Origin of the sequence: Pseudomonas bubulae (assembly GCF_900618535.1) — a bacterium.
GTDB lineage: Bacteria > Pseudomonadota > Gammaproteobacteria > Pseudomonadales > Pseudomonadaceae > Aquipseudomonas > Aquipseudomonas bubulae.
In genome coordinates, this window is the sequence record NZ_UYJA01000006.1 from 57,371 (window position 1) to 169,787 (window position 112,417).

At 59.0% G+C, this 112,417-nt stretch carries 117 protein-coding genes (1 of these 117 only partly in view); 81 read left to right on the forward strand and 36 right to left on the reverse strand.

Annotated features, from left to right (window positions below):
• The first annotated feature begins 381 nt into the window (after positions 1–381).
• Positions 382–1,800 (forward strand): amino acid permease, encoded by a 1,419-nt coding sequence (locus tag PPTH39_RS20270; RefSeq protein WP_095002635.1) that lies wholly within the window; start codon positions 382–384, stop codon positions 1,798–1,800.
• 90 nt (positions 1,801–1,890) lie between these two features.
• A complete protein-coding gene (gene arfB, locus PPTH39_RS20275) occupies positions 1,891–2,304 on the forward strand; it encodes an alternative ribosome rescue aminoacyl-tRNA hydrolase ArfB (RefSeq protein WP_088377742.1) in 414 nt (137 codons plus the stop codon).
• A 126-nt stretch (positions 2,305–2,430) separates the two neighbouring features.
• Here the strand turns inward: arfB and PPTH39_RS20280 are convergent, their stop codons facing one another.
• The 6 genes from PPTH39_RS20280 to phhA all read right to left on the reverse strand — a co-directional run bounded on the left by PPTH39_RS20280 (position 2,431) and on the right by phhA (position 6,617).
• The gene (locus tag PPTH39_RS20280; protein WP_095002634.1) at positions 2,431–3,618 is read right to left on the reverse strand and encodes an MFS transporter; all 1,188 of its coding nucleotides are present in this window, start codon (positions 3,616–3,618) and stop codon (positions 2,431–2,433) included.
• A gap of 36 nt (positions 3,619–3,654) precedes the next feature.
• The gene (locus PPTH39_RS23565) at positions 3,655–3,831 is read right to left on the reverse strand and encodes a hypothetical protein (RefSeq protein WP_095002633.1); all 177 of its coding nucleotides are present in this window, start codon (positions 3,829–3,831) and stop codon (positions 3,655–3,657) included.
• Positions 3,832–3,911: 80 nt separating this feature from the next.
• Positions 3,912–4,043 carry a hypothetical protein gene (locus PPTH39_RS23805; protein WP_254925257.1) on the reverse strand — a complete coding sequence of 44 codons (132 nt, stop codon included), beginning with the start codon at positions 4,041–4,043 and terminating at the stop codon, positions 3,912–3,914.
• A 187-nt stretch (positions 4,044–4,230) separates the two neighbouring features.
• Positions 4,231–5,427 carry an amino acid aminotransferase gene (locus PPTH39_RS20285; RefSeq protein WP_130872359.1) on the reverse strand — a complete coding sequence of 399 codons (1,197 nt, stop codon included), beginning with the start codon at positions 5,425–5,427 and terminating at the stop codon, positions 4,231–4,233.
• On the reverse strand, positions 5,427–5,783 hold the full coding sequence (locus PPTH39_RS20290; RefSeq protein WP_016781595.1) for a 4a-hydroxytetrahydrobiopterin dehydratase: 357 nt from the start codon (positions 5,781–5,783) through the stop codon (positions 5,427–5,429). Before PPTH39_RS20290 ends, PPTH39_RS20285 begins: the two co-directional genes overlap by 1 nt.
• A gap of 42 nt (positions 5,784–5,825) precedes the next feature.
• Positions 5,826–6,617 carry a phenylalanine 4-monooxygenase gene (gene phhA / locus PPTH39_RS20295; protein ID WP_130872360.1) on the reverse strand — a complete coding sequence of 264 codons (792 nt, stop codon included), beginning with the start codon at positions 6,615–6,617 and terminating at the stop codon, positions 5,826–5,828.
• A gap of 335 nt (positions 6,618–6,952) precedes the next feature.
• Between phhA and PPTH39_RS20300 the strand changes: the two genes are divergently transcribed.
• From PPTH39_RS20300 to PPTH39_RS20310, 3 genes are all read left to right on the forward strand, one after another.
• Positions 6,953–8,515, forward strand: coding sequence for a sigma-54-dependent transcriptional regulator (locus PPTH39_RS20300; protein WP_095018923.1), 1,563 nt, complete (start codon positions 6,953–6,955; stop codon positions 8,513–8,515).
• 399 nt (positions 8,516–8,914) lie between these two features.
• Positions 8,915–10,522 (forward strand): S-type pyocin domain-containing protein, encoded by a 1,608-nt coding sequence (locus PPTH39_RS20305; protein WP_198417414.1) that lies wholly within the window; start codon positions 8,915–8,917, stop codon positions 10,520–10,522.
• The gene (locus PPTH39_RS20310) at positions 10,519–10,791 is read left to right on the forward strand and encodes a colicin immunity domain-containing protein (protein WP_095018922.1); all 273 of its coding nucleotides are present in this window, start codon (positions 10,519–10,521) and stop codon (positions 10,789–10,791) included. Before PPTH39_RS20305 ends, PPTH39_RS20310 begins: the two co-directional genes overlap by 4 nt.
• Positions 10,792–10,804: 13 nt before the next feature.
• Here the strand turns inward: PPTH39_RS20310 and PPTH39_RS20315 are convergent, their stop codons facing one another.
• A complete protein-coding gene (locus PPTH39_RS20315; RefSeq protein WP_130872361.1) occupies positions 10,805–11,008 on the reverse strand; it encodes a hypothetical protein in 204 nt (67 codons plus the stop codon).
• A gap of 342 nt (positions 11,009–11,350) precedes the next feature.
• Here PPTH39_RS20315 and PPTH39_RS20320 point away from each other — a divergent pair, with 342 nt between their 5' ends.
• The 54 genes from PPTH39_RS20320 (at position 11,351) to PPTH39_RS20595 (ending at position 66,039) form a co-directional block, all read left to right on the forward strand.
• Positions 11,351–12,091 (forward strand): flagellar basal body rod protein FlgF, encoded by a 741-nt coding sequence (locus PPTH39_RS20320; protein WP_095002629.1) that lies wholly within the window; start codon positions 11,351–11,353, stop codon positions 12,089–12,091.
• A gap of 45 nt (positions 12,092–12,136) precedes the next feature.
• Positions 12,137–12,922 carry a flagellar basal-body rod protein FlgG gene (gene flgG, locus PPTH39_RS20325; protein ID WP_095002628.1) on the forward strand — a complete coding sequence of 262 codons (786 nt, stop codon included), beginning with the start codon at positions 12,137–12,139 and terminating at the stop codon, positions 12,920–12,922.
• Positions 12,923–12,946: 24 nt separating this feature from the next.
• On the forward strand, positions 12,947–13,642 hold the full coding sequence (gene flgH, locus PPTH39_RS20330) for a flagellar basal body L-ring protein FlgH (protein WP_095002627.1): 696 nt from the start codon (positions 12,947–12,949) through the stop codon (positions 13,640–13,642).
• Positions 13,643–13,656: 14 nt separating this feature from the next.
• A complete protein-coding gene (locus tag PPTH39_RS20335) occupies positions 13,657–14,766 on the forward strand; it encodes a flagellar basal body P-ring protein FlgI (RefSeq protein WP_095002626.1) in 1,110 nt (369 codons plus the stop codon).
• Positions 14,767–14,776: 10 nt separating this feature from the next.
• Positions 14,777–16,033 carry a flagellar assembly peptidoglycan hydrolase FlgJ gene (flgJ, locus tag PPTH39_RS20340; RefSeq protein WP_130872362.1) on the forward strand — a complete coding sequence of 419 codons (1,257 nt, stop codon included), beginning with the start codon at positions 14,777–14,779 and terminating at the stop codon, positions 16,031–16,033.
• Positions 16,034–16,043: 10 nt separating this feature from the next.
• The gene (gene flgK, locus PPTH39_RS20345) at positions 16,044–18,062 is read left to right on the forward strand and encodes a flagellar hook-associated protein FlgK (protein WP_095025527.1); all 2,019 of its coding nucleotides are present in this window, start codon (positions 16,044–16,046) and stop codon (positions 18,060–18,062) included.
• A 14-nt stretch (positions 18,063–18,076) separates the two neighbouring features.
• Complete coding sequence (locus tag PPTH39_RS20350; RefSeq protein ID WP_095032013.1) at positions 18,077–19,657, forward strand: flagellar hook-associated protein 3; 1,581 nt, start codon at positions 18,077–18,079, stop codon at positions 19,655–19,657.
• A gap of 277 nt (positions 19,658–19,934) precedes the next feature.
• Positions 19,935–20,861, forward strand: a complete 927-nt coding sequence (locus tag PPTH39_RS20355) for a ketoacyl-ACP synthase III (RefSeq protein WP_130872363.1) — start codon at positions 19,935–19,937, stop codon at positions 20,859–20,861.
• 359 nt (positions 20,862–21,220) lie between these two features.
• Positions 21,221–22,939, forward strand: a complete 1,719-nt coding sequence (locus tag PPTH39_RS20365) for a flagellin N-terminal helical domain-containing protein (protein ID WP_130872364.1) — start codon at positions 21,221–21,223, stop codon at positions 22,937–22,939.
• 155 nt (positions 22,940–23,094) lie between these two features.
• Complete coding sequence (gene fliD, locus PPTH39_RS20370) at positions 23,095–24,456, forward strand: flagellar filament capping protein FliD (protein ID WP_130872365.1); 1,362 nt, start codon at positions 23,095–23,097, stop codon at positions 24,454–24,456.
• 96 nt (positions 24,457–24,552) lie between these two features.
• Positions 24,553–24,942 carry a flagellar export chaperone FliS gene (gene fliS, locus PPTH39_RS20375; protein ID WP_016781581.1) on the forward strand — a complete coding sequence of 130 codons (390 nt, stop codon included), beginning with the start codon at positions 24,553–24,555 and terminating at the stop codon, positions 24,940–24,942.
• 16 nt (positions 24,943–24,958) lie between these two features.
• Entirely contained in the window at positions 24,959–25,252 is a 294-nt protein-coding gene (locus PPTH39_RS20380) for a flagellar protein FliT (protein WP_095002618.1), read from the forward strand.
• A gap of 180 nt (positions 25,253–25,432) precedes the next feature.
• Positions 25,433–26,914, forward strand: coding sequence for a sigma-54 dependent transcriptional regulator (locus PPTH39_RS20385; RefSeq protein WP_095002617.1), 1,482 nt, complete (start codon positions 25,433–25,435; stop codon positions 26,912–26,914).
• 207 nt (positions 26,915–27,121) lie between these two features.
• Entirely contained in the window at positions 27,122–28,240 is a 1,119-nt protein-coding gene (locus PPTH39_RS20390; RefSeq protein WP_095039312.1) for a sensor histidine kinase, read from the forward strand.
• A 5-nt stretch (positions 28,241–28,245) separates the two neighbouring features.
• Positions 28,246–29,631 (forward strand): sigma-54-dependent transcriptional regulator, encoded by a 1,386-nt coding sequence (locus PPTH39_RS20395; RefSeq protein ID WP_095021128.1) that lies wholly within the window; start codon positions 28,246–28,248, stop codon positions 29,629–29,631.
• 244 nt (positions 29,632–29,875) lie between these two features.
• Complete coding sequence (gene fliE / locus PPTH39_RS20405) at positions 29,876–30,208, forward strand: flagellar hook-basal body complex protein FliE (RefSeq protein WP_016781577.1); 333 nt, start codon at positions 29,876–29,878, stop codon at positions 30,206–30,208.
• 15 nt (positions 30,209–30,223) lie between these two features.
• Entirely contained in the window at positions 30,224–32,008 is a 1,785-nt protein-coding gene (gene fliF, locus PPTH39_RS20410) for a flagellar basal-body MS-ring/collar protein FliF (protein ID WP_095002615.1), read from the forward strand.
• Positions 32,001–33,023, forward strand: coding sequence for a flagellar motor switch protein FliG (fliG, locus tag PPTH39_RS20415; RefSeq protein WP_083369860.1), 1,023 nt, complete (start codon positions 32,001–32,003; stop codon positions 33,021–33,023). The genes fliF and fliG overlap by 8 nt, the downstream gene beginning before the upstream one ends.
• On the forward strand, positions 33,024–33,782 hold the full coding sequence (fliH, locus tag PPTH39_RS20420; protein WP_130872366.1) for a flagellar assembly protein FliH: 759 nt from the start codon (positions 33,024–33,026) through the stop codon (positions 33,780–33,782). It abuts the gene before it with no gap.
• Entirely contained in the window at positions 33,772–35,130 is a 1,359-nt protein-coding gene (gene fliI / locus PPTH39_RS20425; protein WP_095002613.1) for a flagellar protein export ATPase FliI, read from the forward strand. The genes fliH and fliI overlap by 11 nt, the downstream gene beginning before the upstream one ends.
• A gap of 6 nt (positions 35,131–35,136) precedes the next feature.
• Positions 35,137–35,589, forward strand: a complete 453-nt coding sequence (gene fliJ / locus PPTH39_RS20430) for a flagellar export protein FliJ (RefSeq protein WP_095002612.1) — start codon at positions 35,137–35,139, stop codon at positions 35,587–35,589.
• A gap of 105 nt (positions 35,590–35,694) precedes the next feature.
• A complete protein-coding gene (locus PPTH39_RS20435) occupies positions 35,695–36,000 on the forward strand; it encodes an STAS domain-containing protein (protein WP_095002611.1) in 306 nt (101 codons plus the stop codon).
• 8 nt (positions 36,001–36,008) lie between these two features.
• Complete coding sequence (locus PPTH39_RS20440; protein ID WP_095018908.1) at positions 36,009–37,346, forward strand: ATP-binding SpoIIE family protein phosphatase; 1,338 nt, start codon at positions 36,009–36,011, stop codon at positions 37,344–37,346.
• Positions 37,347–37,376: 30 nt separating this feature from the next.
• Positions 37,377–37,739 (forward strand): Hpt domain-containing protein, encoded by a 363-nt coding sequence (locus tag PPTH39_RS20445; protein ID WP_095002609.1) that lies wholly within the window; start codon positions 37,377–37,379, stop codon positions 37,737–37,739.
• Positions 37,740–37,818: 79 nt separating this feature from the next.
• Positions 37,819–39,003 (forward strand): flagellar hook-length control protein FliK, encoded by a 1,185-nt coding sequence (locus PPTH39_RS20450; RefSeq protein ID WP_130872367.1) that lies wholly within the window; start codon positions 37,819–37,821, stop codon positions 39,001–39,003.
• A gap of 184 nt (positions 39,004–39,187) precedes the next feature.
• Entirely contained in the window at positions 39,188–39,679 is a 492-nt protein-coding gene (fliL, locus tag PPTH39_RS20455; protein ID WP_095018906.1) for a flagellar basal body-associated protein FliL, read from the forward strand.
• A 9-nt stretch (positions 39,680–39,688) separates the two neighbouring features.
• Positions 39,689–40,657, forward strand: a complete 969-nt coding sequence (fliM, locus tag PPTH39_RS20460; RefSeq protein ID WP_019828822.1) for a flagellar motor switch protein FliM — start codon at positions 39,689–39,691, stop codon at positions 40,655–40,657.
• A gap of 58 nt (positions 40,658–40,715) precedes the next feature.
• Complete coding sequence (gene fliN, locus PPTH39_RS20465; protein ID WP_095002606.1) at positions 40,716–41,180, forward strand: flagellar motor switch protein FliN; 465 nt, start codon at positions 40,716–40,718, stop codon at positions 41,178–41,180.
• Positions 41,181–41,615: a flagellar biosynthetic protein FliO gene (fliO, locus tag PPTH39_RS20470; protein ID WP_095018905.1), complete on the forward strand. Its 435-nt coding sequence runs from the start codon at positions 41,181–41,183 to the stop codon at positions 41,613–41,615.
• The gene (gene fliP / locus PPTH39_RS20475) at positions 41,615–42,358 is read left to right on the forward strand and encodes a flagellar type III secretion system pore protein FliP (RefSeq protein WP_095002604.1); all 744 of its coding nucleotides are present in this window, start codon (positions 41,615–41,617) and stop codon (positions 42,356–42,358) included. Before fliO ends, fliP begins: the two co-directional genes overlap by 1 nt.
• Positions 42,359–42,362: 4 nt before the next feature.
• Positions 42,363–42,632 (forward strand): flagellar biosynthesis protein FliQ, encoded by a 270-nt coding sequence (fliQ, locus tag PPTH39_RS20480; RefSeq protein WP_095002603.1) that lies wholly within the window; start codon positions 42,363–42,365, stop codon positions 42,630–42,632.
• Positions 42,633–43,415 (forward strand): flagellar biosynthetic protein FliR, encoded by a 783-nt coding sequence (gene fliR, locus PPTH39_RS20485; protein ID WP_095002602.1) that lies wholly within the window; start codon positions 42,633–42,635, stop codon positions 43,413–43,415.
• Positions 43,416–43,417: 2 nt separating this feature from the next.
• Positions 43,418–44,554 carry a flagellar biosynthesis protein FlhB gene (gene flhB, locus PPTH39_RS20490; RefSeq protein ID WP_095002601.1) on the forward strand — a complete coding sequence of 379 codons (1,137 nt, stop codon included), beginning with the start codon at positions 43,418–43,420 and terminating at the stop codon, positions 44,552–44,554.
• 345 nt (positions 44,555–44,899) lie between these two features.
• Positions 44,900–45,433 carry a fimbrial protein gene (locus tag PPTH39_RS20495; RefSeq protein WP_130872368.1) on the forward strand — a complete coding sequence of 178 codons (534 nt, stop codon included), beginning with the start codon at positions 44,900–44,902 and terminating at the stop codon, positions 45,431–45,433.
• 356 nt (positions 45,434–45,789) lie between these two features.
• Positions 45,790–46,062, forward strand: a complete 273-nt coding sequence (locus PPTH39_RS23750; protein WP_232527673.1) for a fimbrial protein — start codon at positions 45,790–45,792, stop codon at positions 46,060–46,062.
• A gap of 42 nt (positions 46,063–46,104) precedes the next feature.
• Positions 46,105–48,567: a fimbria/pilus outer membrane usher protein gene (locus tag PPTH39_RS20505; RefSeq protein ID WP_232527674.1), complete on the forward strand. Its 2,463-nt coding sequence runs from the start codon at positions 46,105–46,107 to the stop codon at positions 48,565–48,567.
• Between the two features lie 44 nt (positions 48,568–48,611).
• Positions 48,612–49,328 carry a fimbria/pilus periplasmic chaperone gene (locus tag PPTH39_RS20510; RefSeq protein WP_416068821.1) on the forward strand — a complete coding sequence of 239 codons (717 nt, stop codon included), beginning with the start codon at positions 48,612–48,614 and terminating at the stop codon, positions 49,326–49,328.
• A 22-nt stretch (positions 49,329–49,350) separates the two neighbouring features.
• Positions 49,351–49,923: a fimbrial protein gene (locus PPTH39_RS20515; RefSeq protein WP_095002598.1), complete on the forward strand. Its 573-nt coding sequence runs from the start codon at positions 49,351–49,353 to the stop codon at positions 49,921–49,923.
• Positions 49,924–50,035: 112 nt separating this feature from the next.
• A complete protein-coding gene (locus tag PPTH39_RS20520; protein WP_232527675.1) occupies positions 50,036–50,437 on the forward strand; it encodes a fimbrial protein in 402 nt (133 codons plus the stop codon).
• Between the two features lie 125 nt (positions 50,438–50,562).
• Complete coding sequence (locus tag PPTH39_RS20525) at positions 50,563–51,615, forward strand: fimbrial protein (protein ID WP_095018902.1); 1,053 nt, start codon at positions 50,563–50,565, stop codon at positions 51,613–51,615.
• A gap of 256 nt (positions 51,616–51,871) precedes the next feature.
• On the forward strand, positions 51,872–54,001 hold the full coding sequence (flhA, locus tag PPTH39_RS20530) for a flagellar biosynthesis protein FlhA (protein WP_095002707.1): 2,130 nt from the start codon (positions 51,872–51,874) through the stop codon (positions 53,999–54,001).
• A gap of 11 nt (positions 54,002–54,012) precedes the next feature.
• Positions 54,013–55,329 (forward strand): flagellar biosynthesis protein FlhF, encoded by a 1,317-nt coding sequence (flhF, locus tag PPTH39_RS20535; protein WP_095002596.1) that lies wholly within the window; start codon positions 54,013–54,015, stop codon positions 55,327–55,329.
• A 119-nt stretch (positions 55,330–55,448) separates the two neighbouring features.
• Positions 55,449–56,276: a flagellar synthesis regulator FleN gene (gene fleN / locus PPTH39_RS20540; RefSeq protein ID WP_016781547.1), complete on the forward strand. Its 828-nt coding sequence runs from the start codon at positions 55,449–55,451 to the stop codon at positions 56,274–56,276.
• A complete protein-coding gene (fliA, locus tag PPTH39_RS20545) occupies positions 56,276–57,016 on the forward strand; it encodes an RNA polymerase sigma factor FliA (protein WP_130872371.1) in 741 nt (246 codons plus the stop codon). The genes fleN and fliA overlap by 1 nt, the downstream gene beginning before the upstream one ends.
• Before the next feature lie 194 nt (positions 57,017–57,210).
• Entirely contained in the window at positions 57,211–57,582 is a 372-nt protein-coding gene (locus PPTH39_RS20550) for a chemotaxis response regulator CheY (protein WP_162939305.1), read from the forward strand.
• A gap of 20 nt (positions 57,583–57,602) precedes the next feature.
• Complete coding sequence (locus PPTH39_RS20555; RefSeq protein WP_095018900.1) at positions 57,603–58,391, forward strand: protein phosphatase CheZ; 789 nt, start codon at positions 57,603–57,605, stop codon at positions 58,389–58,391.
• Positions 58,392–58,455: 64 nt separating this feature from the next.
• Positions 58,456–60,624 carry a chemotaxis protein CheA gene (locus tag PPTH39_RS20560; protein WP_095018899.1) on the forward strand — a complete coding sequence of 723 codons (2,169 nt, stop codon included), beginning with the start codon at positions 58,456–58,458 and terminating at the stop codon, positions 60,622–60,624.
• 47 nt (positions 60,625–60,671) lie between these two features.
• Positions 60,672–61,811, forward strand: a complete 1,140-nt coding sequence (locus PPTH39_RS20565; protein ID WP_130872372.1) for a protein-glutamate methylesterase/protein-glutamine glutaminase — start codon at positions 60,672–60,674, stop codon at positions 61,809–61,811.
• Complete coding sequence (locus PPTH39_RS20570) at positions 61,811–62,551, forward strand: flagellar motor protein (RefSeq protein WP_095002088.1); 741 nt, start codon at positions 61,811–61,813, stop codon at positions 62,549–62,551. The genes PPTH39_RS20565 and PPTH39_RS20570 overlap by 1 nt, the downstream gene beginning before the upstream one ends.
• 2 nt (positions 62,552–62,553) lie before the next feature.
• Positions 62,554–63,444, forward strand: a complete 891-nt coding sequence (gene motD / locus PPTH39_RS20575; RefSeq protein WP_095002087.1) for a flagellar motor protein MotD — start codon at positions 62,554–62,556, stop codon at positions 63,442–63,444.
• Positions 63,445–63,483: 39 nt separating this feature from the next.
• Complete coding sequence (locus PPTH39_RS20580; RefSeq protein ID WP_095002086.1) at positions 63,484–64,272, forward strand: ParA family protein; 789 nt, start codon at positions 63,484–63,486, stop codon at positions 64,270–64,272.
• A gap of 84 nt (positions 64,273–64,356) precedes the next feature.
• Positions 64,357–65,085: a CheW domain-containing protein gene (locus PPTH39_RS20585; RefSeq protein ID WP_130872373.1), complete on the forward strand. Its 729-nt coding sequence runs from the start codon at positions 64,357–64,359 to the stop codon at positions 65,083–65,085.
• Between the two features lie 81 nt (positions 65,086–65,166).
• Positions 65,167–65,646, forward strand: a complete 480-nt coding sequence (locus tag PPTH39_RS20590; RefSeq protein ID WP_016781537.1) for a chemotaxis protein CheW — start codon at positions 65,167–65,169, stop codon at positions 65,644–65,646.
• A complete protein-coding gene (locus PPTH39_RS20595; protein ID WP_095024382.1) occupies positions 65,647–66,039 on the forward strand; it encodes a DUF2802 domain-containing protein in 393 nt (130 codons plus the stop codon).
• A 56-nt stretch (positions 66,040–66,095) separates the two neighbouring features.
• On the opposite strand, the gene PPTH39_RS20600 is transcribed toward PPTH39_RS20595, so the two are convergent.
• The gene (locus PPTH39_RS20600) at positions 66,096–66,971 is read right to left on the reverse strand and encodes a LysR substrate-binding domain-containing protein (RefSeq protein ID WP_095018897.1); all 876 of its coding nucleotides are present in this window, start codon (positions 66,969–66,971) and stop codon (positions 66,096–66,098) included.
• A gap of 108 nt (positions 66,972–67,079) precedes the next feature.
• Here PPTH39_RS20600 and PPTH39_RS20605 point away from each other — a divergent pair, with 108 nt between their 5' ends.
• Positions 67,080–67,493 carry a VOC family protein gene (locus PPTH39_RS20605; protein ID WP_095002082.1) on the forward strand — a complete coding sequence of 138 codons (414 nt, stop codon included), beginning with the start codon at positions 67,080–67,082 and terminating at the stop codon, positions 67,491–67,493.
• 29 nt (positions 67,494–67,522) lie between these two features.
• Entirely contained in the window at positions 67,523–68,812 is a 1,290-nt protein-coding gene (locus tag PPTH39_RS20610; RefSeq protein ID WP_130872374.1) for an amidase, read from the forward strand.
• A gap of 24 nt (positions 68,813–68,836) precedes the next feature.
• Here PPTH39_RS20610 and PPTH39_RS20615 read toward each other — a convergent pair whose 3' ends face one another.
• The gene (locus PPTH39_RS20615; protein WP_130872375.1) at positions 68,837–69,154 is read right to left on the reverse strand and encodes an EscU/YscU/HrcU family type III secretion system export apparatus switch protein; all 318 of its coding nucleotides are present in this window, start codon (positions 69,152–69,154) and stop codon (positions 68,837–68,839) included.
• Positions 69,151–70,722 (reverse strand): flagellar hook-length control protein FliK, encoded by a 1,572-nt coding sequence (gene fliK, locus PPTH39_RS20620; protein WP_130872376.1) that lies wholly within the window; start codon positions 70,720–70,722, stop codon positions 69,151–69,153. Before fliK ends, PPTH39_RS20615 begins: the two co-directional genes overlap by 4 nt.
• Positions 70,723–70,914: 192 nt before the next feature.
• Here fliK and ccmA point away from each other — a divergent pair, with 192 nt between their 5' ends.
• The 10 genes from ccmA to PPTH39_RS20670 all read left to right on the forward strand — a co-directional run bounded on the left by ccmA (position 70,915) and on the right by PPTH39_RS20670 (position 78,401).
• Positions 70,915–71,550 carry a cytochrome c biogenesis heme-transporting ATPase CcmA gene (ccmA, locus tag PPTH39_RS20625; protein ID WP_095018952.1) on the forward strand — a complete coding sequence of 212 codons (636 nt, stop codon included), beginning with the start codon at positions 70,915–70,917 and terminating at the stop codon, positions 71,548–71,550.
• Positions 71,547–72,215 carry a heme exporter protein CcmB gene (ccmB, locus tag PPTH39_RS20630; protein WP_016781529.1) on the forward strand — a complete coding sequence of 223 codons (669 nt, stop codon included), beginning with the start codon at positions 71,547–71,549 and terminating at the stop codon, positions 72,213–72,215. The genes ccmA and ccmB overlap by 4 nt, the downstream gene beginning before the upstream one ends.
• A gap of 84 nt (positions 72,216–72,299) precedes the next feature.
• Positions 72,300–73,058, forward strand: a complete 759-nt coding sequence (locus tag PPTH39_RS20635) for a heme ABC transporter permease (RefSeq protein ID WP_176464856.1) — start codon at positions 72,300–72,302, stop codon at positions 73,056–73,058.
• Positions 73,055–73,231 carry a heme exporter protein CcmD gene (ccmD, locus tag PPTH39_RS20640; RefSeq protein WP_016781528.1) on the forward strand — a complete coding sequence of 59 codons (177 nt, stop codon included), beginning with the start codon at positions 73,055–73,057 and terminating at the stop codon, positions 73,229–73,231. Before PPTH39_RS20635 ends, ccmD begins: the two co-directional genes overlap by 4 nt.
• Positions 73,228–73,689, forward strand: coding sequence for a cytochrome c maturation protein CcmE (gene ccmE / locus PPTH39_RS20645; RefSeq protein WP_016781527.1), 462 nt, complete (start codon positions 73,228–73,230; stop codon positions 73,687–73,689). The genes ccmD and ccmE overlap by 4 nt, the downstream gene beginning before the upstream one ends.
• Positions 73,689–75,674 (forward strand): heme lyase CcmF/NrfE family subunit, encoded by a 1,986-nt coding sequence (locus PPTH39_RS20650; protein WP_165446540.1) that lies wholly within the window; start codon positions 73,689–73,691, stop codon positions 75,672–75,674. Before ccmE ends, PPTH39_RS20650 begins: the two co-directional genes overlap by 1 nt.
• Positions 75,671–76,207, forward strand: coding sequence for a DsbE family thiol:disulfide interchange protein (locus PPTH39_RS20655; RefSeq protein ID WP_088377708.1), 537 nt, complete (start codon positions 75,671–75,673; stop codon positions 76,205–76,207). The genes PPTH39_RS20650 and PPTH39_RS20655 overlap by 4 nt, the downstream gene beginning before the upstream one ends.
• Entirely contained in the window at positions 76,204–76,680 is a 477-nt protein-coding gene (locus PPTH39_RS20660; RefSeq protein ID WP_095024377.1) for a cytochrome c-type biogenesis protein, read from the forward strand. The genes PPTH39_RS20655 and PPTH39_RS20660 overlap by 4 nt, the downstream gene beginning before the upstream one ends.
• A complete protein-coding gene (gene ccmI, locus PPTH39_RS20665; RefSeq protein ID WP_095021431.1) occupies positions 76,673–77,875 on the forward strand; it encodes a c-type cytochrome biogenesis protein CcmI in 1,203 nt (400 codons plus the stop codon). The genes PPTH39_RS20660 and ccmI overlap by 8 nt, the downstream gene beginning before the upstream one ends.
• Before the next feature lie 130 nt (positions 77,876–78,005).
• Positions 78,006–78,401 carry a hypothetical protein gene (locus PPTH39_RS20670; RefSeq protein WP_095021432.1) on the forward strand — a complete coding sequence of 132 codons (396 nt, stop codon included), beginning with the start codon at positions 78,006–78,008 and terminating at the stop codon, positions 78,399–78,401.
• Between the two features lie 46 nt (positions 78,402–78,447).
• Here the strand turns inward: PPTH39_RS20670 and PPTH39_RS20675 are convergent, their stop codons facing one another.
• Positions 78,448–79,170: an SDR family oxidoreductase gene (locus PPTH39_RS20675; protein WP_095002073.1), complete on the reverse strand. Its 723-nt coding sequence runs from the start codon at positions 79,168–79,170 to the stop codon at positions 78,448–78,450.
• Between the two features lie 414 nt (positions 79,171–79,584).
• Between PPTH39_RS20675 and PPTH39_RS20680 the strand changes: the two genes are divergently transcribed.
• The 3 genes from PPTH39_RS20680 to PPTH39_RS20685 all read left to right on the forward strand — a co-directional run bounded on the left by PPTH39_RS20680 (position 79,585) and on the right by PPTH39_RS20685 (position 82,290).
• A complete protein-coding gene (locus tag PPTH39_RS20680; protein WP_130872378.1) occupies positions 79,585–81,252 on the forward strand; it encodes a sodium:solute symporter family protein in 1,668 nt (555 codons plus the stop codon).
• Positions 81,234–81,365, forward strand: coding sequence for a putative transporter small subunit (locus tag PPTH39_RS23755; RefSeq protein WP_016781520.1), 132 nt, complete (start codon positions 81,234–81,236; stop codon positions 81,363–81,365). The genes PPTH39_RS20680 and PPTH39_RS23755 overlap by 19 nt, the downstream gene beginning before the upstream one ends.
• An 82-nt stretch (positions 81,366–81,447) precedes the next feature.
• Complete coding sequence (locus PPTH39_RS20685; protein WP_130872379.1) at positions 81,448–82,290, forward strand: PhzF family phenazine biosynthesis protein; 843 nt, start codon at positions 81,448–81,450, stop codon at positions 82,288–82,290.
• A gap of 3 nt (positions 82,291–82,293) precedes the next feature.
• Here PPTH39_RS20685 and PPTH39_RS20690 read toward each other — a convergent pair whose 3' ends face one another.
• The 7 genes from PPTH39_RS20690 to gcl all read right to left on the reverse strand — a co-directional run bounded on the left by PPTH39_RS20690 (position 82,294) and on the right by gcl (position 91,048).
• On the reverse strand, positions 82,294–84,231 hold the full coding sequence (locus PPTH39_RS20690) for a DNA topoisomerase III (RefSeq protein ID WP_130872380.1): 1,938 nt from the start codon (positions 84,229–84,231) through the stop codon (positions 82,294–82,296).
• Between the two features lie 229 nt (positions 84,232–84,460).
• Positions 84,461–85,468, reverse strand: a complete 1,008-nt coding sequence (locus PPTH39_RS20695) for a sulfate ABC transporter substrate-binding protein (RefSeq protein WP_095019582.1) — start codon at positions 85,466–85,468, stop codon at positions 84,461–84,463.
• A 93-nt stretch (positions 85,469–85,561) separates the two neighbouring features.
• Positions 85,562–86,383 (reverse strand): ion transporter, encoded by an 822-nt coding sequence (locus PPTH39_RS20700; protein ID WP_095002068.1) that lies wholly within the window; start codon positions 86,381–86,383, stop codon positions 85,562–85,564.
• 39 nt (positions 86,384–86,422) lie between these two features.
• Positions 86,423–87,310 (reverse strand): urea transporter, encoded by an 888-nt coding sequence (locus tag PPTH39_RS20705; RefSeq protein WP_130872381.1) that lies wholly within the window; start codon positions 87,308–87,310, stop codon positions 86,423–86,425.
• Positions 87,311–87,453: 143 nt separating this feature from the next.
• Positions 87,454–88,344 carry a 2-hydroxy-3-oxopropionate reductase gene (locus tag PPTH39_RS20710; RefSeq protein WP_046809691.1) on the reverse strand — a complete coding sequence of 297 codons (891 nt, stop codon included), beginning with the start codon at positions 88,342–88,344 and terminating at the stop codon, positions 87,454–87,456.
• A 90-nt stretch (positions 88,345–88,434) separates the two neighbouring features.
• Positions 88,435–89,217 carry a hydroxypyruvate isomerase gene (gene hyi / locus PPTH39_RS20715; RefSeq protein ID WP_095002066.1) on the reverse strand — a complete coding sequence of 261 codons (783 nt, stop codon included), beginning with the start codon at positions 89,215–89,217 and terminating at the stop codon, positions 88,435–88,437.
• 55 nt (positions 89,218–89,272) lie between these two features.
• Positions 89,273–91,048 carry a glyoxylate carboligase gene (gene gcl, locus PPTH39_RS20720; RefSeq protein ID WP_095002065.1) on the reverse strand — a complete coding sequence of 592 codons (1,776 nt, stop codon included), beginning with the start codon at positions 91,046–91,048 and terminating at the stop codon, positions 89,273–89,275.
• Positions 91,049–91,315: 267 nt separating this feature from the next.
• Here gcl and PPTH39_RS20725 point away from each other — a divergent pair, with 267 nt between their 5' ends.
• On the forward strand, positions 91,316–91,756 hold the full coding sequence (locus PPTH39_RS20725; RefSeq protein WP_095002064.1) for a GlcG/HbpS family heme-binding protein: 441 nt from the start codon (positions 91,316–91,318) through the stop codon (positions 91,754–91,756).
• 178 nt (positions 91,757–91,934) lie between these two features.
• Positions 91,935–92,393, forward strand: a complete 459-nt coding sequence (locus PPTH39_RS20730) for an REP-associated tyrosine transposase (protein WP_095019578.1) — start codon at positions 91,935–91,937, stop codon at positions 92,391–92,393.
• A gap of 80 nt (positions 92,394–92,473) precedes the next feature.
• Here the strand turns inward: PPTH39_RS20730 and PPTH39_RS20735 are convergent, their stop codons facing one another.
• Positions 92,474–93,082 (reverse strand): TetR/AcrR family transcriptional regulator, encoded by a 609-nt coding sequence (locus PPTH39_RS20735; protein ID WP_095021338.1) that lies wholly within the window; start codon positions 93,080–93,082, stop codon positions 92,474–92,476.
• A gap of 132 nt (positions 93,083–93,214) precedes the next feature.
• On the opposite strand from PPTH39_RS20735, the gene PPTH39_RS20740 reads away from it, so the two are divergent.
• On the forward strand, positions 93,215–94,156 hold the full coding sequence (locus PPTH39_RS20740; RefSeq protein WP_095024369.1) for a DUF808 domain-containing protein: 942 nt from the start codon (positions 93,215–93,217) through the stop codon (positions 94,154–94,156).
• Here PPTH39_RS20740 and PPTH39_RS20745 read toward each other — a convergent pair.
• Positions 94,153–95,355 (reverse strand): MFS transporter, encoded by a 1,203-nt coding sequence (locus tag PPTH39_RS20745; RefSeq protein ID WP_130872382.1) that lies wholly within the window; start codon positions 95,353–95,355, stop codon positions 94,153–94,155. The genes PPTH39_RS20740 and PPTH39_RS20745 overlap by 4 nt on opposite strands.
• Before the next feature lie 180 nt (positions 95,356–95,535).
• On the opposite strand from PPTH39_RS20745, the gene PPTH39_RS20750 reads away from it, so the two are divergent.
• Positions 95,536–96,138 (forward strand): TetR/AcrR family transcriptional regulator, encoded by a 603-nt coding sequence (locus PPTH39_RS20750; RefSeq protein WP_095024367.1) that lies wholly within the window; start codon positions 95,536–95,538, stop codon positions 96,136–96,138.
• 19 nt (positions 96,139–96,157) lie between these two features.
• Here the strand turns inward: PPTH39_RS20750 and PPTH39_RS20755 are convergent, their stop codons facing one another.
• From PPTH39_RS20755 to puuE, 8 genes are all read right to left on the reverse strand, one after another.
• Positions 96,158–96,943: an outer membrane protein OmpK gene (locus PPTH39_RS20755; protein WP_095002059.1), complete on the reverse strand. Its 786-nt coding sequence runs from the start codon at positions 96,941–96,943 to the stop codon at positions 96,158–96,160.
• Positions 96,944–97,302: 359 nt separating this feature from the next.
• Positions 97,303–98,088: an outer membrane protein OmpK gene (locus tag PPTH39_RS20760; protein WP_095002058.1), complete on the reverse strand. Its 786-nt coding sequence runs from the start codon at positions 98,086–98,088 to the stop codon at positions 97,303–97,305.
• A gap of 152 nt (positions 98,089–98,240) precedes the next feature.
• Complete coding sequence (locus PPTH39_RS20765) at positions 98,241–99,605, reverse strand: nucleobase:cation symporter-2 family protein (protein ID WP_095002057.1); 1,365 nt, start codon at positions 99,603–99,605, stop codon at positions 98,241–98,243.
• Between the two features lie 84 nt (positions 99,606–99,689).
• Positions 99,690–100,979, reverse strand: coding sequence for a urate hydroxylase PuuD (locus PPTH39_RS20770; RefSeq protein WP_095002056.1), 1,290 nt, complete (start codon positions 100,977–100,979; stop codon positions 99,690–99,692).
• Positions 100,980–101,027: 48 nt separating this feature from the next.
• Positions 101,028–101,531 (reverse strand): ureidoglycolate lyase, encoded by a 504-nt coding sequence (locus PPTH39_RS20775; RefSeq protein WP_016781501.1) that lies wholly within the window; start codon positions 101,529–101,531, stop codon positions 101,028–101,030.
• 121 nt (positions 101,532–101,652) lie between these two features.
• On the reverse strand, positions 101,653–102,648 hold the full coding sequence (gene alc, locus PPTH39_RS20780; protein ID WP_086797829.1) for an allantoicase: 996 nt from the start codon (positions 102,646–102,648) through the stop codon (positions 101,653–101,655).
• A gap of 61 nt (positions 102,649–102,709) precedes the next feature.
• Positions 102,710–103,225 (reverse strand): 2-oxo-4-hydroxy-4-carboxy-5-ureidoimidazoline decarboxylase, encoded by a 516-nt coding sequence (gene uraD, locus PPTH39_RS20785; RefSeq protein ID WP_016781499.1) that lies wholly within the window; start codon positions 103,223–103,225, stop codon positions 102,710–102,712.
• Complete coding sequence (gene puuE / locus PPTH39_RS20790; RefSeq protein WP_095002055.1) at positions 103,222–104,151, reverse strand: allantoinase PuuE; 930 nt, start codon at positions 104,149–104,151, stop codon at positions 103,222–103,224. Before puuE ends, uraD begins: the two co-directional genes overlap by 4 nt.
• Before the next feature lie 373 nt (positions 104,152–104,524).
• Here puuE and uraH point away from each other — a divergent pair, with 373 nt between their 5' ends.
• A complete protein-coding gene (uraH, locus tag PPTH39_RS20795; protein ID WP_095002054.1) occupies positions 104,525–104,878 on the forward strand; it encodes a hydroxyisourate hydrolase in 354 nt (117 codons plus the stop codon).
• 236 nt (positions 104,879–105,114) lie between these two features.
• On the opposite strand, the gene PPTH39_RS20800 is transcribed toward uraH, so the two are convergent.
• The 3 genes from PPTH39_RS20800 to PPTH39_RS20810 form a co-directional block, all read right to left on the reverse strand.
• Positions 105,115–105,741 carry a LysE family translocator gene (locus tag PPTH39_RS20800; protein WP_095019573.1) on the reverse strand — a complete coding sequence of 209 codons (627 nt, stop codon included), beginning with the start codon at positions 105,739–105,741 and terminating at the stop codon, positions 105,115–105,117.
• 60 nt (positions 105,742–105,801) lie between these two features.
• On the reverse strand, positions 105,802–107,151 hold the full coding sequence (locus tag PPTH39_RS20805; RefSeq protein ID WP_095021340.1) for an NCS2 family permease: 1,350 nt from the start codon (positions 107,149–107,151) through the stop codon (positions 105,802–105,804).
• A 287-nt stretch (positions 107,152–107,438) separates the two neighbouring features.
• A complete protein-coding gene (locus PPTH39_RS20810; protein ID WP_095002051.1) occupies positions 107,439–107,879 on the reverse strand; it encodes a MarR family winged helix-turn-helix transcriptional regulator in 441 nt (146 codons plus the stop codon).
• Positions 107,880–107,961: 82 nt separating this feature from the next.
• Between PPTH39_RS20810 and PPTH39_RS20815 the strand changes: the two genes are divergently transcribed.
• Together PPTH39_RS20815 and PPTH39_RS20820 are read left to right on the forward strand one after the other, a co-directional pair.
• Positions 107,962–109,128 carry an aminotransferase-like domain-containing protein gene (locus PPTH39_RS20815; RefSeq protein ID WP_095019571.1) on the forward strand — a complete coding sequence of 389 codons (1,167 nt, stop codon included), beginning with the start codon at positions 107,962–107,964 and terminating at the stop codon, positions 109,126–109,128.
• A 10-nt stretch (positions 109,129–109,138) separates the two neighbouring features.
• On the forward strand, positions 109,139–109,741 hold the full coding sequence (locus PPTH39_RS20820) for a glutathione S-transferase family protein (protein WP_095002049.1): 603 nt from the start codon (positions 109,139–109,141) through the stop codon (positions 109,739–109,741).
• Between the two features lie 168 nt (positions 109,742–109,909).
• Here PPTH39_RS20820 and PPTH39_RS20825 read toward each other — a convergent pair whose 3' ends face one another.
• The 5 genes from PPTH39_RS20825 to PPTH39_RS20845 all read right to left on the reverse strand — a co-directional run.
• Positions 109,910–110,281, reverse strand: a complete 372-nt coding sequence (locus PPTH39_RS20825) for a glutathione S-transferase N-terminal domain-containing protein (protein ID WP_095002048.1) — start codon at positions 110,279–110,281, stop codon at positions 109,910–109,912.
• A gap of 101 nt (positions 110,282–110,382) precedes the next feature.
• On the reverse strand, positions 110,383–110,928 hold the full coding sequence (folE, locus tag PPTH39_RS20830) for a GTP cyclohydrolase I FolE (RefSeq protein WP_003442011.1): 546 nt from the start codon (positions 110,926–110,928) through the stop codon (positions 110,383–110,385).
• A 77-nt stretch (positions 110,929–111,005) separates the two neighbouring features.
• Complete coding sequence (locus tag PPTH39_RS20835; RefSeq protein WP_095002047.1) at positions 111,006–111,563, reverse strand: Smr/MutS family protein; 558 nt, start codon at positions 111,561–111,563, stop codon at positions 111,006–111,008.
• Positions 111,564–111,626: 63 nt separating this feature from the next.
• The gene (locus PPTH39_RS20840; protein WP_095002046.1) at positions 111,627–111,947 is read right to left on the reverse strand and encodes a hypothetical protein; all 321 of its coding nucleotides are present in this window, start codon (positions 111,945–111,947) and stop codon (positions 111,627–111,629) included.
• Positions 111,948–112,093: 146 nt separating this feature from the next.
• On the reverse strand, positions 112,094–112,417 hold the 3' portion of the coding sequence (locus PPTH39_RS20845) for a cysteine hydrolase family protein (protein WP_095002045.1). Its footprint extends 267 nt past the window's final position; the window shows 324 of its 591 coding nt (coding positions 268–591); its start codon lies beyond the right edge, outside the window; its stop codon occupies positions 112,094–112,096.

Sequence of the window (112,417 nt, forward strand, 5' to 3'; positions counted from 1 at the left end):
GACAGTTCCTACATAAATTGCGGCTTGTTTCGTATTGCAATCGGCTGTGTGATGGGATCTTGCCTTCGTGCGGGTGTACAATGCGCCGCGTTTTAACTGTGACTCAATTGCGTACCCGCGCATTTTGCGCCGCTCGGCGTTACACCGAACGGCCAAAACCTCAAGGCTATCCGCCTTGATAATTCCGCAATGCCACAAGCGTTGTGGGTTCGATTCCGTCACAGATAAAAACAAACAGGTGACGCATGACTCGTGAAACAACCTTGGATTCCTGGCGCCTGCGCTGGGGTTTGATTTGTGTTGTAGACCCTTCGATCACTGCCTCTGGTGCTCAAGTTACAACGCACTGAATCACATCAAACCTTGTGTGGGACCTTTGCAATGAGTGGAAATACCTCGCATTCGGGCGAGCTTAAACGCGGCCTGAAAAATCGTCATATCCAGCTGATAGCCCTCGGTGGCGCGATTGGTACTGGCCTGTTTCTCGGTTCGGCCGGGGTGCTCAAGTCGGCCGGTCCATCGATGATTCTGGGCTATGCGATCTGCGGCTTTATCGCGTTCATGATCATGCGCCAGCTCGGTGAAATGATCGTCGAAGAGCCGGTTGCCGGTTCTTTCAGCCACTTTGCCCATAAATACTGGGGCGGTTTCGCCGGCTTTATGTCGGGCTGGAACTGCTGGGTGCTGTACATTCTGGTGGGCATGTCGGAGCTGACCGCCGTCGGCAAATATGTGCACTACTGGTGGCCGGAGATCCCCACCTGGGCCTCGGCAGCGGCCTTCTTCGTGCTGATCAACCTGATCAACCTGACCAACGTCAAAGTGTTTGGCGAAGCCGAGTTCTGGTTCGCGATCATCAAGGTCGTGGCAATTGTCGGCATGATCGCCCTGGGCAGCTACCTGCTGGTCAGCGGCAGTGGCGGTCCTCAGGCTTCGGTCAGCAACCTGTGGGAACACGGTGGTTTCTTCCCGAACGGGACGACCGGCCTGATCATGGCCATGGCCTTTATCATGTTTTCCTTCGGCGGCCTGGAAATGCTCGGTTTCACCGCAGCTGAAGCCGACAAACCACGCACCGTGATCCCGAAAGCGATCAACCAGGTGATCTACCGCATCCTGATTTTCTATATCGGTGCCCTGGTAGTTCTGCTGTCGTTGACTCCGTGGGACTCGCTGCTTGAAACCCTGAATGCCGGTGGCGACAGCTACAGCAGCAGCCCGTTCGTGCAAGTGTTCTCTATGCTGGGCAGCAACACTGCTGCGCACATCCTCAACTTCGTGGTCTTGACCGCAGCATTGTCGGTGTACAACAGCGGCACCTACTGCAACAGCCGCATGTTGCTGGGTATGGCGCAGCAGGGCGATGCGCCGAAAGTGCTGGCCAAAATCGACAAGCGCGGCGTGCCGGTCAACTCGATCCTGGCCTCGGCGGCGGTGACGGTCATTGCAGTACTGCTCAACTACCTGATGCCCCATGATGCGCTGGAACTGCTGATGTCCCTGGTAGTGGCGACCCTGGTGATCAACTGGGCGATGATCAGCTACTCGCACTTCAAGTTCCGCCAGCATATGGACAAGACCGCGCAAGTCCCGCTGTTCAAGGCGCTGTGGTATCCGTACGGCAACTACATCTGCCTGGCGTTTGTAGCGTTCATCCTGGTGATCATGCTGTTGATCCCGGGCATTCGCGTGTCGGTGTACGCGATTCCGGTGTGGGTGGCCTTTATGTGGCTGTGCTTCGTGATCAAGAACAAGCGCGCGGTACAGGCGCAGGCAGCGGCTTACAGCTCTGCCAAATAAACGCTGTGTTTAACCCTGCAAACCCGGCCATTGCGCCGGGTTTGTTGTTTGTGGGGTATCCTTGATGCTCTGAACACGGACTCTTTTTTGATGCTGGTGATTTCCAACAACGTGCATATCCCTGATGCCGAGATCGAACTGACGGCCATTCGCGCCCAGGGTGCGGGCGGGCAGAACGTCAACAAGGTTTCGAGCGCCATGCACCTGCGCTTTGATATTCCCAATTCGTCGTTGCCGGATTTTTACAAGGAGCGGCTGCTGGCGCTGCGTGACAGCCGCATCACCAGTGATGGCGTGCTGATTATCAAAGCCCAGCAATACCGCACCCAGGAGCAGAATCGGGCTGATGCGCTGGAGCGTCTGGCGGAGTTGATCGTCAGCGCCACCAAGGTGGAGAAAAAGCGCCGCCCGACCAAGCCGACCCTGGGCTCAAAAAAACGTCGGCTGGAATCCAAGACCAAGCGCGGCAACATCAAGGCGGGGCGGGGCAAGGTGGATTTCTAGAGGGCAGCAGCAGTCCTGTGGGAGCGGGCTTGCCCGCGATGGCATCACCGTGCTTGACCTGGCACACCACTCCGTCTGCATCGCGGGCAAGCCCGCTCCCACAGGTTTAATCACCCTGAGCGCGAGCTAGGACGCTCTTGCGTTCTGCGCCTGACGATACAGATAAACACTCAGCATCAACCCGCCAAGCGCCGCCAGCGCCGCAAACAGAAAGATCGAAGCAAAGCCGAACCCTGCCGCCACGGCACCCACTAGCGGCCCGGTGATGCCCAGCGACAGGTCGATAAACAGCGAATACGCACCCACCGCAGCCCCCCGGCTGGAGGCCGGCACCAGGTTGACCGCCTCAACCCCCAGCGCCGGGAACACCAGCGAAAAGCCAAAGCCGCTCAAGGCCGCGCCCGCCAGGGCCAACTCCGGGTTGGGTGCCAGCCACAGCAACAGCAGGCCCAGCGTCTCGACGCTCAGGCAGGCAATCGCCACTCGAAAACCGCCGATACGGTTGATCAGGTTGCCAAACAGCAAACGCGCACTGATAAAGCTGGCGCCAAACAGGCTCAGGCACAGCGCTGCGTTTTCCCAGTGGTTGGTCGCGTAATACAAGGTGATAAAGGTGGCGATGGTGCCAAAGCCGATCGAGCCCAGGGCCAGCCCGGTGCCGTGGGGCAACACGCGTCCCAGTACATGCAGAAACGGCAGGCGCACGCCGCTGACAATGGGGGCCGCCAGTTTTGGCCAGGCCAGCAGTACGCCCAGCGCTCCCAGGGCAATAATGCTTACGCCCAGGCTCCACATGCCCAGGTGGCCGACCATGACCACGCCCAGAGGTGCGCCAATGGCAATGGCGCCGTAGCTGGCGATGCCATTCCAGGAAATCACCTTGGCCGTGTTCTGCGCGCCGACCCGGCCTATGCCCCAGCCGATGGAGCCGGAGCCCACCAGGCTTTCCGCGCTGCCCAGCACCAGCCTGCCGATCAACAGGCTGGCCAGGCTCCAGGCCGGCATGCTCGTCAGCCAGCTGGACACCAGCATAAACACGCCACTCAGGCCGCAGCCGGCCAGGCCAACCATCACGGCGCGCTTGCTGCCCCGGGTATCGATGTAGCGGCTGGCGTAAGGCCGGCTCAGCAGCGTAGCCAAATATTGCACGCTGATCACCAGCCCGGCGATCACCGTGCCGTAACCGAGATGGTTATGCACGTAACCCGGCAGTACGGCCAGCGGAATGCCAATGTTCAAATAGCCGATAAAGGTAAACAGGACGATGGAAACCACTTGCAGCGTGATTGCCATGGGGCGCTGTGTTTCAGGCATGGGGTAGGGGTCCTGCGGGGAGCGGGTTGGTGCAGATTATAGTGGTGTAACCAGTTGCGTCGCGATTAAAGCGGCCAGTGCATTTTCCTGGGTGCCGAACCGTTTGAGCAGGAGAGCTTGTTTTTCGGGGCTGAGGCGCTCCCAGAGGTCGATCATTTTCTCGGCGGTGCCGATCAGAACGCTGGCCTGGGTATCGCTGAAGGTGTCAGTCACGCTTGATTCCGCAATAAGGGGCGATTGTGTCAGACGGTGTGAAAAACTGAATGCTTTTCGCACCGTCTGATTGTGCGCCGTCAGTCTTCGCTTTCGGCCTGCAGGCTTTCAGAAGCCTCGTCCAGTGCGGGGTTTTCGCCACTGGTGTGTTGCGGGGTTGGCTGCTCGGTTTCGTGCAGGCTTGGGAAGGGGAGGTTTGGGATCTCGTGCATCGTCGCGCTCCTCGTAAGGTGTGTTTTAAGTAGCTTGCTAAGGATACAGGAGGGAGTGTGACAATTTGTCTTTTTATTGCGTCTGGGGGGATTTGTATCGAACTTTTCATATTGCAGCTGTCGCTGCAAAAGGCAGAGCCCTGTAGCAGCTGCCTCGTTCCTTCGGCAGCTGCTACAGGTGGGGGGGCTAGTGTGTACACACCTGCGCAATCGCCTTGGCCAGCAGGCTCAGGCGCGTGCCGTCGACCCCGGCCATATTGGCGCGCCCCGAACCAACCATGTACACGCTGTGTTTCTCGCGCAACAGCTGGACTTGCTCTTGGGTCAGGCCAGTGTACGAAAACATCCCGCGTTGCTCATTAATATGGGCAAAGTGCTCCGCCAGCCCGAACGGGATCAGGGCTTCCACCAAACCGCTACGCAATTGCGCGATACGGCTGCGCATGGCTTCCACTTCTGCGATCCACACGCTTTTCAGCTGGGCATCGCCGAGGATGGTTGCTACCACCGCCGCGCCGTGATCCGGCGGGTTGGACCACAAGTTTCGCGCAATATAGGCCAACTGGCTGCGGATATCGGTCAGCTTTTCGGCGTCATTGGCACACACAATCAATGCACCGACGCGTTCGCGGTACAGGCCGAAGTTCTTCGAGCACGAGCTGGTGATCAGCACTTCCGGCAGTTCACGGGTGAACAGGCGGGTCGACCAGGCGTCTTCCTGTATTCCGTCGCCAAAACCCTGGTAGGCAAAATCGATCAAAGGCAGCAATTCACGACGACGGACCACGTCCAGCACCTGCAGCCAGTCCGCCTGGGACAGGTCAAAGCCGGTCGGGTTGTGGCAGCAGGCGTGCAGCAGCACCACATCGCCTTTTGGCGCGTGTTCCAGGGCTTCGAGCATGGCCGCGACATTAAGCTTGTTGTCGCTGCCCACGTAAGGGTAGTGACTGATCTTCAGCCCGGCTGCGGCAAAGATGGTTTCGTGGATCGGCCAGGTTGGATCGCTCAGCCAGATGCCACGGCCCGGCAAGCATTGCGCGATAAAATCGGCGCTCAGGCGCAAGGCCCCGGTACCGCCCGGGGTCTGGGTCGCTGCAGCACGCTTGCTGGCCAGCAGGGGTGAGTCTTCGCCCAGCACCAGTTCGCTGATCAGTTGCCCGAATCGGCTGTCACCATGACCGCCGATATAGGTTTTGGTCTGTTGCTGATCGACCAGGCGCTGCTCGGCCAACTTTACCGATTGCAGGATCGGCGTCAGGCCATTGGCGTCTTTATAGACGCCCACGCCCAGGTCGAACTTGTCCGGATTGGTATCCTGTTGATAGGCGTCCATCAAACCGAGAATCGGGTCGCCCGGTACCCGACCAATATCGGCAAAGTGCATTACTTGCGACCTTCGGCAGTTTTGGCGACTTCATCAGTGCGTGCGGCCATGATGAAGTCGTTGCGGTGCAGGCCCTTGATCGAGTGGCTCCACCAGGTCACGGTGACCGAGCCCCATTCGGTCAGCAGGCCCGGGTGATGGCCTTCGGCTTCGGCGATCTCGCCCACGGCATTGGTAAAGGCCAGGGCGAATTTGAAGTTCTTGAACAGAAAGACCTTTTCCAGCTGCATGATGCCGTCGCGAACTTCGATGTTCCAGTCCGGGATCTGTTTGATCAGGATCGGCAGTTCTTCGTCGCTGACCTGTGGAGCATCGGCGCGGCAGGCTTCGCAGTGGGCTTGGTTCAGTGCGTTCATGGTGGATTCCTGAAATCAGTTTTTATTGATGACTAAAAAAGGTTAAGCCGCTTTCGGCTTGGGCGTGAACTTCGGCGCGTGCAGGCCCATTGTCATGCCTTTTTCGACCATGCCCATGATGTCTTCATGGGCCAGGTCAAACAGTCGCTTCAAGTCCGGCAGGACAAAATACAGCGGCTGCAGAATATCGATGCGATAAGGCGTGCGCATGGCTTCCAGCGGATCGAAAGCCTGATGTTCCGGCTCTGAAGACAGGCTGTAAACCGTTTCTTTGGGCGACGACAGAATCCCGCCACCGTAAATGCGTTTGCCTTCCTGCGTGTCGACCAGGCCGAACTCGATGGTCATCCAGTACAGGCGTGCCAGATACACCCGTTGTTCTTTGCTCGCCTGCAGGCCCAGCTTGCCGTAGGTGTGGGTGAATTCGGCGAACCACGGGTTGGTCAGCAGCGGGCAGTGGCCGAAAATCTCATGGAAAATATCCGGCTCTTGCAGGTAATCGAGTTCTTCGGGAGTACGAATAAAAGTGGCTACTGGAAACTGCTTGTTGGCCAGCAACTCGAAGAAGGTCTGGAAGGGGATCAGTGCGGGTACCCGGGCAACTTGCCAGCCCGTGGTGGCGCCCAGTACCTGATTGATCTCGTCGAGTTGCGGGATGCGGTCGTGGGGCAGGCCCAGCTTTTCGATGCCTTGCATGTACTCGGGGCAGGCGCGGCCTTCCAGCAGTTTCAACTGACGGGTAATCAGCGTGTTCCACACCCCGTGCTCGGCAGGTGTGTAGTCGATAAAGCCATTGGCATCAGGCTCACGGGCGACGTATTTCGTTTGCTTCATGGGGCTCTCCGCAAGGAAATCGTTTTTATTATTCGGTGTTGTTGCGATGCCTTAGTGATACCCCATGTGATTGCGTCGTGCAGCTAGCCTAAAGCCAGTAATGCTGGGATGATGGCGCTTATTCGTAAAGTATTCGTTACGATGTGAGGGGCAGGCTGTCATTCTTGACTGTGCGACAGCACAACTGTCACAAAATCGTGACGATGAAATGCCTCTGAAGCCGGAAAACCTCCCTGTGGGAGCGAGCCTGCTCGCGAATGGCGCTCTTTGAGCCTTCGCGAGCAGGCTCGCTCCCACATAGGACATCCATTGTTAGTTATTCCCGAGCCCTGCCCATGCGTATCAAAGTCCACTGCCAAAACCGGATTGGCATCCTTCGCGACATTCTCAACCTGCTGGTGGCCTACGGCATCAACGTCAAGCGCGGCGAGGTCGGGGGTGATCAGGGCAATGCGATTTATCTGTACTGCCCCAATCTGATTAATCTGCAATTTCAGGCCTTGCGTCCGAAGTTTGAAACCATCCCCGGGGTGTTTGGCGTCAAGCGTGTGGGCTTGATGCCCAGCGAGCGCCGGCATATGGAGCTTAACGCCTTGCTCGGGGCGCTGGAATTTCCGGTGCTGTCTATCGATATGGGCGGTTGCATTGTTGCGGCCAACCGCGCGGCGGCACAGTTGCTCGGGGTGCGGGTGGATGAAGTGCCGGGGATTTCCCTGTCACGCTACGCCGAAGACTTCGACCTGCCCGAACTGGTGCGGGCCAACAAGTCGCGGATCAATGGCTTGCGGGTCAAGATCAAGGGCTTGGTGTACCTGGCCGATATCGCCCCGCTGCAACTGGAGCACGACGAAAGCGAGGCGATGGCCGGGGCCGTGCTGACCCTGCACCGCGCCGACCGTGTGGGCGAGCAAATCTACAATGTGCGCAAGCAGGAGCTGCGCGGCTTCGACAGTATTTTCCAAAGCTCGAAAGTCATGGCCGCGGTGGTGCGCGAAGCGCGGCGAATGGCACCGCTGGATGCGCCGCTATTAATAGAAGGTGAAACCGGCACCGGCAAGGAACTGCTGGCCCGGGCCTGCCATCTGGCCAGCCCTCGTGGCCAGTCGCCATTGATGGCGCTGAACTGCGCCGGCTTACCTGAGTCAATGGCTGAAACCGAACTGTTCGGCTACGGCCCCGGTGCCTTTGAAGGGGCGCGGGCGGAAGGCAAGCTCGGCCTGCTGGAGCTGACAGCAGGAGGTACGTTGTTTCTCGATGGCGTGGGTGAAATGAGCCCGCGCTTGCAGGTCAAATTGCTGCGCTTCTTGCAGGATGGTTGCTTTCGCCGGGTTGGCAGTGATGAAGAGGTGTATCTGGATGTGCGGGTGATGTGCGCCACCCAGGTCGACCTGTCCGAGCTGTGCGCTCGGGGTGAGTTTCGCCAGGATCTGTATCACCGGCTCAACGTGCTATCGCTGCATATTCCGCCGCTGCGCGATTGCCTGGACGGGCTGGAACCGCTGGTGGAGCATTTCCTCGATCAGGCCAGTCGCCAGATCGGTTGCTCGCTGCCGCGCCTGGCGCCAGCGGCAATGGATCGTTTGAGCCACTACCACTGGCCGGGCAACGTGCGCCAGTTGGAGAACGTGCTGTTTCAGGCGGTGTCGCTGTGTGATGGCGGGGTGGTCAAGGCTGAGCATATCCGCCTGCCGGATTACGGCGTGCGTCAGCCCCTGGGCGAGTTCTCGCTGGAAGGCGGGCTGGAGCAGATTGTCGGGCGGTTCGAAAAGGCAGTATTGGAACAGCTGTATTCCGAGCACCCGAGTAGCCGATTGCTGGGCAAGCGATTGGGGGTGTCCCATACCACCATCGCCAACAAACTGCGCGAGCACGACATTATTAAGCCGGGCAAGGACTAACGGCTAACGCCAAAAGCCCCTCACATAAAGCATGAATGGAAGCTACTTCATTAGGGACCAATAAATACATTGGTGTGGACACTGCAAATATCTGAGCAGTGACAGTGAACAGTGAGTAGAAATGCGGTTAGACGGCCCCCTTGTCGTGAACCGCATGAGACATAACGCAGGCGTTTTTACGGGTGCTTACACAACTGCGCAAGCCATTTTATGCATAAGCGCATAAAATGGCTTGGCATAAAAGCTGTATCTATGCACAGTATTATGAGTGTTTGTCCCGCTGTCTCTGATACCCAAACGCCCTTGTAGGACTGATGGCTTCGGGGAAGTTTATAACGCTAGGTATGGGTAATTTCTACCCGAGTTATTGATAAAGCTCAGAATGAAAAGGATATCGTTGTGACTGAGAAAAATATTGTTGTGACAAGTGGTCGCCCTATGAATCCAGGCGGTGGCGGTGGCGGTGGCGGTGGTGGTGGAATGGGAATGGGGTCTTGGCTAAGTGGTTACACTTATGCACATATTTCAGGTCCAGATCCAGCACAGCGCCAGGCTTTCACGTCGGTACATCGTTATGAATCTAACGCCAGAAAACGCATTGTGGCTGCATATGAGAAAAGCCTTCAGGCTTTACCGAAAACCGTAACTGACGAAGTAGCTCGTTTGGAATCGGAGTTGTTGGCTCCGACTAAAAACCCAGTTGATAGCTTTGCGCGAATTAAGTCTATCCTACAGAACCTCTATAATCAGGCAATCGCTCGGCGTGATGTTGAAAAGAAATTATCGCTGGCTTACAACGGTGCAGAACCTACTACTCGTGACGTACCCTACCATCCTGCGTATAGCACCAGTTACGCTCGCGGTGAAGGTGGTTACGGAGCCATGGTCCAGTTGTGGATAAAGTCTCATGAAGCTCACTATCAAGCCTTGATAATGGATCAAATGGCGAAGTTTCTTTCCGAACAAATAGCCCTGGTAGCTGCTGCGCAAACGGAAGCTATCAAGAAAGCGAACACATTCACGCTTCCAGTATTAACTGATAAAGCTGAAATGGGAGTGGCGGCGGGCTCAATTGCAATAACAGCTGGCTCTAAAATGACTCTCGATGCAGCCCTTCAAGCTGGTATCCAAGCATTGAAGGGAATTGGCAGTGTAGCTTTAGACCGTGTAACTGCCGTCGGTATTGGGCTGTTGGTGTATTCACCTCAACTGGGCAACGGTGACCTCCATCCGTCAACGATGATGACGGTTCCCGCTAAATCTATTGCGCCTAGCCTTCCTGTGAACTTGTTGGCTGTTGCTTCTTCCGGAGGCAGTGTTGATGTGCCGTACCGGGTCTACGGGGAGCAGCATAAGTACTCCGTTGTAGCGACCACATCCAGCGGTGGTGTATCTGCGAAGGTGCCTGTTCGGGCATTAACATTTAACGCCAGCCTGAACGCCTATACGTTCACCACGGCTGATAACCCGTCTCGCACGCTGGTCTTTCCTATTGCGACTCCAGGCAACAGTTCGACTTCTACTCCAGCTAAACCTGTGGCCGTGCCGGTATACACTGGTGTGACTCTCACTCCACTTGAGATTAAGGCGGAAGAACTACCGGCAGTGGATCAACTAGATATTCACGACTGTATCTATTGCTTTCCAGCCGGTTCGGGTCTGCCTCCAATTTATGCGGTTTTCAGCGAATCGCTAGATTCCGGAAAATTCTCACGCAAACAATTGGATAAAAAGTTCAAGCATGCTAATAGTTTTGGGGTAACTGATACCCGTAAAAACATCGAGACGCTGAGCAAGTTCAGGGATGCTGTTAATGAGCATCTTGCTGATGTCGATACCTCTCCCCATGGGACATATCAGCGAGAAACAGACTCAACTGTTTTTTTCAACAAAAGAACAAACAATGTCGTTATCATTGGTGGCGATGGTAAATTTTTGTCGGGTTGGAAGCTTGACCCAGCTACCCCACAATTTAAAAACTACATTGAGAAAGGAGTTCTGCAATGAGTCTTGAGCTTATCCAGCTTGCCAAGAAATTCGCTGACGGCGGCTTGTCTGCAAATGCTTTTGCCGATCCATATATCGCTAAGTGGAGCGCAGAGCGAGATGCAAACAAACTCAAGGATGACAATGCAAACGTCTCTGAATGTGCATCGACCATTTTCATCCTGGCAGACTGCTACAACCCTGATCTAGATCGCAGAAAAAGTGAGCTAGATGAAGCTGGTTTGAGAGCTGAGGTCAAAGCAACCTTGAGTAAATTCAAGCTGGCCTGAATCTACTCAATAGTTAGGCTTGAAAAGCCCAGCCCGTCTGGGCTTTTTTGAGTCCGTTCAGTAAAGCCTGTTTGCCGACATCCCCTTTTTGATTTCGAAAAAAAACCTGAAAATCCCCGCCTAAAACGGGTTTATTTTGCCTCTTGCCATCATTTTTGAAACTTATCGGGCGCCGCCCAGCCTCATCAGAAATGAGGTTACACATGCTTGCGAACATCTACGCCCCCGAATCCGTTTTGGATGAAGTCGCTACCCGGGTTGGCCTGTTGGTTGGTGCTGCAAAAGGTGGCAACCCTGTCCTGGAGGGAGAGGGAACCAAAGGCAAAAGCAGATCTTCGCAACGCCAGAAATCAGCTTGGGGTGAGGGCCCTCGACGGCCACTACCCAGGCCAGCCCTTGCCGCAACCGGCAGAACCCCGCCGTCTCCTCGCACCGAATCTTCCCTCATCCCTGCGCAAACCCGCGCCGCAGCGCGTCAAAATAAAGTTGGTGCGCAAATTGCAATGACCTCTTCAGTACAGCGGTGGGCGGCAAGCGTCCGTCAGACAGAGGAAAGACTGTGGACAAGTACCTTTATGTGGCAATGACCGGCGCCAGTCAGAACGCACTGGCGCAGAAGGCGCATGCCAACAATCTGGCGAACATCTCGACCAACGGGTTTCAGCGTGACCTGGAACAGGCCCGCTCGATGCCGGTGTTTGGTGACAGCTTTCCGGCGCGTGCCTTTGCCTTGACCGAGCGCCCTGCCACCGATTTCAGCCAAGGTGCCCTGGTCGAGACCGGCCGCGACCTGGATGTGGCCGTGTCCGGCGACGGCTGGCTGGCGGTGCAGGCCCCCGACGGCAGTGAGGCCTATGTGCGCACCGCCAGCATGAACGTGGATGCCCTGGGCATCCTGCGTGCCGGCAACGGCATGCCGATCATGGGCAACGGCGGGCCGATCGCGGTGCCGCCCCAGCAGCAGATCGAAGTCGGCGAAGACGGCACCATCAGCATTCGCGCCCAGGGCGAAGGCCCGCGGGTGATGGCGCAAGTGGACCGGATCAAGCTGGTCCAGCCGGACCTGAAAACCATGAGCAAGGGCCTCGACGGCCTGATCCACACCAATGACGGTCAGCCGGCCCCGGCCGATGCCAATGTGCGGGTGACCTCGGGTTTTCTGCAGGCGAGCAACGTCAATGCCGTGGATGAAATGACCTCGGTGCTGGCTTTGTCCAAGCAGTTCGAGCTGCATATCAAAATGATGAACACCGCCAAAGAAGACGATCAGGCCATGACTCGCGTCCTGTCCATCAGCTAATTACTTGAACGCGGCGCCGAAAAACCGGCGCGCGAGGAGAGCTCCATGCTTCCGGCACTGTGGGTTGCAAAAACGGGTTTGGCTGCACAAGACACCAACCTGACCACCATTTCCAACAACCTGGCCAACGTCTCGACCACCGGCTTCAAACGTGATCGCGCCGAGTTCCAGGACTTGCTCTACCAGATCAAGCGCCAGCCAGGTGCACAGTCGACCCAGGACAGCGAACTGCCATCGGGCCTGCAAGTGGGCACCGGGGTACGTATTGTCGGCACGCAAAAGAACTTCACTGCCGGTAGCCTGCAAACCACTGAGCAGCCGCTGGACATGGCCATCAACGGCCGTGGTTTTTTCCAGATCATGCAGCCCGACGGAACAACGGCCTACACCCGTGACGGTACTTTCCATCTGGACTCCAATGGCCAGATCGTCACCGCTAACGGCTTTGCCCTGGAACCGGCGATTGTGGTGCCGGCCGATGCCCAGACCTTCACCGTCGGCCAGGACGGCACCGTATCGGTGACCATTTCCGGCAACCCGGCGGCGCAAGTGATCGGCAACGTGCAGACCGCCGACTTTATCAACCCGGCCGGCTTGCAGTCCCAGGGCGGAAACCTGTTCCTGGAAACCGCCTCCAGCGGTGCGCCGCAAATCGGCACCCCGGGCCTGAACGGCTTTGGCCTGACCATGCAAAGCATGCTCGAGACCTCGAACGTCAGCACCGTGGAAGAAATGGTCAATATGATCACCACCCAGCGCGCCTACGAGATGAACTCCAAAGTGATCTCCACCGCTGACCAGATGTTGTCGTTCGTCACGCAAAACCTGTAATTACGTGAAATAGCGGGAGAGCTCATGAAGCGCTTGTTTTCTGTTCTGGCACTGGGCGCCATCACCTTGCTGGCCGGCTGCGTCAGCCCGCCACCGCGGGCCAACGACCCGTACTACGCACCTGTGCTGCCGCGTACGCCGCTGCCGGCTGCCGCCAACAACGGCTCGATTTACCAGGCCGGTTTCGAGCAGAACCTGTACAGCGACCGCAAGGCGTACCGCATCGGCGACATCATTACCATTACCCTTAATGAGAAGACCCAGGCGAGTAAAAACGCCAACTCGGCGATCGGTAAAAACAGCAACACCAGCATCGGCCTGACCTCGTTGTTCGGCAGCGGCCTGACCACCAACAACCCGCTGGGTGGTGGCGATTTAAGCCTCAATGCCGGTTATAGCGGCAGCCGCGCCACCAAGGGCGACAGCAAGGCCGGGCAGGGCAACAGCCTGACCGGTTCGATCACCGTGACTGTCGCCGACGTGCTGCCCAACGGCATCATCGCCGTGCGCGGTGAAAAGTGGATGACCCTTAACACCGGCGACGAGCTGGTACGCATTGCCGGCCTGGTACGGGCCGATGACATTGCCACCGACAACACCGTGTCTTCGACCCGTGTGGCCGATGCGCGCATCACCTACTCGGGCACCGGTTCGTTTGCCGATGCGAGCCAGCCGGGCTGGTTTGACCGTTTCTTCCTTAGCCCGCTGTTTCCCTTTTAGTGATGAAGCTCACCATGCCCAACCTCAAGCATCTGCTGGCAGCCGTGTTGCTGTTGTCGACCTCCCTGGGCGCCCACGCCGAGCGGTTGAAAGACATCGCCAGCATTTCCGGCGTGCGTTCCAACCAATTGATTGGTTATGGCCTGGTGGTGGGCTTGAATGGTACGGGTGACCAGACCACACAAACCCCGTTTACCCTGCAGACGTTCAATAACATGCTGTCGCAGTTTGGCATCAAGGTGCCGCCGGGTTCGGGCAATGTGCAGCTGAAAAACGTTGCGGCGGTGTCCATCAGCGCCGATTTGCCGGCATTCGCCAAGCCGGGGCAGGTGATCGATATCACCGTTTCCTCCATCGGCAACTCCAAAAGCCTGCGCGGCGGTACGCTGCTGCTGACACCGCTTAAAGGCATCGATGGCAATGTGTATGCGGTGGCCCAGGGCAATCTGGTGGTCGGCGGTTTCGATGCCGAAGGCCGCGACGGCTCGAAAATCACTGTCAACGTGCCGTCGGCCGGGCGTATTCCGGGTGGTGCATCGGTTGAGCGGGCCGTACCCAGCGGTTTCAACCAGGGCAACAGCCTGACCCTGAACCTCAATCGCTCGGACTTCACCACCGCCAAGCGTATCGTCGACAAGATCAATGACCTTCTCGGCCCCGGTGTGGCGCAGGCCATCGATGGCGGCTCGGTGCGGGTTACGGCGCCGCTGGACCCGAGCCAGCGGGTCGACTATCTGTCGATCCTGGAAAACCTCGAAGTCGATCCGGGGCAGGCGGTGGCCAAGGTCATCATCAACTCGCGCACCGGCACCATCGTGATTGGCCAGAACGTCAAGGTTTCGCCCGCCGCAGTGACCCACGGCAGCCTGACCGTGACTATCACCGAAGACCCGATTGTCAGCCAGCCCGGGCCGCTGTCCAACGGCGAGACCGCCGTGGTGCCGCGTTCGCGGCTCAATGCCCAGCAGGAAGCCAAGCCGATGTTCAAGTTCGGCCCGGGCACCACCCTCGACGAAATCGTGCGGGCGGTAAACCAGGTCGGCGCAGCGCCAGGGGACTTGATGGCGATTCTCGAAGCGCTGAAACAGGCCGGCGCGCTGCAAGCCGACCTGATCGTGATCTGAGGCCGACGTCATGGATATGCGTAAGAGTGGAGTAGTCAGTGGCAGCGATTCCGGGGCGTTCACCGACCTGAATCGGCTGAACAATCTGAAAGTCGGCGACCGCGAAAGCGACGGCAATATGCGCAAAGTTGCCCAGGAATTCGAGTCGCTGTTTCTCAACGAAATGCTCAAGTCGATGCGCTCGGCCAACGAAGTGCTGGGCAAGGACAACCCGCTCAACACCCCGGCGGCCAAGCAGTATCAGGAAATGTACGACCAGCAATTGTCCGTGACCCTGTCCCGGCAGGGCGGTGGTATCGGCCTGGCCGATGTGTTGATGCGCCAGATGTCGAAAAACAAAGCTGCGGTGCCGGGGGAGGCTGCGGCGACCACGGCGCTGACTGCCGAAGCCAAAGCCCCGGCCGCCACCACCGTCGACAGCCCTTTTGTGCGCTCCAGTGGTCAGCGTCCATTGTGGGCTTCGCGGGTCGCCATTACGCCGCAGGCAGCCGGCGGCGGCCATCAGAATGACATGGCCCTGCTTAATCAGCGCCGTCTGGCGTTGCCGAGCAAGCTGACTGACCGCTTGCTGGCCGGGATCGTGCCATCGGCCGATCCGATGCGTTCCACGCTCAATACCGCCGCCGTGCCGGGGCGCACTTCGCCGGGGCTGGATGCCGTGCTCAAGGGCAGCCGCCAGCCGATGCTCAGTGCCAGTGGCGTGCACGGGCGCATGCAGATTTACGGTCGTGCCGTGGCGCAGCCGCCGCTGGCCCCGGCCAAACAGGCCTTCGAGTCGCCGGATGCGTTTGTCGCCACCATGTTGCCGATGGCGCAACAGGCCGCCGACCGCATCGGCGTCGACCCGCTGTACCTGGTGGCGCAAGCCGCACTGGAAACCGGCTGGGGCAAGTCGGTGATGCGCCAGCAAGATGGCAGCAGCAGTCACAACCTGTTCGGCATCAAGGCCACCGGCAGTTGGCAGGGCGCCCAGGCGCGGGCCATCACCAGCGAGTTCAGGGGCGGGCAGATGGTCAAGGAGACAGCGGAATTCCGTTCCTACGATTCCTATCAGGACAGCTTCCATGATCTGGTGACGCTGTTGCAGAGCAACAATCGTTATAAAGAAGTGCTCAATGCGGCCGATAAACCGGAGCAGTTTGTACGCGAATTGCAGAAGGCCGGTTACGCGACCGACCCTGAGTACGCGAGCAAGATTTCGCAGATAGCCAAGCAAATGAAAACCTACCAGAGCTACGCCTCGACGGGTTCTCTCACGAATTTATAAGGTTTGAACCATGGCGAGTTTGATCAACATCGGGATGTCGGGGCTCAACGCCAGTCAGGGCGCATTGGCGACAGTCGGCAACAACATTGCCAACGCCAATACCTCGGGCTATTCGCGTCAGCAGATCGTCCAGGGCAGCGCCGCGTCGCAACAGGTGGGCGGGGTGTTTATCGGCACCGGCACCACCCTGGCCGACGTGCGCCGCGTGTACAATTCCTACCTCGACGCCCAGTTGCAAACCACCACCTCGCTCAATGGCGATGCCCAGGCTTATCTCGACCAGATCGGCACGGTCGACAAACTGCTGTCGGATAAAAACACGGGCGTATCGGCAGCCCTGAGCAGCTTTTTCAGCTCATTGCAAACTGCCGCCGCGGCGCCCGGTGATGTGTCCGCGCGGCAGTTGTTGCTGACCAGTGCGCAAACCCTAAGCAACCGCTTCAACTCGATTTCGACCCAGCTCAACCAGCAGAACGAGGGCATCAACAGCCAGCTGGACACCCTCACCTCGATGGTCAACCAGCACACAGCCACCATTGCTTCGCTGAACAAGCAGATCGCCCAGGCCACCACGGCTGGCAATACGCCGAACAACCTGCTGGATGCGCGTAACGAAGCCGTGCGCAGCCTCAACGAGCTGGTCGGGGTGACGGTTCAGGAGCACGACAACGTCTACGATATTACCCTGGGTACCGGCCAATCGCTGGTGCAGGGCAGCACCTCGAACACGATTTCGGCGGTGCCGGGCAAGGTCGATAAAAGCCAATACAGCATCCAGGTCAACTTCCAGCAATCGAGTTCGGATGTGACCTCGGTGATCAGTGGCGGCAAGATCGGCGGCCTGCTGCGTTACCGCGACGATGTGCTGGCCCCGGCGATGAACGATTTGGGCCGTACAGCCATTGTGGTCGCCGATGCGATCAACCAGCAGCTGGGCCAGGGCCTGGATGCCAATGGCGAGTTCGGCTCGTCGTTGTTCAACAGCATCAACAGTGCCACGGCCATCAGCCAGCGCAGCCAGGCGGCGACCGGAAATATTGGCGCAGGCAACTTCAATGTCAGCATCGCTGACAGCGGCGCGCTGACCGCCTACGACTATCAGGTCACGTTCACCAGCGCCACCGAGTACTCGGTCAAGCGCTCCGACGGCACCGATATGGGGGCTTTCGCTACCACCGACACCCCGGCCAAGGTCATTGACGGCTTCACCCTGGACCTCAAGGGCGGCCCGATGACCGCTGGCGACGCGTTCAAGGTCAGCCCCACCCGCAGTGGTGCAGGCAATATCGGCGTGCAAATGAGCGATGCCAATAAATTGGCATTTGCCGGGCCGCTGGTGGCTGGAGCGGGCGGTTCCAATACGGGTACTGGTGCGGTAGGTGGCTTGAACCTGACGGTACCACTGGATATTTACAGCGGGACCAACCTGGGCCAGTCCCAGGTCGAAGACGCGATGCCATTGCGTATTGTATTCGATGGGGTCAATGACGCTGGAGCCCATACTTACCGTGTGCTGAACGAAAAAGGCGAAAAGATCAGCGACGGCTCCTACGTGCCGGGCCAGGACAACGCCGTCAAGATCAAGGTGCCGGTCGCCAACGCTGACGGCAGCACTTCGGATGTCAGCTTCGACGCCACTATCAGCGGTTCGCCGGGCAAGGGCGACAGCTTCGATATCAAGTTCAACAAGGACGGCAAGGCCGACAACCGCAACGCCAACGAACTGCTGGGCCTGCAAACCAAGGCCACAGTGGGCGTAGGCAAGGACGGCACTGGCGGCGTCAGCATGGCTACTTCCTACAGTCAGTTGGTATCCAAGGTGGGCGGTAAAGCCAGCCAGGCGGCGGTCGACGGCACCGCCAATGGCGCGGCTTTGGCCTACGCCAAAGAGGTGCGCAACTCGGTATCCCAGGTCAACCTGGACGAAGAAGCCTCCAACCTGGTCAAGTTCCAGCAGTACTACACCGCCTCGTCGCAGATCATCAAAGCGGCGCAAGCAACCTTCAGCACGCTGATCAACAGTCTTTAAGGGAGCCCGCGACGATGCGTATTTCAACTTCGCAGTTTTTTGAATCGACCAGTGCCACCTACCAGAACAACTTCTCGTCGGTGATCAAGACCCAGAGCCAGATCGACTCCGGCGTGCGCATCCAGACCGCTGCCGATGACCCGGTAGGTGCGGCGCGCCTGCTGCAATTGCAGCAGCAAAAAGACATGCTGGCGCAGTACAGCACCAATATGAACAGCATCAAGTCGTCGCTGGGTGCCCAGGAAGCGGTGCTCGACAGCATCAATAACTCATTGCAAAAAGCCAGTGAACTGGCTCTGGGCGCAGGCAGCGGTAAAAGCGATGCCGATCGCCTGGCCATCGCCAACGAACTGGGCAGCATTGAAGAACAGGTGTTCAGCCTGCTCAACAGCAAGGACGCCTCGGGTAACTATATGTTCTCCGGCTCCAAAACCGACACCCCGCCATACACCCGCAACAATGATGGCACCTACAGCTATCAGGGCGACGATACCCAGCTCAACCTCAAGGTTTCCGACACCCTGACCCTGGCCAGCAGCGACACGGCCAGGAGCATCATGGAAGGCGCGACCAACACCGGGCGTACCCAGGCGACTTTTGTGCCCGGCGTGGATGCCAATGGCGAGCCGACCGTCAATGACGGCAAGCTCTCGGTGTCTGCCGGTCTGGTCACGTCAAGCGCGGTGTTCAATAAGAGTTTCGCCGAAGGCCAGCCCTATACGCTGAAATTCAGCAGCAGCACCGAGTACACCCTGACTGACCGTGACGGCAATGACCTGACCTCGCAGGTGGCGGGCAACGGGGTGTTCGACCCGACCAAGGATGGCTCGCAGAGCATCAGCCTGCGCGGCGTGTCGTTCGATATCACCCCCAATCTCAAGGACGTACCAGCGGCTGAGCGGGATGCGTTGGTGGCGGGGCGCAGCTTTACGCTTGAGGCCAAGGCGGACACCATCAATACCTCGCGCACGCCGGGCAACGGTTCGACGGCGCAGATTACCAATTCCACGGTGACCGACGCCCAGGCCTATGGCGACAGCTTTCCGAGCAATGGCGCGGTGATCAAATTCACCAGCGCCACTGAATACGAAGTCTATGCCCAGCCGCTGAGCGCCGACAGCAAGTCGATTGCCCAGGGCACTGTTGATGGTGGTGCGCTCGGGATCAAGTTCGACTTCGCTGGAGCACCGCAGGCGGGCGACCAGTTTGTCGTCAACCGCAACAACCACCAGAGCCAGAACGCGCTGGATACCATCAGCCAGTTACGCAAGGCCCTGGAAATCCCCAGCGACAAAGACCCGCTGGCCCAGCAAACGCAAAAGGACGCGATCAACTCCGCGATCGGCAACCTGAAAAACGCCAGTGCCGGCGTTGACAGCGCCCGCGGCTCGATTGGTGCGCGCCTGAAGGCGGTGGATATTCAGGCGGATGAAAATATCAGCCTGGGCCTGGCCAACGACTCCACCACGGCGGCGATCGGCAACACCGACATGGCGGGGGCGTCCATCGAACTGGCGTTCCAGAAAGCCATGCTTGAAGCCTCGCAACTGGCGTTCGTGAAAATCTCCCAGCTGAGCCTGTTCAACCAGCTCTAAACAGCGGTGCAGGGGGGGCTAATGTGGGAGCGGGCAAGCCCGCTCCCACAAAATCGCCTTTCTGGCTGTAATGTTTTGTATAAAACCGCACAAAATAGCGTGACCTATGAGTCATAACGGGCATCTTCACTGTATCGTGTGAAACGTACGGGCGGGTGCCGGGCCTTTTTCGGGCTGTTTTGTTTATTTTTACGCACCCACACAAGCCCTTTTATTGTCAGCGCCCCTCGATTATGTGAGCGGGTGATCTCCAGCTATTTAGTATTGGGAAGCCACAATGATTGGCATTAAAAGCATCGCCAGTTACGTGCCAGCAAGCGGTGTAGACAACTACGCGCAGGGCGCGAAGTTCTCCAAAGACGAAGAATTCATTCTGGGCAAGATCGGTTCGGCGTTTCTGCCGCGCAAAGACGCTGACCAGGAAACCTCCGACCTGTGTGTTGAGGCAGTCAACGCACTGTTTATCAACAATCCTCAGCTTAAACGCGAATCCATCGACGCGTTGATCGTCGTTACCCAGAACGGCGACGCTGAAGGCCTGCCGCACACCGCGGCCATTGTCCAGGACAAGCTCGGTCTGCCGACCCACGTTGCCGCCTTTGATATCTCCCTGGGCTGCTCGGGTTATGTCTACGGCATCTACGCGATGAAAGGCTTTATGGAAGCCGCGGGCCTGAAGAGCGGTCTGCTGGTGACGGCCGACCCGTACTCGAAAATCGTTGACCCGGAAGACCGCAACACCACCATGCTCTTTGGTGACGCCGCCACCGCTACCTGGATGGGCGAAGACGCTCCCTGGCAGCTGGGCAAGGCCAAGTTCGGCACCGACGGTTCGGGTGCGCCGCATCTGAAAGTCAGTGATGGTGTGTTCTTTATGAATGGCCGCCAGGTGTTCAACTTCGCGCTGCTCAAAGTGCCTGCGCACTTGAACGAGTTGCTGGAAGAGTCCGAGCTGACCTCCAAGGACATCGACGCGTTCTGCATCCACCAGGGCAGTGCGGCCATCGTTGACGCCGTGGCTCGTCGCTTTGAAGGCGAGCCGGAGAAATTTATCAAGGATATGGTCGAGACCGGCAACACCGTGTCGTCGAGCATTCCGCTGCTGCTGGAAAAACACGTGATGGATGCCACCTGGAAGCGGGTGGCGCTGAGCGGTTTTGGCGTGGGCCTGTCGTGGGGCTCGGCGATTATCTATCGCCCATAAGCATTACGTTGAAACACAAAACGCCCGTGGCCCTAAAGCCATGGGCGTTTTGCTTTCTGGCAGGGCTGATTGAATCTGTGGGAGCGGGCTTGCTCGCGATGGCATCACCCTGGTTTGCCTGAAGCACCGCGCCGCCCGAATCGCGAGCAAGCCCGCTCCCACACTGGGGGGTGCCCGGCAGCTCATCGCCCCGCTAACCCCCTGAATTACAAGGCATGGCCCCCTTGCCTGCAAAAAAAATCAAAATAAACCTCAAGCAACCTGCGTTTACGACGATAACCATTACGAAGGTTCTCTAGGCCACACCCGGCGGTTGCCAGGGCCGGAAGCCGCAGTATTCATCCAATGAGGATTTCGTCATGGCTTTATCAGTAAACACTAACGTCACGTCCCAGACCGTTCAAAAGAACCTGAACAAAGCCGGCGACTCGTTGAGCACCTCGATGACCCGTCTGTCTTCCGGCCTGAAAATCAACAGCGCCAAAGACGACGCTGCCGGCATGCAGATCGCCAACCGTCTGACTTCCCAGGTTAAAGGCATGACCGTTGCCATCGCCAACGCCAACAACGGCTCCTCGATTGCGCAGACCGCTGAAGGCGCGATGCAAGAATCGACCAATATTCTGCAACGTTTGCGTGAACTGGCCCTGCAGTCCGCGAACGGTGATAAAAGCGCTGATGACCGTGCTTCCCTGCAACAAGAATTCACAGCGAAAGTCGGTGAACTGACCCGTATTTCGTCTACCACCACCTTTGGTGGTCGTAACCTGCTGGACGGCTCGTTCCAGAACCAGTCGTTCCAGGTGGGTGCTGATGCCAACCAGACCATCTCGTTCGGTATGAGCGATATCAGTGCTACTGGTTTGAAGGGGTCTTATGGTGAGGCGAATGCTGCTGGTGGTGTTACACAGTTGTCTGCCACGGTAACAGGTGGTGTTGCTGCTGCTAGCAACGTTCTGACCACTGCTGCTGATTATGCGGCACCAGGTGTAGGCGGTGAGACGCTTACTTTTGGCGGCGGCGGTAGTGGTTCAGTTACCCTAACTGCAACCGAAGATAGTGCTGCAAAAGCAGCTGCAAAAATCAACCTGGCAACGGATACTACAGGTATTAAAGCTGTAGATAACGGTGGTAAGTTAGAGTTGAGCAGTACTACTGCGTTTACTGTAGCCAGTAGCGTTGTATCTGATGGCGGTAACTTCAAAACTGCGGCTACCGGTTCTGCTGTCGGTGGGTTGTCAAGTGCAGCTGATATCAATATCAATGGCACAACAGTTAATCTGACTGCTGGCATGACCCTGGGTGGTACTACTAAAGACGGTAAAACCGACGGCGTAATCTTCGCCATCAATGCCCAGACCACCACCACTGGTGTCACGGCGAGCCAGAAAGACGGTCGTCTTGTACTGACCTCTGCTGACGGCAAAGCCGTTAACCTGAGCAACCCTGAAACCACTAACGGTAAAGGAGCTTTGGCCAAAGTTGGTTTGACCGCTGGTACCACTCAAGCCCAGTTGGACAAAGACACTTCCGTTTCTTTGAATGGTATTGAGGTCAAGTTCAAGAAAGGCGATTCGATGGACGCCATTGTGTCTTCGATCAACAGCGCTAGCACTGGTGTAACCGCCAGCAAAAACGCTGATAACACCCTGAAGTTGTTCTCGACCAAGGACATCACTATCGGTGACGGCAGTGCAGGTACTGGCCTGGCTTCCCTAGGCCTCACAACCACCGCTAAAACCACTGCCGCCAACACTGTCGAAACCACCGTCTCCGACCTGAGCGTGTTGACTGCCGAAGGCGCTCAACAAACTATTCAGGCCCTGACTGGCGCCATCCAGCAGATCGACACTCAGCGTTCCGCACTGGGTGCTGTACAAAACCGTTTCGACAGCACCGTCTCCAACCTGCAAAGCATCTCCGAGAACTCGACTGCTGCACGTGGTCGCGTTCAGGACACTGACTTCGCATCGGAAGCTGCCGAGTTGACCAAGCAACAAACCCTGCAACAGGCCGCTACCGCGATCCTGTCCCAGGCTAACCAGCTGCCTTCCGCTGTCATGAAACTGCTTCAGTAATTTCAGCGCTGGGTTGAGAACAAAAGGGCGCGTTTACGTGCCCTTTTGTTTTTTCAGCATTTACTGCTTGAAGGTGGCACGAATTGTGAAGCTGCCTGCAGTCTTGGCACTTGCTTCGTCAATAAAGCGGTAGCCACCGGACAAGGAGAATACAGATGGCCAGTTCTACGATTACCGGCGTCGGTTCGGGTTTTGACACCATCGGGATTGTGAAAGCCTTGGTTGATGCTGAAAAAGCACCCAAGCAAAGCCAGATTACCGCGCAACAAAAAGACACCACCATTCAGTTGTCCGCTGTGGGCACAGTAAAAGCGTCGCTCGAAACCTATCGTGCAGCCATTGCCAAGCTCAACAGCGTCTCCAGTTTCAATGGTCTGGCCGCTACGTCGTCAGACGAAAAAATTTCCAAAGTCACCATTGATGACAAAGCCTCCACCGGCACCTATGCGCTGGACGTGAGCAAGTTGGCGACCTCGTCAAAAATCACCAGTAAGGTGTTTGAGGGTGGTACTTCCTCGGTCGTAAACTCAGGCACTGAGCCTACGACCCTGACCATTTCGCAGTCCGGCTCTGACTACAATGTGTCGATCCCCGCAGGCGCAACCCTGCAGCAGACCCGTGAGGCGATTAACACACAACTGCAATCCAAAGGCATCAGCGCCAACGTCTTGACCGACGCCAACGGCTCGCGGCTGGTGATCGGCTCGCAGACCACCGGCAAGGGCACCGATATCACCATCAGCGGTGATTCAGACCTGTCGACGGGCTATGACGCCGGTAAACCGCCGGTGAATGCGGAATACACCATCGACGGCATCGCCATGGAGTCGTCGAGCAACAAGGTCACGTCGGCCATTAGTGGCGTGACCCTGGAGCTGATTGATACCAAGGCGTCCACTATCACGGTGGCTTCCAATACCGCAACGCTGAAAACCTCGGTACAGTCGTTTGTCAGTGCCTACAACGCGCTGTTGACCAGTATCAATACCCAGACCAAGGTTACGGCCACCGGTGATGCGGCAACCACTACCTCGGGCGCTCTGACTGGCGATGCGTCGATGCGTCAACTGGTCAGCGGCATTCGCAACGAGCTGCTGCAAAACTCTGCCTCGTCGAGCATGGGCAGCTTGTCCCAGATGGGGATCAGTACCGATCAAAAAACCGGGTTGCTGACATTGGATGACAAGCAGTGGGACGCTGCAGTCGCCAAGCCCAATGGCGCAACTGAAATTGCCAAGGTGTTTAGCGGTGATAACGGCCTGGTGGCGCGGATGACCAAGGCGACCGATAGCTATGTGGGTACGACCGGGCTGCTGGCCAGTCGCGTGACTGACTTGAATACCAAGCTCACGGACCTGACCACTCAGCAAGCGGATCTGGATCGACGCATGGACAGTCTGAAGACGTCGCTGACTTCCAAGTACACCGCAATGGATACCCTGATCGCCAAAATCAACGCCAGCAGTTCCAGCATCATGACCACGCTCAATTCCTTGAATAACCCTAAATCCGACTGATTTGCCGCGCCCTGGCCGCTAAAGCTTTGGGCGCTGCAGTCGATAAAAAGATCAAGAACCAAGCATTTTTGCCTGACACCGTAATGAGGTAGAAACATGAACCCGATGCGCGCCCTTCGTCAGTATCAGAAGGTTAATTCCCACGCTCAAATCTCCGAAGCCAGCCCCCATCGTCTGATTCAGATGCTCATGGAAGGCGGCCTGGACCGTATGGCCCAGGCCAAGGGCGCGATGAGCCGTGGTGATATCCCGCAGAAGGCCATGCTGATTACCAAGGCCATCGATATCATCACCGGCCTGCGTCAGGGCCTGGATGAAGAAAAGACCGACGACAAGGCCGCGCTGGAGCAACTGGACAGCCTGTACGAGTACATGGCCGTGCGCCTGACCCTGGCCAATGCCAAGAACGACCCGGAAATCATCGATGAAGTGGCGCGCCTGCTAATCACTGTAAAAAGTGGTTGGGATGCCATCGCCCCGCAATAAGCCAGAGGAGTGCGTCATGAGCCAACTGCAACGTATTCAGGAAACCCGCGAAGCGCTGATTGATGCCCTGGCCGAGCGCAACTGGGATGCCATCGGCGAGCTGGATTCGGCCTGTCGGGTGTGTGTCGAGAATGTGCTGGACGAAGCGCCACTGGACGAGGCTGTTTTGCGCGAAAATCTGGAGGGGTTATTGGTGGTGTATCGCATGTTGCTGGAGGCGGCTACTGATGAGCGCCAGGCAGTCGTTGAGCAGATGGGGCAGATCAACCAAGCAAAAAATGCGTCAAAGGTTTACCATCTATTCGGTTAAGGCCTAAAGAATATGTGGTTAATTGCGTTTTAAACCGCCATAAATTTGACTCGGCACAGTTTTTTGACTTAACTAGCACGTTATTCTGTATTCAGTCGTCTTAGATATCCAACAGGGTTAGGACGTCTACATATGTCCTGCCATCCGGGGCATTGAGTTGACTAGGGAAGTTGCTATTGCATGTGGCGTGAAACCAAAATCCTGCTGATCGATGACGATAGCGTCCGCCGCCGTGATTTGGCGGTGATCCTGAATTTTCTTGGCGAAGAAAATCTGACCAGCCCCAGCCACGAATGGGAGCAGGCTGTCAGTGCCTTGCCGTCCAGTCGCGAAGTGCTTTGCGTGCTGGTCGGCACCGTGAGTACTGCCGGTGGCTTATCAGGACTGCTTAAGACACTGGCCGCGTGGGATGAGTTCCTGCCGATCATGCTTTTAGGTGAAGTTTCTTCTCTCGACCTGCCTGAAGACCAGCGCCGCCGGGTGTTGTCCAGCCTCGAAATGCCCCCCAGCTACAGTAAATTGCTTGATTCCCTGCACCGTGCCCAGGTTTATCGCGAGATGTATGACCAGGCCCGCGAGCGCGGCCGTCATCGCGAGCCCAACCTGTTCCGCAGCCTGGTCGGTACCAGCCGGGCGATCCAGCATGTGCGCCAGATGATGCAGCAAGTGGCCGATACCGATGCCAGCGTGCTGATCCTCGGCGAGTCCGGCACCGGCAAGGAAGTGGTGGCGCGCAATCTGCATTACCACTCCAAGCGTCGCGATGCGCCGTTTGTGCCGGTCAACTGTGGGGCGATTCCTGCCGAGCTGCTGGAAAGCGAGCTGTTTGGCCATGAGAAGGGCGCCTTTACCGGGGCCATCACCAGCCGTGCCGGGCGTTTTGAACTGGCCAATGGCGGCACGCTGTTCCTCGACGAAATCGGCGATATGCCGCTGCCGATGCAGGTCAAGCTGTTGCGTGTGTTGCAGGAACGTACATTTGAGCGTGTGGGCAGCAACAAGACCCAGTGTGCCGATGTGCGGATCATTGCCGCCACCCACAAAAACCTTGAAAGCATGATTGAAGTCGGCGCCTTCCGCGAAGACCTGTACTACCGCCTCAACGTATTCCCGATTGAAATGGCACCGCTACGTGAGCGGGTCGAAGATATTCCGTTGCTGATGAACGAGCTGATTTCGCGCATGGAGCACGAAAAACGCGGTTCGATCCGCTTCAATTCCGCCGCCATCATGTCGTTGTGCCGTCATGCATGGCCGGGTAACGTCCGCGAACTGGCCAATCTGGTGGAGCGCATGGCGATCATGCATCCGTACGGGGTGATTGGCGTTGTTGAGCTGCCGAAAAAATTCCGCTACGTGGATGACGAGGACGAGCAACTGGTCGACAGCCTGCGCAGCGATATGGAAGAGCGCGTGGCCATCAACAATGCCACGACTGACTTCGTGGCCAGTGCCAATGCGATGCTGCCGCCTGAAGGGCTGGACCTCAAGGATTACCTTGGCGGGCTGGAGCAAGGTCTGATCCAGCAGGCGCTCGACGACGCCAACGGAATTGTGGCGCGTGCGGCAGAACGCTTGCGTATTCGTCGTACGACCCTGGTCGAGAAAATGCGCAAGTACGGCATGAGCCGTCGCGAAGGTGAAGAGCAGGCGGATGATTGACGCGTGACTTTGTGGGAGCGGGCTTGCTCGCGATAGCATCACCGCGTTATTCCTGACACTGTGAGGCGCCCAAATCGCGAGCAAGCCCGCTCCCACATAAGCCGGGGCTGGCATAGCGGTTCGCTTGTGTTAGCTATTCAGGCACGGGTATTGCTTCGCTTGGTCTAACGGACCGTTTTATGACGGTCAGCCCAGCGAGTACGCCCCATGCCTCAAGCCGCCGTCCAGTTGTCCTCGGCCCCCGATCCCTACAGTCTGCTGGAAGCCCGCGTCTCGGAGCTGACCGGCGAGCTGGCAGTGGTCAGTGCGCAGCGCATGGCCGAGCTTGCAGAGAAAGAGCGGCTGGCCAATCGCTTGCAACACCTGCTCGATCTGCTCCCAGGCGGGATCATCGTGATTGATGATCGTGGTCACGTGCGCGAGGCCAACCCCGCAGCCTGCGAGCTGTTGGGCCTGCCGCTGGAAGGCGAGTTGTGGCGCCATGTGATTGCCCGCTGTTTTGCACCTCGTGAAGACGACGGCCACGAAGTATCGCTCAAGGACGGTCGGCGCCTGTCGATTGCCACCCGTTCGCTGGATCCCGAGCCCGGGCAACTGGTGTTGCTCAATGACCTGACAGAAACCCGGCGCCTGCAAGACCAGCTCGCCCGCCATGAGCGCCTGTCGTCTCTGGGGCGCATGGTTGCTTCCCTGGCACACCAGATTCGTACGCCGCTGTCGGCCGCGCTGATCTACGCCAGTCATCTCACCGAGCAGGCGCTGCCGGTGGAAACCCAGCAGCGCTTCGCCGGGCGTCTCAAGGAGCGCCTGCACGAGCTGGAACATCAGGTGCGCGACATGCTGGTATTTGCGCGTGGCGAACTGCCGCTTACGGACAGGGTCACCCCCAAAGTATTGATGCAGGCCCTGCAAGCCGCCGCGCAAACCCATGTGCAGGGTGTGGCGATCCGCTGGCAGTGCGATGCCTACACGGGGCAGTTGCTGTGCAATCGCGACACCCTGGTCGGCGCGCTGCTCAACCTGATCGAAAACGCCCTGCAAGCCGGTACGCCACAGGTGCGGCTCAAGGTGCATCTGTATCGCCGCGACAACAGTTTAAGGGTGTGTGTCAGCGACAACGGCAGTGGCATTGAGCCGCAAGTGCTGGCGCGCCTGGGCGAGCCGTTTTTCACCACCAAGGCCACTGGTACAGGTCTGGGCCTCGCGGTGGTCAATGCCGTGGTGCGTGCGCACCAGGGGCAATTGCAATTACGTTCGCGGCTGGGGCGTGGCACCTGTGCCTTGCTCAGCTTGCCGCTGATTCCCGTTGTAGCGGAGGCAAACTGATGGTGATGCGAATTAACGTGCTGTTGGTCGAGGACGACCATGCGTTGCGTGAGGCCCTGGCAGACACACTGTTGCTGGCAGGTCACGGTTTTCGCGCCGTCTGTTCGGGGGAAGAAGCCCTGGCTGCGGTGATGCTGGAGCCGTTCAGCCTGGTGATCAGTGACGTCAATATGCCCGGTATGGATGGCCATCAGTTGCTGGCCCGCCTGCGCGCCTGCCAGCCGCAATTGCCGGTGCTGCTGATGACGGCTCACGGTGCGGTGGAGCGGGCGGTGGATGCCATGCGTGAAGGGGCGGTGGATTATCTGGTCAAGCCGTTCGAGCCCAAAGCCTTGCTCGATCTGGTGGCCCGGCATGCTCTGGGCAGCCTCGGCGTGGCCGACAGCGAAGGGCCGGTGGCGGTGGAACCGGCCAGCGCACAGTTGCTGGAGCTGGCTGCACGGGTGGCGCGCAGTGATGCCACGGTACTGATCTCGGGCGAGTCGGGCACTGGCAAAGAGGTGCTGGCGCGTTATATCCACCAGCATTCCCATCGGGTGGATCGGCCGTTTGTGGCGATCAATTGTGCGGCGATCCCCGACAATATGCTCGAGGCGACCCTGTTTGGTCATGAAAAAGGCGCCTTCACCGGCGCCATTGCCGCCCAGGCCGGCAAGTTCGAGCAGGCTGATGGCGGCACCTTGCTGCTGGATGAAATTTCCGAAATGCCCTTGGGTTTGCAGGCCAAGCTGCTGCGCGTATTGCAAGAGCGCGAAGTTGAACGGGTGGGCGGGCGCAAGCCGGTTGCGCTGGATATCCGTGTTGTCGCCACCACCAACCGCGACCTGGCGGGGGAGGTGGCAGCGGGGCGTTTTCGCGAAGATCTGTACTACCGCCTTTCGGTTTTTCCCCTGGCCTGGAGGCCGTTGCGTGAGCGCATCGCCGATATCCTGCCGCTGGCAGAGCGGCTGCTGGCCAAACACATCAGCAAAATGAAGCACACTGCTGTAGGGTTTTCGCCCGATGCCAAGGCGTGCCTGAGTGCATACCCGTGGCCGGGCAACGTGCGCGAACTGGATAACGCGATTCAACGGGCGCTGATCTTGCAGCAGCGCGGCTTGATCGAGGCGGCAGATTTTTGCCTGGCCGGGCCTGTGGCCTGTGCACCTTTGCCGCCATTGACGCGCCCTGAGCCGCTGGCGGTGGAAGTTGTGGAGTCGGCGGGCGGCTTGGGCGATGATCTGCGCCGGCGTGAGTTCCAGATGATTATCGACACCTTGCGTGCCGAGCGCGGGCGACGCAAGGAAGCTTCCGAGCGTCTGGGCATCAGCCCGCGCACCTTGCGCTACAAGCTGGCGCAAATGCGTGATGCGGGGATGGATGTTGAGGCTTATTTGTTTGCTGCCACCTGAGAACGTCACTAAACCCCTGTGGGAGCGGGTTTGCCCGCGAAGGCATCACCGCGCAGCGCCTGATTCACCGCGTCGATTAAATCGCGGGCAAGCCCGCTCCCGCAGGGGCAGGTGTTATCCTTGTCTGCGACGTTTTGTAACGTTAATTGTTATAAAACGGCAAGGAGCTGGCACCCTTGTTGCTACACCTCAATATGCGCTGTGAAAGTGTCAAAAAAATGCGGGTCGTCGGAGGCACTGGTCCATGAGCCAAGGTATTGAATTTAATCGATTGATGTTGGACATGCGGGCCATGCAGATGGACGCCATGGCACAACCGAAATCGGCTGTGCAGGCCGCTCCCGAAGCGGGTGCCAGCAGCTTCTCCGACATGCTCGGTAATGCGATCAACAAGGTCAGCGAAACCCAGCAGGCGTCGAGTCAGCTGTCCAACGCGTTCGAGATCGGTAAAAGCGGTGTCGACCTGACTGACGTGATGATCGCCTCCCAAAAGGCCAGCGTTTCCTTTCAGGCCTTGACCCAAGTACGTAACAAGCTGGTTCAGGCTTACCAAGACATCATGCAGATGCCGGTTTAAGGGCGATATCAAGTCATGGCAGATGCACTTCCGGATAACGTTCCGGCCAAAGCAGGCGCAGGCGGCAAACCGCTGTTTGGCCTGACCTTTCTCGACAATCTGGGCGACATGACCATGCTGCGTCAGGTCGGCCTGATGGTCGGTCTGGCGGCGAGCGTGGCGATCGGCTTTGCCGTGGTGCTGTGGTCCCAGCAACCCGATTACCGGCCGCTGTACGGCAGCCTGGCCGGTATGGATGCCAAGCAGGTCATGGAAACCCTGGCCGCTGCAGACATTGCCTACACCGTTGAACCCAATTCCGGCGCCTTGCTGGTCAAGGCCGATGACGTTTCTCGTGCCCGCCTCAAGCTGGCCGCTGCAGGCGTAACCCCTACAGACGGCAATATCGGTTTCGAGATTCTCGACAAGGACCAGGGCCTGGGCACCAGCCAGTTCATGGAGGCCACACGCTATCGTCGTGGCCTTGAAGGTGAGTTGGCGCGGACCATTTCCAGCCTCAACAACGTCAAGGGTGCGCGGGTTCACCTGGCCATCCCGAAAAGCTCGGTGTTTGTCCGCGATGAGCGCAAGCCCAGCGCTTCGGTACTGGTAGAACTGTACTCGGGCCGCTCGCTGGAGCCTGGGCAGGTGCTGGCGATCGTCAACCTGGTGGCTACCAGCGTGCCCGAGTTGAGCAAGTCGCAGATCACCGTGGTCGACCAAAAAGGCAATCTGCTGTCGGATCAGGGTGAAAATTCCGAGCTGACCATGGCCGGCAAGCAGTTCGACTACAGTCGCCGCATGGAAGGCATGCTTACCCAGCGCGTGCACAACATTCTGCAGCCGGTGCTGGGCAATGACCGCTACAAGGCCGAAGTGTCGGCCGATGTTGATTTCAGCGCGGTCGAGTCCACCTCCGAGCAGTTCAACCCCGACCAGCCAGCCCTGCGCAGCGAGCAATCGACCAGTGAGCAGCGCACCGCCAGCAACGGCCCGCAAGGCGTGCCGGGGGCCCTGAGCAATCAACCGCCGAGCCCGGCCAGCGCACCGCAGCAAACCGGCCAGGGAGCTGCTGGCGGGGCGGGCATGATCCAGCCGGGCCAGCCGTTGCTTGATGCCAACGGCCAGCAAATCATGGATCCGGGCACCGGCCAGCCAATGCTGGCGCCGTACCCGGCCGACAAACGTTCGCAGTCGACCCGCAACTTCGAGCTTGACCGCTCCATCAGCCACACCAAACAGCAGCAGGGCAGGGTCAATCGCCTGTCGGTGGCGGTGGTGATCGACGACAAGATCAGCGTCAACCCGGCCAACGGTGAAATCACCCAGGTGCCATGGACCACCGATCAGCTGGCGCGCTTTACCCGTCTGGTGCAGGACGCCGTGGGCTTCGATGCCAGCCGTGGCGACAGCGTCAGCGTGATCAACGTGCCGTTCTCCACTGAGCGTGGTGAAGTGATCGCCGATATCCCGTTCTATTCCCAGCCCTGGTTCTGGGATGTGGTCAAGCAAGTGCTCGGCGTGCTGTTCATTCTGGTGCTGGTGTTCGGTGTGTTGCGCCCGGTGCTCAACAACATCACCGGTCACGGCCGCAACAAGCAGGTGGCCGGTATTGGCAGTGATGCCGAGATGGGCGGCCTGGGCGGTCTGGATGGCGAGCTGGCCAACGACCGTGTCAGCCTTGGCGGCCCGCAAAGCATCATGTTGCCAAGCCCCAGCGAAGGCTATGACGCGCAGTTGAATGCAATCAAGAGTCTGGTCGCAGAAGATCCGGGCCGTGTGGCCCAGGTAGTAAAAGAGTGGATCAATGCCGATGAGTGATAACCGCGCCGCCGCCAACGCCAAGTTGACCCGGGTCGACAAGGCCGCCATTTTGCTCCTGTCGCTGGGCGAATCCGATGCCGCCCAGGTGCTGCGCCATATGGGCCCCAAGGAGGTCCAGCGGGTGGGTGTGGCGATGGCGCAGATGCGCAACGTGCACCGCGAGCAGGTCGAGCAGGTGATGAGCGAATTCGTCGAGATCGTCGGCGACCAGACCAGCCTCGGCGTGGGCTCGGACAGCTACATCCGCAAAATGCTCACCTCGGCCCTGGGCGAAGACAAGGCCAACGGCCTGATCGACCGCATCCTGCTGGGTGGCAACACCAGCGGCCTGGATAGCCTCAAGTGGATGGAACCGCGTGCCGTTGCCGATGTGATCCGCTTTGAGCACCCGCAAATCCAGGCCATTGTGGTGGCTTACCTCGACCCTGACCAGGCGGGTGAAGTGCTCGGCCACTTTGACCAGAAGGCGCGCCTCGACATCATCCTGCGGGTCTCGTCGCTCAACACCGTGCAACCGGCGGCGCTCAAGGAGCTTAACCAGATCCTCGAGAAGCAGTTCTCCGGCAACTCCAACGCGGCGCGTACCTCCCTGGGTGGGGTCAAGCGCGCGGCCGATATCATGAACTTCCTCGACAGCTCGATGGAAGCGCAGTTGATGGACTCGATCCGGGATATCGACGAAGACCTTTCGGGTCAGATCGAAGACCTCATGTTCGTGTTCAACAACCTGGCCGATGTCGACGACCGCGGTATCCAGGCGTTGCTCCGGGAAGTGTCCTCTGACGTACTGGTACTGGCGCTCAAGGGCTCCGACGAGAACGTGCAGGAAAAGATCTTCAAGAACATGTCCAAGCGTGCCGCCGAATTGCTGCGCGACGATCTGGAAGCCAAAGGCCCGGTGCGCGTCAGCGATGTCGAGACTGCGCAGAAGGAAATCCTCACCATCGCCCGCCGTATGGCCGAAGCCGGAGAAATTGCTCTCGGCGGGAAGGGCGGCGAAGAGATGATCTAAGTGAGCAGCGGCGAAACCCCCGGTGATGTAATCCGTGCCAAGGATGTCGGTGCTTTTGATGTCTGGGGTCTGCCCAGCTTCGATCCGTGGCGCGAGCCCGAAGCAGAGCCCGAACCCGAGCCGGTTGAAGAACTGACCGAGATGGAAGAGGTGCCGCTGGAAGAAGTCCAGCCGTTGACCCTTGAAGAGCTCGAAAGCATTCGCCAGGAGGCTTACAACGAAGGCTTCGCCACGGGTGAGAAAGAAGGTTTTCATAGCACCCAGCTCAAGGTTCGCCAGGAAGCCGAAGTGGCCCTGACGGCCAAGGTTGCCAGCCTCGAGCGCTTGATGGGCAGCCTGCTGGCACCGCTTGCCGAGCAGGATCAGCAGCTTGAGAAAGCCATGATCGGGCTGGTTGAGCACATGACCCGGCAAGTGATCCAGCGCGAGCTGAAAACCGATTCGAGCCAGATCGGGCAAGTGCTGCGCGAGGGTTTGAAGCTGTTGCCGATGGGCGCCGAGAATATTCGCCTGTTTATCAATCCGCAGGACTTTGACCAGATCAAGGCCCTGCGTGAGCGTCATGACGAGCAATGGCGGATTGTCGAAGACGACAGCCTGCAACCGGGAGGCTGTCGCATTGAAACCGAGCACAGCCGCATCGATGCCAGTATCGAAACACGGATCAAGCAGGCCATGAGCCAGTTGCTTGACCAGCTCCACGAACAGGTACTGCACCCGGCGGCGCCTGATATCGACATCGATCTTGATGCACCTTAAGCGCACCAGTTTTGCCAAGCGCCTGGGCAGCTACGCTCCGGCGGTGTCCTTGCCGGTGCAGCCGGTGGTTGAAGGGCGCCTGCTGCGCATGGTCGGTCTGACCCTGGAGGCCGAAGGCCTGCGCGCGGCCATGGGCAGCCGTTGCCTGGTGATCAACGACGACAGCTTTCACCCGGTAGAAGTCGAAGCTGAGGTGATGGGCTTTAGTGGCAGTAAAATTTTTCTGATGCCCGTAGGCAGTGTCGCCGGCATTGCGCCGGGCGCCCGAGTGGTGCCGCTGGCCGATAATGGTCGCCTGCCGATGGGCATGAGCATGCTCGGGCGGGTGCTCGATGGCGCCGGCCGTGCGCTGGACGGCAAGGGGCCGATGAAGGCCGAAGACTGGGTGCCGCTGGACGGCCCCACCATCAACCCGCTCAAGCGCGACCCCATCAGCGTGCCGCTGGACGTGGGCATTCGCAGCATCAACGGTTTATTGACGGTGGGTCGCGGCCAGCGTCTGGGCCTGTTTGCCGGTACAGGGGTGGGCAAGAGTGTGTTGCTGGGCATGATGACCCGCTTTACCGAGGCCGACATAATCGTGGTGGGCCTTATCGGCGAGCGGGGCCGTGAGGTAAAGGAATTTATCGAACATATCCTGGGTGCCGAAGGCATCAAGCGCTCGGTGGTGGTGGCATCGCCTGCCGATGATGCGCCCTTGATGCGTTTGCGCGCGGCGATGTATTGCACGCGGATTGCCGAATATTTTCGCGACAAGGGCAAGAACGTCCTGTTGCTGATGGACTCCCTGACCCGATTCGCCCAGGCCCAGCGGGAAATCGCCCTGGCCATTGGCGAGCCGCCCGCGACCAAGGGCTATCCGCCGTCGGTGTTTGCCAAGCTGCCCAAGCTGGTGGAGCGCGCCGGCAACGCCGAGGCCGGGGGTGGTTCGATCACCGCGTTTTACACCGTGCTGTCTGAAGGGGATGACCAGCAGGACCCGATTGCCGATTCGGCGCGGGGCGTGCTCGACGGTCATATTGTGTTATCCCGTCGATTGGCCGAAGAGGGCCATTACCCGGCCATCGATATTGAAGCATCCATCAGCCGGGTCATGCCCTCGGTGGTCAGTGAAGAGCATATGCGCCGCGCCCAGCAGTTCAAGCAGCTGTGGTCGCGCTTCCAGCAGGCGCGGGACTTGATCAGCGTGGGCGCCTATGTGCCGGGCGGCGATCGCGAGACCGATACCGCCATTGCCCTGCAACCGGCGATGGTGGGGTATCTGCGCCAGGGGTTGAACGACAATATCAGCCTGGCCGAGAGCGGCGCTCATCTGGGCAGTATCTTCGCCCCGGCAGCCGGAGGTTAATCGACCATGGCCAGTGACAACAGGGCTTCGCGTCTGGCGCCGGTGGTGGACATGGCGGAAAAGACCGAGAAGGCTGCGGCCCAGCGTCTGGGTCACTTCCAGGGGCAGGTCAACCTGGCCAACAGCAAACTGGGTGATCTGGAAAACTTCCGCGGGGAATACCAGGCGCAATGGGTAGACCGCGGCAGCCAGGGAGTCACGGGCCAATGGCTGCGTAACTATCAGTACTTCCTCGGCCAGTTGGAAACCGCCGTTGGCCAGCAGCGTCAAAGCCTGGTGTGGCATCAGAACAATCTCGACAAGGCCCGCGAGACCTGGCAACAGGCCTATGCCCGGGTTGAGGGGCTGCGCAAACTGGTACAGCGCTACGCCGACGAAGCGCGCCAGCTGGAAGACAAGCGCGAGCAAAAGCTGATGGACGAACTGTCCCAGCGCTTGCCGCGCAAAGACGTGTACTGATCGCGTACGTCCTCTGCATCCCGTAGCAGCTGCTACGGGTATTGGCCTGCGGCGGTGCTCACAGAAGCGTCTATAGTTGCACTGACTATCTCGGGAGCAATTCACATGGCAGTGACATCTGAAGTCTCGGCAGATGGCAGTAAGCTGACGATCGCCATCAAGGGCCGGTTCGACTTTGCCAAGCACCAGGAATTTCGTGACGCTTACGAAGAACTCAGCCCCGCGCCCGCCTGCGTAGTGGTGGATTTGAAGGATGCCACCTATCTCGACAGCTCGGCCCTGGGCATGCTGCTGCTGTTGCGTGAGCATGTCGGCGGTGATGATTCTGACATTCGCGTGGTCAACAGCAGCCCGGATGTGCGCAAGATTCTGGGCGTTTCCAATTTCGACAAGTTGTTCGATATCAATTGAGCGGCTCGATGCAGCGCCTGCGCAGGCTGCAGCAAACGATAGTGCAGCAGCGCGACCAGATCGCCCGGCACAACGACTACTTGCTTAACGAACAGCGGGTGGCCAAGGCTGTGTTTGACCGGGTGGCGCACTCAGGCTGTCTCGATGCCCCCAATATCCGTTATCTGCAATCGCCCTATGCCTTGTTCAATGGCGATTTGCTGTTGGCCGCCTATACGCCCTCAGGCGATACCCATCTGCTGCTCGCCGACTTTACCGGCCACGGTTTGCCTGCGGCGATTGGTGCCATGCCTCTGGCCGAGGTGTTCTACAGCATGACGGCCAAGGGCTACGGGTTGGCGGAAATACTCAGGGAAATGAACGCCAAGCTTAAACGTATCCTCCCTGTCGACATGTTCTGTTGCGCCGCGTTGCTGTGTGTGAGCGCCCAGCGGCGCTGCGTCGAAGTCTGGAATGGCGGTATGCCCGATGGCTATTTGCAAGCGGCACTCAGCGGTCAGCGCACGGCACTGACCTCGCAGCACTTGCCGTTGGGTGTCTTGCGCGCCGAAGTGTTTGACCATGCCACCCAGGTGTTGCCGATGCTGCCCGGTGATCAGGTGTTTTTACTGACCGACGGTGTGATCGATACCTGTGGCCCCAATCAGCAATTGTTCGGGGTTGAGCGCCTGGAGCGGGTGCTGGATGCCAATCGGCATCCGTTGCAACTGATTGCCGAGGTCGAACAGGCTTTGCGGGATTTTCAGGGGCAGGCCCGGGATGATGTGAGCATGGTGCAGATCACTTCACAGCTGCCGGCTTTTTTGGGGGTGCCGGCGATTGTCTACTCCGACAGTGGCCAATGCAGCCCGCGGGACTGGTCGGCCAGCTTCGAGTTTCGGGCGCCCAGCCTGCAGCAGTTCAATCCACTGCCTTACGTGTTGCAATTGCTCATGGAAGTCCACGGGCTGCGCGCCCAGGGGCCGGTGATTCATGCGGTGCTTGCCGAGCTTTACAGTAATGCCCTGGAGCACGGGGTGTTGGGCCTCGATTCACGGCTCAAGCGCGATACAGGGGGCTTTGCCCATTACTATCAGCAGCGCAAGGAGCGTCTGGCAACGCTCAAGTACGGGTTTGTGCGGTTCTCGTTGCAAGTCGAGCCGATCGGCGAAAGCGGTCGCCTGCTGATCCAGGTAGAAGACAGTGGTGCGGGTTTTGATGTTGCCAGGGTGATGGCCAGGCCACTGGATTTAGACCGTCTGTCGGGACGCGGGGTGAGCCTGGTGCGTCAGCTCTGCCCTGCAGCACGTTGGGCACCTGATGGTCGTAGCGCGACCGTGGAGTTTTCGTGGGGGGGTCTGGCATAATCCGCTCATTCTTGATCAAGGAGTGAGCAAGTGTCTGACATTCATATGGACCCGAAAGTGGTCAATGCGTTGCGAGACGTGATGGAGGGAGGGTTTGCCGACCTGCTGGACACCTTCCTCTCCGACTCCGAAGAGCGTCTTGGCCAACTGCACAACGCCCGCGAGGCTTGCGACCTGACGCTGGTTGCCCATAGTTTCAAAGGCAGCAGCAGCAATATGGGTGCCATTCGCTTGGCACATTTGTGTGGCCTGCTTGAAGAGCGTGCGCAAAAGAAGCAACTGGCCGAGATCCAGGAGCTGGTGATCAAAATCGACGATGAATACCAGATGGTCCGGCGCCTGTATCGCGCCGAGCGCCAGCGTTCGGTGTCGCCGCATTTTGTATCCCGCTGACTGTGCACTAAAGCTGGCCCGAACCTTGCTGTGACTCTCTGACCTGTACCCATGCCAGCCGTACAGTGGAGAGCCGTTAATGCCCGTTGCTGCCCAAACCCTGCTTCTGACACCTGCCGCCGCAGCCCCTAAAGCCTCGGCGAGCAGTCCTGTGCAGCCTGCCAAGGCTGATGCGCAGCCTTTTGCAAAGGTCTATGCCCAGGCAGCCGACCCGGCGCCAGCCGTTGCCGGTAGCGGCAACCCCTTGCCTGCCGGCAAGACGGAAGACGCAGTCAGCACTGATCAGGATGACAGTACTGACAAGCCGGGCGATGACGTGGCAACGGCCGATCCGCTGGCCACGCAGCCGGTGGTGCCAGTGCCGGTGCCGGCTGTTGAGGCTGCGCCGCCCGCGCAACCGGCCACCCCTGAGGTGCAAGTGGCACAACTGGCGGCCCAGGCACCGCCACCGCTGGCGGCCGACGACGACACCTTCGATCCTCAAGCCGATCCTCTGGACGCAATGCCTGCCGTGCGCCTGGCGATGGAGCAGGGCGGGCATGTTTCGGCCAGTAGCCAGTCCCCGGTCAAAACTCCATCAAGCGACGCGGCTCCTGCCGCAGCCCAGGGGCAGGCCAGCGGGATAGCCATGCTGGTCGATGATAAAAGCGATGACTCGACCACAGGTGAAGGGGGCGAGAAATCCTTTAAAGGCCTGGTCGATGAGGGTCTCAAGGACCTGAAAAGCGCCTCCAGCGATACCCGTGTGGATGACTTCGCCAACCGCCTGGCGGCGCTGACCCAGGCGGCGGTGCCGAAAACTACCAATGCGCTGCCGGTCAACCAGCCGTTGGCCATGCATCAGAGCGGCTGGTCCGAAGAAGTTGTAAACCGCGTGATGTACCTCTCCAGCGCCAACCTCAAATCAGCCGATATCCAGCTGGAGCCTGCCGAGCTGGGGCGTCTGGATATTCGGGTGAATATTGCGGCTGACCAGTCGGCGCAGGTCAACTTTGTGAGTGGCCACGCCGGTGTGCGTGAGGCGCTGGACAGTCAGATGCACCGCTTGCGCGAAATGCTCGCTCAGCAGGGCATGGGCCAGGTGGACGTCAACGTGTCGGATCAGCAGCGCAACTGGCAAGGCCAGCAGGGCCAGGAGCAACAGGCCCGTAGCGGTGGCGGTGGCCAGCGACTGGACAACCTTGTTGATGACGAACCAGTGGAAGTGGCTGCGGTTGCGCCAAGCGTGGTGCTGGGCTCCAGCGCGGTGGATTACTACGCGTAAGCGCTAGCACTAAAACACCTGTAGATACTCTGTTGCAGGTCAAGCCCTATTGTGGGAGCGAGCCTTCGCCAGCTGCTACGCAATTTGAATTGGCGTGAAGCCTTCGATCCCTCCACTTCTGGCATAACACTTGCTCTGCCTACCCTCGGCACCTGTGAAAACCGAAAAGTGACGGATTATTGGCATGGCGACGAGCGACGCAGTAAAAGACCCCGCCGTTAAAGGCAAACTCAAGCTGATTATCCTGATCGTCGTGGCTGTGCTGCTGGCAATTGGCCTGTCTGTTGGCGCCACCTGGTATTTCATGCACAGCCCCAAGAGCGAAGCTGTGCCGCAAGCTGACGTGAACGTCAAGCTGCCTGCCCTCTATGAACCGATGGCCCCGGCCTTTGTGGTCAATTTCAACGCCAATGGCCGTCAGCGCTATATGCAAGTCAGTGTGACCCTGCAAGCACGCGACCCTGCCGATCTCAAGGCGCTGATGGTGCATATACCGGTGATTCGCAACAACCTGGTGATGCTGTTTTCCGGGCAGGCCTTTGACGACCTCGCCACACCGGTTGGCCAGGAAATATTGCGCCAGAAAACCACTGCCAGCGTGCAGGAAGTTGCGCAAAAAGAACTCGGCAAAGTGGTTATCGATCAGGCGCTCTTTACTAACTTTGTATTGCAGTAGGATCACGACATGGCCGTGCAAGACCTGCTGTCCCAGGATGAGATTGACGCGCTGCTGCATGGCGTCGATGACGGTCTGGTACAGGCCGAAACCGCTGCCGAGCCCGGCAGTGTCAAAAGCTACGACCTGACCAGTCAGGATCGTATTGTCCGGGGTCGCATGCCGACCCTGGAAATGATCAACGAGCGTTTTGCCCGTTACACCCGCATCAGCATGTTCAACCTGTTGCGCCGCTCGGCGGATGTGGCGGTTGGCGGGGTGCAGGTGATGAAGTTCGGCGAGTACGTGCATTCGCTGTATGTGCCCACCAGTCTCAACCTGGTCAAAATCAAGCCGCTGCGCGGAACGGCGCTGTTTATCCTCGACGCCAAGCTGGTGTTCAAGCTGGTGGACAACTTTTTTGGCGGCGATGGCCGTCACGCCAAGATCGAAGGCCGTGAATTCACCCCCACCGAATTGCGCGTGGTGCGCATGGTGCTGGAGCAGGCCTTTATCGACTTGAAGGAAGCCTGGCAGGCGATCATGGAAGTCAATTTCGAGTACATCAACTCTGAAGTTAACCCGGCCATGGCCAATATCGTCGGGCCCAGCGAAGCCATTGTGGTGTCGACCTTCCATATCGAACTCGACGGCGGTGGCGGCGACCTGCATGTGACCATGCCGTACTCGATGATCGAACCGGTGCGCGAAATGCTCGACGCCGGTTTCCAGTCCGACCTCGACGATCAGGACGAACGCTGGAGCAAGGCCCTGCGCGAAGACGTGCTCGACGTCAGTGTGCCGCTGAGCGCCACCGTGGCCCGCCGCCAGTTACGCCTGCGCGATATTTTGCATATGCAGCCCGGCGACGTGATCCCCATCGAGCTGGAAGATGAACTGGTGATGCGCGCCAATGGCGTGCCGTCGTTCAAGGTCAAACTGGGCTCGCACAAAGGCAATCTGGCCTTGCAAGTGGTTGAGCCCATCGGTCGGCGCTAGGCGCCTGGCCACAAGAATTTGCTGTGCTAATGATTGAATGCCCGCCGAGGACACCCCCATGGCTAACGAACACGATACAACCGCTGCAGACCAGGCGCTGGCTGATGAATGGGCAGCTGCGCTGGAAGAAACCGGCGATGTTGGCCAGGCCGATATCGACGCGCTACTGGCGGCCGATGCGGCAACCAAGCCCTCTTCCAGCCGACTGCCGATGGAAGAGTTCGGCAGTGTGCCGCGCAACAACCAGCCGGTGACCCTGGATGGCCCCAACCTCGACGTGATTCTGGATATTCCGGTGTCGATCTCCATGGAAGTGGGAAGTACCGACATCAATATCCGCAACCTGCTGCAACTCAATCAGGGCTCGGTGATCGAGCTGGACCGTCTGGCCGGCGAACCACTGGATGTGCTGGTCAACGGCACCCTGATTGCCCACGGTGAAGTGGTGGTGGTCAACGAGAAGTTCGGCATCCGCCTGACCGACGTGATCAGCCCAAGTGAACGCATCAAGAAGCTGCGCTGAATGAAACGGCTACTTGGCGGTTTACTGGGCTTGCCCTTGAGTGTGCTGGCGGCCGAGCCGGTGGTTGCGACCGCAGCGGTTCCGGTGGCTGGCGCCAGTGTTGGCGGGCAGTTGACCCAGCTGGTACTGGGTCTGCTGCTGGTGCTGGGGCTGATTTTTGCCCTGGCCTGGTTGCTGCGCCGTGTACAGCAGGCGGGCCCGCGCCAGGGCCAGGTAATCGAACTGATCAGCTCCCGGGCCCTGGGCGCGCGGGACCGGCTGGTGCTGGTGCAGGTGGGCAATGAACAGATCCTGCTCGGTCTTACGCCGGGCCGGATCACCCCGCTGCATGTGCTCAAGGAGCCGGTGCAGGTGCCGGGTAGTGCGCAACCGGCCACCCCCGAGTTTGCCAAGCGCCTGATGGAAATACTCGGTCAGCAAAAGGACAAGCCTTGATGCGTTTTGTAGTCGCGCTGTTGTTGGCACTGGCCGCGCCATTGGCATTCGGGGCTGACCCGTTGTCGATTCCGGCGATAACCCTGGGCACCGGGGCCAATGGTCAGCAGGAGTACTCGGTCAGCCTGCAAATCCTGCTGATCATGACTGCGCTGAGCTTTATTCCGGCATTTGTCATGTTGATGACCAGCTTTACGCGGATCATCATTGTGTTTTCGATCCTGCGCCAGGCCCTGGGCTTGCAACAAACCCCATCGAACCAGATCCTTACCGGCATGGCGCTGTTTTTGACCCTGTTTATCATGGCGCCGGTTTTCGATCGGGTAAACAACGATGCCTTGCAGCCCTATCTGGCCGAAAAGCTCTCGGCCCAGGATGCGATCCTCAAGGCTGAAGTGCCGATCAAGGACTTTATGCTGGCGCAGACCCGCAGCAGCGACCTTGAGCTGTTTATGCGCCTGTCCAAACGTACCGATATCGCCACCCCGGATGCCGCACCCCTGACCATTCTGGTGCCGGCGTTTGTCACCTCGGAGCTTAAAACCGCCTTCCAGATCGGTTTTATGATCTTTATTCCGTTTCTGATTATCGACCTGGTAGTGGCCAGTGTGCTGATGGCCATGGGCATGATGATGCTCTCGCCACTGATCATCTCGTTGCCGTTTAAAATCATGCTGTTTGTACTGGTGGATGGCTGGGCGCTGATTATCGGCACCCTGGCCAGCAGTTTCGGCGGAGTTTGACCCCATGACCCCAGAAGTCGCGGTAGACCTGTTTCGCAGTGCGTTGTGGCTGACCACCCTGATGGTTGCCGTGCTGGTAATACCCAGCTTGCTGGTGGGGTTGCTGGTGGCGATGTTCCAGGCCGCGACCCAGATCAACGAACAGACCCTGAGCTTCCTCCCACGCTTGCTGGTGATGCTGGTCACCCTGATCGTGGCCGGGCCGTGGCTGGTGCAGACCTTTATGGAATACATCCTGCAGTTGTACGGCAGCATTCCGCAGTTGATCGGCTAAATGTCGCTGCTCGCCCTGACAGACGCGCAGATCAGTACCTGGGTCGCCAGCTTTATGCTGCCGCTGTTCCGGGTGGGCGCGCTGCTGACCACCATGCCGATCATCGGCACCACCCTGGTGCCCAAACGCATCAAGTTGTTTTTGTCCCTGGCAATTACCCTGGCAATCATGCCCAGCCTGCCGCCGTTGCCCGCCGTCAACCCGCTGGATCTCAGTGGCCTGATGCTGATTGCCGAGCAAATCGTCATTGGTGCGTTACTGGGGTTTGCATTGCAGCTGTTTTTTCATGCGTTCGTGGTCGCCGGGCAAATTGTCGCGATCCAGATGGGCATGGGCTTTGCGTCCATGGTCGACCCGGCCAACGGGGTCAACGTGGCAGTAATCGGGCAGTTTTTCACCATGCTGGTGACCTTGCTGTTTTTGTCCATGAATGGCCATCTGGTTGTATTTGAAGTGTTGACCGAGAGCTTCACCACCTTGCCGGTGGGCGGTGGCTTGTTGCCCAATCACTACTGGGAAATCGCCAATAAACTCGGCTGGGTGCTGGGTGCGGCGTTGCTTCTGGTACTGCCGGCGATCACTGCCCTGCTGGTGGTCAACATTGCCTTCGGCGTAATGACCCGGGCCGCGCCGCAACTGAATATCTTTGCCATCGGTTTTCCGCTGACCCTGGTGCTGGGCATGGTGATCCTGTGGATCAGCATGGCGGACATTCTCAACCAGTATCAACCGCTGGCCTCTGAGGCCCTGCAGTTTTTACGTGATCTTGCGCAGGCCAGATAGCCATGGCCGAAAGCGAGAGTGGCGCCGATAAAACAGAAGACCCCACGGAGAAACGAAAAAAGGACTCCAGGGAAAAGGGTGAAATTGCACGTTCCAAAGAGCTGAACACCCTGGCCATCATGCTGGCTGGTTCGGCGGGCTTGCTGATTTTTGGCGGTGCGCTGGCGCAGGATTTGATGGAGCTGATGCGTTACAACTTCAGCTTGAGCCGCGAGGTGCTGCTTAACCCGGATTCCATGGGCGCGTTTCTGCTGCATTCAGGGAAAATCGCCTTGATCGCGGTGCAGCCAGTACTGATCACGTTGTTGATCGCGGCCCTGGTCGGCCCGATATCCCTTGGCGGCTGGCTCTTTGCTGCGGGCAGCCTGGCGCCCAAATTCAGCCGCATGAACCCGGCCGCCGGGATCAAGCGCATGTTCTCGGCCAAGGCGCTGGTGGAGCTGCTCAAGGCCCTGGCCAAATTCTTTATCATCCTGATCGTGGCCTTGCTGGTGTTGAAGTCCGACATCGATGACCTGCTGCGCATTGCCCATGAGCCGCTGGAACTGGCAGTGATCCACAGCCTGCAAGTGGTGGGTTGGAGTGCGTTGTGGATGGCCTGCGGATTGATCCTGATCGCTGCGGTGGACGTACCGGTACAGCTATGGGAAAGCCATCAGAAATTGCTGATGACCAAGCAGGAAGTACGCGACGAGCACAAGGATCAGGAAGGGCGCCCGGAGGTCAAGCAGCGCATACGTCAGGTGCAGCGTGAAATGTCCCAGCGGCGCATGATGGCGGCGATCCCGGATGCCGACGTCATAATCACCAACCCGACCCACTACGCCGTGGCCCTCAAGTACGACCCGGAGAAGGGCGGGGCGCCGATGTTGCTGGCCAAGGGCAGTGACTTCCTGGCGCTGAAAATTCGCGAGATCGGTACCAAGCACAACATCCTGCTGCTGGAGTCGCCGGCGCTGGCGCGGTCGATCTATTACTCCACGGAGCTGGAGCAGGAAATCCCCGCCGGCTTGTACCTGGCCGTGGCCCAGGTGCTGGCCTACGTCTACCAGATCCGCCAGTACCAGGCCGGCAAGGGCAAGCGCCCGGACCCCCTCAAGGACTTGCCGATCCCGGCGGATTTGCGCCGTGACGAGTAGCGTGTCAGTTGACGGGGTGGAGTGCAGGTATTTTGCGTCGAGTAGTTACTTTTAAATTCGCCTCCGTCAAATAATCTCTGCTAGTGCGGTGTTATATATCTATCTTGTATTAGGTGGGATCCTACAAGACAGTTGGAAGTGCCTTACTTATTGTTTGAAAGTTAGCTGTTAGTTTAGTTGCTTCTTACTTCGGTGTGTGGGGATGGGTAAAAGTCAGCTAATGGCTTTCGCTTTTATTTCCTTGGGGTATGAATAAGTGTCGGGATTTAAACTTAAACTAAATCTTCAGTTTATTAAACAATTGTTGTAATGCATTTTTGTAGGGGGTGTTTGATGGGTGTTGCAATGAAGTCTGCCAAGTCTGCTTTGGCGTCTATGGTGTTGCTGGCTTGTTCGGCATCAGTTGCCAGTGCTGCGGGAGCAGGATCGGGTACTGTCACGTTTAGCGGTGAAATTTTGGAGTCGGCCTGCTCCATTACACCTGAAAGTGTGGATCAACCTGTTCCGCTGGGTTCGGTGTCCAAATCTCAGCTGAATAATGGTGGCATCGGTACCAAGCAATATTTCAACATCGAGTTGACCGGTTGTTCATTGACCGGTCTCACCGACAATACAGTCAAGGCCACCTTTACCGGTACGGGGGCGGCAGCAGTGCCAGGAGCATTGGCCCTGAACGGCGTTGCCGGTGCGGGCATCCTTCTGACCGAGTTCGACGGTACCGCCATAACGCTGGGTACTGCAACCCGCCCGAAAGGTATTACGGCGGGTAGCAATACGCTGACCTTTGGTGCTCAGTTGAAAGGTCAAACATCTACAACCACTACTGTAGGTACAGGTACTTTTACTGCTGTTACGAACTTCGCGCTGGCATATCAGTAGGTTGTCCGGTTGCCCTGTTGTAGGAAGTTCGACAGCAGGGCAATTGCAGGTGGGAGTTTCCTGTGAAAGCACTCTCGATTTCAGTAGTGGTTACCTCGTTCTTTGTGTTTATAACGTTGGGTTTCGGTGTGTGTACTGCACTAGCAAGTCAGGGGGGTGGGCGCGTAACACTTGAAGGGCAAATTGTTGATTCTGCGTGTGCACTTGATGCGAGTAGCGCTTATCAACTCGTTGAATTCGACCCTTTGCCCATGGGGCAACTTATTCGTCAGGGTCAATCTTTGCCAAAGATATTCACATTGCGTTTAATTAAATGCTCATTGGCCAGGCCTGACTCTTTTCGTCCAGGCAGTTACTTGCCTGACTGGCAGCATGTAAGGGTGACGTTTGATGGCCTGGCGGATGCCAGCGGGCGCTTGTTTGCCATTGGCGGAGCGGCCCGGGGGTTGGCCCTGCGTATTGCCGATACCCAAGGGCAGGAAAGCATCCCGGGAGTACCCATGCCCCTGGCGCCTCTGACCGGAGCGGACCAGGAGCTGCATTACACCCTTCAACTGGTTGGCAATGGTCGTCCTGTAGCGGTTGGTTCTCACCGAACTGCGGTGCGTTTCCGCCTGGAGTATTTCTGAATGTACGGGCTGTTTACCGGGCGGGATCTCTCAGCCGCCCAAATGATACTGCGCACCGGCGTGTTGAGCGGATTGATGTCGCTGGGCGCTGAGGTATGGGCCGGGGATGAGATTCAGTTCAATACCGATATTCTGGACCTCAGCGATCGTACCAATATCGACTTGTCCCAATTTTCTCGCAGCGGTTTTATCTTGCCTGGCGTTTATCCGCTGCAGGTGCAGGTCAACTCGCAATGGCTGCCTGAGCAGCGCATAGCTTTTTACCCTCCTGACGATGACCCCAAAGGTAGCCAGGCCTGCCTGTCGACCGAGCTGGTTGAGCAACTGGGGCTCAAGCCTGAAATGCAAGCTCGGCTCGGCTGGTGGAAGAGCGGCGAGTGCCTGCATATCAATAGCCTGGCGGGCATGGAAGTCAGTGGCGATCTGGCGACCTCTAGCCTGCATATTTCCGTGCCGCAAGCCTATCTGGAGTACAACGCCCGGAACTGGGATCCGCCTTCCCGGTGGGACAACGGCGTGCCGGGCGTTCTGATGGATTACAACCTCACGGCCAAGTCCAGCGGGCGGAAGGGCTCAGCCCGTCAAACCGACTTGAGCGGCAATGGCACGTTCGGCGCAAACGCGGGCCCCTGGCGCTTGCGTGCAGACTGGCAGGGCCGTATCGAAGACGAAAGCTACAGTCGTGCGCGACGGCTGGAGTGGAGCCGCTTTTATGCCTATCGAGCGCTGCCTGCCATTCAGGCGCGTCTGACTCTGGGAGAAAACTACCTGTATTCGAACGTGTTCGACAGCTTCCGTTTTACCGGCGTTGCACTCAACTCGGATGACAACCAGTTGCCGCCCAATTTGCGTGGCTATGCACCGGAAGTTGTCGGCGTTGCCAAAACCAATGCCAGGGTCATTATCAGCCAGCAAGGCCGTGTGCTTTATGAAGCGCTGGTTGCGGCGGGCCCTTTTCGTATTCGGGATCTGAATGATGCCGTAACCGGGACCCTGGAGGTGCGCGTCGAAGAGCAGGACGGCAGCGTCACCACCTTCCAGGTTGAGTCGGCCAACATTCCCTACCTGACGCGTCCCGGCACTGTGCGTTACAAACTGGCCAGCGGTCGACCGTCTTCTCTTCACAACGGAGGGCAGGGCGACGTCTTCGGTGCAGGCGAATTCTCCTGGGGCGTAAGCAATGGCTGGTCCCTGTATGGCGGTGGTCTCAGTGACAATAATTACACGGCGCTTTCTGTAGGGGTGGGGCGCGACCTGCTGGCCTTGGGAGCGATCTCATTCGATGTGACCCGGGCCAGCGCCAAGCTGCAGGGCACGTCCTTGTCGGGCGATTCCTTTCAGTTGAGCTATTCGAAAAACTTCGACCAGTACGACAGTCAGGTCACCTTTGCGGGTTACCGTTTTTCCCAAAAAAACTACATGAGCATGAGCGAGTACCTGAATGCGCGCCATTACGGTGGTCCGGTGGGGGGCAGCAAGTCGCTTTACACTGCGACAGTCAACAAGCAGTTTCGGGATATGGGGCTTACCGCTTATCTGAGCTACAGCAACCAGTCCTATTGGGATCGTCCGAGCAGTGAGCGATGGAACTTGTCCCTGGCGCGCTATTTCAGCGTGGGCTCGATAAGAAACATGAGCCTTTCCCTGAACGCTTTCCGTAATCAGGAGAAAAACCAGCACAGTGGCATCTCCAGCAACCACACCGGTATGTACCTGTCAGTAAGCCTGCCAATGGGTCGCTCCGGGACGCTCACCAGCAGCGTCAACAGTAGCTCTCAGGGCCAAAATAACTATTCCACGAACTACAGTGACCGGCTCGATCAGCGCAACAGCTATCAACTGTCGGCAAGCAACACCTCGGTTAGCGGGTACCTGAACCATGCCGGTGATCAGGCGGATGTCTCCATCAGCGCTGCCCTGCAAGAGAACAGCTACAACAGCCTCACCCTGTCTGCTCGTGGTGGCGGCACACTGACGCCATACGGTGGCGCAGGGCATCGAACTGCGGGTACGGGCGGTACCCGGTTGATGATCGATACCGGTGGAGTACCTGGCGTGCCGATCCGGGGCTATGGCAGCCCGACGCGCAGCAATGCCTTCGGCAAGGCTGTTGTCTCGGATGTCGGCAGCTTTACGCGCACTGCGGCCAGTGTCGATCTGGAAAGCTTGCCTGCCGATGTGGAGGCGACAGAGTCCATGACCCAGTTGACCCTGACAGAGGGCGCCATCGGTTATCGCACGCTGGAGGTGATTGCCGGGCTCAAGGCCATGGCTGTGTTGAGCCTGCCTGATGGCAGCGTCTACCTCAGTGGTATTCAGCCCGGCGGGCGGATGATAGTCAGTTGGGGTGGTGCCGAGCGTTGCACCTTTGTAATGCCTGAAGATTTACCGGTCGACGGATTGGCTTCCACCCTCAGTCTGTCCTGCCAGGGGGTCGCAGCGGACAAGACCATGCCCGCGTCAGCCTCTCTGGGCAGGATTGTTGATAGCGAGAAAAAGTCATGAAAATTAAAACGTTCAGTTGCGCGTACTCGTCGTTTGTCCTCCTGATGCTGTCGCAGACTGGCAACGTCAATGCCGCCATTGGTCTTGATCGAACCCGGGTCGTGTTTGATGGCAGCAAGGATGCCGCCAGCATGACCATCACCAACAACAACACCCAGTTGCCTTATCTGGCCCAGGGCTGGATCGAGGATGAGCAAGGCAACAAGATCACCTCGCCGCTGATCGTGTTGCCACCGGTCCAGCGCCTGGAGCCCGGTAAAAAAAGCCAGGTGAAAGTTCAGGCGTTGCCTGCGGTCAAGTCGCTGCCCCAAGACCGGGAGACCGTCTATTACTTCAATTTGCGCGAAATTCCGCCCCGTAGCGACAAGGCCAACAGCCTGCAGATCGCCCTGCAGACCCGCATCAAGCTTTTTTATCGTCCGGCTTCGATAGTGCCGAGCCAGCAGGAACACTCTGACCCCTGGCAGAAACAACTGATCCTGACCCGTGAGGCCGATGACTTTCAAGTCAATAATCCTACCCCGTACTACATCACGCTGATCGATGCCCGCAGCAGCAAAGAGGGCAAAACCTCTCCCGGTTTTGAGCCGCTGATGGTGCCGCCAAAAGGCACGCTCAAGCTGGGCGTGAGTGCGGCGGCACTGGGTAGCAAACCCTGGCTGACCTATGTAAATGATTACGGAGGCCGCCCGGCACTGGCGTTCAGTTGCACTGGCAACACCTGCAAGGTGGACGCGAATGTGTCTGCGGCCGATGACTAGTGCGCGCCTCAGAAGAGGCGTCATGAAACCTTGTACGGTGACGGCCCTGAGTGCCTTGTTGCTGACGCTGCATGCCGCTCAGGGCCAGGCCGAGATTCAAGGGATGAATGGAGTTCTGGATATTTCGGGCTCACTGATCAATTCCCCTTGCGTCCTGGACATGGCCTCGGCAGACCAGGCCGTGGACCTTGGAAATGTGCCCCGCAGCCAATTGATGCGCCCGGGCGATATGGCATCGCCCGTGGTTTTGCAGTTGCGCTTTGTCGATTGCATGCGCGCATCCGGCAGCCTCCTGAATGAGCGCACGGGCAATCTGGTGTGGAGTGCCTATCAGCCGGTGGTGTCCGTCGCTTTTCTGGCGCCTTCCGATAAGGATGATCCGCGTTTGGTCAAAGTTCAGGGTGTCACCGGCATGGGCCTGCGCCTGACCGATGCCCTTGGCCGGGATGTGCGTTTGGGCGCTCGTGGAGAGCCTTTGTTTCTGGCGCATGGCAGCGACACCCTGACGTGGCAGGTGCAACCCACGCGCACTGCCACAGCACTGAGCAATGGCGCGTTTCGGGCCCGGGTTGATTTCAGGCTTATTTATGAGTGAGGGCGCAACGATGATCAGGTCGGTAACTTCGCGTTTTGCAATCACTTGCTATTGTCTGTGTCTGTCTCTTGGCCAGAGTGTTACGGCGCGTACCTCGGAGGTGGCCGTGAATGTGAGTGGGGTAATCCTTGCGCCTGCGCCTTGCATTGTTAATGGCAACAACACGCTCACTGTCCCTTTCGGCAGCAATCTGGTAGCTGCACAGATCGATGGGGTCAATTATCGCAAGCAGGTGCCTTATACAGTGACGTGCGGGCCGCAGCCAACCAATGACATGACAATAGAGTTGCAGGGGGGTGGAGCCAGTTTTGATCGCGCGTTGTTGATGACCAGTAAAAGTAATCTCGGGATCAAGTTCCTGGTGGGGGGTGCAACCTGGTCCCTTAACAGTCCCGTTAATTTTACATACCCAACTTTGCCTCAAATGGAAGCGGTGCTGGTGGCAAAACCGGGTAGCACTCTTGCGGGAGGAGCTTTTTCGGCTTCCGCAACGATAGTCATATCACTGCGCTGAGAAGTAAAGGCAGATGAGGCGCCGACAATAAACTGACGTGTTTGCACTGCGTATCATTGATCACCTTTGGTGTGGAAAATACTATAGTTGTTGACTTGGACTCTTAACCTGATCTGGATGGATTTGTGGCGGTGTTTATATTTGCGCTGGATGCCCCCAAGACGCGTGTCGAGGTAAAACTACATACAGGATCAAAAGTCGTGAATATTATGAGGTGTTTTGCTGGCGTATTTTTTTGGCTGTTTGCACAAGTTGCTTTTGCTGTTCATTGCCAAACGGATGACCGGGTCTGGAGGGATATGAGAGCAGAAACTCTTATTATCTACACTGACGTAAAACTGGATGCGGAAAATAGCAGGGTTACTATGAAAAGTGCTGTGCCGACCGTGTGCAGGCATAATTTCCCGGTGACGTTTCCTCTTAGTTATCGGGAGTGGATAGCTTCAACCTCTGATACGTTTAATCAGGCTCCAAAATTTTCTGCTTTCTCCTCCGGGATGATTGTTGGCGGGAACGAATACCCTTGGCCTTTGGGGCCTGGCAGGTACCTTGCCGAAGGCTCTAGAGGTGGACCTAACTATTTTTTCTGGCTTGGTATGTATCTCAAACTTTCTTCAAGTCCAGGCTTGAACATTAAAATTGACGCGGGTGATGTGATCGGTAACTTTCATTTTTTCAAGCTGTATAATTTCACCCATGCTTCGTATGCGCCATTTTCGATGTACGTTCAAATCAGGGCACGCAACAGTTTGGACACAACACCACCTGTTCCAGCGGAGTGTGCTATCAATGATAACAGGCCCGTTAATGTTGATTTTGGTTCTGTGGATCCCGCGGCCATCGGAATAAGTGCGAGCACTTCACTTGCCCGGAAAACGGTCGGCGTAAAATTTGTGTGTGACAGGGCTCTTCAAAGCGCCAGGCTTAAACTGGTGGCAACGCCTTCTATATTCAGTGCTGAAGGTTTTGTATCGGGCAAGCCTGATATAGCCATCGCCATGATTCGTAAAAGTGATGATGCAATTATTTTACCGTCTTCCGGGCTCAGTTATTATGTCTATTTGATCAACGGTGAAACAACGGAGGAATATACTTTTTCTCTTTTTCGTAAACGTGGCACTTTTCCACCTGCCGGCCCTTTTGCTGGGAGCGGTACTCTTGTGGTGGAGTTTCCTTGACTCGCCAAGTAAGAGCCATCCCATCGGCTGCAAAATAAAAGCTGCAACAGCACAAGGGGGAAGGATTCTCCCTTATTGGCAATGAACGGCGTTTTTTCCTGGTTTCAGCCCTGCTGCGCTCATCGGCACTACAAGGATTCGCACACCCTGCAAGCCTTCCATATGGCCATTTGCCAAAGTTGGAAGGTTTCTTGCAGTGGCAGGCTCCACGGCGCATATGGCGTCAAAAGTTTGCTAAAGGTTTGCCGCAATGTCATTGGATCGCTCTCAGTTAATCAACACCGCTCGCAGCGGTCTGGCCGGCCTGGGTCAGGGACAGTTGGGTGTGCCGCTGTTGTTGCTGGTGATGCTGGCAATGATGATGTTGCCGATCCCCGCCTTTTTGCTGGATGTGTTTTTTACCTTCAATATCGCGCTGTCCATCGTGGTGTTGCTGGTGTGCGTCTACGCCTTGCGGCCGCTGGATTTTGCCGTGTTCCCCACCATCCTGCTGGTGGCCACGCTGATGCGGCTGGCGCTCAACGTGGCCTCCACGCGGGTGGTGATGCTCCACGGTCAGGAAGGCCACGCCGCCGCGGGCAAGGTGATCCAGGCCTTCGGCGAGGTGGTGATCGGCGGCAACTACGTGGTGGGCATCGTGGTGTTTGCGATCCTGATGATCATCAACTTCGTGGTCGTGACCAAGGGCGCCGGGCGCATCTCGGAAGTGAGTGCGCGCTTCACCCTCGACGCCATGCCCGGCAAGCAGATGGCCATTGACGCCGACCTGAATGCCGGCCTTATCGACCAGAATCAGGCCAAGATGCGCCGTCAGGAAGTCGCCCAGGAAGCCGAGTTCTATGGCTCGATGGACGGTGCCAGCAAATTCGTGCGCGGTGATGCCATCGCCGGTCTGTTGATCCTGTTTATCAACCTGATCGGCGGCATGGCAGTTGGGATTTTCCAGCACGGCATGAGCTTCAGCGAAGCCGGCAAGGTGTACGCCTTGCTCACCATCGGTGACGGTTTGGTGGCGCAATTGCCGTCCCTGTTGCTGTCCACGGCTGCCGCGATCATGGTGACCCGTGCTTCGGGCTCCGAAGACATGGGCAAGCAGATCAACCGGCAGATGTTTACCTCACCCAAGGCGCTGGCTGTCTCGGCAGGCATCATGGCCATCATGGGCATCGTGCCCGGCATGCCGCATTTCTCCTTCCTGAGCCTGGCTGCAGTCGCCGGTGGTGCGGCGTACCTGATGTGGAAAAAACAGAACGTGGTCAAGGTCCAGGCCCTGGCAGAGGTCAAGCGCCAGCAGGAGCTGCTGCCTTCTCCAGCCCGCGCCCAGGAAACCAAGGAGCTGGGCTGGGATGACGTTACCCCCATCGACATGATCGGGCTTGAGGTCGGTTATCGCCTGATCCCGTTGGTGGATCGCAACCAGGGTGGCCAGTTACTGGCGCGGATCAAGGGGGTGCGCAAGAAGCTGTCCCAGGACCTGGGCTTTCTGATGCCCACCGTGCATATCCGTGACAATCTCGATCTGGCCCCCAGCGCCTATCGCCTGACCCTGATGGGAGTGATTCTGGCGGAGGCCGAAATCTATCCGGACCGCGAGATGGCGATCAATCCGGGGCAGGTATTTGGCACGCTTAACGGGATTACCACCAAAGACCCGGCCTTTGGTCTGGAAGCGGTGTGGATCGAGGTCAGCCAGCGCAGCCAGGCGCAGTCACTGGGCTATACCGTAGTGGACGCCAGTACCGTAGTGGCAACGCACCTTAACCAGATCCTGTACAAACACTCCCATGAGTTGATTGGCCATGAAGAAGTTCAGCAGTTGATGCAGCTGTTGGCCAAGTCCTCGCCCAAACTGGCCGAAGAACTGGTGCCGGGGGTGTTGAGCCTGTCGCAATTGCTCAAGGTGCTGCAGGCCTTGTTGGCCGAACAGGTGCCAGTGCGGGATATCCGCAGTATTGCCGAAGCCGTCGCCAACAATGCTCATAAGAGTCAAGATACTGCCGCTTTGGTTGCCGCCGTACGCGTGGGCTTGTCTCGTGCCATCGTGCAAAGCATTGTAGGCGTTGACTCCGAGCTGCCTGTTATCACCCTGGAGCCCAGGTTGGAACAAATATTGCTCAATAGTTTGCAGAAGGCCGGACAAGGCCAGGAAGAGGGCGTTTTGCTGGAGCCCAGCATGGCAGAGAAGCTCCAGCGCTCGTTGATCGACGCTGCTCAGCGTCAGGAGATGCAAGGCAATCCGGTCATCTTGTTGGTGGCAGGCCCGGTACGCGCGATGCTGTCGCGCTTTGGCCGTCTGGCGGTGCCCAACCTGCATGTACTGGCTTACCAGGAAATCCCTGACAACAAGCAGGTCACGATCGTTGCGACAGTAGGCCCTAACGGCTGAGGGTTTGGTTTATGCAAGTGAAGCGATTTTTCGCCGCCGATATGCGTCAGGCCATGAAGCTGATTCGTGATGAGTTGGGGGCTGACGCCGCCATTATTGGCAACCGCCGGATTGCCGGGGGCGTTGAGTTGACCGCGGCCCTGGACTACAAGCTGTCCGCGCTGGCACCCCGGGTGCCGAACATTGAGCTGGAAGAAGAGCTGCGCAAGACCCAGTCGCGGATTGTTTCGGCCCAGGCCGAGTTGAGCTTGCGCGGTGAAGGCGAGGCCGGCGATAACCGCCAGCTGTTTGCCGGTTTGCCGCTCACGGCTGCCGAGCCATTGATTGAGCCGACCCTGGAAGAACCGCCGCGCCCTGCGCCGGCGCCCGCGGCACCGACGATCGATCAGCGTGCATTCGACAATATGCGCCATGAACTCAACGGTTTGCGCGAGTTGCTGGAAGTGCAACTGGGCTCGCTGGCGTGGAGCCAGTTGCAGGACGCCAAGCCCGCGCAGGCCAACTTGTGGCGCCGTTTGCAGCGCATCGGTTTGTCCGGGCCGTTGTCCCGTGATCTGCTGGCGCAGGTGGCCGGAATCGAAGAGCCACGCCAGGCGTGGCGGATGTTGCTGGCGCACCTGGCGCGGATGATTGCCACGCCGGAGCTGGAGCCGCTGGAAGAGGGTGGTGTAATCGCCATGGTGGGGCCCGCCGGGATGGGTAAAACCACCACCCTGGCCAAGCTGGCGGCCCGTTATGTGCTCAAGTACGGCGCGCAGAATATCGCCCTGGTGAGCATGGACAGTTTCCGTATTGGCGCCCAGGAACAACTCAAGACCCTGGGGCGCATCTTGAATGTGCCGGTAACCCATGTTGCCCCCGGCCAGTCGCTGGGCCAGACCCTTGAACCGCTGGTGCGCAAGCGCGTGGTGCTGGTCGATACCGCGGGCCTGCAAGCCAGCGACCCGGCGTTGCGCCTGCAGCTCGAAAGCCTGGCGGGGCGCGGGATCAAGGCCAGGAATTATCTGGTGTTGGCCACTACCAGCCAGAAGCAGGTGCTGACGGCCGCTTACCTCAGTTACAAGCGTTGCGGGCTGGCCGGTTGCATCCTCACCAAACTGGATGAAACCGCGAGCCTGGGCGAAGTGTTGAGCCTGGCGATCAGTCACGAGCTGCCAGTGGCTTACCTCACCGACGGCCCGCGGATCCCGGACGATCTCCATCTGCCGCGGCGTCACCAACTGGTGAGCCGCGCAGTGAGTGTGCAAATGCAGGAAGAACCCAGCGAAGAGGCCATGGCCGATATGTTCGCTGATATCTACCACAGCCCACCCAAGCGGGTCGGCTGAGGTAGTCAAGATTACGTTGAAATGTACCTACATCGGCTGGTCTGAAGGTTTTGTTCCGCAGGGGAACGAGCAGCCAACGCATGTAGCCGCGTCTAAGTAAGACAAGGTAAAGAAAGATCATGGGCAGCATGCATCCCGTACAGGTGATCGCAGTGACCGGCGGCAAGGGTGGCGTCGGTAAAACTAACGTGTCAGTCAACTTGTCCATCGCATTGGCCGAGCTGGGCAGGCGCGTTCTGTTGATGGACGCGGACCTTGGGCTGGCGAACGTCGATGTTTTGCTGGGCTTGACCCCAAAATTCACCCTGGCCGATGTGGTCGAGGGGCGTTGCGAGCTGCGCGACGTATTGCTCCAGGGGCCCGGCGGGATCCGCATCGTGCCGGCGGCCTCGGGAACCCAGAGCATGGTGCACCTGAGCCCGGCGCAGCATGCCGGCCTGATCCAGGCCTTCAGCGACCTGGGCGACAACCTCGATGTGCTGGTGATCGACACCGCCGCCGGGATTGGCGAGTCGGTGGTCAGCTTTGTCCGCGCAGCCCAGGAAGTGCTGCTGGTGGTGTGCGACGAGCCGACCTCGATCACCGACGCCTATGCGTTGATCAAGTTGCTCAACCGCGATTACGGCATGAACCGCTTCCGAGTGCTGGCCAATATGGCGCAAAGCCCGCAGGAAGGGCGCAATCTGTTCGCCAAGCTGACCAAGGTTACCGACCGTTTCCTCGATGTGGCCCTGCAATATGTGGGCGCCGTGCCTTACGACGAATGCGTGCGCAAGGCCGTGCAAAAACAGCGCGCCGTCTACGAAGCGTTTCCGCGCTCCAAGTGCTCGCTGGCGTTCAAGGCCATCGCGCAAAAAGTTGACACCTGGCCGTTGCCAGCCAACCCGAGGGGGCATCTTGAGTTCTTTGTCGAACGCCTGGTGCAGCAGGCAGGGGGGCGCTTTTAATGACGGCCAGCGGTTACCGCATGTACAGCAAGTCATCCCGTGACAGCCAGTGCGAGCTGATCGAGCGCTACGCGCCCCTGGTCAAGCGCATTGCCTACCACCTGCTGGCGCGTTTGCCGGCCAGCGTGCAGGTGGATGACCTGATCCAGGCCGGGATGATCGGCCTGCTCGAAGTCTCGGGCAAATACGACGCCAGCAAGGGCGCGAGTTTCGAGACCTATGCCGGCATCCGTATCCGTGGCGCGATGCTCGATGAAGTGCGCAAGGGCGACTGGGCACCGCGTTCGGTACACCGCAATACCCGCATGGTCAGTGACGCCATTCGGGTAATTGAAGCAAAAACCGGTTGTGACGCTAAAGATCATGAAGTTGCGGCCGAACTCCAGTTAAGCCTTGATGATTATTACGCCATCTTGAATGACACCCTGGGCAGCCGCCTGTTCAGTTTCGACGATCTGTTGCAGGACGGCGAACACGAAGGGTTGCATGAAGATGGCGCGAGTGCCCACACGGAGCCGTCGCGCGACCTTGAAGATGAACGCTTTCAGGCCGCGCTGGCCGATGCGATCGCCCATTTGCCCGAGCGTGAACGGTTGGTGCTGGCGCTGTACTACGACGAAGAACTGAACCTCAAGGAAATCGGCGAAGTGCTGGGGGTCAGCGAGTCCCGGGTCAGCCAGCTGCACAGCCAGTGCGCGGCACGCTTGCGGGCTCGCCTGGGGCAGTGGCGCGCGCACTAGGGCCCTTGATACCTGTGGGAGCGGGCTTGCCCGCGATGGGATCGACACGGTGAATCAGACAGACCGCGTCGACCCCATCGCGGGCAAGCCCGCTCCCACAGTCGATTAGGCGTGTTTGAAAACGAATTGATTGAATGGCGTGCCCTGCACATGGGTGCGTTAAAGACTGCTTGGAGGTCGAATTGGACAAGAACATGAAAATCCTCATCGTTGATGACTTTTCAACGATGCGGCGGATCATTAAAAACCTGTTGCGTGACCTGGGGTTCACCAACACGGTCGAGGCGGACGACGGCACCACCGCGTTACCGATCCTCAACCTGGGGCACATCGACTTTCTGGTGACGGACTGGAACATGCCGGGCATGACCGGCATCGAGTTGCTGCGCCATGTGCGTGCCGACGAAAAACTCAAGCACTTGCCGGTGCTGATGGTGACCGCCGAGGCCAAGCGCGAGCAGATTATCGAAGCGGCCCAGGCCGGTGTTAATGGATATGTAGTCAAGCCGTTCACCGCTATCGCACTCAAAGACAAAATCGAAAAGATCTTTGAACGCATCGGTTGAGCGGTTGCCTTGGGGGCACTATGGAGCATAAAGATTGCACACAGGCCGATTTTGAATCGACCCTGAAAAAACATGCCCACGAATTGGTCGAAAGCCTTGAACGAGGCCAGTTTGGCGATGCCGTGCAGTTGATTCACGAGCTCAACCAGACCCGTGACCGCGGGCTGTATCGTGAAGTCGGCAAGCTGACCCGCGAACTGCACAGCGCCATTGTCAATTTCCATATTGATCCAGGCATGCCGCAAGCCGAAGAGGTGTCGCAGATCACGGATGCCACCGAACGTTTGGCTTATGTTGTGAAACTCACGGAAGCGGCGGCCAACCGGACCATGGACCTGGTGGAAAACAGCACGCCACTGGTCAATGGCCTGGGTCAGGAAGCCAAAGAACTGAGCGCGGATTGGGGGCGTTTTATGCGCCGTGAAATCGGTGCCGAAGAGTTTCGCGAGCTGGCGCGTCGGATTGACAGCTTTTTGACGCTCAGCGAAACGCAAAACACCATCGTGTCCGCCAATCTGACTGATATTTTGCTGGCTCAGGATTTCCAGGACCTGACCGGTCAGGTGATCAAGCGGGTGACGCAACTGGTCACGGACGTGGAGAGCAATTTGCTCAAGCTGGTGCTGATGGCCAGCCAGGTCGATCGCTTTGCCGGGATCGAGCACGACCGCGATGCATTGCGCGCTGAAAATAATTTGCAAAAAAACCAGGCCAAGGGTGAAGGTCCGCAGATTCATGCCGATACACGTAATGACGTCGTATCCGGTCAGGATGATGTTGACGATTTGTTGTCCAGTCTGGGTTTTTAGGACTTGAAGAGGCGTGCGGGCGCTGTTGCCCGGCGTCGAAGAGCCTATTTCAAGGAGCACCTACATGAGCTTCGGCGCCGATGAAGAAATCCTTCAGGATTTCCTGGTTGAAGCCGGCGAAATTCTGGAGTTGTTGTCCGAACAACTGGTCGAGCTGGAAAGCCGACCGGATGATGCGGATCTGCTCAATGCCATTTTTCGCGGTTTTCACACTGTAAAAGGGGGCGCCGGCTTCCTGCAGCTCCATGAGTTGGTGGAGTGCTGTCACATCGCCGAAAACGTCTTCGACATCCTGCGCAAGGGTGAGCGCAGCGTTGACGCGGAGCTGATGGATGTGGTGCTTGAGGCCCTGGATGCGGTCAATGGCATGTTCAGCGAAGTGCGCGAGCGCAGCCCGATCACTGCCGCGACTCCCGAGTTGCTGGCGGCCCTGGCGCGCCTGGCCGAGCCTGCTGCTGTGCAAGCAGCGGTTGTTGCAGTGCCTGAACCGGTGGTTGAAGCCCCGGTGACCGATATCACCGACAGCGAGTTCGAGCAGTTGCTTGATTCCCTCGATGCGGTCAAGGCGGCCGCGGCCGAGCCTGAGGCGGTGGCCACAACACAAAGCACGACCAGCGACGAAATAAGCGACGCCGAGTTTGAATTGCTGCTCGACCAATTGCACGGCAAGGGCCAGTTTTCGATGGAAGCGGCGGTGGCCACTGTGGCCGACGAAGCGCCCGCCGTGGCCGCCGAAGTCAGCAATGAAATCACCGACGATGAATTCGAAGCCCTGCTTGATCAATTGCATGGCAAGGGTTCGTTCAATACCGATGGGCTGGACACCGCGACCGCGGCTCCTGCCGAGCCTGCGGTCACTGCCGTGGTGCCTGCGGGCGACCCTGACCTGATCAGCGATCACGAATTTGAAGCCCTGCTCGACCAGATGCACGGCAAAGGCAAATTCAGCGCCGACTCGGCAGCCGTGGTGGCTGCAGTTGCCCCGGCCAAGCCGGTAGCGGCGGCACGACCGGGCCCGGCCCGTGGCGCGGCTGCGCCTGCAGAAAAACCGGTGGCCAGCGAGGCTGAAACCACCGTGCGCGTCGATACCGCGCGGCTCGATGACATCATGAATATGGTCGGCGAACTGGTGCTGGTGCGTAACCGTCTGGTGCGCCTGGGCCTGAACAGTCATGACGAGGAGATGGCCAAGGCGCTGTCCAACCTCGACGTGGTCACCGCCGACCTGCAAACCGCGGTGATGAAAACGCGGATGCAGCCGATCAAGAAAGTTTTCGGCCGCTTCCCGCGCCTGGTACGGGACCTGGCACGGCAGCTGAAAAAAGAAATCAGCCTGGAGCTGGTGGGCGAAGAGACCGACCTGGACAAAAACCTCGTCGAGGCCCTGGCCGATCCGCTGGTCCACCTGGTGCGCAACGCCGTCGACCACGGCTGCGAAACCCCTGAAGAGCGCGCCGCCGCCGGCAAGCCGAGCTGTGGTCGGGTGATTTTGTCGGCCGAGCAGGAGGGCGACCATATCCTGCTGTCGATCTCTGACGATGGCAAAGGCATGGACGCCAATTTCCTGCGTTCCCTGGCGGTGAAAAAAGGCTTGATGGACAAGGATGCGGCCGATCGCCTGAGCGAAAACGACTGCTACAACCTGATCTTTGCCCCGGGTTTTTCGACCAAGACCGAAATCAGCGATGTGTCCGGGCGTGGCGTGGGCATGGACGTGGTGAAAACCAAGATTGCCCAGCTCAATGGTTCGCTGAGTATCGAGTCGGCCCTGGGCCGTGGTTCAAAAATCGTCATCAAGGTGCCCCTGACCCTGGCCATTATGCCGACCCTGATGGTGATGCTGGGTAATCAGGCGTTTGCTTTCCCGCTGGTCAACGTCAACGAAATCTTCCACCTCGACCTGTCGCGCACCAACGTGGTCGACGGTCAGGAAGTGGTGATCGTGCGCGACAAGGCACTGCCGCTGTTCTACCTCAAGCGCTGGCTGGTGGCATCTGCTGCACACGAAGAGCAGCGCGAAGGGCATGTGGTGATTCTCTCGATCGGCACCCAGCGCATCGGTTTTGTGGTCGATCAACTGGTCGGCCAGGAAGAAGTGGTGATCAAGCCTTTGGGCAAGATGCTCCAGGGCACGCCAGGCATGTCGGGTGCCACCATCACCGGTGATGGTCGTATTGCCTTGATTCTGGATGTTCCGAGCATGCTCAAGCATTACGCATCACGGCGTATTTGATTCTGGTGCCTCGGGGCTCGTGCCCCGTACCGCCTAACGGAGTGTTTATGGTAGTCAAGGTCCTGGTGGTGGATGATTCCGGTTTTTTCCGCCGTCGTGTCTCGGAAATTCTGTCGGCTGACCCGACGATTCAAGTGATCGGCACCGCCACCAACGGCAAGGAAGCGATTGATCAGGCGCTGGCGCTCAAGCCGGACGTGATCACCATGGATTACGAGATGCCGATGATGGATGGCATCACTGCAGTGCGCCATATCATGCAGCGCTGCCCGACCCCGGTGTTGATGTTCTCCTCGCTGACCCACGAGGGTGCCCGCGTGACCCTCGATGCGCTGGACGCCGGGGCGGTGGATTTTCTGCCGAAAAACTTTGAAGACATCTCGCGTAACCCCGAGAAGGTCAAACAGATGCTGTGTGAAAAAGTACACAGCATCTCGCGCAGCAACAGGCGCATGTCCAGCTACAGCGCACCTGTACCGGCAGCGGCGGCCCCGACCCCTGTGCCCCGGCCCGGGCTGGGCGGTTTCGTAGCGCCGGCCGCGGTGGCCGCGCCGGTGCGCACCACACCCATTGCCAGCCGTGGCGGCCCTGTGCCAACCCCGGCGGCTGCCGCACCCAAGCGCAAGGCTTACAAGCTGGTGGCTATCGGCACCTCAACCGGTGGGCCGGTGGCCTTGCAACGGGTACTGACGCAGTTGCCGGGCAATTTCCCGGCGCCGATCGTGCTTGTGCAGCATATGCCGGCCGCGTTCACCAAAGCGTTTGCCGAGCGGCTGGACAAGCTTTGCCGCATCAGTGTCAAGGAAGCCGAGGACGGCGATATCCTGCGCCCCGGTCTGGCCTTGCTGGCACCTGGCGGCAAGCAAATGATGATCGACGGCCGTGGCGCCGTACGCATCCTGCCGGGCGATGAGCGCCTCAACTACAAGCCGTGCGTGGATATCACCTTCGGCTCGGCGGCCAAATCCTTTGGTGACAAAGTTTTGGCGGTGGTATTGACCGGCATGGGCGCGGACGGCCGCGAAGGCGCGCGCATGCTCAAACAGGGCGGCAGCCAGGTATGGGCCCAGGACGAAGCCAGTTGCGTGATTTACGGTATGCCCATGGCCATCATCAAAGCCGGCCTGGCCGATGCGGTGTACAGCCTCGATGACATTGGCCGGCACCTGGCCGAGGCTTGCCACTGATGGATGTGCTCAGCCTGATTGGCATCATCATGGCGTTTGTCGCGATTATCGGCGGCAACTACCTGGAGGGTGGCCATCTGGGCGCTCTGGCCAATGGCCCGGCGGCGTTGATCGTGCTGGGCGGCACTGTGGGCGCGGCATTGCTGCAGTCGCCCATGAGTGCGTTCAAGCGCGCAATGCAGACCGTGGTGTGGATTCTGTTTCCGCCACGTATCGACATGACGGGCGGTATCGACCGTGTCGTCAACTGGAGCCTTACGGCCCGCAAGGAAGGCTTGCTCGGCCTGGAGGGCATGGCCGATACCGAGCCCGACAGCTATTCGCGCAAGGGCCTGCAATTGCTGGTCGACGGAGTAGAGCCGGAAACCATTCGCAGCGTGCTGGAAGTCGACTACATGACCCAGGAAAGCCGCGATATCGAGGCCGCCAAGGTGTTTGAGAGCATGGGCGGTTACGCCCCGACCATCGGCATTATTGGCGCGGTCATGGGCTTGATCCACGTTATGGGCAACCTGGCCGATCCAGGGCAACTGGGCAGTGGCATTGCGGTGGCGTTTGTCGCGACCATTTACGGGGTGGCCAGCGCCAACCTGGTGTTGCTGCCCATTGCCAGCAAGCTCAAGGCCATTGCCATGCGCCAGTCGCTGTACCGTGAGATGTTGCTCGAAGGCATCCTGTCGATTGCCGAGGGCGAGAACCCGCGCTCCATTGAACTCAAACTTCAAGGCTTTACAGGTTAACTATGAGCCGGCGCCGTCGCCACGCGGATGAACACGTCAATCACGAACGCTGGCTTGTGTCCTACGCGGACTTCATCACCTTGCTGTTTGCCTTTTTCGTCGTCATGTACTCGATTTCTTCAATCAATGAGGGCAAGTACCGAGTGATTTCCCAGGCGCTGGTCGGTGTGTTCAATGACACCGAGCGCAGCATCAAGCCGGTGCCCATCGGAGAAGAGCGCCCGCTGACCACCCAGCCTGCCGAACCCTTGATAAAAGACAGCGAAAATACTGACGCCGGTTTGGGGCAGCGCCCCGATGACCCGCTCAAGACCATTGCCAATGACATCACCCATGCCTTTGGTGATTTGATCGCGTCCAAACAATTGACGGTGCGCGGCAATGAGCTGTGGGTCGAGATCGAACTCAACTCCAGCCTGCTGTTCGGCAGCGGTGATGCGATGCCCAGCAATGCAGCTTTCGAGATCATCGACAAAGTGGCCGCAGTACTCAAACCCTTTGAAAACCCGATACATGTCGAAGGGTTTACTGACGACCTGCCGATCCGGACCGCGCAGTACCCGACCAACTGGGAATTGTCATCGGCGCGCTCGGCAAGCATCGTGCGCATGCTCGCCATGCAGGGGGTCAGCCCCGGGCGCATGGCCTCGGTGGGCTACGGCGAGTTTCAGCCGGTGGCCAACAACGCTACGCCAGAGGGGCGCGCGCTCAATCGCCGGGTAGTGCTGGTGGTGTCGCGCAACCTTGAGGTACGCCGCAGCCTGACTGGCACGGGCAGCGCCCATGCAACACCGGATGCCGCCTTGAAGCGGGCTGGCACACAAACTGCACCGCCACAGACACAGCCACTGGTTCGCGGGAATGCCGTCAATTCCCCGTCGCCAACCCTATAAATCTCGGCCGGCACGCATGCAGCCGGGAGGAACAACTGAATGAGAGTCTGGGCAGTAGCCAATCAAAAAGGTGGGGTCGGCAAGACCACCACATCCATCGCCCTGGCCGGTTTGCTGGCAGAGGCGGGCAAGCGCGTGGTGGTGGTCGATCTTGACCCGCACGGCTCCATGACCAGCTACTTCGGTTATGACCCCGATGGTCTGGAACACAGTGTCTACGACCTGTTTCTGCATCAGGGCCAGGTGCCTGAGGGCCTGGCCGCGCAATTGCTGTTGCCCACCAGCCACGAGAAAATTTCCTTGCTGCCGGCCACCACGGCCCTGGCGACCCTCGAGCGTCAGGCTCCGGGGCAAAGCGGCCTGGGCCTTGTGATTGCCCGCAGCCTGGCGCAACTGTGGCAGGACTATGACTACGCGATCATCGACAGCCCGCCGATTCTGGGTGTGTTGATGGTCAACGCGCTGGCGGCCAGCCAGCAGTTGATCATCCCGGTGCAAACCGAGCATCTGGCGCTCAAGGGCCTGGAGCGCATGGTGCATACCCTGCGCATGATCAACCGCTCGCGCCCCCAGGAGCTGCCGTTCTGTATCGTGCCGACGTTGTTCGACCGTCGTACCCAGGCGTCGATGAGTACCTTGCGAGTATTGCGCGATGTGTACCCCGAGACCCTGTGGCAGGGTTTTATCCCGGTCGATACTCGTTTGCGCGATGCCAGCCGTGCCGGGCAGACGCCTTCGCAGTTCGATGAGAAAACCCGTGGAGTGATCGCCTACCGTGCGTTGCTCAAGCACGTCCTCACCCGCCAGCTTGCACCGCAGGTGGCGTGAAGTGGGCGGGCATTCAAGTATCGGTCGGGTCTGGCCGATAACGACTACAGGTCTCTGTCGCGAGGCTGATGAGTGGGGCACTTTATGACGCAGCCAGTAGCACTTTCCAACCGCTCGCAAGTGGCCTTGCAGTCGTACCTCGACGACTTGCTGTTTGATGCAACCCAGGCGCTGGAAGCGGCTGAACCCGCACCCGCGCAGCCGGAGGCGGAACCTGCCGCCGCGCAACTCATTGAAGCGCCGTTGGCGATGCCGGTGGAGCTGTCTGAGGTCGGTGTGCCTGCCGAGGCGCTGGCCCATCCGCTGGTTGAAGTCCATCGGCCCAGTGCCCCCGGGGCGCATTTGCCGGTTCCCGATGATGGTCGCCCGGCCTGGGCTGCCGAACCTTTCGAGTGCCTGCTGTTCGACGTGGCGGGGTTGACCCTGGCGGTGCCATTGGTGTGCCTGGGCTCGATCTACTCACTGGCCGGGCGTGAACTCACTCCGCTGTTTGGCCAGCCAGACTGGTTTCTGGGGATCCTGCCCAGCCAGAGCGGCAAGCTCAACGTGCTCGATACCGCGCGCTGGGTGATGCCTGAACGCTATCGCGATGATTTGCGCGAAGGCCTGCAATACGTGATTTCCGTACAGGGCTACGAATGGGGGCTGGCGGTGCATCAGGTCAGTCGCTCGTTGCGCCTGCACCCCAATGAAATCAAATGGCGTTCACAGCGCGGGCAACGGCCGTGGCTGGCGGGCACGGTGATTGAGCACATGTGCGCATTGCTGGATGTGGAGCAACTGGCGGCATTGATCGCCAAGGGCAAGTCATAACAATAATCGTGGTCGACCCACCTGCGAGGGCGGATCGCCAGTTATCAGAATCGAGCAGTATTTCAGTCAGGGGTTTGGGGTATGAAACAGTCAGCGGCACAGGGTTCTGAAGATCCGATCCTGCAATGGGTTACCTTCAAGCTGGACAACGAAACCTATGGCATCAATGTGATGCAAGTGCAGGAAGTGCTGCGTTACACCGAAATCGCCCCGGTACCGGGTGCGCCTTCCTACGTGTTGGGTATTATCAACCTGCGCGGCAACGTAGTAACGGTCATAGACACGCGTCAGCGTTTTGGTCTGTACAACGCCGAAATCACCGATAACTCGCGCATCGTCATCATCGAAGCCGACAAGCAAGTGGTTGGGATTCTGGTCGATAGCGTGGCAGAGGTGGTGTATCTGCGCCAGTCCGAAATCGAAACGGCGCCTAACGTGGGCAATGACGAATCGGCCAAGTTTATCCAGGGTGTGTGCAACAAGAACGGCGAACTGCTGATTCTGGTTGAACTGGACAAAATGATGACCGAGGAAGAATGGTCGGATCTGGAGAACATCTGATTGATCCTTGAGGCGGCGGTAATCGTCCTGGGCCTGTTATGGGCCGTGACTCTGTGGCTGTTTGTCAGCCACGTGCGCCGTCAGCGGGTGCTTGTGGCGCAACAGACTGCGGCCGATGAACAGCGAGACCGGCGCCTTCGGGAACTGGCGCGGCGCCTGGATACCTACCAGAACGGCAATGTGCAGATGGGCGAAGCCCTGCACGAATTGCGCGCCGTGGTTGCGCCGCTGCCCGAGAAGCTGACTCAGCTTGAGCAGCGTGACCCTACCAGCCTGTCGTTCAACCAGGCGGCGCGGCTGGTGAGCATGGGTGCCAGTGTTGATGAGCTGACCCAGGCATGCGGCCTGACCCAGGCTGAAGCCGAACTGATGAGCAAAATGTACAAGGGTTGAGTTGCGTGACTGACCGTAGCCGCTGAGGAGCGCAGCGAGGCTGCGCTCCTCAGCGGCTACAGATGACTGCCTGCAGTCTCCAGCAGCGCCCGCTGCAATACGTCTACCATCCGCAACCTTGGCCCTTGGGCAAGGCTGAGCAGCACAATTTCTCGGTCATAGCGCTTATCCCCGACCGGCTCAAGCACACAACTGCCGGTCCAGCGCTCAATTCCCGACCAGCATGGCACCAGACTCACCCCAAGGCCCTGTGCCGTGAGCAGGGCGATGGTTTCCAGTGCATCCAGATCGAGCAGGGCAGCGGGTGACAGGCTGTGATCCTGCAAATACTGCAGGGCATGGCGGCCGCCCCAGGCATCGGGGTCATACTGAATGTACGGGCAGTGTTGCAGGCGGGCGTCGATGCCTTGCGTAGAGGGTTCATTGGAAATAAACAGCAAAGGCTCCTTGCGCAGCACTACCACCTCGAAGGTTTTGCTCAGTGCAAAGGGCGGTGCGACCACTATCGCGGCATCCAGCTCATTGGCCTCCAGCGCCTGATACAGCGCGCGCGATGTGCCGGGCACTATGACCGGTTTCAGTTGCGGGGTTGAGCGGGTCAAGGCGCGCAAGGCCTGTGGCAGAAGCCCCGTGAGCACGGTTGAAATGGCGCCGATGCGCAAGGGGCCGGTCAGGCCCTGGCTATCGGCATCACCTGCCAGCAGCGCCACTTCATTGACGATGGCACGTGCCCGGGGCAGTAAATCCAGGCAGGCCAGGCTGGGTTTGGCCTCATGCCCGATGCGCACCAGAAGCTCCAGCCCGAGCTGGCGCTCAAGGGCCAGAATGCGCTGGCTGACGGCGGCGGCAGTGAGGTTTTCCAGGCGTGCTGCCCTGGCAATCGAGCCGCAATCCACCACGGCGATCAGGCTTTTGAGGTAGCGCGTATCCATAAGAATTTCTTTCTTTCACGGATAAAATAACAGGTTAGTTCTATTGAAGACGGCAATGCATCATTGGCGCAAGGGCCATCTGGCCTGTTCCGGTTTCAGGAGGTCACTGTGCAATCGCTTTTTCATTTCGCCTATCACGTTCACGACCTGGTCTCGGCGCGGCGCTTTTATTGCGACGTGCTGGGCTGTGCTGAGGGCCGCAGCACGGAGAGCTGGGTAGATATCGACTTTTTCGGCCATCAGTTGTCGTTGCATCTGGGCGAGCCGTTTTCCGTTAGCAATACCGGGAAAGTCGGCGAGCACCGGGTGCCCATGCCACATTTTGGCGTGGTACTGGCCATGCCCGACTGGCACGCTCTCAAAGAACGCCTGCTGAGCCGTGACGTGCAGTTTGTACTGGAGCCGACCCTGCGCTTTGCCGGGACAGCGGGGGAGCAGGCGACGATGTTTTTCCTCGACCCCTCGGGCAATCCCATTGAGATCAAGGGTTTTGCCGATTGGGCAGCGGTATATGCCGTGTAACACAGCCATAATCCGAGGTTAAACATCACATGAGCTTTCTTGACACTGCAGATGCCTGCGCGATCGCCGAACACGTACGCAAGGCGCTGCTTGGCCCCGGGCAGGTGGCTGAGCATTTTCTGGCGCAAACCAATGCCCGCGAACCTGCAATCCAGGCGTTTGCCGCGCTCGATGCGCAGTGCGTACGTAAACAGGCGCTGTGCCTGGGCAGCCCGCAGATCAATGGTTTATTGGCCGGTGTGCCGGTGGGGGTCAAGGACATCATTGATACCGGCGACCATCCGACTGCATTTTACTCGCCGATCTACGCCCACAACCGGCCCTCGCGGGATGCCCATGTGGTTGCGCTGCTGCGTCAGGCCGGGGCGGTGATCATGGGTAAAACCCATACCACTGAATTTGCCTATATGCACACGGGGCCGACGCGTAATCCCCATGACCTGCAGAGGACGCCGGGCAGCTCCAGTGCCGGCTCTGCTGCGGGCATGGCCGCGGGCTTTTTCCCCCTTGCCCTGGGCACGCAAACGGCGGGCTCGCTGCTTAAGCCTGCATCCTATTGCGGGTTATATGCCTTCAAGCCGTCCCATGGGCTGGTTTCCCTGGAAGGGGTCAAGCCCCTGGCGCCGAGCTTCGACACCCTGGGCTGGTATGGCCGTTCGGTTCGCGACCTGGCGCTGCTCGCCCGGGTACTGGTGCCCGGCTTGCCGCAAACGAACGGGGAGAATGGCGCCCGTTCATTCGGGTTTTGTCGTACGTCGCGTTGGGATCAGATCGATCCTTCGGTGGCTAAGGCCCTGCTGGCAGCTATGGAACAATTGAAAACCGCAGGCCACAGCGTCACCGAGGTGATACTGGAGGACGAGTTTGCCAGTGTTTTCGATGATCATCAGTTGATCAATGACTGCGAGGGTGCCCGTTCACTGAGCAAGGAGTGGCAATCGAACCCCGAGCAACTGAGCCCGCAAGTGCTGGCCATGATTGATAGGGCGCGGGCCACCAGTTGGCAGCAGGAAACGGCAGCGAAGGCTCGGCTGGCGGCGTTGGCGCCGGTGTTGAAGGAGCATTTCGAAGCCTTTGACGCGATGCTGGGTGCCACCTGCGGCATGGTTGCGCCACTGGGGTTGCAGAGCACCGGGCCATCAGACTTCTGCAGGTTCTGGATGGCATTCGGCCTGCCCCAGCTCACTATTCCGATGCCCCGGGCGTCGGGGGAGCTGCCAGTGGGGTTGCAACTGATTGGCGGGTTTCGCCAGGACAGCAGGCTGCTCGAAGCGGCGCAGCAGGTGGATAGCGCCCTGCGCTCAACGCCCGGTCTGTAGCAGCTGCCGAAGGCGATAGAGCGTTCAACGGGGAGTGATGTCGCGTTCCTCCGGCTCGGTCTGGGGGGCAAAACCCTCTGGGAATTTACCTTTAAGCTGCCAGGCAAAGGCAATGATCTCTGCCAGTGTGCGGTACAGCTCTTGCGGGATGCTGTCACCCAATTCCATCCGCGCCAGTAATTTGACCAGCTCGGCATTTTCATAAATCGGCACTTCGTTTTCACGGGCCAGTGCCAGGATGGCTTCGGCCAGTTCGTCATCGCCCTTGGCGGTGAGGGTAGGGGCCTGTTTGCCGTCGTATTTGAGGGCAATCGCCTGGCGCAGTTCTGCAGGTGTATTCATGCGGTTTCATCGACCCAGCGTTGTTCCAGACGGGTATGGCCACTTTGCGGCGGGATGCCTTGATGGCAATCCAGATCGGTCACGCTCAACCCGGCATCACTCAGACGCTGACGCAAGTTGCCCAGCTGACTTTCGATCAGGCGGGCGGTGTATGCCTGTTCGGCCCAGAGCTGGCCCGACAGGTTGCCCCGCAACAGCTGCGCCTGCACATGCAGCGGGCCCAGGGGGGCGAGGTCGAAAGCCAGCTCCACGCGCCATAGTTGATCCTTGATCTCCCGGGGTTCGGTTTTATCTTGCGCTTGTTTTTCCGGCGGGTCTTCACGCTGGAACTTGACCTGCAAAGGTACGATGTCGTGAGCATTGCGCATGGGGATTTCCAGTTGCCAGGTGGTCAGTACACCACCCTCGGCCGTGCGCCCACTCTGTTCCAGGCTGGACAGCTGATGGCTTTGCAGCCGCGAGACAGCTGCTGCTGCCAGTTTCAGCAAGTTCTCCAGGCTGTCTTCACCTTCACCGTTCTGCAGCATGCGCTGGGGCAAGGGGAAGCCGCCGGGCTGTGGTTTGGCGCTGACCTGGCCGAGCATGCCCAGGGCATTACGCACAAAAGTCGGCAAGGCCTGGGCCTGGGTGCTGGCAGCCATGCCGGGGTTGAAGCTGGTGCTTGACGGCAGACCGGGCAGGATCTGCGCAATAAGGCGCAGCAAGGTAGCTTTCATGTCAGGGGCCTGTGCCGGGGTTTGCCCGGTCAGCAGTCGGGCCTCCAGAAATGCCCCGCTGTTGAGCAGGGCATCACCCAGGCCTTTGGCGTTGCTCAGTTGGTAGGGCGTAGGCAAACCGGCTAATAGTTTGTCGATGGATGCACGCAGCTCAGCAGGCATGTCGGCAGTGGCCGGCAGTTTTTGCAGGGCGTTGAAAAGGCCCTCCAACGAGCCTTGCCGGCTCTGTTGTGTTGCCAGTTGTTGCGCCACAGCCAGTTGTTCCTGGCGCCCGCTCAGCGGCACAAACTCGAGGCTCTGCGGGCCGTCCACACGGGCGCTAAGCAAGCTGCCGATACGCAAGGGCAGCGGGCTGTCCAGGGTCAGGGTCGTGCCGCTCAGTGCGCTGTTGAGCAAGGTCACCAGTGACCGATAAACCGTCGGTTGCCCTGCGGGCTGCGCCAGGGCTTGAGTGGTCAGTACCTTGCCTTGCAGCAGCGTGCCCACTGGCAACTGTCGGGTATCGAGGCGGGTGAGAGTGGCGACGCTGCTGCTCAGGGCCTGTTGCAGGCTGATCGCAAGGTTTCCTGCAGAAGGCTGGGTCACGGCCAGTTGGGTGCCCAGCGGCAAGGGAAAATTGCTGCTGGCCTGCACGTTGGTTTCGCGGCCACTGGCCAGGGTCAACTTGAGCAAAAGCTGGAAGCTCAGATCGTTTTGCTTGAGTGACAGCACCTCGGCCTGGGCACTTTGGCCGGGTTTTATCAGGCCCTCTGCGGGCTGCAGCAACTTGAGCACTTCACCGCCCACAAGCCCCTGACGCACACTGCTGGGGGCGGATTGTGGGATGGGTGGAATATTCATGTCGCCTTTCATCGTAACAACCTGTCGAAATTGCCCTCTTTAGCGTAGGACATGGCATGTATAATGCTGCCCCGTCGTTCAGAGCGCCTATAAAACATAACAATTGTTTGATCCAGCTCTCTGAATCAGGCCGCAAATGCATTTATCCTGCATCACTTTAACGGCCATGCCTGCGCCGACTTGAACCGTGAAGGCCTCAATTACGTGACCAGCCCTCTTTTAGAAGCCGTAGCGCTCGCTTGTGAGCGTGACTGGCGGATGCTGTTCGAACACCTCGAATTGCGTCTGACCAGCGGCGACATGCTGCAAATCAGCGGCCCCAACGGCAGCGGCAAAACCAGCCTGCTGCGCTTGTTGGCGGGCCTGATGCAGCCAACGGCTGGCGAAGTACGGCTTAACGGTATGGCCCTGAGCGCCCAACGTCATGAATTGACCAGCAACTTGCTGTGGATCGGCCATGCGGCGGGAATCAAGGATTTGCTCACGGCCGAAGAAAACCTCAGCTGGCTGTGCGCCTTGCATCGCCCGGCAACCCGTGATGCCATCTGGGCTGCGTTGCACGAGGTCGGCTTGCAGGGCTTTGAGGATGTGCCTTGCCACACCTTGTCGGCAGGGCAGCAGCGCCGTGTGGCGCTGGCCCGCCTGTATCTGGACAGCCCGCCGTTGTGGATTCTCGACGAGCCGTTTACCGCGCTCGATAAACAGGGCGTGGCGCAACTCGAAGAACACCTGGCCCGCCACTGCGAAAGCGGCGGCATGGTGGTGCTCACCACGCACCATACCTTGACCCGGATGCCGGCCGGTTACCGCAATATCGACCTGGGGCAGTGGGCTGTATGAGTGTGTTTGCCGTGTTGGTGGCGCGCGAAGCGCGTTTGCTGTTCCGTCGCCCGGCCGAATTGGCCAACCCGTTGGTGTTCTTCGCGATTGTCATCGCAATGTTTCCGCTGGCCGTTGGCCCGGAGACGAAATTGTTGCAAACCTTGTCTCCAGGACTGCTGTGGGTCGCGGCCCTTTTAGCGGTTTTACTCTCGCTGGACGGGCTTTTCCGCAGTGATTTCGAGGACGGATCGCTTGAGCAGTGGGTCCTTTCGTCGCACCCCCTGCCTCTACTGGTACTGGCCAAGGTGCTGGCACACTGGGCGTTTTCCGGTCTGGCGCTGGTGATCCTGTCACCCCTGCTGGCCCTGATGCTCGGGCTGCCGGTGGCGTGCCTGCCGGTGTTGCTGATGTCGTTGCTGCTGGGGACGCCAGTGTTGAGCCTGCTTGGTGCCGTGGGCGCTGCCCTGACCGTGGGCCTCAAGCGCGGCGGCTTGCTACTGGCGCTATTGATTCTGCCTTTATATATCCCGGTATTGATCCTTGGTAGTGGCGCCCTGCAGGCGGCATTGCAAGGCATGCCTGCAACCGGTTATTTGCTCTGGCTTGGTAGCCTGACCGCCCTGGCTGTAACCCTGACACCTTTTGCAATAGCTGCCGGCCTGAAAATCAGCGTCGGCGAATAATGAGGTCTGGCCTGCGTGGGCCAGTAAAGACCCTGGCTGGCATGACAGCACACCTGTCGTGACCGGCACCGTGATGGAAGCAGCGTGATGAACTGGACTTGGTTTCACAAACTCGGCTCGCCCAAATGGTTCTATGCCATCAGTGGGCGGCTGTTGCCGTGGTTAAGCATTGCCGCCGTGTTGCTGATCACCTGCGGGGTGGTCTGGGGCCTGGCCTTTGCACCGCCGGACTACCAGCAGGGCAACAGCTTCCGCATCATCTATATCCATGTTCCTGCGGCCATGCTGGCGCAATCCTGCTACGTGATGCTGGCGGTGTGCGGTGTGGTAGGGCTGGTGTGGAAGATGAAAATCGCCGACGTGGCCCTGCAATCCGCCGCACCCATTGGCGCCTGGATGACAGCCGTGGCGCTGGTCACCGGTGCGGTGTGGGGCAAGCCGACCTGGGGCTCGTGGTGGGTCTGGGATGCGCGCCTGACCTCGATGCTGATTCTGCTGTTTCTGTATTTCGGCCTGATTGCCCTGGGCAACGCCATCACCAATCGCGACAGTGCGGCCAAGGCCTGCGCGGTGCTGGCGATTGTGGGCGTGATCAATATTCCGATCATCAAGTACTCGGTGGAGTGGTGGAACACCCTGCACCAGGGCGCGACCTTCACCCTGACCGAAAAACCGGCCATGCCCATGGAAATGTGGATGCCGCTGTTGCTCACGGTGCTGGGCTTTTATTGCTTCTTTGGCGCGGTGCTGCTGTTGCGCATGCGTCTTGAGGTGCTCAAGCGCGAGGCCCGCAGCAGCTGGGTCAAGGCTGAGGTGTTGAAGGCTCTGGAGGGTGCGCGATGAGTTTTGCTTCTTTTGGCGACTTTCTCGCCATGGGCCATCACGGGGTATATGTCTGGTCGGCCTATGGCATTTGCCTGGCGGTGCTGGGGTTGAACGTGGCACTGCCAATCATGGCGCGCCGGCGTTATCTGCAACAAGAGGCGCGTCGTTTGCGTCGGGAGAATTCGAAGTGAATCCGCTGCGCAAAAAACGCTTGATCATCATCCTGGCGATTCTGGTAGGGGTCGGCGCTGCCGTGGCCCTGGCCCTGAGCGCCTTGCAGCAGAACATCAACCTGTTTTACACCCCGACCCAGATCGCCAATGGCGAAGCGCCATTGGATACCCGGATCCGTGCCGGCGGCATGGTCGAAGACGGTTCGCTCAAGCGTTCAGGTGACTCGCTGGACGTGCAGTTTGTGGTCACCGATTTCAACAAGTCGGTGACCATCCAGTATCGCGGCATCCTCCCGGACTTGTTCCGTGAAGGGCAGGGCATCGTCGCGCTGGGCAAGCTCAATGCCCAGGGTGTGGTGGTGGCTGATGAAGTGCTGGCCAAACACGACGAAAAATACATGCCGCCCGAAGTGACCAAGGCGCTGAACGAAAGTGGCCAATCCGCGCCTGTGCCTGCAAGTGAGGGTAAGTACTGATGTCTGGACTCTATATTCCCGAATTGGGCCATCTGGCCATGATTCTGGCCCTGTGCTTTGCCATCGTGCAGGCCATCGTGCCGCTGCTGGGTGCCTGGCGTGGCGACAAGCTGTGGATGAGCCTGGCGCAACCCGCTGCCTGGGGGCAATTTGCCTTCTTGTTGTTCTCCTTTGCCTGCCTGACCTATGCCTTTATGGCCGATGACTTTTCGGTGGCGTACGTAGCCAGCAACTCAAACAGCGCGCTGCCGTGGTACTTCAAGTTCAGCGCGGTGTGGGGTGCCCACGAAGGCTCGCTGCTGTTGTGGGCGATGATCCTCGGCGGCTGGACCTTTGCCGTGTCGATCTTTTCGCGGCAGCTGCCACAAGTGATGCTGGCGCGGGTGCTGGCAATCATGGGCATGATCAGTGTCGGCTTCCTGCTGTTTTTGATCCTGACCTCAGACCCATTCGTGCGCTTGCTGCCGCAGATTCCTTCGGATGGCAACGACCTTAACCCGCTGCTGCAGGACATTGGCCTGATTGTTCACCCGCCAATGCTGTACATGGGCTATGTCGGTTTCTCCGTGGCTTTTGCCTTTGCCATTGCTGCCTTGCTCGGCGGTCGGCTGGACGCTGCCTGGGCGCGCTGGTCGCGACCATGGACCATCGTGGCATGGGCCTTCCTCGGCATCGGTATCACCCTGGGTTCATGGTGGGCTTATTACGAGCTTGGCTGGGGCGGCTGGTGGTTCTGGGATCCGGTAGAAAATGCTTCGTTCATGCCATGGTTGGTGGGTACGGCGCTGATTCACTCGCTGGCCGTGACCGAAAAACGTGGTGTGTTCAAGAGCTGGACCGTACTGCTGGCGATAGCTGCGTTTTCCCTGAGCCTGCTGGGTACGTTCCTGGTGCGTTCCGGCGTGTTGACCTCGGTGCATGCGTTCGCTTCCGACCCTGAGCGCGGCGTATTCATCTTGATCTTCCTGCTGTTTGTGGTCGGCGGTTCGCTGACCCTGTTTGCCCTGCGTGCGCCAGTGGTGAAAAGCCATGTCAGCTTCAAGCTGTGGTCCCGTGAGACCCTGCTGTTGGGCAACAACCTGATCCTGGTGGTGGCCGCGTCGATGATTCTGCTCGGCACCCTGTACCCACTGATTCTGGATGCCATCAGTGGCGCCAAGATGTCGGTGGGCCCGCCGTACTTCAACGCCCTGTTTATCCCGCTCATGGCTTTGCTGATGGTGGTGATGGCCGTCGGTGTGCTGGTGCGCTGGAAAGACACTCCGGTCAAATGGTTGTTGGGCATGCTCACCCCCGTACTGCTGGGCAGCGCCGCGCTGTCGGTAATTGCCGGAGTGGCTTATGGCGACTTCAACTGGGCGGTGCTGACCACCTTTATGCTGTCGGCCTGGGTGCTGCTGGCCGGGGTGCGTGACATCGGTGACAAAACCCGTCACAAGGGCCTGATCAAAGGCGTGCGCAGCCTGACCCGCAGCTACTGGGGCATGCAGATTGCCCACCTGGGTATCGCCGTGTGTGCGCTGGGGGTGGTGTTGTCGAGCCAGCACAGTGCCGAGCGCGACTTGCGCCTGGCACCGGGCGAGTCGATGGAGCTTGGCGGTTATCACTTTATTTTTGAAGGCGCCAAGCACTTCCAGGGTCCGAACTTTACGTCTGACAAAGGCACCGTGCGTGTCATCCGCAATGGCAAGGAAGTCAGCGTACTGCACCCGGAAAAACGCCTCTACACGGTGCAGAACTCGATGATGACCGAAGCCGGGATCGACGCCGGTTTCACCCGTGACCTCTATGTGGCGCTGGGTGAGCCCCTGGACAACGGCGCCTGGGCTGTGCGGGTGCATGTGAAACCGTTTGTGCGCTGGATCTGGTTTGGCGGTCTGCTCACAGGCTTTGGTGGATTGCTGGCAGCGATGGATCGTCGCTACCGGGTCAAGGTGAAAAGCCGCGTGCGTGAAGCACTGGGCATGACAGGAGCCACGGCATGAGACGTTGGTTGATGCTGGTCCCGCTGGCCGTTTTTCTCGGTATGGCGTGGTTTCTCTACCGGGGCTTGTATCTGGACCCGACCGAGCTGCCGTCGGCGATGATCGACAAGCCGTTCCCGGCCTTCAGCCTGCCTTCGGTGGAGGGGGACAAAACCCTCACCGAAGCTGACCTCAAGGGTAAGCCTGCGCTGGTCAACGTGTGGGCCACCTGGTGCATTTCATGCCGGGTCGAGCACCCGGTGCTGACCAAACTGGCCGATCAGGGTGTGCTGATCTACGGCGTGAACTACAAAGACGTCAACGAAGATGCGAAGAAGTGGCTTAAGGATTTCCACAACCCTTATCAGCTGGACATCAACGACGCAGACGGCTCCCTGGGCCTGAATCTGGGCGTGTACGGCGCTCCTGAGACATTCCTGATCGACAGCAAGGGCATCATCCGCCACAAGTTTGTCGGCGTGATCGACGAGACCGTGTGGCGTGAGCAGCTTGCGGGTAAATATCAGGCACTGGTTGACGAGGCCAAACCATGAAGCGCTGGCTAGCCGCCGTGGTTTTCGGTTTGACCCTGACCGGGGTTGCCCATGCCGCCATCGATACCTACGAGTTTGCCAACGACGCCGAGCGCGACCGTTTTCGTGAGCTGACCAAGGAACTGCGCTGCCCCAAGTGTCAGAACCAGGACATCGCCGACTCCAACGCCCCTATTGCCACCGACCTGCGCCGCGAGATCTATCGCATGCTCGGTGAAGGCAAGGACAACCAGCAGATCCTCGATTTCATGGTCGCCCGCTACGGCGATTTCGTGCTCTATAAACCGGCCCTGACCGGCAAGACCGCAGTGCTCTGGTTTGGCCCGCTGGCCCTGCTGGTGGGCGGTCTGGTGGTGATTGGCGTCATCGTCGGGCGCCGTCGACGTACAGAGCAGGTTGAAGGCTCGGACACACTTTCTGCCGAGGAGCGCAAGCGCCTCGACACTTTGCTGGATAAAACCAAAGATGATTGATTTCTGGCTCGCAGCAGGCTTGCTGCTACTGATAGCCCTCAGCTTTTTATTGATCCCGGTATTGCGCGGGCGCCGTGCCCAGCGCGAAGAAGACCGTACCGCTTTGAACGTTGCCTTGTATCAAGAGCGGGTGGCCGAGTTGCAAGCCCAGCGCGAAGAGGGCGTGTTGACCGCTGAACAGTTCGAAACCGGCCGCGCCGAAGCGGCCCGCGAATTGCTCGCGGACACCGAAGGTGTGGCGCCGGGGCGGGTGTCCAGTCTGGGCAAGGCCATTCCGTTGTTGGCCGCAGTGCTGGTGCCGGTACTGGGCTTGAGCCTGTACCTGCATTTTGGTTCCAGCGACAAGGTCGAACTGACCCGCGAGTTCTCCCAGCCGCCGCAATCCCTTGAAGAAATGGTCGCGCGCCTTGAGCGTGCCGCGGCTGCGCAACCTGACTCGGCCGAAGGCCTGTACTTCCTGGGCCGTGCCTATATGGCACAAAACCGTCCTGCGGATGCGGCCAGGGTGTTCGAACGCGCGGCCAACCTGGCCGGTCGTCAGCCCGAGTTGCTGGGCCAGTGGGCGCAGGCGCAGTACTTTGCCGACGATAAAAAGTGGAGCGACAAAATCCAGGCGCTGACCGATGAAGCCTTGAAGGCCGACCCGAAGGAAGTCACCAGCCTGGGCCTGCTGGGCATCGCCGCCTTCGAGGACCAGCGCTTCGAACAGGCCATTGGCTACTGGCAACGGTTGATGACCGAACTGCCTGAAGGCGACGCCTCCCGTGCGGCGCTGGAAGGGGGTATTGCAAAGGCCCGTGAGCAACTGCAGGCCAGCGGTGGCAAGGTTGAAACTGCACCTGTGGCCAAGGCGATGGCCTCGATCAAGGTCAACGTGGATCTGGCCGATGCGGTCAAGGCCAGTGCCTTGCCGGGTGACAGCGTGTTTATCTTTGCCCGTGCGGTCTCCGGCCCGCCGGCACCGTTGGCGGTCAAGCGCGTGACTGTGGCGGACCTGCCGATCACGGTTGAGCTGGGCGATGTCGACGCAATGATGCCGCAATTGAAACTGTCCAACTTTCCTGAAGTCCAATTAATGGCACGCATCTCCCGTGCTGGCCAGCCAACAGCAGGCGAGTGGGTAGGGCGCAGCCAGCCGCTGTCTAGCAGCACTCGGGAGCTGCAACAACTGACCATCGACAGCCCGGATAAATAAATGCCCCGAATCTGGCAGCGGGCTTGCTCGCGATGCAGACGACGCGGTCCTCCAGTGAATCCGCATTGATTGAATCGCGAGCAAGTCCGCTGCCACAGGGGGTCTTAGCTGACTTACAAGAGAAGCCGCCATGGCCGTATTCGCCCGTATTACCTTGCTCGCGCTAGCTCTAGGCCTGAGCGCCTGTGCGGTTCAACAGCCTTACGAACCGCCTGCGCCAACAACGCCGATGCCGCAGCCGACACCCCAGCCCTCGGGCAAGCCCCTGCCGGACATGCCGATTCCCAAGGCGCCAAAACCGTTGCCGCGCACCTCGGCGACCTTTGCGCCGCCGCCGGGCGGGCCTAGCCACTGGGATGCGCGTCTGGGCGTGTATGTGCTGGATAACCAGACCAACGTCTTCTACCGCCAGCGCGCCTACTACCGCTGGGACAACGGCTGGAGCCGCGCGGTGAGCCCCAACGGGCCGTGGGAAGAGACCGATATCAGCGGCGTACCGCCGGGGTTGAGTCGGCAGTTCAAGTAAAGCCAAGCGGCGACCTTCGGGTCGCCGTTTTGGTTTGGGGCTGTGGTTAAAACGCCGCCTTGCCCACCGATGCACCACCATCGACAAACAGCGTCTGGCCGGTAATAAAACCGCTGCTCTCAGACAGTAGAAAGGCAATCGCCGAGGCGATTTCTGCGGGCTGGCCCAGACGTGCCATTGGCACGCCTGCCAGATAGCGTGCTTCGCCCGCGGAACCGGGCGGGTTGTTGGCGCGGAACAGCTCCGTCTCGGTCGGGCCGGGGGCCACGGCGTTTACGGTTATGCCTGTTTGTGCCAGTTCCAGTGCCCAGGAGCGGGTAAAGCTGACCAGCGCCGCCTTGGCTGCGGCATAGGCCGTACGCTGGGTGATGCCGAGTACGGTCAGGCTGGAAATATTCACGACTCGCCCCCAGCCCCGGCTGCGCATGCCGGGCAATAACGCCTGGGTGGCCTGCAGCGCCGAATGCAGGTTAACTCGCATGACGTCATCGAATGCATCCAGATCAATTTCGCCCAATGCTTGCGGGCGCACCAGGCCGACGTTGTTGACCAGCCCGTCGAAGGCGAAACGTTCGCTGAGTTCCTTGAGTACCTGTGCGCTGCGTTCGCGGTCGGCCAGATCAAGGGCGACCAGTGTGCCGGGGAAATCCGGGTCGTCTGCATTGCGGGCTATGCCCACCACGGTGTGGCCTGCCTGGGCCAGATGTTCGCACAACGCGCGACCGATGCCTTTGCTGGCGCCGGTGACAAGGTAGGTACGTTGGGTCATGGTGTGCTCCCTATTTAAAGACGGTGAGCATGATACCTTGGCAAGCGCTTGTGGGAGCGGGCAGGTTTGCGAGGCGCTTTTAGTGGCGGCCTGTCTCGGCCTCTTCCGGTCACCCCCTAAATCTGTATACTTCTTTTCCGTTCGTGTCAGGGCTTTGTGCATCTGATACCGGACTTATCTCCCGGCACCTTGCCGGCCATTGCTGCAAGCACCGGCTCAACGTGCTAGCGCACGCTTTGCCTTTTGACCTGGGACGCCTCTTGCGTTCCGTCACTTGCCAGCCATCACTTTGACAACCCACGGACCGCTGTCCGCTATCGCCTGCCTGTCAGGAAATCCGGGTTGTTGCACCTGCCGATTTCGGCCTTTCGTTGCGTCTGTAACGACTGTGTGCGCATAAGAAAGGAGAAAGGAATGTTCCAACTTTCCACCCTCACCGTGTTGCTGCTTCTGTTCTGTTTTTATGGCCTGACCTTTTTGGTGTCGTTGCGCGTGGGCCGCAAGGACGAAAACGTCGACGGCTATATGGTCTCCAATAACTCCATCGGCTTTGGCATGTCGGCCGCCAGCATGACGGCCACCTGGATCTGGGCCGCTTCCTTTTACGCCGCCGCCAGTGCGGGCTACAAGTTTGGTCTCTCGGGGGCCTTGCACTATGGCTTCTGGGGCGCGCTGATGATTCTGTTTATCTACCCCTTTGGCCGGCGTTTCCGGCAACTGGCGCCCAAGGCCCATACCCTGGCGGAGATCATGCACGCACGGCACGGGCGTTCCAGCCAGATGATTCTGGCGGGTTCCAATATCGTCGGCAGTCTGATCAGCCTGATGGTCAATTTCACCGCCGCCGGGGCACTGGTCGCGGTGCTTTCGCCGCTGAGCTTTACCCATGGTGTGCTTATCGCCGGTGTCGGGATTCTGACTTACACCATCTGGTCAGGGTTTCGCTCATCGGTGCTTACTGATTTCGGCCAGCTATTCGCCATGATCTTCGCTGCGGTGGTGATTATTCCGATTATTTTCTTCCAGTTGGGCGGCCCTGAAATCTTCGCCCAGGGCATGCCGAGGATCACCCCCGAGCAAGCCAGCTTCTATTCGAAAACCGCGATTCTGGAGCAGGGCGCACCTTACTTCGTGGCCGTGCTGGCCTACGCCATTGGTAACCAGACCATCGCCCAGCGGCTGTTTGCCGTGCGTGAAGACTTGATGAAGTCGACATTCGTCACCGCCACCATCGGTTATGCCTCGATTGTGATCGGGCTGGGCATGCTGGGGTTTCTGGCCCTGCTGGCAGGTATCGAGCCGCAGGATGGCGACCTCAATAACCTGATCCCGCAAATGGCCTCGACCTACTTGCCGCCGTTTGCGGTGGGGCTGTTTTTCATCATGGTGATCGGTTCGCTGTCGTCCACGGCGGATTCCGACCTGTCCGCCTTGTCGGCGCTGGTGATGACTGACGTGTATGGCAAGAACATAGCCAAGGGCAAACCCAATCCAAAAACCATGTTGTTTGTCGGGCGCCTGACCATGGTGCTGGCAACCATGCTGGCGATGATTTTTGCCAGCATGAAACTCGATATCCTGACCATGCTGATTTTTGTCGGCGCGCTATGGGGCGCGATTGTCTTTCCTGTTATTGCCAGCCTGTATTGGCAGCGGATTACCAACGCGGCCTTTACCAGTGCAGCGATTGCCGGGTTTGTGATGTTTTTGGTCGCCCGCTTCGAATTGTTGCAGATGCAAGGTGCGGTGGCGCTGTTCTTCGAACTCTGTGCCTCGATCGGCGGCGGGGTGGTGATTGGCCTGATGGCGTTCGGCTTTTTTGGCAAGCGCGTGGGCTTTGTGATGGGCGGATTGGCGTTCTTGGTACTGGCGCCATTCGCGTTCGGTTTTCTCCGCGATTACCCGGTGTTGCTCAGTTCATTGACCGCTTACGGTGTCAGCACCGTGGTGTGTGTGCTGGTGAGCTTGCTGGCCAATGAAACCTTTGATTTTGACTGTATCAACGAACGTGTTGTGGCCTTCCACCACACCGTCGAATCTGCCACTGAAAAAGGAGCCACCCCATGTCCAGTTTCGCTTTGACCCTGTATGTCCTGATCTGGCCAGCCATTGCCGGGGCCGTAATGTTGACCCTGTGCGTCAGCCTGTGGCGCGATATGCGCAAGGCCAAGCGTGAGGGTACGGATCTGGTCTGAATGTTTGATGGGGTAGCCGCTGCCTCGCCAGCGGCTACGCAAATTGTGTAGGGTGCTTGCTGATCACTATCAGGAGCCGGTCATGCGCCCATTCGAATTCAAGCAAGTTGACGTTTTCAGCAGCGTTGCCCTCAAGGGCAACCCGGTGGCCGTGGTGTTGAATGCCGACAGCCTGAGTGACACACAAATGGCCGACTTTGCGCGCTGGACCAATCTGAGTGAAACCACTTTTGTGCTCAAACCGCAAAACCCTGATGCCGATTACCGCCTGCGAATTTTTACCACTCTCAACGAGCTGCCTTTTGCTGGCCACCCTACGCTGGGCAGTTGCCACGCCTGGCTGGAAGCCGGCGGCGTGCCCCGCGGTCAAGAGATCGTGCAGGAGTGCGCCGCGGGGTTGATCCGTCTTCGTCGCCAGGCCGGGCAACTGGCTTTTACTGCACCGCCCCTGTTGCGTACGGGTGCTGTTGAGGGGGATTTGCTGCAGCGTATCTGCCGTGGCCTGGGCATCGAGGCGCAGGCGGTGGTGCAGGCGCGTTGGGTCGATAATGGCCCGGGCTGGGTGGCGTTGATGTTGCGTGAGCGTGAGCAGGTGCTGGCTTTAGAGCCCGATTACTCGCAGTTGCTCGGACTGTCGATCGGTGTGGTTGCCCCTTGGCAGCCTGAACTCGATGGCGACGAGGCGCAGTTTGAAGTGCGCGCATTCTGTGCCGGCGAGGGCATGCCCGAAGATCCGGTGACCGGTAGCCTGAATGCCGGGCTGGCGCAGTGGCTGATCGGCGCAGGCCTTGCCCCGGCGCATTATGTGGCCAGCCAGGGTACGGCAATGGGGCGGGCAGGGCGGGTGTCGATCGAGCAGATCGGCGAGGATATCTGGGTGGGCGGCCCGGCGGTGACCTGTATTAGCGGGCAATTGACGCTCTGAGCCTCATGCCCCTTTTGCTTTCACCGCCCGCTTGGGTCTGGCCTTGCCCGTAGCGGCCTTGCGTTTCTTCTTCCAGGCTGGCGCCGCACCGGCCGGGCTGGCCGGACCGCTGATCGTCATGGTCATGGCGCTGCAACGTTCGATATGTTTGCTCATCCACGCCGCCTGTTTGGCGACGAATACGTCGAGGGTCATTTCGCCGCTTTGCACCATGTCCAGCGCCTGCTCCCAGATGGCCGTGGTGCCGGGGTCGGCAATGGCGCGCGGTACCGCGTCGATCAGGCTAAAGGCGGGGGCGGTCGCCGCCAGGGCCTTGCCGTTTTTGCTCAGGTAACCGCGATCGAGCAAGCCCTGGATGATGCCGGCGCGGGTGGCTTCGGTGCCGATACCGGTGGTGTCCTTGAGTTTTTGCTTGAGCAGCGGGTCCTGCACCAGCTTGGCGACGTTTTTCATCGCCTTGATCAGGTCGCCTTCGGTGAACGGCTTGGGCGGCTGGGTCCACAAGTCCTTGAGGTTGACCGCGGCAATCGCGCAGTCCAGCCCTTCGCGCAATAACGGCAGGGGCTGTGGAGCAGGGGCTTCGCGACCTTTGGCCGGGGCCAGTGCCTCGGGCAGGGCGCGCTTCCAGCCGGGCTCGACGATCTGCTTGCCGACGGCCCGCAGGTTTTGCCCTGCACAATCAAAGTCGGCCTGGGTGCGGTCGTATTCATGGTTGGGCAGAAACTGCGCGAGGTAGCGTGCGCGAATCAGCGTATATACCGCGCGATGTTTGCCGCTCAGGCGTTCAATATTCTTTGCAGCAGCTGTAGGAATAATGCCGTGGTGGGCGCTGACTTTTGCGTCGTTCCAGGCCCGTGAACGGCGCTGGGGGTCCAGATGGCTGGCCAGTGGTGAAAGTGACGGATCGGCCTGTTGCAAGGCGCTGAGAATCGACGCGGCTTCGCCGTGCTGGCTCTGTGGCAAGTAGCCGCAATCGCTGCGCGGATAGGTGACGACCTTATAGGTTTCGTACAGGGCCTGGGCAATATCGAGGGTTTCCTGGGCGCCGAGGCCGAGCTTTTTTGAACACACTTCCTGCAGCGTGCCCAGATCGAACGGCAATGGCGCGACTTCACGCATGCGCTCGGTGCGCAGCTTGATCACCCGGGCGCTGCTGGCGCTTTGCATTGCACTTGCGGCCTGTTGGGCGTGGGCCTGGTTGAGGCAGCGGTCCTGGTCGTCGCAGGTGTCGGGATCGGCCCGCCATTGCGCGGTGAATAACTGCCCGTCGTGCCTGAGCTGTACGTCTATGGCCCAGTAGGCCACGGGGATAAAGTCGCTGATGCTACGATCACGATCGACCACCAGCCGCAGCGTAGGGGTCTGCACACGGCCCACTGGCAATACGCCTTGATAGCCCGACTGGCGGCCGAGCAGGGTAAACAGGCGGCTCATGTTCATGCCGATCAACCAGTCGGCCCGCGAGCGGCCGAGGGCCGAATGATAGAGGTTGAAGGTTTCGCTGCCGGGCTTGAGCGCAGCCAGGGCCTTGCGGATCGAGGCGTCGTCCAGGGCCGACAGCCACAGGCGCTGGATGGGGCCGCGGTAGCGGCAGTGCTCGACCAGTTCGCGGGCAATCATCTCGCCTTCGCGGTCGGCGTCGGTGGCGATGACCAGTTCTGTGGCTTCACCGAGCAGGCGCTTGACGGCCTTGAACTGGCTGGCGGTCTTGGGTTTGACGCGCATTTTCCATTTTTCCGGAATGATCGGCAGGTCAGCCAGTAGCCAGCGCTTGTAGCGCTCATCGTAGGCGTCGGGCGGGGCGGTTTCGAGCAGGTGACCGATGCACCAGGTGACGGTGGCATTGGCGCCCACCCAGCAGCCATCACCGCGGCGGCTGGCACCGAGCACGGCGGCAATATCTTTGGCCTGGGAGGGTTTTTCACACAGAAACAGCCGCATCGCTCAACTCATTCACGCATCGCAGAAGATGCACAGCATGGGCAGAGACAGGCGCGAGAGCAAGTTTTTTTACTGTTGATATGTACAGGCTTTTGCAGGTGCTGCAAAACCTGGGGGAGCTGGCTTGCCTGCGATGCAGGCGAGGGGGGCAGTCAGGCGTACCGGGGGCATCCCTTCGCGAGCAAGCCCGCTCCCACAATGGAAGGCGGGCTTGCAACAGGACAGGGGATTATTGCGCGTTGTAGATCTGGTCGAACACGCCACCGTCGTTGAAGTACTTTTTCTGCACGTCGCGCCAGTCGCCGAAGGTTTTTTCAACCGACAGGAAGTCGACTTTCGGAAAACGGTCGTTGTACTTGGCGAGAATTGCCTGGTCACGCGGGCGCAGGTAGTTTTTAGCAGCGATTTCCTGGCCTTCAGGCGACCACAGGTACTTGAGGTAGGCTTCGGCCGTGGCGCGGGTGCCTTTTTTGTCGACCACTTTGTCCACTACCGTCACAGGCGGCTCGGCTTCTGCCGATACGCTCGGGTAGATCACTTCGAACTGGTCGCGACCAAATTCACGGGCGATCATTTCCGCCTCGTTTTCGAACGTCACCAGCACATCGCCGATCTGATTGGTCATAAAGGTGGTGGTGGCTGCACGACCGCCGGTATCAAGCACTGGGGCCTGCTTGAACAACTTGGCCACAAAGTCCTTGGCCTTGGTTTCGTCACCGCCGTTTTTCAGTACATAGCCCCAGGCCGACAGGAAGGTGTAGCGGCCGTTACCCGAGGTTTTCGGGTTGGGTACGATGACCTGTACGCCGTCCTTGAGCAGGTCGGGCCAGTCTTTCAGAGCCTTGGGGTTGCCCTTGCGCACGATGAAAACGGTAGCCGAGGTAAACGGTGCGCTGTTGTCCGGCAGGCGGGTGACCCAGTTTTCCGGGACCAGATGGCCGTTGTCGGCCAGGGCATTGATGTCGGTGGCCATGTTCATGGTGATCACGTCCGCCGGCAAGCCATCGATGACCGAGCGGGCCTGTTTGCTGGAACCACCAAATGACATTTGTACGTTGAGCTTTTCGCCGTTGTGCTCTTGTGCCCAGTGCTTCTGGAAGGCTGCGTTGTAGTCTTTGTAGAAATCACGCATCACATCGTAGGACACGTTTAGCAGTGGCGGTGGGGTCGCTGCACTCGCGACACTGCCAAGGGCCAGGCCAGCGGCCAGAATTGAGGCACTAAAGAGTTTTTTCACTGCGCATTCCTTGTTATAGGGAGCAATAAGGGCAAATTGCCAGTAACTATAGCGACTGTCGCATAGTCCTTAAAAGATTAAAAAGTGCTGTGGTTATGCTTTTTTCGTAAAAAGAGCATTGCCGCACCGTGAACAAAAAGACGCCGATTGTTCGTGAGTGTTCTTTTTGCAGGTCGGGCAGTCGTGCTTGAGTTGCTCGCCACGCATGGCGTTGGCCAATTCGGCAGTGAAGATGCCGGTGGGCACGGCAATGATCGAGTAGCCGGTGATCATCACCATCGCCGAGATCACTTGCCCCAGTACGGTTTTGGGCACTATGTCACCAAAACCCACAGTCGTCAGGGTGACAATGGCCCAATAGATACTTACCGGAATACTGGTAAAGCCGTTTGCAGGCCCTTCGACCACATACATCAGACTGCCGAACACCGTAACCAGGGTGGAGACGCTGACCAGGAACACGATGATTTTTTGCTTGCTGCCGCGCAGCGCCGAGAGCAGATAGTTGGCCTGGCTCAGGTAGGGGCGCAGCTTGAGGATACGAAAAATCCGCAACATGCGAATGATGCGGATGATCAACAGGTACTGCGCGTCGCTGTAATAGATCGCCAGAATCCCCGGCACAATGGCCAGCAAATCCACCAGGCCGTAGAAGCTGAAGGCGTAACGCAGAGGTTTGGGCGAGCAATACAGACGCAGGCCGTATTCCACGGCGAATACAAAGGTGAAACCCCACTCGATATAGGCCAGCAGTTTGGCGTAGTCGCGGTGAATGCTGTTGATGCTGTCGAGCACCACGACCACCAGGCTGCACAGGATGATCAGCAGCAGGGCGGTGTCGAAACGCCGCCCCGCCGGGGTATCGGCCTGAAAGACCATCACATACAAGCGCTGGCGCCAGTCATTGTTATCCATGCAGGTTGCTCGATGCCCAAAGGTCAGAAGGTTCGAGTATTAACGCTCAATGCGCAACCTGCATTGTTCTTGTGCAGGGTGCAGGATGCGCACACTGGCGTGCACCAGCCAGCATCCGAGGATAAAGGGTGCGGTCAGGGGGGCGAGGCCCAGGGCAATAAAGCCCGGGGTGATCAGCAAGGTCACGATAATCCCCGCCACGGGCAGCCAGGGACGCCGTGCTTGCTGACTCAGGGCCAATGCGGCGAGTGCAGGGTTGTAGCCGGCCAGGCCGTCCAGTGCAGCCGCGCTGTCCTGTTGATACAAGGCAAACAGCATACCGGTCAGTGAACCGGTGATGGCCCATAGTGCCGCGCGCCAGTTGCTCAGCCACAGGCCGATCACAATCAGCAACCCGGCCAGCGGGTGTGGCAGCAGCATGACCTGGGCAATGCCCTTGAACAGCCCCTGTGCCAGTGTGAGGCCATTGACGGCCTGGGTGTGGTCCATGGCTTGTGCAGGCGGGTTGGTCAGGTGCAGCAGGATCCAGCCAATACCCACAAACGGCGCGGTGTAGGCCAGCAGGCTTTGCCCGGGGGTGGCGCGCTTGAGCCACTGATGCACGAGCATCGTACTCAGTCCGGCACTGGCAATGATCAGCAAGGGCAACAGGGCAGACCATTCAAGCTGGTGGCTTATCAGCAAGCCCAGCAAGATACCGTTGTAGCTGTACAGACCCGCCTGGCGTTCGGCCTTGGGATAGTCGCGCCGTTGCGCGGTGAGGAGCCCGGCAATACCGCCGAGCAAGGCGCCACCGAGCAGGGTGGGGGCACTGATCAGAATGGCCAGCAGGCACAGCACGCCGCACAGAGGATGACGCTGGAGGAAGATCTGGCCGAAACCGGCGCACAGGGCCGTCGCCCAGTCGGGGCAGGGGTTTGAACTCATGATTGTTACCTGGTAGTCGCAGCCGAGGCACGAAGGCTGCGAGCTCTTGATTGGCTCCCTGCATGATCAAGAACTCGCAGCCTTCGTGCCTCGGCAGCGACTACAGGTAGTGCGGTCTCCCCAAAAAGGGCAGACCGGTGGGCTTACTTGTCGCGAATCGAGAAGTTGGCCATGTGCTCCAGGCCCTTGATCAGCGCCGAGTGGTCCCAGTTGCTGCCACCGATGGCCGCGCAGGTGCTGAACACTTGCTGGGCATTGGCGGTGTTGGGCAGGTTGATCCCCAGCTCACGGGCACCGGCCAGGGCCAGGTTGAGGTCTTTTTGATGCAGGCTGATACGGAAGCCCGGGTCAAAAGTGCCCTTGATCATGCGCTCGCCGTGCACTTCGAGGATTTTCGAGGAGGCAAAGCCACCCATCAGCGCTTCGCGAACCTTGGCCGGGTCAGCGCCGTTTTTCGCGGCAAATACCAGGGCTTCGGCCACGGCCTGGATATTCAGGGCGACGATGATCTGGTTGGCTACCTTGGCGGTTTGACCGTCGCCATTGCCGCCCACCAGGGTGATGTTCTTGCCCATGCTCTGCAGCAGCGGCAGGGCGCGGGCGAAGGTTTTTTCGTCACCGCCGACCATGATGCTCAGTGAGCCGGCCTTGGCGCCAACTTCACCGCCGGATACCGGCGCGTCGAGGTACTGAGCACCCTTGGCGTTGATTTTTTCGGCGAACGCTTTGGTGGCCGTAGGCGAGATCGAACTCATGTCGATCACCACCTTGTTCGGGCTCAGGCCCGCGGCGATGCCGTCCTCACGAAACAGCACATCCTCAACCTGAGGGGTGTCCGGCACCATGACGATGATGAATTCGGCTTCCTGGGCCACTTCTCGCGGGCTGGCCAGGGCGATTGCGCCAGCGGCAACCAGATCGGCCGGTGCGGCGCCGTGGTGGGTCGACAGAAACAGGCTATGCCCGGCCTTCTGCAGGTTGCTGGCCATGGGTGAGCCCATGATGCCCGTGCCGATAAATCCGATTTTAGCCATGACAAATCCTCTTGTTTTTCTTAGGGCGATTCAGAGTAGGTGGTCTGATGTGGGAGCGGGCTTGCTCGCGATGGGATCGCTCCCACAGAGTTACACCGCGTTATGGGTCTTGAGCCACGCCAGACCGGCCTCGGTGCTGGTCAGCGGCTTGTACTCACAGCCAACCCAACCCTGATAGCCGATGCGGTCCAGGTGATCGAACAAAAAGCGGTAGTTGATTTCGCCGGTGCCCGGTTCGTGGCGACCAGGGTTATCGGCCAGCTGGATATGGTTGATCTGCGGCAGATGAGTCTGCATGGTGCGGGCCAGGTCACCCTCCATGATTTGCATGTGGTAGATGTCGTATTGCAGGAACAGATTGCTGCTGCCGACCTTTTCCTGGATCGCCAGTGCCTGCTGGGTGTTGTTCAGGTAAAAGCCCGGGATGTCGAGGGTGTTGATCGATTCCATCACCAGCTTGATGCCGACTGCCTGCAGCTTGTCGGCGGCGTATTTGAGGTTGGCGACGAAGGTTTTTTCGACCGTGGCGTCGTCCACGCCCTGGGGGCGGATGCCGGCCAGGCAGTTGATCTGGTCGTTGCCCAGCACTTGCGCGTAAGCGATGGCCAGGTCGACCCCGGCGCGGAACTCTTCAACCCGGTCCGGCAGGCAGGCAATCCCGCGCTCGCCCTTGGCCCAGTCACCGGCCGGCAGGTTGAACAGCACCTGGGTCAGTTTATTGGCATCGAGCTGGGCCTTGATGTCGGCCGAGTTGTAATCGTAAGGGAACAGGTATTCAACGCCATGAAAACCAGCGTTGGCGGCCGCTTGAAAACGGACAAGAAAATCCTGCTCGGTGAACAGCATGGACAGGTTGGCGGCAAAACGCGGCATGGTGAACTCCTGCTTTTTGTCCCCTCTCCTCGGGAGAGGGGGTGAGGGCTATAAATTAATCCAGCATCGAAATGGCGGTCGGTGCATCGTTACCCACCAGCGCCAGGTCTTCAAATTCATTTACGCCGTTGATTTCGGTGCCCATCGAGATATTGGTCACACGCTCCAGGATGATTTCCACCATCACCGGCACGCGGAATTCCTTGATCAGCTCCTGGGCCTTGCGCAGGGCAGGCTGGATTTCACTCGGTTCGAACACGCGCAAGGCCTTGCAACCCAGGCCTTGAACGACGGCCACGTGGTCAACGCCATAGCCGTTAAGCTCCGGTGCGTTGAGGTTGTCGAAAGCCAACTGCACGCAGTAGTCCATTTCAAACCCGCGCTGGGCCTGACGGATTAGCCCCAGGTAGGAGTTGTTAACCACCACGTGGATATAGGGCAGGTTGAACTGAGCGCCCACGGCCAGTTCTTCGATCATGAACTGGAAGTCGTAGTCGCCGGACAGTGCCACCACATTGCGATCAGGGTCGGCCTTGACCACCCCCAGCGCCGCCGGAATGGTCCAGCCCAGAGGGCCGGCCTGGCCGCAGTTGATCCAGTGGCGAGGTTTGTACACATGCAGGAATTGTGCGCCGGCAATCTGTGACAAACCGATGGTGCTGACATAGCAGGTGTCTTTGCCGAACACCTGGTTCATTTCTTCGTACACGCGTTGTGGCTTGACCGGCACGTTGTCGAAGTGGGTCTTGCGCTGCATCGTGGCCTTGCGCTGCTGGCAGTCCTGCAGCCAGGCGCTGCGGTTTTTCAGCTTGCCGGCAGCTTTCCATTCGCGGGCTACTTCAAGGAATACCTTGAGCGCGGCACCGGCGTCGGAAACGATGCCCAGATCCGGGTTGAATACCCGGCCGATCTGGGTCGGTTCGATATCCACGTGAATGAACTTGCGGCCTTCGGTGTACACATCCACCGAACCGGTATGGCGGTTGGCCCAGCGGTTGCCGATGCCCAATACCACATCGGACTTGAGCAGGGTGGCGTTGCCATAACGGTGCGAGGTTTGCAGGCCGACCATGCCCACCATCAGCGGGTGGTCATCGGCGATGGTGCCCCAGCCCATCAGGGTCGGAATCACCGGGATACCGGTCAGTTCGGCGAATTCCACCAGCAGGTCGCTGGCGTCGGCATTGATCACGCCGCCACCGCTGACCAGCAGCGGGCGTTCCGCCTGATCGAGCATGGTCAGGGCTTTTTCGGCCTGCAGCCGGTTTGCCGTTGGTTTGGCCAGTGGCAGCGGTTCGTAGGCGTCAATGTCGAATTCGATTTCGGCCATCTGCACATCGAACGGCAGATCGATCAGCACCGGGCCAGGGCGACCGGAGCGCATTTCGTAAAAGGCTTTCTGGAAGGCGTAAGGCACCTGGCCCGGCTCCATCACCGTGGTCGACCACTTGGTGACGGGCTTGACGATGGCGGTGATATCCACCGCCTGGAAGTCTTCTTTGTGCATCCGTGCCCGTGGGGCCTGGCCGGTGATGCACAGAATCGGGATCGAGTCGGCCGAGGCACTGTACAGGCCCGTCACCATATCGGTACCGGCAGGCCCCGAGGTGCCGATGCACACGCCGATATTGCCGGCCTTGGTGCGGGTATAGCCCTCGGCCATGTGCGAGGCGCCTTCGACGTGGCGAGCAAGGACGTGATCGATGCCACCGACCTTTTTCAGGGCCGAGTACAGCGGGTTGATGGCGGCGCCCGGGATACCGAATGCGGTATCGACACCTTCGCGACGCATCACCAGAACGGCGGCTTCGATTGCTCTCATTTTGCTCATTGTTTTGTGCCTCTTACGTTTTGTAATTGTATACAAGTGGCTGTTGGGCGAGTGTATTCATCCTCCGCTGTGCAGGTCAATGGCTTTTATCGATTCGATGGTTGATCACAAGCAAGCCTTGTATTCAGGCTTGTTCGCTGGGTTTTGTTTTTTTGATTGCTGAAAAATTGTATACAAAATAGATTTGTATTGTGTTCTATTGGTGTTATTGAGTGCGCCTCGCGAGGTGCGCCGAAGGCTTTCCATAACAAGATAAGGATGGCAACCATGAGTGCTTTAACCTTGAAAGTCGCTTTAGAACTGACCGCTCAGGCCTTGAGCGTCGGGCGTCAGATCAGTGCTGCGCCGCTGACGGTAGTGGTGCTCGACAGTGGCGGGCATTTGCTGGCGTTGCAGCGCGAAGACGGCGCCAGCCTGCTGCGCCCCAGCATTGCGATTGGCAAAGCCTGGGGCGCGATTGCCTTAGGCAAGGGCTCGCGTCTGCTGGCACTGGACGCGCAACAGCGCCCGGCGTTCTTCGCGGCGCTTAATGGCATGGGGCAAAGTGACGTGGTGCCTGCGCCGGGTGGGGTATTGATTCGTGATGAGGCGGGGCAGGTAATCGGTGCTGTTGGTATCAGCGGCGATACGTCGGATATCGACGAGCAATGCGCGATCAGCGCGGTAGAAGCGCTGGGCCTGCGGGCGGATGCGGGGGTGGCGGTCTGATTTGGGCTGAGTGATTGACCGCCTTCGCGAGCAGGCTCGCTCCCACAGATTGTGCGCAGGGTGGGAGCGAGCCTGCTCGCGAAGGCATTGTTGAGACACATTCAGCTAAAAAACGCCCCGTCCTCATTGTTCTTTCAGGGCTAGCCTTTTCATTACTCATCTATGAAAAGGCAAAGGAATGCCGTCTTTAGCTGCTTCACACCGCCTGCGTATCGGCCGCTGTTCCGAGCCAAATCGAATTTACCTGTTGAGCACCAACACGCTCTGCAGAGAGCCCATCTTTAAAGACTTTACCTTGGGACGATTAGTCGTCGCACAATTTCGCGCTGCCCAAGACCAGGGTTTTGCAGACTCGTTGGCCTGGGTCGTCATGCCAGATCACGTTCATTGGTTGATCGAATTACACCGTGGGACGCTCGGTGGCTTGATGCAACGAACCAAGTCTTTGAGTACCCAGGCTGTCAGGCGATCAACTGATCGCAAAATCAGCCTTTGGCAAAATGGCTTCCATGACCGGGCATTAAGGCGAGAAGAGGATCTGGTGAATGTTGCTCGTTATGTTGTCGCCAATCCGTTGCGGGCACGACTGGTCGAGAAGCTCGGTGACTATCCCCTGTGGGATGCAATCTGGGTTTGAAAGGGCTTCGCGAGCAGGCTCGCTCCCACAGATTGTGCGCAGGGTGGGAGCGAGCCTGCTCGCGAAGGTCCCAGCGTGGTTTATCGGTCCGGTTCGCAGCCCTTCAGCACCAACCGGATAATGGTTTGGGTTGCCGCTTCGTAGTCGCTGTCTTCAAGCTTGGTCTTGCCGGTGATGGCTGAGATCTGCCAGTCGAAGTCGGCGTAGGTCTGGGTTGCCGCCCAGATGCTGAACATCAGGTGGTGCGGGTCGATGGCGGCAATCTGGCCGCGGTCGATCCAGGTCTGGATGCAGGCGATGTTGTGTTGGGCCTGGGCATTCAACAGCTCTACCTGTTTCTCACTCAAGTGCGGGGCGCCATGCATGATTTCGCTGGCGAACACTTTCGAGGCAAAGGGCAGGTCACGGGAAATCACGATTTTTGAGCGGATGTAATTGCTCAATACCGTATTCGGCTCGCCATCGGCGTTGAACGGCGTCGAAGCCCGCAGGATCGGGTCGATAATGCTTTCAAGCACCTCGCGATAGAGGTTTTCCTTGGATTTGAAGTAGTAGTAGACATTGGGCTTGGGCACGCCGGCCTTGGCCGCGATATCGCTGGTTTTGCTGGCGGCGAAACCCTTGTCAGCGAATTCTTCGCTGGCGGCACGCAAAATCAGTTCTTTGTTACGCTCGCGGATACTGCTCATAAACCCGATATGTCCTTGCCTGCTGGGGCGGTCGGGCATGGTAGCACCGGGCTTGCAAGTGGCTCAAGATTGCCGCTTTGCGCGCGGCACGCGCTATGCTTGTGTGCATTCCATCTCTCAGGACGTTTTTCTATGGCTGGCAGTAGCTTGCTGATGTTGCTCGATGATATCGCCGCCGTGCTCGATGACGTCGCTCTGATGACCAAAGTGGCCGCCAAAAAAACCGCCGGGGTGCTGGGCGATGACCTTGCGCTCAACGCCCAGCAGGTATCGGGCGTGCGTGCCGACCGGGAGTTGCCGGTGGTGTGGGCCGTGGCCAAGGGTTCGTTTCGCAACAAGGCGATTCTGGTACCGGCAGCGCTGGCCATCAGTGCCTTTGCGCCCTGGGCGGTGACGCCGCTGTTGATGGTGGGTGGGGCTTATCTGTGTTTCGAGGGTTTCGAAAAGGTCGCCCACAGTTTCACCCACAGCAAGGCCGATGCCCAGAGCCAGCGCCAGGCCTTGCAGGAGTCGCTGGCCGGTGCTGAAGTCGATCTGGCGGCGTTTGAAAAGGATAAGGTCAAGGGCGCCGTTCGTACGGACTTTATCCTGTCCGCCGAAATCATTGCCATCACCCTGGGCATCGTCTCCGACTCACCGCTGATGCAGCAGGTGGTGGTGTTGTCGGGTATCGCCATCGTGATGACAGTCGGGGTATATGGCGTGGTGGGTGGCATCGTCAAACTCGACGATGGTGGCCTGTACCTGAGCAAGAAGACCGGCGACGGCGCCTGGCCGCGGTTCCAGCGCAGCTTTGGCCGTGGTGTGTTGAGCGCAGCCCCGTACATGATGAAAAGTCTGACCGTGATCGGCACGGCGGCAATGTTCATGGTCGGCGGCGGTATCCTGACCCACGGTGTACCGCCGTTGCATCATTGGGTTGAAGGCGTTGCGCAAGGCAGCACGCAATGGCTGGGTGTGGTGTCGGTGATTGTGCCGACCCTGCTCAACGCCGTGGCCGGCATTATTGCCGGCGCGGTGGTATTGGCCGTGGTGTCTGCCGCGAGCAAGGTCTGGCGGGCCATCAAGTCCTAGGCCGCTATGGCTCGGGGCAGGGTACTGTCCTGCAGCAATCGATAGCCCAGCACCGCGAACAACAGCATGATGCCCCCTGCGGCCAGCGATACGGTAAAGCCGGTCTGGGCGCCGTACGCATCCACCACCCAGCCGCCGAGTACAGCGCCCAGGGCCACACCCATGCCCAGACCGGTGATCATCCAGGTCAGGCCTTCAGTCAGCTTGGCGGGTGGGACAATGTTTTCCACCAGGCCCATGGCGGTGATCAGGGTGGGGGCAAAAAACAGCCCGGCGATCAGCATGCCCACGGCCAGGGTGGCGATGCTGTCGGCCCACAGCAGCGGCACCATGGTGATGGATGTGGCCAGGGCGCCGAGCACAAACAGCCTGGGCAGTGGCATGTTCAACTTGAGCATGCCGAACACCAGCCCGGCAGCGCACGATCCCAAGGCGTACATCGACAATACAATGCTTGCGGCAGCCGGTTGGCCCTGATGCTGGGCAAAGGCCACGCTAACCACATCCACCGTACCCACAATCGTGCCCAGCCCAAGCAGGGCCAACAGCAAAACCACCACGGCGCCCTGGCGTAAAACTGTGCCCTGGTGCTCGCTGCTACGCGGGTGTACCGGTGGTTCGGTGCTGCGTTGCAGCACAAACACGCTGACGCCGATGGCCAGCAGGATGGCTGCCGCCAGTGGTCCGGCCTGGGGGAACAGCGCCACACTCAGGCCCACGGAAATCGGCGGGCCGATAATAAAGCTCACTTCATCGAGTACCGACTCGAATGAAAACGCGGTGTGCAGTTTGGGCGAGCCGCGATACAGCTCGGTCCAGCGTGCCCGCACCATTGCCGACATGCTCGGCATGCAGCCCGACAGGGCGGCGAACACAAACAGCGTCCAGTCCGGCGCGCCAAAATGACTGCACAGCAGCAAGGCCAGCAAGGCGCTGACGCCAATGGCGGTGACACCGGGCAGGATGCGGCTCTGGCCGTAGCGGTCGACCCAGCGTGAAATCTGCGGAGCCAGCAGGGCTGTGGCCAGGGCAAAGGTGGCGGCTACGCCACCGGCCAGCCAATAGGAACCTTGCAGTTGCGCCAGCATGGTGATGATGCCGATGCCGACCATTGAGATCGGCATCCGCGCGATCAGGCCCGCACCGCTGAAAGCCTTGGTGCCGGGGGCGCTGAAAATCTCGCGATAGGGGTTGGCCATACAAGCTCCGGAACAGTGTTGGGGATTGCTTTCGTAGCAGCTGTCGAACGCAGCCTTGGGCAGCTGCTACGGGAATGTGTAAGTGCCGGTAATCACATACGCGGCGTATGTAGAAATATACGCATACACAGCGTATGTCAATTAACATACGTCGCGTATCCAAAAATAAAGGTGAAAGGCATGGCGCCCAAAGCGCGGTCGCAAATGATCGAAGAAACCCGTGGCAAGCTGCTTGAGGCGGCTCGCCTGGCATTCAGTACGGTGGGCTATGCCCGGACATCGATGGACGAATTGACGGCTTCGGTCGGGCTGACGCGTGGCGCGTTGTACCACCATTTTGGCGACAAGAAAGGCTTGTTCAAGGCCGTGGCCCAGCAGATCGATGCCGAGCTGGATGCGCAGCTGGCACAGGTGTTTGAGCAGGCGGACAGCCAGTGGCAAGGGTTTAAGGATCAATGCCGGCTGTATCTGGAGATGGCCCTGCAAGTCGAGGTACAGCGCATTCTGTTGCGCGATGCGCCTTCGGTGCTGGGCTCGCAATATGTGCAGAACACCCAGTCGGTGTGCTGCCTGTCGATGGCGTCGATGTTGCAGGGGCTGATGGACACCGAGGTGATTCAGCGCACCGATCCCGAGGCGCTGGCGCGTCTGATTCAGGGCGGGCTGATGGATGCGTCGTTCTGGATTGCCGAGGCCGACAACCCGCCGCAGCGTCTGGCCGCTGCGCTGGACAGCCTGGACCTGATGCTGCGCGGTTTGCTGCGGGTGCCTGAGCCGCGCTGACGCGGCCCGGGCCCGTGCATCAGAAGTGGTACTTGATCAGCAGGCTGGTGGTGTTCTGATTGGTCTTGAACGCGCCGCTGTCTTCGATGCCGTACTTGTTTTTCCAGTAGTCGTATTCCACACCGACATACAGTTGCTTGGCGCTCCAGCTCAGGGCCTTGCCCAGGTCATATTTAACCTGCGGGTTGAAGTGCAGGTTGGCGTGGTAGGTGCCACGGGAGTTCTCGTCGTTGTCGACCACCCAGTCCATGTAGCCGTCGATCAGCACATCGGAGTTGCCCAGGGGCAGGGTGTAGGACCACACCGGGGTGATCTGCCACACACCTTTGCCGGCGCGGCTGCCTTCCGGGAAGCGTTGGTAGAAGTTCAACTGGAAGTAGTCAAAGCCCGGCACGTTCAGGTCGAAACCCGGACCGATCAGGTAGGCATCGGTATCGCCTTCGCCAAACTCGTAAGTCATGGCCAGCAGCACGTCTTTGATCGGGCCGAATTCAAACTTCTGGTCGAAGATCTTGCCGAACGACAAACGCGGGGTGAATTCACCGTAGTAGGTGTTCGGGCCGACGTTGCCGTCTTTCTTGCCGTTGTAAAAGATACGGTCAAGGAAGAAGAAGTTGTCACCGTACTTCCAGCTGTCAGCATGCTCGAAGGTCATGGTCTGCTGAATTTTTGGATTGACCTGGAAGTCCTTGCCGTACAAGTAAGTCAGGCTGTTGGTTTGCCATTGCAGCAGGTCGCCGGCGACTGCCGGAGCCCCGCCCAGCATGCTCCCCGCAAGCATCAGGCCGGTAAGTGTGCGCTTCATTCGGTTAGCTCCAAAATATAGAAAGTTGTGCAAGTAGTGCGAACGTGGCGCTCTGTTGTGGCGCCTTGGTTCATGGTTTTAAAAGTTGCCTTTACGGTCAGCTTCAGTGCTTTTAGCAAGTTCGGGGCCATACCTGTTTTATAGCCATGAATAAACCCTCGACTGCGCGTTGGCAGTTGAGTGCAGGGGGCGGCAGGCAGGCCGTAAACCTTTGATATAAAGGCAAAAGTTGGCTTTAAAGTCAGCTTTGAAAAACGTCGCGTTTAAGCGGGCGCGCAGGATACGGGCTCTGGCGCGTGCACTCAAGCGCTCTGTTAAAGCCCAGGGCGGGCAATAACAGAGCATGCACAGTCTAGAGCTTAGAAGTGGACTTTGATCAGGGCACTGGCGGTGTTCTGGTTGGTATCAAGACGGCTGCTGCTTTCGATGCCGTACTTGTCCTTCCAGTAGCTGTATTCAATCCCGACATAGAGCTGTTTTTCACCCAGGTTCAGGGCCTTGCCCAGGTCATATTTGATCTGTGGGTTGAAGTGCAGATTGGAGTGGTAGGTGCCGCGTGAGTTCTGGTCGTTGTCCACCACCCAGTCCATATAGCCGTCGATCAACACGTTGGAGCGGCCCAGGGGGATGGTGTAGGAAAACGACGGAGTGATCTGCCAGACCCCGGTGCCAGGGCGTGGGCCCTCGGTATGGCGGCGATAGAAGTTGAGGGTGAAGTAGTTGAAGCCCGGTACCGCCAGATCAAAGCCCGGGCCGATCAGGTAGGCCTCGCTGTCGCCTTCGCCATATTCATAGGTCATGGCCAGCAGCACATCCTTGATCGGGCCATATTCGAATTTGCGGTCGAAGATCTTGCCGAACGACAGGCGCGGGCTGAACTCGCCGTAATAGGTGTGCGGGCCTTTGTTGGGGTCTTCTTTGCCGTTGTAGAAAATACGGTCGACAAACAGGAAGTTGTCGCCGTACTTCCATTTGTCCGCATGTTCGAAAGTGACGGTTTGCTGGATCGACGGGTTGATCGCGAAGTTCTTGCCGTACAGGTAGGTCAGGCTGTTGGTTTGCCATAAAAACAGGTCCCCGGCCATTGTCTGGCTGGCAGCCAAAAGTCCACCTGCGAGCGTGACGCCCCAGTGTTTGCACTTCATGGGTAACTCCCTTTTTTATTGTTTTTGTAAAGCGAGAGCCCCTCTCCCTAGCCCTCTCCCGGAGGGAGAGGGGATTGGTCGTGCGAGCGCTCAGGAACACCACCGATCAGCCCCCTCTCCCTTGGGGAGAGGGTTGGGGTGAGGGTCAGGGCTCAGTGCTGGTGCACATGCCCGCTCATGGCTGCGCGTTCGGAACCGCCCAGCACATTGAACATCAGGTTCAGGCACACCGCGCTGACAGCGGCCATGGCGATACCGCTGTGGGTGATGGGGTCCATCCACAGTGGCAGGTGGGCGAAAAACTCAGGACGCACCACCGGGATCAGGCCCATGCCGATGCTCACGGCCACCAGCAACTGATTGCGGCGGTCGGCGATGTCGGCTTCCTGGAGGATCTTGATCCCGGTTGCCGCGACCATGCCGAACATGGCAATGGCGGCGCCACCCAACACTGCAGGCGGAATCGAGGCCACCAGGTACGCCGCTTTCGGCAGCAGGCTGAGGGTGATCAGGAAGATACCGGCCATGATGGTTACCGAGCGGCAACGCACGCCGGTCATTTGCACCAGGCCAATGTTCTGGGCGAAGGAGGAGTGGGTGAAGGTGTTGAAAAAACCGGCGATAAAAGAAGCGCCTGCGTCACACAGCAAACCGCGACGCAGCATGCGCGGGGTGACTTCCTGATCGGTGATTTTGCCCAGCGCCAGGAACATCCCGGTGGACTCGACAAAAATGATCACCACCACCAGGCACATCGAAAGAATCGGTGCCAAATGAAACTCCGGCATGCCGAAGTGCAAGGGGGTGACAACCTGGAACCACGGCGTATTGTCCAGCCCGGAGAGGTCGACCATGCCGATGGCGCCTGACAGCACATAGCCCAGGGCCATGCCGATCAAGACCGACACATTGACCCAGAAGCCGCGCATAAAGCGGTTGATCAGCAGGATGGTGCCCAGCACCAGAGCCGCGATGGCCAGGTACACCGGCGAGCCGAATTGCGCCGCAGCACTGCCGCCACCGGCCCAGTTGACCGCAACGGGGAACAGCGACAGGCCGATCGAAGTGATGACAGTACCGGTGACCAGGGGAGGAAAGAAGCGCACCACCTTGGACATAAATGGCGCAATGATCATTCCGAAAAAGCCCGCGGCGATGGTCGCACCGAAGATCCCGGTCAAGCCGATACCCGGCATCCCGGCCATTGCCACCATGCTGCCAACGGCGGCAAAGCTGGCACCCATCATGACCGGCATGCGAATACCCATGGGGCCGATACCCATCGACTGCACGATGGTCGCGACACCCGCCACCAGCAGGTCGGCGTTGATCAGAAACGCGATCTCTTCACGACTCAGGCCTGCAGCCTGTCCGATGATCAGCGGCACGGCCACGGCGCCGCCATACATCAGCAGCACATGCTGCAAACCGACCAGGATCAGTTGCAGCATGGGTAGCCGCGCCAGCGGGGGCGGGGCGGTCACGGCGGGTATGCGCGGTTCGGTTAAATCGGACATGCAACACCTCGGTCATTTTTATTGTTGTGAGCTAGTGGTGTGTTCTTGCGGCCGCAGCGGGGCTGCGACCGCAAAGGCGGTGCGTCAGTTGGTCCGTGCCCCTGCATTGATCCAGGCGCCGACCAGGTCGCGCTCCTGTTGCGTCATTTGCGTGATGTTGCCCAGCGGCATGATCGGCGTGACAACGGCCTGAGCCTGAATGCGCGGGGCCATCAGCTGGATCTGTTGCGCGGTGTCGAACATCACGCCTGCCGGAGCCGCACTGAACAACGGGCTGCTGGGGGTGGCGGAATGACAGACCGTGCAGCGCTCCTGGATCACCTTGTGGACTTGTTCAAAATCGACGGTGGCCACTGGCGCTGCCGCGGGTGCCTGTGCCGGTGCCGCTGGCGGAGCATCTGCAGCCTTGACGCCGCCCAGGGCGGTTTCCGGCAGCGGTTGGTACTTGATCACCTTGGCGGTTTCTGGCGCTGTCGACACAGGCTTTGGACCGGTAACGTAAGCCAGGCAAATCATGCCCAGGGCTGCGACCGGCAGGGTCCAGGCATATTTGTGGCTGTCGTGGCGGGTGTTGAAGTAGTGACGTACCAGCACTGCCAGCACCGCAATCCCGGCCAGGATCAACCAGTTGTACTGGCTGCCATAGGTGCTCGGGAAGTGGTTGCTGATCATGATGAACAGCACCGGCAAGGTGAAGTAGTTGTTGTGTCGCGAACGCAGCAGGCCTTTGGCCGGCAGTGCCGGGTCAGGGCTGCGGCCTTCCTTGATCGCGGCTACCAGGGCACGTTGTGCCGGCATGATGGTGCGGAATACGTTACCGACCATGATGGTGCCGATAATGGCGCCCACGTGCAGGTAGGCACCGCGCCCGCTGAACACTTTGCTCAGGCCGAACGCTGCTGCAACCAGCAGCACAAACAGGACGAAACCGAGCAACGCCGGGCGTTTGCCCAGGGCGGAGTCGCACAGAAAGTCGTAAACGAACCAGCCGGCAATCAGCGAGCCGATACCGATGGCTACCGCTTCAGGGCCGCTCATGCTGCTGCCTGGAGCAATCAGGTACAGCGCGGGGTTGAAGTAGAACACCAGACAGAGCAGGGCGATGCCCGACATCCAGGTGAAATAGGCTTCCCATTTAAACCAGTGCAGGTTTTCCGGCATGGTGGGTGGGGCCAGCTTGTACTTTTCCAGGTGGTAAATACCGCCGCCGTGAATCGCCCATAGATCGCCAGCAAGGCCATCCTTGGGGTTGGCCCGGTTAAGGTTGTTCTCCAGCCAGACGAAATAAAACGACGCGCCAATCCAGGCCACACCGGTAATCATATGAATCCAGCGCACGCTCAGATTCAGCCATTCCATTAGATGTGCTTCCACAGTCTTTACCTCTTGCCCGTCACTCTTTTGTGAGTGTTGGACCTTCTCTTATTGGTGGGGGGCGAGGAACAGCAACTGATCCTCTTTAAAGAAATGCTCATCGCAGTTATTGCCGCTGCCACTGCGATCAACCACCAGGAAGTCATCCCGCTTTTCGATCGTCAGCACCGGGTGGTGCCAGACGCCGCGATGGTAATTGATGCCCTGCCTGCCATTACTGACAAAGGCGCGGACCAGGTCCGATACAGGTTCATCGCCAACGGGCGCGACCACGATCAGAAAGGGGTTGCCGAGCAGCGGTATAAAAGCCTGGCTGCCCAGCGGATGGCGCTCCAGCATGCGTACGGTAAATGGCATGTCCTGCGCCTCGGCGCGGAAAATGCTGATGATCGCCTTGTCCTCTGGCGTAGCCGTTTCGACCTCGGCCAGACGGTGAAAGCGCATGGTCGAACCGTTATTGATCATGAAGTGGTCGCTGCCATCGGTTTCAATCACGTCACCGAAAGGGGCGAAGGCTTCTTTGGTCAGAGGTTCAATCATCAATGTGCGCATGGTGGTCTTCTTATTCGGGTTTCTGTGGTGTCAGTTTTGTCGCTATCGCGGGTAACCCCGCTCCCACAGAATGAATACATTTCAAATGTGGGAGCGAACTTGCCCGCGCTGGGTGCAGCGCTTATTTGGCGACTTTGCCCAATACGCGGATGCGGCTTACACCACCATCCGGGAACAGGTTGAGGCGAATGTGGGTGATCGGGCCGAGGTTTTTCAGTTGCTCGCTGTAGGTGTGTTCAGCGTGCATTTCCATTTTTTGGCTCGGCAGCAGTTCACGCCAGAACAGCGACTGGGTTTCGATCTGGCTGTCGGTACCGCCCTTGACGTACGCGCCCTGGATCGAGCAGCTGTCCGGGTAGTTGCCCTTGAAGTGCAGGGTGTCGACGATGATTTTTTCGATCTCGCCCGGGTGGCCCAGCGCGACGATGACCCAGTCATTGCCCGGGGTACGACGACGTGCGGTTTCCCAGCCATCGCCCATATTGATGCCGCGGCCAGGGTTGAGGATGTTGCTCATGCGTCCGAAGTGTTCGTCGGAGCAGGCGAGGGCGCGGCCACCGTTGAGAGCTGCGGCCAGATCGACCTGCTCGTTGTCGCCTACTGCCGACCAGTCACGGAACGGCACGCCGTACACGCGCAGACGCGCTACGCCGCCATCCGGGAAAATGTTGAAGCGCAGGTGGCTGAAGGCCTGGTCATTGTTGATTTCGTGGTAGTGATGGCTGTTGCCCTGCAGCTCGACGGCCGACAGTACTTCCACCCACTGGGTGTTTTCATTCGGTTCGCCCGAGGCCAGGAAGCAGGCTTCCAGCGAGGCCGATGGTGGAAAGTTGCCGGTGAAGAATGAAGTGTCGATGTCCACACCCTTGATCGAGCCCGGAACGCCAAGACGGATGACGGCACTGTCATAGCCTTCGAAGCGCTTGCGGCGGGACTCCCAGCCGTCCATCCACTTGCCGTTGTCATCGAAAACGCCCTCCTTCCATACGGCCGGGGTCGGCTGGAACATGCGGTTGGCGTCGGCAAACCAGTCATCGGTTACCGAAACGATTTTGGTGCCCAGGCGGGCATCGGCCAGGTTGACGAACTTCTCGAAAGGTACGGCGTAAGCTTTCATTCTTCTTGTCTGCCTTTAAATGAGTGGCTGGAGATGCGTCATCGGCGGGTGCCGGTTCGGCTTAGAGCTGGAGTAATCGGAACAGGGCGATCTTGTTGATTTCTGCCAACGCGCACTTGAACTCGACGTCTGCCGGGTTATGGATGCGGGTTTCGAACGCGGCGAGGATCTGGTGCCGGTCGCTGCCTTTTACCGCCATGATGAAGGGAAACTTGAACTTGGCTTTGTAGGCCTCGTTCAGCTCGGTGAAGCGTTGAAACTCTTCGGCCGTGCATTGGTGAATACCGGCGCCAGCCTGTTCATTGGTGCTGGCTTCGGTCAGTTGGCCCTGGACGGCTGCTTTGCCGGCCAGGTCCGGGTGAGCGTTGATCAATGCCAGCTGGCTGGCGTGATCGGCGCTCAACAAAATGTCACTCATGCGCTGGTGCAGGGTTTCGATCTGGTCGACGCTGCTGTCCAGGCCCAGGTCGTAGGCCTTTTCGGCAACCCAGGGCGAGTGTTCGTAGATATCGGCAAAAGCCGCCACGAAGGCTTCACGGCTCAGTTGTGAAGGCTTGAGGGTCTTGAAGGCGCTCATTTGGCGGTCTCGGCAACAAAAGGGTGGGTGGCGTGCCAGTGGCGGGCAATGTCCACGCGGCGGGTGAACCAGACCTGTTCGTGGCCCTTGGCGTACTCAATGAAACGCTTGAGGGCGGCGAGGCGCGCAGGGCGGCCAATGAGGCGGCAATGCAGGCCGATGGAAAGCATCTTCGGCGACTCTGCGCCTTCGGCGTACAGCACATCGAAAGCATCCTTGAGGTACTGGAAAAATTGCTCGCCGGTGTTGAAACCCTGCACCTGGGTAAAGCGCATGTCATTGGTATCCAGGGTATAGGGGATCACCAGATGCGGTTTGCCGGTGGGATTGTTGGGTTCCCAGTAGGGCAGGTCGTCGTCATAGGTATCGCAGTCGTACAAAAAACCGCCTTCTTCCATCACCAGGCGCCGGGTATTGGGACCGGTGCGGCCGGTGTACCAGCCCAGCGGGCGTTCGCCGCTGATTTCGGTGAGGATGCGGATGGCTTCGAGCATGTGTTCACGCTCTTGCGCTTCATCCATGTACTGGTAGTCGATCCAGCGATAACCGTGGCTGCAGATCTCATGCCCGGCCTCGACCATGGCGCGGATCACATCCGGATGGCGCTGGGCGGCCATTGCCACGGCAAACACCGTGAGCGGAATATCGAACTCGCGAAACAGCTTGAGGATGCGCCACACGCCTGCACGGCTGCCGTACTCGTACAGCGACTCCATGCTCATGTTGCGCTCGCCCTGCAACGGTTGGGCTGAGACCATTTCCGACAGGAAGGCTTCAGACTCCTTGTCACCGTGCAGGATGTTGCGCTCGCCGCCTTCTTCGTAATTGAGAACAAAAGACAGGGCGATGCGGGCGTTGCCCGGCCAATGCGGATGTGGAGGGTTTGGACCGTAACCAATCAGGTCGCGTGGGTAGTCAGCGCTCACTGCAGTCTTCCTTATTGTTCGTGGTAACAGTCGATTGGCCAGACCTGGCGTCACTGCGATGAGCTGATTGTATACAACTTTACATTTTATTTGTAACCCTGATTTTTGCTATTTCTACCACGATTTGTACAGAAAGAGTACTTGCAAGAAACCTGCCTGATTGGTCAGTTTATGGGCGAAAGGTCTCTGAGCACTGCGGCTTTGACGATTAATGCCGTGCAGGCCCCGTAGCGTCGGGGGATGCGCAGATTGTCATTTTTAATTGTGTACAATTTTTTTGATAAATGTCTTAATCGTTTCTTCGCCGAGCCTTTTGGTGCGCCAAAAGAGGGCGGCAGCCGTTTTTTTCACGACTCGGGAGGTCGCACAATCAATGGGACGTTTGACTACGCACGTTTTGGATGCCGCACACGGCTGCCCGGGCAGCTCGATCAAGGTCGAGCTGTATCGGGTTGAAGGTTCGGGGCTGGAGTTGGTCGCTACAGCCCTGACCAACAGCGATGGCCGTTGCGACGCGCCGTTGCTGGAGGGGGAGGCCTACCGTTCCGGGGTTTACCAGGTGCAGTTCAGTGCCGGTGATTACTACCGCGCACGGGGTGTGAAATTGCCGGAGCCGGCGTTTCTGGATGTGGTGGTACTGCGTTTCGGGATCAGCGCCGAGCAGGATCACTACCATGTACCGCTACTGATTTCGCCGTACAGCTACTCGACCTATCGCGGTAGCTAATCGTTTTCGATCTGCGCATGTGGTTATTTGCCCGCTCACACTGCGGGCTTTTTTTTGCCTGTCTAAATGCCATGTCCGTAGCAGCTGCCGAAGGAACGAGGCTGCGTTCGGCGGCGTAGCCGTCGTAGAACCTGAATCCGCTGTCCATCAGATAAATCGCGAACTCAGGTCTTACGATTGCTTCGCAATCGAACGCAGCCTCGTTCCTTCGGCAGCTGCTACGGGCTTGTGTGCAATCAGCGGCTCAACAACGACGCTGTGCCTGCCACGCTGAACAGCCCGGCACTGACCCGGTTGAACCAGCTCTGGCCCTTGCCGCTGCGCAGGTACCCCGCCGCACCGTGGGCACCCAGGCCGTAGGCCAGCTTGCACAGCAGGTCGAGCACGGTCCAGGTGGCGATCATCACCAGTAACTGGTTGAGGAACGGTAGATCGGGGTTGAGAAACTGCGGCAAAAAGGCAGCAAAGAACAGAATGTCCTTAGGATTGCTGGCCCCCAGCACGAACGCGCGCCCAAACAGGGCGCTAAAGCGCGGTATTGGTGCGGCTTCGGGCACATTGGTGACGGTGGCCGGCTGGCGCGATTGTTTCCAGCTTTGCCAGGCCAGGTAAAACAGGTACAGCGCGCCCACGATCTTCAGGGCGCTGAAGAGTTTTTCCGAGGCCAGCAGCAAGGCGCCCAAACCCAGTGCCGAAGCGCTGAGCAGGCAGATCGAGGCAAATACACCTCCCAGAAAAGCCGGGTACGAACGGCGCAAGCCGTAGTTCAGACTGTTGCTGATCATCAATAACGACAGCGGCCCTGGAATCAGGATTACCACCAATGCCGCGCTGCTGAACAGCAGCCAGGTTTCCAGACTCATCACTTCCTCCCAAACAACAAAGGCCCCGCGTCATTGCGGGGCCGATTAATACCGCCCGGTTTACAGGTAAATAAACTTGGCGATGAAAATAGCGCAGAGCACCCACAGGCTGACGGAAATTTCCCGGTATTTGCCGGTGCCTGCCTTGAGTGCGACAAAGCTGATAAAGCCCAGGGCAATCCCGTCGGCGACCGAGAAGGTCAAAGGCATCATGATCACGGTCACTATGGCCGGGATGCAGTCAGTGGGTTCGTCCCAGTTGATGTGCTGCATGCCGCCCATCATCAGCATGGCCACATAAATCAGAGCGCCTGCCGTGGCGTAAGCGGGGATCATGCCAGCCAGAGGGGCAAAGAACATGGCGGCCACAAACAACACGCCCACGGTGACGGCAGTAAGCCCGGTACGCCCGCCTGCCGCAACGCCTGCGGCGCTTTCCACGTAGCTGGTCACGGGTGGCACGCCGACCACGGCACCGAACACGCTGGAGGCGCTGTCGGCCTTGAGGGCCCGGGACAGGTTTTCGATCCTGCCATCGGCCTTCACCAGCCCGGCACGCTGGGCCACGCCCATCAGGGTGCCGGCCGTATCGAACATGTGTACAAACAGAAAGGCCAGCACCACGCTGATCATGCTGATGTTGAAAACGCCCTTGAGGTCCATGGCCATCCAGGTCGGTGCAAGGCTTGGCGGTGCCGACATGATGCCGTTGTAATGCACCAGGTCCAGGCCCCAGCCGGCGAGGGTCACGGCGATAATGCTGATCAGGATGGCGCCGAAGACGCGGTGATAGCTCAGAATCGCAATCATCAAAAAGCACACCGCTGCCAGCAGCGGGGCAGGATCGCGCAATGAACCGAGCTTGATCAGGGTGGCCGGGCTGTCGACGATAATGCCCGAGGTTTTCAGGCCGATAATCCCCAGGAACAACCCCACCCCGGCACCCATCGCGTACCGCAAGCTGACGGGAATGCTGTTGAGCAGCCATTCACGCACCCGCGACAGGGTCAGAATCAGGAACAGCACACCGGAGACAAACACGGCACCCAATGCTGTTTCCCAGCTGTAACCCATGGTTCCGACCACGGTGTAAGTAAAAAACGCATTCAGTCCCATACCTGGCGCCAGGCCTACTGGCCAGTTGGCGTAAAGCCCCATCAACAGGCTGCCGAGAGCGGCGGCAATGCAGGTGGCGACGAAGGCTGCACCATGATCGATCCCAGCATCGGCCATGATGTTGGGGTTGACGAAGATGATGTAGGCCATGGTGATGAAGGTGGTCAGCCCGGCAATCAGCTCGGTTTTGACCGTGGTGCCATGCAGTGACAGTTTGAACAGGCGTTCCAGCCAGCTGCGGGCGGCGGGCGTGGCAAGTTCGACAACGGGTATTTCTGACTTTTGGCTGTCCACGGTGATTTCCTCAGGCTTTTATTATTTTTAAGGGCACTGGGTGTGGCGGGAGATGTTTTTCTGACTTTCGGGTCAGAAACGCAGGCGAAGTGAATTATGCTTTTGTATACAAAAAAAGCAAATAATGTTTTTCAGATTGTGATCAGAAAGTGATGGGTGGGTGTCTGTTTTCTGTGGGAGCGAGTTTGCTCGCGATTGGATCGCTGCGGTACAACTGGAGTACTGCGGCGCCTGCATCGCGGGCAAGCCCGCTCACAGAACAAGCCACCTTCCACAGGAACCCTGCTCTAGAGCTGGCGGCTTTGTCCCAGGGCATGATTGACCGCCAGCCAGCCATTCACCGCGTCTTCACCTGCCTGAGCAAATACCCTTTGCAGCAGCTTGACCTGTTCGCGGCGCAGGCTCTTTTCGAAGGCCACACCGTCGGCAGTCAGTTCCAGCAGGCGTTTGCGCTTGTCGGTCTCGGGCGCGACGCTGCGCACCAGGGCCATCTCGATCAACTGGCGTAATGGCGTATTCAGGGCCTGCTTGCTCACGCCCAGTAAGGTCAGCAGTTCCTTGACGCTGACACCGGGGTGGTGGGCGATAAAAAAAACAATACGCTGATGCACCCGACTCAGCCCACGACGTGCCAGCATTTCATCCGCTTTGGCGGTAAATGCTTGATAGCCAAAGAAGAAGGCTTCCATGGCGGCGCGCTGAGTGGTCGGATTTTTAAGGTCAAGCATATTGACGTATCTAGGGTTCGCGGCGTAGTTTCGGTCAAACAGTTTGACTTATTTCCAATTACTTCCGCTACCGGTGATCTGTATGGCCTTCTCCGAACGTGTTTCCCGCCTGAAAAGCTCCTTGATTCGTGAAATTCTGGCTGCGGCCCAACGTCCGGAAGTCATGTCTTTCGCTGGCGGGCTACCGGCCGAGGCCATGCTGCCCAAGGTCGACTGGACCGATATGCCTGCCTCGATGGGTCAATACGGCATGAGCGAAGGTGAGCCGGCACTGCGTGAAGTACTTGCTGCAGAGGCTCGCGCACTGGGGGTTGATTGCGACGCCAGCCAGGTGATGGTGTTGAGCGGTTCGCAGCAGGCGCTTGATCTGGCAGCCAAGCTGTATATCGACAAGGGCACCGAAATCATGCTCGAAGCACCGACCTACCTGGCGGCGCTGCAAATCTTCCAATTGTTCGGTGCCGAATGCCTGACGTTTCCGCTGCAAGCTGATGGCCCTGATCTGGCTGCGTTGCGCGTGCAGCTGGAAAAACACAGCCCGGCGTTCATCTACTTGATCCCGACGTTCCAGAATCCGTCTGCTGTGCGTTACAGCGAAACCAAGCGCGACGCGGTTGCTGCCTTGCTCGACGAGTTCGGCGTGACCCTGATCGAAGACGAGCCGTACCGCGAGCTGAACTTCGACGGCGGCAGCGCCACACCGATTGTCAGCCGCCTGAAAAAAGCCAGCTGGATCTATACCGGCACGGTGTCCAAGACCCTGTTGCCTGGTCTGCGCGTCGGTTTCCTGATTGCCAGCCCTGACCTGTATCCGCACTTGCTGCGCCTTAAGCAATCGGCTGACCTGCACACCAACCGCGTTGGCCAGTGGCAAGCCTTGCAGTGGATCGGCACCGAGAAAATGAGTAATCACCTGGCCGAACTGCGTGATTTCTACCGCGTGCGCCGTGACGGTTTTCAGCTGGCGCTGGAAGAGCATTTCTCGGATCTGGCTGACTGGCATGTGCCCCAGGGCGGTTTGTTCTTCTGGCTGACCCTCAAGCAACCGTTCGATACCCGCACTTTGCTCAAGCCTGCGCTGGAACAGAACGTGGCCTTTATGCCTGGCGAGCCGTTCTTCGCCAACCCGGACCAGAACGTGGGCAGCCTGCGCCTGAACTTCAGCCACATCGATCCGGCACGTCTGCATGAGGGCCTCAAGCGTCTGGCCAACGTGATTCGTCAGGCCCAGGCTGCCCAGGCGGCCTGAAGGAGGCGCAATGCTCAAGGTTTATGGCGATTACAACTCGGGCAACTGCTACAAGATCAAGCTGATGCTGCATTTGCTGGGGCTTGAGTATCAGTGGTTTGCCGTGGACATTCTCAAGGGTGAAACCGAGACCCCGGAGTTTCTGGCGAAAAACCCCAACGGTAAAGTGCCGGTGCTGGAGCTGGAAGACGGTACGTGCCTGTGGGAGTCCAACGCGATTCTCAACTACCTGGCCGACGGCAGCGAGTTTTTGCCGACCGAACCGCGTTTGCGCACGCAAGTGCTGCAATGGCAGTTTTTCGAGCAGTACAGTCATGAGCCGTATATTGCGGTGGCGCGCTTTATCCAGTTTTACCTGGGGCTACCCGAAGAGCGCCTTGAGGAATACCGCAAGCTGCAAAAGCGTGGCTACAAGGCGCTGGACGTGATGGAGCAACAGCTCACGCGCACGCCGTATCTGGTGGGTGAGCAATACTCGATCGCCGACGTGACGCTGTATGCCTATACCCATGTGGCCCATCAGGGCGGGTTTGACCTGAGCGGCTACCCGGGTATTCAGGCGTGGCTGGCGCGGGTGGCCAGCCATCCGCGGCATGTGGGAATGCTCGATTGAGCAAATCGCCCCTTTAAAAAAACCGGCCAAGTGCCGGTTTTTTTGTGCGCGCATTCTGTAGCCGCTGACGAGGTCTGAAGGAAACTTCAACTGTGGGAGCGAGCCTGCTCGCGAAGGTCGTTCGCGAGCAGGCTCGCTCCCACAGAGAGGGTAGACCGGGGGATGGCCTTAAACGTTGGCAAAGCGCTGGTTCAGGTAGTCAATGATCACCTTGGACTCATACATCCAGGTGGTTTTGCCGCCTTCTTCGATGCGCAGGCAAGGCACTTTGATCTTGCCCCCTTGCTCCAGCAGGGTCTGGCGATCCTGCTCGTTGTTCTTCGCGTCACGCAGGGCCACTGGCACATTCAGGCGGCGCAGGGTGCGGCGCGTTTTTACACAGAAAGGGCAGGCGTGGAACTGAAACAGGGTCAGGCCCTTGGCAGCCTGGTCGACCTGCGCCTGAGCGGCGGCAGGGCGCTGCTTTTTGCTTGGACGTGTCACGAAATCGCCAGCGATGATGAGCTGACCCAGGCCTACGCGAAGCGCTTTGATAAACACAGTAAAAGCCTCATGGGCAAATTAAGAAGGGACGCAGCTTACCTGAAATTGTGCAGGCGAAAAAAAACCGGCGATAAACGCCGGTTTTTTCTGTGCCGCAGTTACTTGATCAGGCTGAGAAACTCGCTGCGCGTGGCGGCGTTTTCGCGGAACTCACCCAGCATCACCGAAGTGATCATCGACGAGTTCTGCTTCTCGACACCGCGCATCATCATGCACATGTGCTTGGCCTCGATCACAACGGCCACGCCCAGGGCGCCGGTGACTTGCATCACGGCGTCGGCGATCTGGCGACTGAGATTTTCCTGGATCTGCAGGCGACGGGCATACATGTCGACAATACGCGCCACTTTCGACAGGCCCAGCACTTTGCCGCTCGGAATGTAGGCGACATGGGCCTTGCCGATAAACGGCAGCAGGTGGTGTTCGCACAGCGAGTACAACTCGATGTCCTTGACCAGCACCATTTCGCTGTTGTCTGAGCTGAACAAGGCACCGTTGGTGACTTCTTCCAGGGTTTGTTCATAGCCGCGGCAAAGGTACTGCATGGCCTTGGCGGCACGCTTTGGCGTATCCAGCAGGCCTTCACGGGAAACGTCTTCGCCGAGTTGACCGAGGATCGCGGTGTAGTTTTGTTCCAGGGACATTAATCTACCTGTGGGATTTTTCGCAAAGAGTAAGGGTACGGGGGCTGACACGACGCTGCAAGCGTGATGACACGCTGTTACTCGTCACGCCCCTCCATCATGGTGCGCTTGAGCATCACATAGACCGCGCCGGCGCCGCCATGCCTGGCCTGGCAGGAGCAGAAGCCCAGTACCTGTGAGTGCTGGCGCAGCCAGGTGTTGACGTGGCTTTTGATCATCGGGCGCTTGCCGTCCAGACGCACGGCCTTGCCGTGGGTAACGCGCACGCAACGTACTTCAAGGCGCACGGCTTCACCGAGGAATTCCCAAAGGGTTTCGCGGGCCTTTTCAACGGTCATGCCGTGCAGGTCAAGGCTGCCTTCAAAGGCGATCTGCCCCAGCTTGAGCTTGCGCATCTGGCTTTCCTGCACGCCGTCACGGGCCCAGCTCAGCTGGTCCTCGGGGCCAACATCAATCACAAACTGGTCTGACAGGCCGTCGATGATGGTCGCGTTGGTGCGCACAATGGCGTTCTGGCGCAACTTGGCCAGCTGCGCACGGTCAGCCTTGGGTTTGCCGGTGTCGGCACGATCATGCTTGATCGGTTTGACACCGCGAATCTCGTTTTTGAACAGGGAAAAATCGTCGTCTTGCATGTCAGCCTCCGCGAAGGGCTGCCAGTTTACCCAAGTCGACGACAATCGGGCGGCGGATATGCGTCAGTCGTGTTTTTTCATCAGGTGCGGGGCCATGTTCAGGCCAAATGGCTTGCGCATCAGGCGCCGGCGTCGACGCCACATCCATACCCCTAGCCAGCACACCAACAGGCCGGACACCAACACCAGTGTTGCACCTGCGGGGCTGGCATTGAGCTCGCCCAGTGCCGTTGGATGGCCAATCAGGCTGGCGGCACCCGCCAACAGCAACAGCATGCCAAGCAGTGCCAGCAGCGCTGCAAACATCAGTACCAGGCGCGAGCGCCAGTCGCGATGAGCCTTGGGGCGCAAACGCCGAGCATCAAAACCATCGGAGATCTTCATTCCGATCTTTCCTTAAAGGGTATCGGCCCTTCGACAGGGACTTCGTCAGGTTGTTCCTGAGTGTAGTGAAATAGGAAAGCGCCCGCAGGCTGGAGCTGGTCCGGGATGGGCGGTTGCAGGGGCCGCCCGTCAACGTCCGGTTCAGATCAAATCAGGTTTTGGGTCAACGTCAGGGTGGCAAAGTTGTCGTTCATGATGGCCATTTCGGCTTTTTGCACTTGCTCGGCGCTGATAATGCCGTCCGCGGTCGGCAGGTCGCGGGTGGCGCAGGCGTCTTCCACCAGGGTGCAGCGCAAGCCGTAGTCCTTGGCCGCACGCACGGTAGTGCTGACGCTGGAGTGGCTCATGAAGCCGCAGACGATCACATCCAGCGAGCCGAGGTTTTCCAGGGCCTTTTGCAGCCCGGTGTCGTTGAATGCGTTGGGCATGCGCTTCTCGATAATCTGCTCATCACCCTGTGGTTCCAGGCC

Excerpts from the sequence above, each read along its gene's own strand:
- PPTH39_RS20835 (WP_095002047.1), bottom strand. The coding sequence starts at position 111,563 with ATGCAAGACGACGATTTTTCCCTGTTCAAAAACGAGATTCGCGGTGTC.
- PPTH39_RS20820 (WP_095002049.1), top strand. The coding sequence starts at position 109,139 with ATGCTCAAGGTTTATGGCGATTACAACTCGGGCAACTGCTACAAGATC.
- fleN (WP_016781547.1), top strand. The coding sequence starts at position 55,449 with ATGGGCAGCATGCATCCCGTACAGGTGATCGCAGTGACCGGCGGCAAG.
- PPTH39_RS20650 (WP_165446540.1), top strand. The coding sequence starts at position 73,689 with ATGTCTGGACTCTATATTCCCGAATTGGGCCATCTGGCCATGATTCTG.
- PPTH39_RS20765 (WP_095002057.1), bottom strand. The coding sequence starts at position 99,605 with ATGTCCGATTTAACCGAACCGCGCATACCCGCCGTGACCGCCCCGCCC.
- PPTH39_RS20755 (WP_095002059.1), bottom strand. The coding sequence starts at position 96,943 with ATGAAGCGCACACTTACCGGCCTGATGCTTGCGGGGAGCATGCTGGGC.
- PPTH39_RS20800 (WP_095019573.1), bottom strand. The coding sequence starts at position 105,741 with ATGAGTCTGGAAACCTGGCTGCTGTTCAGCAGCGCGGCATTGGTGGTA.
- motD (WP_095002087.1), top strand. The coding sequence starts at position 62,554 with ATGAGCCGGCGCCGTCGCCACGCGGATGAACACGTCAATCACGAACGC.
- PPTH39_RS20700 (WP_095002068.1), bottom strand. The coding sequence starts at position 86,383 with ATGGATAACAATGACTGGCGCCAGCGCTTGTATGTGATGGTCTTTCAG.
- PPTH39_RS20550 (WP_162939305.1), top strand. The coding sequence starts at position 57,211 with ATGAAAATCCTCATCGTTGATGACTTTTCAACGATGCGGCGGATCATT.
- PPTH39_RS20355 (WP_130872363.1), top strand. The coding sequence starts at position 19,935 with ATGATTGGCATTAAAAGCATCGCCAGTTACGTGCCAGCAAGCGGTGTA.
- PPTH39_RS20580 (WP_095002086.1), top strand. The coding sequence starts at position 63,484 with ATGAGAGTCTGGGCAGTAGCCAATCAAAAAGGTGGGGTCGGCAAGACC.
- PPTH39_RS20380 (WP_095002618.1), top strand. The coding sequence starts at position 24,959 with ATGAGCCAACTGCAACGTATTCAGGAAACCCGCGAAGCGCTGATTGAT.
- PPTH39_RS20660 (WP_095024377.1), top strand. The coding sequence starts at position 76,204 with ATGAAGCGCTGGCTAGCCGCCGTGGTTTTCGGTTTGACCCTGACCGGG.
- PPTH39_RS20495 (WP_130872368.1), top strand. The coding sequence starts at position 44,900 with ATGAAGTCTGCCAAGTCTGCTTTGGCGTCTATGGTGTTGCTGGCTTGT.
- PPTH39_RS20675 (WP_095002073.1), bottom strand. The coding sequence starts at position 79,170 with ATGACCCAACGTACCTACCTTGTCACCGGCGCCAGCAAAGGCATCGGT.
- PPTH39_RS20450 (WP_130872367.1), top strand. The coding sequence starts at position 37,819 with ATGCCCGTTGCTGCCCAAACCCTGCTTCTGACACCTGCCGCCGCAGCC.
- fliO (WP_095018905.1), top strand. The coding sequence starts at position 41,181 with ATGAAACGGCTACTTGGCGGTTTACTGGGCTTGCCCTTGAGTGTGCTG.
- PPTH39_RS20315 (WP_130872361.1), bottom strand. The coding sequence starts at position 11,008 with ATGTTCGCAAGCATGTGTAACCTCATTTCTGATGAGGCTGGGCGGCGC.
- flgK (WP_095025527.1), top strand. The coding sequence starts at position 16,044 with ATGGCGAGTTTGATCAACATCGGGATGTCGGGGCTCAACGCCAGTCAG.
- PPTH39_RS20610 (WP_130872374.1), top strand. The coding sequence starts at position 67,523 with ATGAGCTTTCTTGACACTGCAGATGCCTGCGCGATCGCCGAACACGTA.
- PPTH39_RS20555 (WP_095018900.1), top strand. The coding sequence starts at position 57,603 with ATGGAGCATAAAGATTGCACACAGGCCGATTTTGAATCGACCCTGAAA.
- fliL (WP_095018906.1), top strand. The coding sequence starts at position 39,188 with ATGGCGACGAGCGACGCAGTAAAAGACCCCGCCGTTAAAGGCAAACTC.
- PPTH39_RS20270 (WP_095002635.1), top strand. The coding sequence starts at position 382 with ATGAGTGGAAATACCTCGCATTCGGGCGAGCTTAAACGCGGCCTGAAA.
- PPTH39_RS20280 (WP_095002634.1), bottom strand. The coding sequence starts at position 3,618 with ATGCCTGAAACACAGCGCCCCATGGCAATCACGCTGCAAGTGGTTTCC.
- gcl (WP_095002065.1), bottom strand. The coding sequence starts at position 91,048 with ATGAGCAAAATGAGAGCAATCGAAGCCGCCGTTCTGGTGATGCGTCGC.
- flgJ (WP_130872362.1), top strand. The coding sequence starts at position 14,777 with ATGGATATGCGTAAGAGTGGAGTAGTCAGTGGCAGCGATTCCGGGGCG.
- PPTH39_RS20395 (WP_095021128.1), top strand. The coding sequence starts at position 28,246 with ATGCGAATTAACGTGCTGTTGGTCGAGGACGACCATGCGTTGCGTGAG.
- PPTH39_RS20515 (WP_095002598.1), top strand. The coding sequence starts at position 49,351 with ATGAAACCTTGTACGGTGACGGCCCTGAGTGCCTTGTTGCTGACGCTG.
- PPTH39_RS20310 (WP_095018922.1), top strand. The coding sequence starts at position 10,519 with ATGAGTCTTGAGCTTATCCAGCTTGCCAAGAAATTCGCTGACGGCGGC.
- PPTH39_RS20350 (WP_095032013.1), top strand. The coding sequence starts at position 18,077 with ATGCGTATTTCAACTTCGCAGTTTTTTGAATCGACCAGTGCCACCTAC.
- PPTH39_RS20730 (WP_095019578.1), top strand. The coding sequence starts at position 91,935 with ATGCCGTCTTTAGCTGCTTCACACCGCCTGCGTATCGGCCGCTGTTCC.
- PPTH39_RS20565 (WP_130872372.1), top strand. The coding sequence starts at position 60,672 with ATGGTAGTCAAGGTCCTGGTGGTGGATGATTCCGGTTTTTTCCGCCGT.
- ccmB (WP_016781529.1), top strand. The coding sequence starts at position 71,547 with ATGAGTGTGTTTGCCGTGTTGGTGGCGCGCGAAGCGCGTTTGCTGTTC.
- arfB (WP_088377742.1), top strand. The coding sequence starts at position 1,891 with ATGCTGGTGATTTCCAACAACGTGCATATCCCTGATGCCGAGATCGAA.
- fliQ (WP_095002603.1), top strand. The coding sequence starts at position 42,363 with ATGACCCCAGAAGTCGCGGTAGACCTGTTTCGCAGTGCGTTGTGGCTG.
- fliD (WP_130872365.1), top strand. The coding sequence starts at position 23,095 with ATGGCCAGTTCTACGATTACCGGCGTCGGTTCGGGTTTTGACACCATC.
- PPTH39_RS20710 (WP_046809691.1), bottom strand. The coding sequence starts at position 88,344 with ATGGCTAAAATCGGATTTATCGGCACGGGCATCATGGGCTCACCCATG.
- PPTH39_RS20775 (WP_016781501.1), bottom strand. The coding sequence starts at position 101,531 with ATGCGCACATTGATGATTGAACCTCTGACCAAAGAAGCCTTCGCCCCT.
- PPTH39_RS20300 (WP_095018923.1), top strand. The coding sequence starts at position 6,953 with ATGCGTATCAAAGTCCACTGCCAAAACCGGATTGGCATCCTTCGCGAC.
- PPTH39_RS20385 (WP_095002617.1), top strand. The coding sequence starts at position 25,433 with ATGTGGCGTGAAACCAAAATCCTGCTGATCGATGACGATAGCGTCCGC.
- hyi (WP_095002066.1), bottom strand. The coding sequence starts at position 89,217 with ATGCCGCGTTTTGCCGCCAACCTGTCCATGCTGTTCACCGAGCAGGAT.
- fliJ (WP_095002612.1), top strand. The coding sequence starts at position 35,137 with ATGGCCAGTGACAACAGGGCTTCGCGTCTGGCGCCGGTGGTGGACATG.
- PPTH39_RS20840 (WP_095002046.1), bottom strand. The coding sequence starts at position 111,947 with ATGAAGATCTCCGATGGTTTTGATGCTCGGCGTTTGCGCCCCAAGGCT.
- PPTH39_RS20760 (WP_095002058.1), bottom strand. The coding sequence starts at position 98,088 with ATGAAGTGCAAACACTGGGGCGTCACGCTCGCAGGTGGACTTTTGGCT.
- PPTH39_RS20290 (WP_016781595.1), bottom strand. The coding sequence starts at position 5,783 with ATGAACGCACTGAACCAAGCCCACTGCGAAGCCTGCCGCGCCGATGCT.
- fliM (WP_019828822.1), top strand. The coding sequence starts at position 39,689 with ATGGCCGTGCAAGACCTGCTGTCCCAGGATGAGATTGACGCGCTGCTG.
- PPTH39_RS23755 (WP_016781520.1), top strand. The coding sequence starts at position 81,234 with ATGTCCAGTTTCGCTTTGACCCTGTATGTCCTGATCTGGCCAGCCATT.
- fliF (WP_095002615.1), top strand. The coding sequence starts at position 30,224 with ATGGCAGATGCACTTCCGGATAACGTTCCGGCCAAAGCAGGCGCAGGC.
- PPTH39_RS20590 (WP_016781537.1), top strand. The coding sequence starts at position 65,167 with ATGAAACAGTCAGCGGCACAGGGTTCTGAAGATCCGATCCTGCAATGG.
- PPTH39_RS20670 (WP_095021432.1), top strand. The coding sequence starts at position 78,006 with ATGGCCGTATTCGCCCGTATTACCTTGCTCGCGCTAGCTCTAGGCCTG.
- fliA (WP_130872371.1), top strand. The coding sequence starts at position 56,276 with ATGACGGCCAGCGGTTACCGCATGTACAGCAAGTCATCCCGTGACAGC.
- flhB (WP_095002601.1), top strand. The coding sequence starts at position 43,418 with ATGGCCGAAAGCGAGAGTGGCGCCGATAAAACAGAAGACCCCACGGAG.
- PPTH39_RS20510 (WP_416068821.1), top strand. The coding sequence starts at position 48,612 with ATGCTGTCGCAGACTGGCAACGTCAATGCCGCCATTGGTCTTGATCGA.
- flhF (WP_095002596.1), top strand. The coding sequence starts at position 54,013 with ATGCAAGTGAAGCGATTTTTCGCCGCCGATATGCGTCAGGCCATGAAG.
- uraD (WP_016781499.1), bottom strand. The coding sequence starts at position 103,225 with ATGAGCGCCTTCAAGACCCTCAAGCCTTCACAACTGAGCCGTGAAGCC.
- PPTH39_RS20690 (WP_130872380.1), bottom strand. The coding sequence starts at position 84,231 with ATGCGGCTGTTTCTGTGTGAAAAACCCTCCCAGGCCAAAGATATTGCC.
- PPTH39_RS20685 (WP_130872379.1), top strand. The coding sequence starts at position 81,448 with ATGCGCCCATTCGAATTCAAGCAAGTTGACGTTTTCAGCAGCGTTGCC.
- PPTH39_RS20735 (WP_095021338.1), bottom strand. The coding sequence starts at position 93,082 with ATGAGCAGTATCCGCGAGCGTAACAAAGAACTGATTTTGCGTGCCGCC.
- PPTH39_RS20505 (WP_232527674.1), top strand. The coding sequence starts at position 46,105 with ATGATACTGCGCACCGGCGTGTTGAGCGGATTGATGTCGCTGGGCGCT.
- fliG (WP_083369860.1), top strand. The coding sequence starts at position 32,001 with ATGAGTGATAACCGCGCCGCCGCCAACGCCAAGTTGACCCGGGTCGAC.
- fliN (WP_095002606.1), top strand. The coding sequence starts at position 40,716 with ATGGCTAACGAACACGATACAACCGCTGCAGACCAGGCGCTGGCTGAT.
- flgG (WP_095002628.1), top strand. The coding sequence starts at position 12,137 with ATGCTTCCGGCACTGTGGGTTGCAAAAACGGGTTTGGCTGCACAAGAC.
- PPTH39_RS20570 (WP_095002088.1), top strand. The coding sequence starts at position 61,811 with ATGGATGTGCTCAGCCTGATTGGCATCATCATGGCGTTTGTCGCGATT.
- PPTH39_RS20815 (WP_095019571.1), top strand. The coding sequence starts at position 107,962 with ATGGCCTTCTCCGAACGTGTTTCCCGCCTGAAAAGCTCCTTGATTCGT.
- PPTH39_RS20560 (WP_095018899.1), top strand. The coding sequence starts at position 58,456 with ATGAGCTTCGGCGCCGATGAAGAAATCCTTCAGGATTTCCTGGTTGAA.
- ccmD (WP_016781528.1), top strand. The coding sequence starts at position 73,055 with ATGAGTTTTGCTTCTTTTGGCGACTTTCTCGCCATGGGCCATCACGGG.
- fliE (WP_016781577.1), top strand. The coding sequence starts at position 29,876 with ATGAGCCAAGGTATTGAATTTAATCGATTGATGTTGGACATGCGGGCC.
- fliP (WP_095002604.1), top strand. The coding sequence starts at position 41,615 with ATGCGTTTTGTAGTCGCGCTGTTGTTGGCACTGGCCGCGCCATTGGCA.
- PPTH39_RS23805 (WP_254925257.1), bottom strand. The coding sequence starts at position 4,043 with ATGCACGAGATCCCAAACCTCCCCTTCCCAAGCCTGCACGAAACCGAG.
- PPTH39_RS20285 (WP_130872359.1), bottom strand. The coding sequence starts at position 5,427 with ATGCACTTTGCCGATATTGGTCGGGTACCGGGCGACCCGATTCTCGGT.
- PPTH39_RS20335 (WP_095002626.1), top strand. The coding sequence starts at position 13,657 with ATGCCCAACCTCAAGCATCTGCTGGCAGCCGTGTTGCTGTTGTCGACC.
- phhA (WP_130872360.1), bottom strand. The coding sequence starts at position 6,617 with ATGAAGCAAACGAAATACGTCGCCCGTGAGCCTGATGCCAATGGCTTT.
- fliI (WP_095002613.1), top strand. The coding sequence starts at position 33,772 with ATGCACCTTAAGCGCACCAGTTTTGCCAAGCGCCTGGGCAGCTACGCT.
- PPTH39_RS20680 (WP_130872378.1), top strand. The coding sequence starts at position 79,585 with ATGTTCCAACTTTCCACCCTCACCGTGTTGCTGCTTCTGTTCTGTTTT.
- PPTH39_RS20615 (WP_130872375.1), bottom strand. The coding sequence starts at position 69,154 with ATGAATACACCTGCAGAACTGCGCCAGGCGATTGCCCTCAAATACGAC.
- alc (WP_086797829.1), bottom strand. The coding sequence starts at position 102,648 with ATGAAAGCTTACGCCGTACCTTTCGAGAAGTTCGTCAACCTGGCCGAT.
- PPTH39_RS20750 (WP_095024367.1), top strand. The coding sequence starts at position 95,536 with ATGGCGCCCAAAGCGCGGTCGCAAATGATCGAAGAAACCCGTGGCAAG.
- PPTH39_RS20390 (WP_095039312.1), top strand. The coding sequence starts at position 27,122 with ATGCCTCAAGCCGCCGTCCAGTTGTCCTCGGCCCCCGATCCCTACAGT.
- PPTH39_RS20745 (WP_130872382.1), bottom strand. The coding sequence starts at position 95,355 with ATGGCCAACCCCTATCGCGAGATTTTCAGCGCCCCCGGCACCAAGGCT.
- fliS (WP_016781581.1), top strand. The coding sequence starts at position 24,553 with ATGAACCCGATGCGCGCCCTTCGTCAGTATCAGAAGGTTAATTCCCAC.
- flgH (WP_095002627.1), top strand. The coding sequence starts at position 12,947 with ATGAAGCGCTTGTTTTCTGTTCTGGCACTGGGCGCCATCACCTTGCTG.
- PPTH39_RS20600 (WP_095018897.1), bottom strand. The coding sequence starts at position 66,971 with ATGGATACGCGCTACCTCAAAAGCCTGATCGCCGTGGTGGATTGCGGC.
- PPTH39_RS20655 (WP_088377708.1), top strand. The coding sequence starts at position 75,671 with ATGAGACGTTGGTTGATGCTGGTCCCGCTGGCCGTTTTTCTCGGTATG.
- folE (WP_003442011.1), bottom strand. The coding sequence starts at position 110,928 with ATGTCCCTGGAACAAAACTACACCGCGATCCTCGGTCAACTCGGCGAA.
- uraH (WP_095002054.1), top strand. The coding sequence starts at position 104,525 with ATGGGACGTTTGACTACGCACGTTTTGGATGCCGCACACGGCTGCCCG.
- PPTH39_RS20440 (WP_095018908.1), top strand. The coding sequence starts at position 36,009 with ATGCAGCGCCTGCGCAGGCTGCAGCAAACGATAGTGCAGCAGCGCGAC.
- PPTH39_RS20725 (WP_095002064.1), top strand. The coding sequence starts at position 91,316 with ATGAGTGCTTTAACCTTGAAAGTCGCTTTAGAACTGACCGCTCAGGCC.
- PPTH39_RS20435 (WP_095002611.1), top strand. The coding sequence starts at position 35,695 with ATGGCAGTGACATCTGAAGTCTCGGCAGATGGCAGTAAGCTGACGATC.
- ccmI (WP_095021431.1), top strand. The coding sequence starts at position 76,673 with ATGATTGATTTCTGGCTCGCAGCAGGCTTGCTGCTACTGATAGCCCTC.
- PPTH39_RS20810 (WP_095002051.1), bottom strand. The coding sequence starts at position 107,879 with ATGCTTGACCTTAAAAATCCGACCACTCAGCGCGCCGCCATGGAAGCC.
- PPTH39_RS20705 (WP_130872381.1), bottom strand. The coding sequence starts at position 87,310 with ATGAGTTCAAACCCCTGCCCCGACTGGGCGACGGCCCTGTGCGCCGGT.
- fliK (WP_130872376.1), bottom strand. The coding sequence starts at position 70,722 with ATGAAAGGCGACATGAATATTCCACCCATCCCACAATCCGCCCCCAGC.
- PPTH39_RS20740 (WP_095024369.1), top strand. The coding sequence starts at position 93,215 with ATGGCTGGCAGTAGCTTGCTGATGTTGCTCGATGATATCGCCGCCGTG.
- fliR (WP_095002602.1), top strand. The coding sequence starts at position 42,633 with ATGTCGCTGCTCGCCCTGACAGACGCGCAGATCAGTACCTGGGTCGCC.
- PPTH39_RS20585 (WP_130872373.1), top strand. The coding sequence starts at position 64,357 with ATGACGCAGCCAGTAGCACTTTCCAACCGCTCGCAAGTGGCCTTGCAG.
- PPTH39_RS20365 (WP_130872364.1), top strand. The coding sequence starts at position 21,221 with ATGGCTTTATCAGTAAACACTAACGTCACGTCCCAGACCGTTCAAAAG.